The organism is Shimia sp. (genome assembly GCF_022448905.1).
GTDB lineage: Bacteria > Pseudomonadota > Alphaproteobacteria > Rhodobacterales > Rhodobacteraceae > Shimia.
In genome coordinates, this window is record NZ_JAKVCW010000002.1 from 1 (window position 1) to 111,808 (window position 111,808).

Annotated in this window: 119 protein-coding genes (1 of these 119 cut by a window edge); 58 read left to right on the plus strand and 61 right to left on the minus strand. The window is 58.7% G+C overall.

The window, feature by feature from the left end; translation table 11 throughout:
• Nucleotides 1–175 precede the first annotated feature (175 nt).
• Nucleotides 176–1,330 carry an MFS transporter gene (locus MK208_RS01685; protein WP_294113263.1) on the minus strand — a complete coding sequence of 385 codons (1,155 nt, stop codon included), beginning with the start codon at nt 1,328–1,330 and terminating at the stop codon, nt 176–178.
• 93 nt (nt 1,331–1,423) lie between these two features.
• On the opposite strand from MK208_RS01685, the gene MK208_RS01690 reads away from it, so the two are divergent.
• Nucleotides 1,424–1,900, plus strand: a complete 477-nt coding sequence (locus tag MK208_RS01690; RefSeq protein ID WP_294113265.1) for an Lrp/AsnC family transcriptional regulator — start codon at nt 1,424–1,426, stop codon at nt 1,898–1,900.
• 69 nt (nt 1,901–1,969) lie between these two features.
• Nucleotides 1,970–2,893, plus strand: a complete 924-nt coding sequence (locus MK208_RS01695) for a DMT family transporter (protein WP_294113267.1) — start codon at nt 1,970–1,972, stop codon at nt 2,891–2,893.
• On the opposite strand, the gene MK208_RS01700 is transcribed toward MK208_RS01695, so the two are convergent.
• A complete protein-coding gene (locus MK208_RS01700) occupies nt 2,850–3,530 on the minus strand; it encodes a thiamine diphosphokinase (protein WP_294113269.1) in 681 nt (226 codons plus the stop codon). The two genes, MK208_RS01695 and MK208_RS01700, sit on opposite strands and share 44 nt — an antisense overlap.
• Before the next feature lie 226 nt (nt 3,531–3,756).
• Between MK208_RS01700 and MK208_RS01705 the strand changes: the two genes are divergently transcribed.
• A complete protein-coding gene (locus tag MK208_RS01705) occupies nt 3,757–6,141 on the plus strand; it encodes a hypothetical protein (protein WP_294113270.1) in 2,385 nt (794 codons plus the stop codon).
• 48 nt (nt 6,142–6,189) lie between these two features.
• Here the strand turns inward: MK208_RS01705 and MK208_RS01710 are convergent, their stop codons facing one another.
• The 3 genes from MK208_RS01710 to MK208_RS01720 form a co-directional block, all read right to left on the minus strand.
• Nucleotides 6,190–6,657 (minus strand): DCC1-like thiol-disulfide oxidoreductase family protein, encoded by a 468-nt coding sequence (locus tag MK208_RS01710; RefSeq protein WP_294113271.1) that lies wholly within the window; start codon nt 6,655–6,657, stop codon nt 6,190–6,192.
• A 115-nt stretch (nt 6,658–6,772) separates the two neighbouring features.
• Nucleotides 6,773–7,015 (minus strand): DUF2842 domain-containing protein, encoded by a 243-nt coding sequence (locus MK208_RS01715; protein WP_294113273.1) that lies wholly within the window; start codon nt 7,013–7,015, stop codon nt 6,773–6,775.
• Nucleotides 7,016–7,043: 28 nt separating this feature from the next.
• Nucleotides 7,044–8,357 (minus strand): adenylosuccinate synthase, encoded by a 1,314-nt coding sequence (locus tag MK208_RS01720; RefSeq protein ID WP_294113274.1) that lies wholly within the window; start codon nt 8,355–8,357, stop codon nt 7,044–7,046.
• A gap of 151 nt (nt 8,358–8,508) precedes the next feature.
• Here MK208_RS01720 and MK208_RS01725 point away from each other — a divergent pair, with 151 nt between their 5' ends.
• On the plus strand, nt 8,509–8,904 hold the full coding sequence (locus MK208_RS01725) for a DUF6524 family protein (RefSeq protein ID WP_294113276.1): 396 nt from the start codon (nt 8,509–8,511) through the stop codon (nt 8,902–8,904).
• A gap of 140 nt (nt 8,905–9,044) precedes the next feature.
• Nucleotides 9,045–9,947: a transferrin-binding protein-like solute binding protein gene (locus tag MK208_RS01730; RefSeq protein WP_294113277.1), complete on the plus strand. Its 903-nt coding sequence runs from the start codon at nt 9,045–9,047 to the stop codon at nt 9,945–9,947.
• Here the strand turns inward: MK208_RS01730 and MK208_RS01735 are convergent.
• Genes MK208_RS01735 through MK208_RS01750 form a run of 4 tightly spaced genes read right to left on the minus strand, consistent with a single transcriptional unit; the run spans nt 9,944 to nt 12,788 of the window.
• Nucleotides 9,944–10,276 (minus strand): nitrile hydratase accessory protein, encoded by a 333-nt coding sequence (locus MK208_RS01735; RefSeq protein WP_294113279.1) that lies wholly within the window; start codon nt 10,274–10,276, stop codon nt 9,944–9,946. The genes MK208_RS01730 and MK208_RS01735 overlap by 4 nt on opposite strands.
• Entirely contained in the window at nt 10,273–10,950 is a 678-nt protein-coding gene (gene nthB, locus MK208_RS01740) for a nitrile hydratase subunit beta (RefSeq protein WP_294113281.1), read from the minus strand. The genes MK208_RS01735 and nthB overlap by 4 nt, the downstream gene beginning before the upstream one ends.
• Nucleotides 10,947–11,576: a nitrile hydratase subunit alpha gene (nthA, locus tag MK208_RS01745; RefSeq protein ID WP_294113283.1), complete on the minus strand. Its 630-nt coding sequence runs from the start codon at nt 11,574–11,576 to the stop codon at nt 10,947–10,949. The genes nthB and nthA overlap by 4 nt, the downstream gene beginning before the upstream one ends.
• A 51-nt stretch (nt 11,577–11,627) precedes the next feature.
• Nucleotides 11,628–12,788 carry a helix-turn-helix transcriptional regulator gene (locus MK208_RS01750; protein WP_294113285.1) on the minus strand — a complete coding sequence of 387 codons (1,161 nt, stop codon included), beginning with the start codon at nt 12,786–12,788 and terminating at the stop codon, nt 11,628–11,630.
• Between the two features lie 431 nt (nt 12,789–13,219).
• Between MK208_RS01750 and secG the strand changes: the two genes are divergently transcribed.
• From secG to MK208_RS01790, 8 genes are all read left to right on the plus strand, one after another.
• Complete coding sequence (secG, locus tag MK208_RS01755) at nt 13,220–13,582, plus strand: preprotein translocase subunit SecG (RefSeq protein WP_294113287.1); 363 nt, start codon at nt 13,220–13,222, stop codon at nt 13,580–13,582.
• 263 nt (nt 13,583–13,845) lie between these two features.
• Nucleotides 13,846–15,489 carry a CTP synthase gene (locus MK208_RS01760; RefSeq protein ID WP_294113289.1) on the plus strand — a complete coding sequence of 548 codons (1,644 nt, stop codon included), beginning with the start codon at nt 13,846–13,848 and terminating at the stop codon, nt 15,487–15,489.
• A 269-nt stretch (nt 15,490–15,758) separates the two neighbouring features.
• Nucleotides 15,759–16,031, plus strand: a complete 273-nt coding sequence (locus MK208_RS01765) for a hypothetical protein (protein WP_294113292.1) — start codon at nt 15,759–15,761, stop codon at nt 16,029–16,031.
• A 206-nt stretch (nt 16,032–16,237) separates the two neighbouring features.
• The gene (locus MK208_RS01770; protein ID WP_294113294.1) at nt 16,238–17,107 is read left to right on the plus strand and encodes an ATPase; all 870 of its coding nucleotides are present in this window, start codon (nt 16,238–16,240) and stop codon (nt 17,105–17,107) included.
• Nucleotides 17,108–17,155: 48 nt separating this feature from the next.
• Nucleotides 17,156–18,100: a homoserine O-succinyltransferase gene (gene metA / locus MK208_RS01775; protein WP_294113296.1), complete on the plus strand. Its 945-nt coding sequence runs from the start codon at nt 17,156–17,158 to the stop codon at nt 18,098–18,100.
• Nucleotides 18,101–18,171: 71 nt separating this feature from the next.
• Nucleotides 18,172–19,041, plus strand: a complete 870-nt coding sequence (gene ppk2 / locus MK208_RS01780) for a polyphosphate kinase 2 (protein ID WP_294113300.1) — start codon at nt 18,172–18,174, stop codon at nt 19,039–19,041.
• The gene (locus tag MK208_RS01785; protein WP_294113302.1) at nt 19,034–19,651 is read left to right on the plus strand and encodes a TetR/AcrR family transcriptional regulator; all 618 of its coding nucleotides are present in this window, start codon (nt 19,034–19,036) and stop codon (nt 19,649–19,651) included. Before ppk2 ends, MK208_RS01785 begins: the two co-directional genes overlap by 8 nt.
• A 12-nt stretch (nt 19,652–19,663) precedes the next feature.
• Complete coding sequence (locus tag MK208_RS01790; protein WP_294113303.1) at nt 19,664–20,068, plus strand: hypothetical protein; 405 nt, start codon at nt 19,664–19,666, stop codon at nt 20,066–20,068.
• Between the two features lie 5 nt (nt 20,069–20,073).
• Here the strand turns inward: MK208_RS01790 and MK208_RS01795 are convergent, their stop codons facing one another.
• From MK208_RS01795 to MK208_RS01825, 7 genes are all read right to left on the minus strand, one after another.
• Complete coding sequence (locus tag MK208_RS01795; RefSeq protein ID WP_294113305.1) at nt 20,074–20,565, minus strand: hypothetical protein; 492 nt, start codon at nt 20,563–20,565, stop codon at nt 20,074–20,076.
• Entirely contained in the window at nt 20,553–21,449 is an 897-nt protein-coding gene (locus MK208_RS01800) for a DUF3365 domain-containing protein (RefSeq protein WP_294113306.1), read from the minus strand. Before MK208_RS01800 ends, MK208_RS01795 begins: the two co-directional genes overlap by 13 nt.
• Nucleotides 21,446–22,120 carry a cytochrome c3 family protein gene (locus tag MK208_RS01805; protein WP_294113308.1) on the minus strand — a complete coding sequence of 225 codons (675 nt, stop codon included), beginning with the start codon at nt 22,118–22,120 and terminating at the stop codon, nt 21,446–21,448. The genes MK208_RS01800 and MK208_RS01805 overlap by 4 nt, the downstream gene beginning before the upstream one ends.
• A 148-nt stretch (nt 22,121–22,268) precedes the next feature.
• A complete protein-coding gene (locus MK208_RS01810; RefSeq protein ID WP_294113309.1) occupies nt 22,269–23,432 on the minus strand; it encodes a hypothetical protein in 1,164 nt (387 codons plus the stop codon).
• 165 nt (nt 23,433–23,597) lie between these two features.
• On the minus strand, nt 23,598–24,083 hold the full coding sequence (gene rpsI / locus MK208_RS01815; protein WP_294113310.1) for a 30S ribosomal protein S9: 486 nt from the start codon (nt 24,081–24,083) through the stop codon (nt 23,598–23,600).
• 3 nt (nt 24,084–24,086) lie between these two features.
• Nucleotides 24,087–24,548, minus strand: a complete 462-nt coding sequence (gene rplM, locus MK208_RS01820; protein ID WP_294113311.1) for a 50S ribosomal protein L13 — start codon at nt 24,546–24,548, stop codon at nt 24,087–24,089.
• A gap of 159 nt (nt 24,549–24,707) precedes the next feature.
• Nucleotides 24,708–26,102 carry a PLP-dependent aminotransferase family protein gene (locus tag MK208_RS01825; protein WP_294113314.1) on the minus strand — a complete coding sequence of 465 codons (1,395 nt, stop codon included), beginning with the start codon at nt 26,100–26,102 and terminating at the stop codon, nt 24,708–24,710.
• Nucleotides 26,103–26,191: 89 nt separating this feature from the next.
• On the opposite strand from MK208_RS01825, the gene MK208_RS01830 reads away from it, so the two are divergent.
• Nucleotides 26,192–26,422 (plus strand): DUF1127 domain-containing protein, encoded by a 231-nt coding sequence (locus tag MK208_RS01830; RefSeq protein WP_294113317.1) that lies wholly within the window; start codon nt 26,192–26,194, stop codon nt 26,420–26,422.
• Between the two features lie 71 nt (nt 26,423–26,493).
• Here the strand turns inward: MK208_RS01830 and MK208_RS01835 are convergent, their stop codons facing one another.
• Both MK208_RS01835 and MK208_RS01840 read right to left on the minus strand, forming a co-directional pair.
• Nucleotides 26,494–27,135 (minus strand): DUF2459 domain-containing protein, encoded by a 642-nt coding sequence (locus tag MK208_RS01835; protein ID WP_294113319.1) that lies wholly within the window; start codon nt 27,133–27,135, stop codon nt 26,494–26,496.
• The gene (locus tag MK208_RS01840) at nt 27,132–27,551 is read right to left on the minus strand and encodes a PaaI family thioesterase (protein ID WP_294113320.1); all 420 of its coding nucleotides are present in this window, start codon (nt 27,549–27,551) and stop codon (nt 27,132–27,134) included. Before MK208_RS01840 ends, MK208_RS01835 begins: the two co-directional genes overlap by 4 nt.
• 56 nt (nt 27,552–27,607) lie before the next feature.
• Between MK208_RS01840 and MK208_RS01845 the strand changes: the two genes are divergently transcribed.
• From MK208_RS01845 to gluQRS, 3 genes are all read left to right on the plus strand, one after another.
• Complete coding sequence (locus MK208_RS01845; RefSeq protein ID WP_294113321.1) at nt 27,608–28,393, plus strand: enoyl-CoA hydratase; 786 nt, start codon at nt 27,608–27,610, stop codon at nt 28,391–28,393.
• 255 nt (nt 28,394–28,648) lie between these two features.
• The gene (trmFO, locus tag MK208_RS01850) at nt 28,649–29,992 is read left to right on the plus strand and encodes a methylenetetrahydrofolate--tRNA-(uracil(54)-C(5))-methyltransferase (FADH(2)-oxidizing) TrmFO (RefSeq protein WP_294113324.1); all 1,344 of its coding nucleotides are present in this window, start codon (nt 28,649–28,651) and stop codon (nt 29,990–29,992) included.
• Between the two features lie 93 nt (nt 29,993–30,085).
• Nucleotides 30,086–30,928, plus strand: coding sequence for a tRNA glutamyl-Q(34) synthetase GluQRS (gluQRS, locus tag MK208_RS01855; protein WP_294113326.1), 843 nt, complete (start codon nt 30,086–30,088; stop codon nt 30,926–30,928).
• On the opposite strand, the gene hisI is transcribed toward gluQRS, so the two are convergent.
• Complete coding sequence (hisI, locus tag MK208_RS01860; protein WP_294113329.1) at nt 30,925–31,287, minus strand: phosphoribosyl-AMP cyclohydrolase; 363 nt, start codon at nt 31,285–31,287, stop codon at nt 30,925–30,927. The two genes, gluQRS and hisI, sit on opposite strands and share 4 nt — an antisense overlap.
• Before the next feature lie 68 nt (nt 31,288–31,355).
• Between hisI and MK208_RS01865 the strand changes: the two genes are divergently transcribed.
• Nucleotides 31,356–31,808, plus strand: a complete 453-nt coding sequence (locus MK208_RS01865; protein WP_294113331.1) for an iron-sulfur cluster assembly scaffold protein — start codon at nt 31,356–31,358, stop codon at nt 31,806–31,808.
• A gap of 316 nt (nt 31,809–32,124) precedes the next feature.
• Here MK208_RS01865 and MK208_RS01870 read toward each other — a convergent pair whose 3' ends face one another.
• The 5 genes from MK208_RS01870 to MK208_RS01890 form a co-directional block, all read right to left on the minus strand.
• Nucleotides 32,125–32,247, minus strand: coding sequence for a hypothetical protein (locus MK208_RS01870; protein WP_271308124.1), 123 nt, complete (start codon nt 32,245–32,247; stop codon nt 32,125–32,127).
• A 117-nt stretch (nt 32,248–32,364) separates the two neighbouring features.
• Entirely contained in the window at nt 32,365–34,455 is a 2,091-nt protein-coding gene (gene recG / locus MK208_RS01875; protein ID WP_294113339.1) for an ATP-dependent DNA helicase RecG, read from the minus strand.
• On the minus strand, nt 34,452–36,704 hold the full coding sequence (gene ligA / locus MK208_RS01880) for an NAD-dependent DNA ligase LigA (RefSeq protein ID WP_294114088.1): 2,253 nt from the start codon (nt 36,702–36,704) through the stop codon (nt 34,452–34,454). Before ligA ends, recG begins: the two co-directional genes overlap by 4 nt.
• A 97-nt stretch (nt 36,705–36,801) precedes the next feature.
• Nucleotides 36,802–37,518, minus strand: coding sequence for a response regulator transcription factor CtrA (ctrA, locus tag MK208_RS01885; protein ID WP_294113340.1), 717 nt, complete (start codon nt 37,516–37,518; stop codon nt 36,802–36,804).
• 102 nt (nt 37,519–37,620) lie between these two features.
• The gene (locus MK208_RS01890) at nt 37,621–37,893 is read right to left on the minus strand and encodes a DUF1153 domain-containing protein (RefSeq protein ID WP_294113342.1); all 273 of its coding nucleotides are present in this window, start codon (nt 37,891–37,893) and stop codon (nt 37,621–37,623) included.
• Nucleotides 37,894–38,016: 123 nt separating this feature from the next.
• Here MK208_RS01890 and mnmA point away from each other — a divergent pair, with 123 nt between their 5' ends.
• Nucleotides 38,017–39,162, plus strand: coding sequence for a tRNA 2-thiouridine(34) synthase MnmA (mnmA, locus tag MK208_RS01895; RefSeq protein WP_294113343.1), 1,146 nt, complete (start codon nt 38,017–38,019; stop codon nt 39,160–39,162).
• A 12-nt stretch (nt 39,163–39,174) separates the two neighbouring features.
• Here mnmA and MK208_RS01900 read toward each other — a convergent pair whose 3' ends face one another.
• The 12 genes from MK208_RS01900 to frr all read right to left on the minus strand — a co-directional run bounded on the left by MK208_RS01900 (nt 39,175) and on the right by frr (nt 50,034).
• Nucleotides 39,175–39,753, minus strand: a complete 579-nt coding sequence (locus tag MK208_RS01900) for a cadmium resistance transporter (RefSeq protein ID WP_294113344.1) — start codon at nt 39,751–39,753, stop codon at nt 39,175–39,177.
• On the minus strand, nt 39,750–40,907 hold the full coding sequence (gene lpxB, locus MK208_RS01905) for a lipid-A-disaccharide synthase (RefSeq protein WP_294113345.1): 1,158 nt from the start codon (nt 40,905–40,907) through the stop codon (nt 39,750–39,752). The genes MK208_RS01900 and lpxB overlap by 4 nt, the downstream gene beginning before the upstream one ends.
• A complete protein-coding gene (gene lpxI, locus MK208_RS01910) occupies nt 40,907–41,707 on the minus strand; it encodes a UDP-2,3-diacylglucosamine diphosphatase LpxI (RefSeq protein ID WP_294113346.1) in 801 nt (266 codons plus the stop codon). Before lpxI ends, lpxB begins: the two co-directional genes overlap by 1 nt.
• A gap of 4 nt (nt 41,708–41,711) precedes the next feature.
• Nucleotides 41,712–42,509 carry an acyl-ACP--UDP-N-acetylglucosamine O-acyltransferase gene (lpxA, locus tag MK208_RS01915; RefSeq protein WP_294113347.1) on the minus strand — a complete coding sequence of 266 codons (798 nt, stop codon included), beginning with the start codon at nt 42,507–42,509 and terminating at the stop codon, nt 41,712–41,714.
• Nucleotides 42,510–42,514: 5 nt separating this feature from the next.
• The gene (gene fabZ, locus MK208_RS01920; RefSeq protein ID WP_294113348.1) at nt 42,515–42,979 is read right to left on the minus strand and encodes a 3-hydroxyacyl-ACP dehydratase FabZ; all 465 of its coding nucleotides are present in this window, start codon (nt 42,977–42,979) and stop codon (nt 42,515–42,517) included.
• Between the two features lie 123 nt (nt 42,980–43,102).
• Nucleotides 43,103–43,669 (minus strand): OmpH family outer membrane protein, encoded by a 567-nt coding sequence (locus tag MK208_RS01925; protein WP_294113350.1) that lies wholly within the window; start codon nt 43,667–43,669, stop codon nt 43,103–43,105.
• A gap of 6 nt (nt 43,670–43,675) precedes the next feature.
• Nucleotides 43,676–46,042 carry an outer membrane protein assembly factor BamA gene (gene bamA, locus MK208_RS01930; protein ID WP_294113351.1) on the minus strand — a complete coding sequence of 789 codons (2,367 nt, stop codon included), beginning with the start codon at nt 46,040–46,042 and terminating at the stop codon, nt 43,676–43,678.
• A gap of 178 nt (nt 46,043–46,220) precedes the next feature.
• The gene (locus tag MK208_RS01935; protein WP_294113353.1) at nt 46,221–46,367 is read right to left on the minus strand and encodes a hypothetical protein; all 147 of its coding nucleotides are present in this window, start codon (nt 46,365–46,367) and stop codon (nt 46,221–46,223) included.
• A gap of 93 nt (nt 46,368–46,460) precedes the next feature.
• Nucleotides 46,461–47,807 (minus strand): RIP metalloprotease RseP, encoded by a 1,347-nt coding sequence (rseP, locus tag MK208_RS01940; RefSeq protein ID WP_294114090.1) that lies wholly within the window; start codon nt 47,805–47,807, stop codon nt 46,461–46,463.
• A gap of 165 nt (nt 47,808–47,972) precedes the next feature.
• Complete coding sequence (locus MK208_RS01945; RefSeq protein WP_294113357.1) at nt 47,973–48,746, minus strand: phosphatidate cytidylyltransferase; 774 nt, start codon at nt 48,744–48,746, stop codon at nt 47,973–47,975.
• Complete coding sequence (locus MK208_RS01950) at nt 48,743–49,465, minus strand: isoprenyl transferase (RefSeq protein ID WP_294113359.1); 723 nt, start codon at nt 49,463–49,465, stop codon at nt 48,743–48,745. The genes MK208_RS01945 and MK208_RS01950 overlap by 4 nt, the downstream gene beginning before the upstream one ends.
• Before the next feature lie 5 nt (nt 49,466–49,470).
• Complete coding sequence (gene frr, locus MK208_RS01955) at nt 49,471–50,034, minus strand: ribosome recycling factor (protein WP_294113360.1); 564 nt, start codon at nt 50,032–50,034, stop codon at nt 49,471–49,473.
• A gap of 227 nt (nt 50,035–50,261) precedes the next feature.
• Between frr and MK208_RS01960 the strand changes: the two genes are divergently transcribed.
• Nucleotides 50,262–51,071 carry a formate/nitrite transporter family protein gene (locus tag MK208_RS01960; protein ID WP_294113362.1) on the plus strand — a complete coding sequence of 270 codons (810 nt, stop codon included), beginning with the start codon at nt 50,262–50,264 and terminating at the stop codon, nt 51,069–51,071.
• Between the two features lie 59 nt (nt 51,072–51,130).
• Here the strand turns inward: MK208_RS01960 and pyrH are convergent, their stop codons facing one another.
• Nucleotides 51,131–51,865: a UMP kinase gene (gene pyrH / locus MK208_RS01965; protein ID WP_294113363.1), complete on the minus strand. Its 735-nt coding sequence runs from the start codon at nt 51,863–51,865 to the stop codon at nt 51,131–51,133.
• A gap of 119 nt (nt 51,866–51,984) precedes the next feature.
• Here pyrH and miaA point away from each other — a divergent pair, with 119 nt between their 5' ends.
• Together miaA and MK208_RS01975 are read left to right on the plus strand one after the other, a co-directional pair.
• A complete protein-coding gene (miaA, locus tag MK208_RS01970) occupies nt 51,985–52,866 on the plus strand; it encodes a tRNA (adenosine(37)-N6)-dimethylallyltransferase MiaA (RefSeq protein ID WP_294113365.1) in 882 nt (293 codons plus the stop codon).
• Between the two features lie 87 nt (nt 52,867–52,953).
• Nucleotides 52,954–53,871, plus strand: a complete 918-nt coding sequence (locus tag MK208_RS01975; RefSeq protein WP_294113366.1) for an AraC family transcriptional regulator — start codon at nt 52,954–52,956, stop codon at nt 53,869–53,871.
• A 21-nt stretch (nt 53,872–53,892) separates the two neighbouring features.
• Here the strand turns inward: MK208_RS01975 and MK208_RS01980 are convergent, their stop codons facing one another.
• On the minus strand, nt 53,893–54,477 hold the full coding sequence (locus MK208_RS01980; RefSeq protein ID WP_294113368.1) for a lytic transglycosylase domain-containing protein: 585 nt from the start codon (nt 54,475–54,477) through the stop codon (nt 53,893–53,895).
• A 206-nt stretch (nt 54,478–54,683) separates the two neighbouring features.
• On the opposite strand from MK208_RS01980, the gene ssb reads away from it, so the two are divergent.
• Complete coding sequence (gene ssb, locus MK208_RS01985; RefSeq protein ID WP_294113370.1) at nt 54,684–55,211, plus strand: single-stranded DNA-binding protein; 528 nt, start codon at nt 54,684–54,686, stop codon at nt 55,209–55,211.
• Between the two features lie 142 nt (nt 55,212–55,353).
• Entirely contained in the window at nt 55,354–56,598 is a 1,245-nt protein-coding gene (pepT, locus tag MK208_RS01990; RefSeq protein WP_294113371.1) for a peptidase T, read from the plus strand.
• A gap of 50 nt (nt 56,599–56,648) precedes the next feature.
• Here pepT and aroB read toward each other — a convergent pair whose 3' ends face one another.
• Together aroB and MK208_RS02000 are read right to left on the minus strand one after the other, a co-directional pair.
• Nucleotides 56,649–57,761: a 3-dehydroquinate synthase gene (gene aroB, locus MK208_RS01995; RefSeq protein ID WP_294113373.1), complete on the minus strand. Its 1,113-nt coding sequence runs from the start codon at nt 57,759–57,761 to the stop codon at nt 56,649–56,651.
• A gap of 3 nt (nt 57,762–57,764) precedes the next feature.
• Complete coding sequence (locus MK208_RS02000) at nt 57,765–58,313, minus strand: shikimate kinase (RefSeq protein ID WP_294113375.1); 549 nt, start codon at nt 58,311–58,313, stop codon at nt 57,765–57,767.
• Between the two features lie 120 nt (nt 58,314–58,433).
• Between MK208_RS02000 and MK208_RS02005 the strand changes: the two genes are divergently transcribed.
• From MK208_RS02005 to MK208_RS02015, 3 genes are read left to right on the plus strand one after another with little or no spacing between them, the layout of a single operon-like run.
• Nucleotides 58,434–58,583, plus strand: a complete 150-nt coding sequence (locus tag MK208_RS02005) for a hypothetical protein (RefSeq protein ID WP_283426350.1) — start codon at nt 58,434–58,436, stop codon at nt 58,581–58,583.
• Nucleotides 58,584–58,587: 4 nt separating this feature from the next.
• A complete protein-coding gene (locus MK208_RS02010) occupies nt 58,588–60,105 on the plus strand; it encodes a hypothetical protein (protein WP_294113383.1) in 1,518 nt (505 codons plus the stop codon).
• Nucleotides 60,106–60,108: 3 nt separating this feature from the next.
• Nucleotides 60,109–61,062: a site-specific tyrosine recombinase XerD gene (locus tag MK208_RS02015; RefSeq protein WP_294113387.1), complete on the plus strand. Its 954-nt coding sequence runs from the start codon at nt 60,109–60,111 to the stop codon at nt 61,060–61,062.
• Here the strand turns inward: MK208_RS02015 and MK208_RS02020 are convergent.
• The 3 genes from MK208_RS02020 to MK208_RS02030 form a co-directional block, all read right to left on the minus strand.
• Entirely contained in the window at nt 61,026–61,844 is an 819-nt protein-coding gene (locus MK208_RS02020; protein WP_294113390.1) for a metallophosphoesterase family protein, read from the minus strand. The two genes, MK208_RS02015 and MK208_RS02020, sit on opposite strands and share 37 nt — an antisense overlap.
• Before the next feature lie 127 nt (nt 61,845–61,971).
• Nucleotides 61,972–62,673: a transporter substrate-binding domain-containing protein gene (locus MK208_RS02025; protein WP_294113393.1), complete on the minus strand. Its 702-nt coding sequence runs from the start codon at nt 62,671–62,673 to the stop codon at nt 61,972–61,974.
• Between the two features lie 172 nt (nt 62,674–62,845).
• A complete protein-coding gene (locus tag MK208_RS02030) occupies nt 62,846–63,547 on the minus strand; it encodes a transporter substrate-binding domain-containing protein (RefSeq protein ID WP_294113396.1) in 702 nt (233 codons plus the stop codon).
• Nucleotides 63,548–63,687: 140 nt separating this feature from the next.
• Between MK208_RS02030 and MK208_RS02035 the strand changes: the two genes are divergently transcribed.
• From MK208_RS02035 to MK208_RS02075, 9 genes are all read left to right on the plus strand, one after another.
• Nucleotides 63,688–64,992: an HlyC/CorC family transporter gene (locus MK208_RS02035; RefSeq protein WP_294114093.1), complete on the plus strand. Its 1,305-nt coding sequence runs from the start codon at nt 63,688–63,690 to the stop codon at nt 64,990–64,992.
• 145 nt (nt 64,993–65,137) lie between these two features.
• Nucleotides 65,138–66,022 (plus strand): DMT family transporter, encoded by an 885-nt coding sequence (locus tag MK208_RS02040; protein WP_294113399.1) that lies wholly within the window; start codon nt 65,138–65,140, stop codon nt 66,020–66,022.
• 148 nt (nt 66,023–66,170) lie between these two features.
• Entirely contained in the window at nt 66,171–67,445 is a 1,275-nt protein-coding gene (eno, locus tag MK208_RS02045; RefSeq protein WP_294113401.1) for a phosphopyruvate hydratase, read from the plus strand.
• A 355-nt stretch (nt 67,446–67,800) separates the two neighbouring features.
• Nucleotides 67,801–70,266 (plus strand): response regulator, encoded by a 2,466-nt coding sequence (locus MK208_RS02050; RefSeq protein ID WP_294113403.1) that lies wholly within the window; start codon nt 67,801–67,803, stop codon nt 70,264–70,266.
• 206 nt (nt 70,267–70,472) lie between these two features.
• On the plus strand, nt 70,473–71,057 hold the full coding sequence (locus MK208_RS02055; RefSeq protein WP_294113404.1) for a L,D-transpeptidase: 585 nt from the start codon (nt 70,473–70,475) through the stop codon (nt 71,055–71,057).
• Between the two features lie 10 nt (nt 71,058–71,067).
• Nucleotides 71,068–71,508 (plus strand): c-type cytochrome, encoded by a 441-nt coding sequence (locus MK208_RS02060; RefSeq protein WP_294113405.1) that lies wholly within the window; start codon nt 71,068–71,070, stop codon nt 71,506–71,508.
• 56 nt (nt 71,509–71,564) lie between these two features.
• Nucleotides 71,565–72,938, plus strand: coding sequence for a multicopper oxidase family protein (locus tag MK208_RS02065; RefSeq protein ID WP_294113407.1), 1,374 nt, complete (start codon nt 71,565–71,567; stop codon nt 72,936–72,938).
• Nucleotides 72,939–73,104: 166 nt separating this feature from the next.
• Complete coding sequence (locus tag MK208_RS02070) at nt 73,105–74,376, plus strand: insulinase family protein (protein WP_294113410.1); 1,272 nt, start codon at nt 73,105–73,107, stop codon at nt 74,374–74,376.
• Between the two features lies 1 nt (nt 74,377).
• On the plus strand, nt 74,378–75,763 hold the full coding sequence (locus MK208_RS02075; RefSeq protein WP_294113413.1) for an insulinase family protein: 1,386 nt from the start codon (nt 74,378–74,380) through the stop codon (nt 75,761–75,763).
• Nucleotides 75,764–75,822: 59 nt separating this feature from the next.
• Here the strand turns inward: MK208_RS02075 and MK208_RS02080 are convergent, their stop codons facing one another.
• From MK208_RS02080 to MK208_RS02090, 3 genes are all read right to left on the minus strand, one after another.
• Nucleotides 75,823–76,203 carry an AprI/Inh family metalloprotease inhibitor gene (locus MK208_RS02080; RefSeq protein ID WP_294113416.1) on the minus strand — a complete coding sequence of 127 codons (381 nt, stop codon included), beginning with the start codon at nt 76,201–76,203 and terminating at the stop codon, nt 75,823–75,825.
• 72 nt (nt 76,204–76,275) lie between these two features.
• Nucleotides 76,276–77,160, minus strand: a complete 885-nt coding sequence (locus MK208_RS02085) for an NAD(P)-dependent oxidoreductase (RefSeq protein ID WP_294113418.1) — start codon at nt 77,158–77,160, stop codon at nt 76,276–76,278.
• Between the two features lie 140 nt (nt 77,161–77,300).
• The gene (locus MK208_RS02090; RefSeq protein ID WP_294113420.1) at nt 77,301–77,774 is read right to left on the minus strand and encodes a phosphoribosyl-AMP cyclohydrolase; all 474 of its coding nucleotides are present in this window, start codon (nt 77,772–77,774) and stop codon (nt 77,301–77,303) included.
• Between the two features lie 161 nt (nt 77,775–77,935).
• Here MK208_RS02090 and MK208_RS02095 point away from each other — a divergent pair, with 161 nt between their 5' ends.
• The gene (locus MK208_RS02095; protein ID WP_294113421.1) at nt 77,936–78,796 is read left to right on the plus strand and encodes an alpha/beta hydrolase; all 861 of its coding nucleotides are present in this window, start codon (nt 77,936–77,938) and stop codon (nt 78,794–78,796) included.
• A 70-nt stretch (nt 78,797–78,866) separates the two neighbouring features.
• On the plus strand, nt 78,867–79,292 hold the full coding sequence (locus MK208_RS02100) for a cupin domain-containing protein (protein WP_294113423.1): 426 nt from the start codon (nt 78,867–78,869) through the stop codon (nt 79,290–79,292).
• Between the two features lie 163 nt (nt 79,293–79,455).
• Here MK208_RS02100 and MK208_RS02105 read toward each other — a convergent pair whose 3' ends face one another.
• The 3 genes from MK208_RS02105 to MK208_RS02115 form a co-directional block, all read right to left on the minus strand.
• A complete protein-coding gene (locus MK208_RS02105) occupies nt 79,456–80,565 on the minus strand; it encodes an anhydro-N-acetylmuramic acid kinase (protein WP_294113425.1) in 1,110 nt (369 codons plus the stop codon).
• Nucleotides 80,566–80,725: 160 nt separating this feature from the next.
• Nucleotides 80,726–81,070, minus strand: a complete 345-nt coding sequence (locus tag MK208_RS02110) for a hypothetical protein (RefSeq protein ID WP_294113428.1) — start codon at nt 81,068–81,070, stop codon at nt 80,726–80,728.
• 123 nt (nt 81,071–81,193) lie between these two features.
• Complete coding sequence (locus tag MK208_RS02115; RefSeq protein ID WP_294113430.1) at nt 81,194–82,942, minus strand: alpha/beta fold hydrolase; 1,749 nt, start codon at nt 82,940–82,942, stop codon at nt 81,194–81,196.
• A gap of 173 nt (nt 82,943–83,115) precedes the next feature.
• Here MK208_RS02115 and tyrS point away from each other — a divergent pair, with 173 nt between their 5' ends.
• The gene (gene tyrS, locus MK208_RS02120) at nt 83,116–84,369 is read left to right on the plus strand and encodes a tyrosine--tRNA ligase (protein ID WP_294114095.1); all 1,254 of its coding nucleotides are present in this window, start codon (nt 83,116–83,118) and stop codon (nt 84,367–84,369) included.
• A 68-nt stretch (nt 84,370–84,437) separates the two neighbouring features.
• Here tyrS and MK208_RS02125 read toward each other — a convergent pair whose 3' ends face one another.
• Nucleotides 84,438–85,154: a hypothetical protein gene (locus MK208_RS02125; protein ID WP_294113432.1), complete on the minus strand. Its 717-nt coding sequence runs from the start codon at nt 85,152–85,154 to the stop codon at nt 84,438–84,440.
• Between the two features lie 290 nt (nt 85,155–85,444).
• On the opposite strand from MK208_RS02125, the gene MK208_RS02130 reads away from it, so the two are divergent.
• The 6 genes from MK208_RS02130 (at nt 85,445) to MK208_RS02155 (ending at nt 89,805) form a co-directional block, all read left to right on the plus strand.
• Nucleotides 85,445–86,200 (plus strand): SDR family NAD(P)-dependent oxidoreductase, encoded by a 756-nt coding sequence (locus tag MK208_RS02130; protein WP_294113434.1) that lies wholly within the window; start codon nt 85,445–85,447, stop codon nt 86,198–86,200.
• A 57-nt stretch (nt 86,201–86,257) separates the two neighbouring features.
• Nucleotides 86,258–86,767, plus strand: coding sequence for a hypothetical protein (locus tag MK208_RS02135; protein WP_294113436.1), 510 nt, complete (start codon nt 86,258–86,260; stop codon nt 86,765–86,767).
• 6 nt (nt 86,768–86,773) lie between these two features.
• A complete protein-coding gene (locus MK208_RS02140) occupies nt 86,774–87,394 on the plus strand; it encodes a hypothetical protein (RefSeq protein WP_294113437.1) in 621 nt (206 codons plus the stop codon).
• Nucleotides 87,395–87,478: 84 nt separating this feature from the next.
• Nucleotides 87,479–88,201 (plus strand): hypothetical protein, encoded by a 723-nt coding sequence (locus MK208_RS02145; RefSeq protein ID WP_294113439.1) that lies wholly within the window; start codon nt 87,479–87,481, stop codon nt 88,199–88,201.
• 177 nt (nt 88,202–88,378) lie between these two features.
• Nucleotides 88,379–89,254: a TIGR01459 family HAD-type hydrolase gene (locus MK208_RS02150; RefSeq protein WP_294113440.1), complete on the plus strand. Its 876-nt coding sequence runs from the start codon at nt 88,379–88,381 to the stop codon at nt 89,252–89,254.
• A gap of 107 nt (nt 89,255–89,361) precedes the next feature.
• The gene (locus tag MK208_RS02155) at nt 89,362–89,805 is read left to right on the plus strand and encodes a MaoC family dehydratase (protein ID WP_294113442.1); all 444 of its coding nucleotides are present in this window, start codon (nt 89,362–89,364) and stop codon (nt 89,803–89,805) included.
• Between the two features lie 64 nt (nt 89,806–89,869).
• Here MK208_RS02155 and MK208_RS02160 read toward each other — a convergent pair whose 3' ends face one another.
• Nucleotides 89,870–90,640, minus strand: coding sequence for a nuclear transport factor 2 family protein (locus tag MK208_RS02160; protein WP_294113443.1), 771 nt, complete (start codon nt 90,638–90,640; stop codon nt 89,870–89,872).
• A 94-nt stretch (nt 90,641–90,734) separates the two neighbouring features.
• Here MK208_RS02160 and MK208_RS02165 point away from each other — a divergent pair, with 94 nt between their 5' ends.
• The 6 genes from MK208_RS02165 to MK208_RS02190 all read left to right on the plus strand — a co-directional run bounded on the left by MK208_RS02165 (nt 90,735) and on the right by MK208_RS02190 (nt 94,631).
• Nucleotides 90,735–91,100, plus strand: coding sequence for a helix-turn-helix domain-containing protein (locus MK208_RS02165; protein WP_294113445.1), 366 nt, complete (start codon nt 90,735–90,737; stop codon nt 91,098–91,100).
• 52 nt (nt 91,101–91,152) lie between these two features.
• Nucleotides 91,153–92,085, plus strand: coding sequence for a bifunctional riboflavin kinase/FAD synthetase (locus MK208_RS02170; protein WP_294113447.1), 933 nt, complete (start codon nt 91,153–91,155; stop codon nt 92,083–92,085).
• On the plus strand, nt 92,082–92,558 hold the full coding sequence (locus MK208_RS02175; RefSeq protein ID WP_294113449.1) for a YcgN family cysteine cluster protein: 477 nt from the start codon (nt 92,082–92,084) through the stop codon (nt 92,556–92,558). Before MK208_RS02170 ends, MK208_RS02175 begins: the two co-directional genes overlap by 4 nt.
• The gene (locus MK208_RS02180; RefSeq protein WP_294113450.1) at nt 92,558–93,607 is read left to right on the plus strand and encodes a beta-eliminating lyase-related protein; all 1,050 of its coding nucleotides are present in this window, start codon (nt 92,558–92,560) and stop codon (nt 93,605–93,607) included. The genes MK208_RS02175 and MK208_RS02180 overlap by 1 nt, the downstream gene beginning before the upstream one ends.
• A gap of 4 nt (nt 93,608–93,611) precedes the next feature.
• Nucleotides 93,612–93,830, plus strand: coding sequence for a DUF6500 family protein (locus MK208_RS02185; RefSeq protein WP_294113451.1), 219 nt, complete (start codon nt 93,612–93,614; stop codon nt 93,828–93,830).
• A gap of 117 nt (nt 93,831–93,947) precedes the next feature.
• Entirely contained in the window at nt 93,948–94,631 is a 684-nt protein-coding gene (locus MK208_RS02190; protein WP_294113452.1) for a hypothetical protein, read from the plus strand.
• Nucleotides 94,632–94,797: 166 nt separating this feature from the next.
• Here MK208_RS02190 and MK208_RS02195 read toward each other — a convergent pair whose 3' ends face one another.
• From MK208_RS02195 to MK208_RS02205, 3 genes are read right to left on the minus strand one after another with little or no spacing between them, the layout of a single operon-like run.
• Entirely contained in the window at nt 94,798–95,430 is a 633-nt protein-coding gene (locus MK208_RS02195; RefSeq protein ID WP_294113454.1) for a hypothetical protein, read from the minus strand.
• A gap of 31 nt (nt 95,431–95,461) precedes the next feature.
• Nucleotides 95,462–96,265: an alpha/beta hydrolase gene (locus MK208_RS02200; protein WP_294113456.1), complete on the minus strand. Its 804-nt coding sequence runs from the start codon at nt 96,263–96,265 to the stop codon at nt 95,462–95,464.
• A 16-nt stretch (nt 96,266–96,281) separates the two neighbouring features.
• The gene (locus tag MK208_RS02205; protein ID WP_294113458.1) at nt 96,282–96,881 is read right to left on the minus strand and encodes a 2-hydroxychromene-2-carboxylate isomerase; all 600 of its coding nucleotides are present in this window, start codon (nt 96,879–96,881) and stop codon (nt 96,282–96,284) included.
• A gap of 107 nt (nt 96,882–96,988) precedes the next feature.
• Between MK208_RS02205 and MK208_RS02210 the strand changes: the two genes are divergently transcribed.
• On the plus strand, nt 96,989–98,005 hold the full coding sequence (locus MK208_RS02210) for a ribose-phosphate pyrophosphokinase (RefSeq protein ID WP_294113459.1): 1,017 nt from the start codon (nt 96,989–96,991) through the stop codon (nt 98,003–98,005).
• A gap of 162 nt (nt 98,006–98,167) precedes the next feature.
• Here MK208_RS02210 and MK208_RS02215 read toward each other — a convergent pair whose 3' ends face one another.
• Together MK208_RS02215 and MK208_RS02220 are read right to left on the minus strand one after the other, a co-directional pair.
• A complete protein-coding gene (locus MK208_RS02215) occupies nt 98,168–98,626 on the minus strand; it encodes a helix-turn-helix transcriptional regulator (RefSeq protein WP_294114097.1) in 459 nt (152 codons plus the stop codon).
• Between the two features lie 334 nt (nt 98,627–98,960).
• Nucleotides 98,961–99,770: a ferredoxin--NADP reductase gene (locus MK208_RS02220; protein WP_294113461.1), complete on the minus strand. Its 810-nt coding sequence runs from the start codon at nt 99,768–99,770 to the stop codon at nt 98,961–98,963.
• A gap of 128 nt (nt 99,771–99,898) precedes the next feature.
• On the opposite strand from MK208_RS02220, the gene MK208_RS02225 reads away from it, so the two are divergent.
• Together MK208_RS02225 and fdxA are read left to right on the plus strand one after the other, a co-directional pair.
• Complete coding sequence (locus tag MK208_RS02225) at nt 99,899–100,591, plus strand: nitroreductase family protein (protein WP_294113463.1); 693 nt, start codon at nt 99,899–99,901, stop codon at nt 100,589–100,591.
• 64 nt (nt 100,592–100,655) lie between these two features.
• The gene (gene fdxA, locus MK208_RS02230) at nt 100,656–101,036 is read left to right on the plus strand and encodes a ferredoxin FdxA (RefSeq protein WP_294113465.1); all 381 of its coding nucleotides are present in this window, start codon (nt 100,656–100,658) and stop codon (nt 101,034–101,036) included.
• A 303-nt stretch (nt 101,037–101,339) separates the two neighbouring features.
• On the opposite strand, the gene MK208_RS02235 is transcribed toward fdxA, so the two are convergent.
• Nucleotides 101,340–102,143 carry a hypothetical protein gene (locus MK208_RS02235; RefSeq protein WP_294113467.1) on the minus strand — a complete coding sequence of 268 codons (804 nt, stop codon included), beginning with the start codon at nt 102,141–102,143 and terminating at the stop codon, nt 101,340–101,342.
• 446 nt (nt 102,144–102,589) lie between these two features.
• Here MK208_RS02235 and MK208_RS02240 point away from each other — a divergent pair, with 446 nt between their 5' ends.
• Nucleotides 102,590–103,306 (plus strand): hypothetical protein, encoded by a 717-nt coding sequence (locus tag MK208_RS02240; protein WP_294113469.1) that lies wholly within the window; start codon nt 102,590–102,592, stop codon nt 103,304–103,306.
• Nucleotides 103,307–103,406: 100 nt separating this feature from the next.
• On the opposite strand, the gene MK208_RS02245 is transcribed toward MK208_RS02240, so the two are convergent.
• The gene (locus tag MK208_RS02245) at nt 103,407–104,621 is read right to left on the minus strand and encodes a GTP-binding protein (RefSeq protein WP_294113471.1); all 1,215 of its coding nucleotides are present in this window, start codon (nt 104,619–104,621) and stop codon (nt 103,407–103,409) included.
• Nucleotides 104,618–104,833: a hypothetical protein gene (locus MK208_RS02250; RefSeq protein ID WP_294113472.1), complete on the minus strand. Its 216-nt coding sequence runs from the start codon at nt 104,831–104,833 to the stop codon at nt 104,618–104,620. The genes MK208_RS02245 and MK208_RS02250 overlap by 4 nt, the downstream gene beginning before the upstream one ends.
• Nucleotides 104,834–105,074: 241 nt before the next feature.
• Between MK208_RS02250 and MK208_RS02255 the strand changes: the two genes are divergently transcribed.
• From MK208_RS02255 to MK208_RS02265, 3 genes are all read left to right on the plus strand, one after another.
• On the plus strand, nt 105,075–106,049 hold the full coding sequence (locus MK208_RS02255) for a hypothetical protein (RefSeq protein ID WP_294113474.1): 975 nt from the start codon (nt 105,075–105,077) through the stop codon (nt 106,047–106,049).
• Nucleotides 106,050–106,220: 171 nt separating this feature from the next.
• Nucleotides 106,221–107,399 carry an MFS transporter gene (locus MK208_RS02260; protein ID WP_294113476.1) on the plus strand — a complete coding sequence of 393 codons (1,179 nt, stop codon included), beginning with the start codon at nt 106,221–106,223 and terminating at the stop codon, nt 107,397–107,399.
• A 243-nt stretch (nt 107,400–107,642) separates the two neighbouring features.
• On the plus strand, nt 107,643–109,151 hold the full coding sequence (locus MK208_RS02265; protein WP_294113478.1) for a leucine-rich repeat domain-containing protein: 1,509 nt from the start codon (nt 107,643–107,645) through the stop codon (nt 109,149–109,151).
• A 101-nt stretch (nt 109,152–109,252) separates the two neighbouring features.
• Here the strand turns inward: MK208_RS02265 and MK208_RS02270 are convergent, their stop codons facing one another.
• A complete protein-coding gene (locus tag MK208_RS02270) occupies nt 109,253–111,067 on the minus strand; it encodes an ATP-binding cassette domain-containing protein (RefSeq protein WP_294113479.1) in 1,815 nt (604 codons plus the stop codon).
• A gap of 48 nt (nt 111,068–111,115) precedes the next feature.
• Nucleotides 111,116–111,808, minus strand: the 3' portion of a protein-coding gene (locus MK208_RS02275) for a GNAT family N-acyltransferase (RefSeq protein ID WP_294113480.1). 60 nt of this gene lie beyond the right edge of the window; the window shows 693 of its 753 coding nt (coding positions 61–753); its start codon lies beyond the right edge, outside the window; it ends in the stop codon at nt 111,116–111,118.

Here is a 111,808-nt window from a genome sequence, read left to right on the forward strand (position 1 = left end):
AAATCGCCGAAAACGACTACGGCAGCCTGGGGGATACCAGCACACTGGCAGATCCCGGCGTTGTGGACGATCTGATTGAGAACCGCATGAACCGCTAAGATTTTCCCCGATCGCGGGCGTCGATCCATCGCCCGCGCTCACTCCCTGTCGGGCCAGCCTTGTGCTGGCCCTTTTTTTACTCCGCCGCCGGGACCGCTACGCGCCCTGTCCGCCGCAGCGCCCAGATCGCACCGATCAACGCGGGCGCAACGCAGACCGCCGACACCAATGCCGTCATCGCAAACCCCTGCGCCTCAAACACCAGCCGAAAGACGGCGGTGCCGACAAACATCGCCACATAGGTGGTCGCGCTATAGAGCCCCAAAATCGCCCCGCGCTGGCTTGGCGACAGGGCGCTCAACTGTCCCACCAGGATATTGAGCCCCAGATGGTTCACCGCGCCCCACAGCAGGCACACCGCAAAGATCGCCACCCCCTGCCCCGCCAAAGCCGCCATCAGCAAATACACCAGCAACAAGGCGCCAAAGACCACCGGCGCGGCTTGTGTGGCGCCAAAGCGATCAATCAACCGGTCCAGCGGCGCCACCACACCAAAGCCCACGCCGTAGGTCAGCGCGCCAAGCCCGGCCATGCCGGTGGAAAACCCCAAAACTGTGGTCAAATGAGTCCCGAGGAAGGCGTAAAGCCCGTAAAACGCGCTCATAAACGCCACGACCGCCCCGAGGATCGGCAACAATCCTGGCACGCGAAACGCCTTGAACGGCGATACTGGCTGCACCGCAGGGCGGGATGGCACCTGCATGTGCCAAATCAACACAATCAGCCCCGCGCTCAGCGCAGTCATCAGGCCAAACACCGCCCGCCAATGCACCACATCCGCCAGCACCGCCGCAAAGGACACCCCTGCCACAAGGCTCAGGGTCCATCCAGTCAGAACTTTGCCAAGCGTCGCGCTTTCCTGCCCCTTGGGAGACACATCCGCAGCCAACCCGTAGGTGGCCGGCAAAGCAAGCCCCGCGCCAATCCCCGCCAGACCTTGCGCCAGTTTGAGAATAGCCAAGGATGGCGCCAGGGCGCTGGCCAGCAAAGCCACAACCAAAACAATCAGCGCCAGAACCAACGCGCGTTTTAATCCGATCTGATCGGCCCGCGGTGCCAAAAACAAGGCGCTCACCGCCGTGCTTCCGCCGTAGATCGCAGAGGCCAACATCACATCAGGCGCGCTTGCGCCTGCAAAATCCAGTGCCACATCCGCGGCAATCGGGCTCAACACCAAGGAATTGGACCCCACCACCGCAATGGCACACATCAACACCCAAACTGGCTTCATCACAGACTCCGTATTTTGGAGACTGGATAGCCAATCCGACACAAACTGTGTATGCCATAATGCAAATAGGTAAAAATTCCGAATGAGGTTCAGATGTCACTCAAAGACAAACAGGGTTTGGACGCCATTGACCGAAAACTATTAGGGCTTCTGAGCGCAGATGCCGAACAAAGCTACGCTACTTTGGGGGACAAAGTGGGACTGTCCCCGCCGGCCGTGCATGAACGGGTCAAACGCTACAAAGCGACGGGCCGCATTTCTGGCGTCTCTGCGCTGCTCAATCCGGAGATGACCGGCAAGCCGTTCCTGGCCTTTTTGCATGTGAACACTTCCGGCTGGGGCAAAACTGACGCCATCCTCGGCCTTGGCGACCTGCCCGAAGTTGAGGAAATCCACTCGGTGACCGGGAACACCTGCATGTTGTTGAAAGTGCGGATGCAGGATTCCAAAGCCATGGAGGACTTGCTCAAACGCATCTACGATATGCCCGAAGTGGTCAGCACCAAAACCTATGTCGCGCTCTCGACCTCACTGGAGCGCCCAGTTCAAGCCGGCATCACCGAATTCTGACACCCCAAGGCATTGTGTCGGCACAATCTTTCTGTTGCCTTGGTTAACACGCCCACCTAGCGTGCCCAAATGAACGAACATTCAGCGCACCAAGACCGTCCCCTGCTCGGCATTCTATTGATGCTTGGCTTTTGCGTGCTTGCCCCATTGGGCGATGCCGTGGCCAAACTTCTTTCTGGCGCGGTACCGCTGGGGCAGCTTGTCTTCATCCGCTTTGCCATTCAGGCGCTGATCCTCATTCCCATTGTGATCCTGACCCGCCGCCCATGGCGCATGACGCGCCGCGTGTTCAAACTGGTGGTCTGGCGCACCCTACTGCATGTCGCGGGCATTGCATTTATGTTCACCGCCCTACGCTACCTGCCGTTGGCGGATGCGGTTGCCATTGCCTTTGTCATGCCGTTCATCATGCTGGTGCTGGGGAAATATGTCCTCAACGAAGAGGTTGGCATGCGCCGCCTTTGGGCCTGCGTTGTGGGATTTGCCGGCACGCTTATGGTCATCCAGCCCAGTTTCGTTGAGGTGGGCGCCCCAGCGCTGTTGCCCTTGGGCGTTGCGGTAATCTTTGCGCTTTTCATGCTGGTCACCCGACAGATTGCCAAAGACACCGATCCCATTGGCGTTCAGGCAGTCAGCGGTGTGCTTGGGTCTGTCTTCATTGCCGTCGCGCTCTTCGTCGGCCAATCGCTGAACTGGCCCGCCCTGTCGCTGGCAAGTCCTGACAATAACTATTGGGGCCTACTGCTGGCAATTGGCGTCATCGGAACCGCCGCGCATCTCCTGATGACCTGGAGCCTGCGCTACGCCCCCTCGTCTACCCTCGCCTCGATGCAATATCTGGAGATCCCCATCGCTGCGCTGATCGGCTGGCTGATCTTTGGCGACTGGCCCAATGGCCTCGCCGCATTTGGCATATGCGTGACCATGGCCGCCGGTCTTTATGTGGTGTTCAGGGAGCGGGCCAGCCTTCAGGCGTCGCAAGCAGCGTCTTAACCAACAGCGGTAAAAACGTTTTGGGCAGGATCAGCAGCATCCCCGGCCCATCCATCTCCAAAGTCACAGGTCCGGTGGCGGCATTGGACGTGCCAATCAGGCCATCCGGCGCAAACGCGATGTCGTCAATCGGCCACTTCAACCCTTCTGAGCGCCCCGTCACGGCCCGCATCGGAAACAGCGACACCCGCGTCCCCACCGGCAGGTCCAGCTTTAGCCTCGGCGGCGCAACACAGAGCACATCTGTCTCCCCCACCAGCACACAGCGCCGGTCCGCCCGTCGCACCAACACGTTGTGGGCTGCCAACTCGTGATCCATCCGCGCGCCGGTGAAGCCCACGGCCACCACCAGCGGCGTTTCAATGTGGCGCAGCGCCTTGTCAAAATCGGTGCTGTCCTGCTCGGTGATCTCATGCAGCCGCTCCCAGGGAATGCCCGCCGCTTGCACCATGTCCAGGCTGTCCATGTCCCCAATCACCGCCTCCGGCATGTGCTCCGCGGCCAAACAATGCGCCGCGCCGCCATCCGCGGCCACCAATGTCGGGGCCAAAGCCAATGAGTCGTCTATATCGGAATCACTCAACGATCCCGCACCAACTAGCGTGATTGGTTCCAAACTGTGAACAATGGCCGTCATTTCTCCCCTCTCCGCCCCTCTCAAAAGCGTTTCGCCACAATTTGGCCTAGAAATGATACGCTGTCTTCCACAGAATCGGTCACGTTTCGACTTTCCTTTGGTGGTAGTTTGATCGGCGAGTAGTGCAAAGGACCCACAGAAGATGGTTACCAATAACAAAGTGCTCACGGTGTCTTACGGGACATTCTCCTGCACCCTAGAAGGGTTTGAGGAGTCGTTTGATACAATGAAGGCAATCGCTGAGTATTTCAGGGATCTGGCCGCGGACGACCGGTATTTCGGTGCCGAGCCCCCGACCCCGGATGCCGAGATGCTTGCCCGCATCGCAGAAAAAGAAATCGCCCGCCGCGTCAGCGCGCGTTTGGATCATGGCGCCATTGTCTTGAGCGCCGGTGAGCCCAAACCCGATGCCGAAGCACAGCCCGTTGCCGAGACCGCCCCAGCAGCGCAGCCGGAAGCCGTGGCCGAGCCCGCGCCGCAACCGGCTACAGTGGCAGCCGCGCCTGTTGCGGCACCTGTGGTCGAAGAGGCTGCGGAAGAGTCTGCCGCGCCGGTTGTGGAAGACACCCCGGTTGAAGCTGCTGTTGCGGACGTGGTTGAAACTGCCGAGGAAGACGTGATCGAAGAGGCGCCTGTTGTCGAGGAAACTGTAGAAGTCGCCGCCGAAGAGGTTGTGGCCGAAGAAACTCCAGCGGAAGACGCTTCTGTCGAAGTCGAAGCGGAACCAGTTGAGGTTGCCGAAGCAGAAGAAGCCGCTGCTGAACCGGTTGCTGAAACCGCCGAAGTTGAAGCCGCTGAAGAAGCTGCCTCCGAAGAGGACACCATCGCCGACAGCGTGATGGCCGCCATTGCCGAAGACAGCCTGCCTGAACCTGAAGCGGCACCTGTTGCCAAAGCAGTAGAGGACGTGGTCGAAGACGCCGTGGCTGAAGAAGCCCCTGTTGAAGCCGCAGAAGAGGTTGCCGAGGACGCGCCTGAAGTGGACCTGGCCGGCATCTCTGCCGCTGTGTCCGCTGTCGACGCCCTGTCTGACGATCAGCTGCAAACCGACGACGAGAATGACAACGCCGACCTGCTGGTGCTCGACGCACCGGTTGAGGACAGCACTGACCCGTTTGCCGAAGATGTGGTGGAAGAGGTTGCTGAGGACATCTCCGAAGCCGCCGACTGGGAAGACGCCGACGACGCACCGGAGTATGAAGAAAACTCCATCGCCGCCAAGCTGGAGCGCATCCGCGCCGTGGTGGCCCGCGTTGAAGCCGAGCCAGAGGCCGATGCGGTGGACGCCGAAGACGATCAGCCAGAGCTGACCACCGTCGCCGCCACCGATGAAGCCAACATCTTTGACGAAGACCTCGCGCCAATGGACCTCACCCCGGTGAACCTGGAAGACGATGCCGAGATCGAAGCCGCCGCTGAACTGGTGGAGGAGATCGTCGAAGCCCCTGCTGCCGTGGAAGACGCCGAAGTGGTCGAGGCCAAGGCCGAAGAGATCGAAGAGGTTGCCGCCGAGTCTGAACCAGAAGTGGTAAAGCCAAAAGTCCGCCCGCTGCGCGCCCGTGTGGTGCGTATGAAAAAGGCAGACTTTGAGGACGCCGTAGCCTCTGGCCGACTGGAAGCGGATCCGGAAAACGAAGACGCCGCCGAAGCAACCCCTGCGCCAGAAGCACCCAAGCCAACCAGCCTGACGCCGGAAGACGAGGCTGACTTGCTGGCCGAACTGGCCCAGGTGGAAGCGGAGCTGAAGCAATCTGATGTGGCCGAGGCCGAGGCAAAAGCAGAAGCACCCGCCCCCAAGGCCGAAGCGCCGGTTGTGCTCGACACGCCTACGGAGCCAGAAGCGCCCAAACCTGCAGAAGCCCGTCAACCTGCGCCGGAGCCGGATCTGTCGCGCCTGATGGCCAAGGCCAACAGCGAGATGGAAGAGCCACAGGGCAAAGGCCGCCGCAGCGCCATCGCGCATCTGCGCGCCGCCGTTGCCGCCACCCGTGCCGAAAAACGCGCTGGCACCGACGCCAAGAAGAAAGACGATACGGTGGCCTATCGTGGGGATCTTGCCTCTGTTGTGCGCTCTGTCCCTGGTGGCAAATCCCCTGAGGCCAAATCCACCAAAGCGGCCCCTGCGCCTCTGAAACTGGTTGCGGCACAGCGTGTAGACGCCACAGCCGAAGCCAACCCCGAACAACCCGCTCAGCCTGCGCCTGAAACCGCACAAAAAGCCCCCCGTCGCGTCCCTGTTCGTCCGCGTCGGGTGTCTTCTGACCAACTGGACCGCGACGAAGTTGCGAAGTCCGCTGCCCCGGTCAGCGCTAAAGGCACAACGTTGAGCGGGTTTGCTGACTACGCCGCCAGCATGGGGGCAACCCAGCTGCCGGAAAGCACCGAAGCGGCCGCCGCGTACCTGACCTTTGTTGAAGGTCTGGAGCGCTTCTCCCGTCCGATGCTGATGCGCATGTCGCGCGAAGTGAACGTTCCACAGTTCACCCGCGAAGAGGGCCTGCGCGCCTTTGGTCAGCTGCTGCGCGACAAGAAGATCGACAAGGTGGCCGGTGGGCGCTTTACCGCCAACGCCTCGATCAACTTCAAGCCGCGGGACAGCAAAGCCGGTTAAGCCCTGCCAAATACGCAAAACAAAAGCCCGATCATCCGATCGGGCTTTTCATTTTTGCAGCAACCGTTTGCGCAGCCGTTCGTCGGGCAAGGCGCACATATCCCCTTTGCCAAACATCGCATACCGATTGCGCGCAATCCGGCGGTAAATCCAATCCTGCACACTGCGTGGCAAAATCCGCAGCACCCGCAGCCCATGCCCAACGCCGCCAACCGTTTGTCCGACACGGATAATGGCATCAAGCGAGCTGTAGGCCTGCCCGTCGACAATCAGCAGCCAGCTTTCCGGATCATCAGGTTTCAGCCCGTAATGCCCCAACAAAGCCGTGCCCAACGCGGTCTGCCCCGGGCAAATCCGAAACACCTCATCCCGATCAAACCGCGCAATCATCCGCGCGCCAAAACTGCACAGCGCACAATCGCCATCCATCACCGTCACTGGTCCACTGTCGTCAAACGGCGGCACTGCGGGATCGTCCCGATAAGAATAAGGCGCACGTAAGGTCAACTCAGCCATGCCCAACCTTCTCGCGCGCGATGCACCGCCGCAAGTCTCCACATCCGCACACCCTCAAAAACGCAAAACGGCGACACCGAGGTGCCGCCGCCCACTATCTTTCTGCAAGGCCATCTTAGGGATCGTCATCAAACCGACGCGGCGTGGCGTCTGGATCTTCCTGACCAATGCCTTTGAACAGCGACTTAAACGGCAGGATCCACACAATCCCCAAACCGACATACAGCAACAACGTCACCAGCACCGAATCCGGCGCTATGGTGGTTGCCAGCACAGAGGCCACCAGAATGTAGATCGGCAGCCCCACAACCAGCACCAGAAGCGCCATGCGGCGACGGCCTTTGTAACTCAACGCCATGTCAGTCTCCTTTCAGAGGCTTACGCAATCAATCCGCAAATGGATCGGTGACCAGAATGGTGTCTTCCCGCTCCGGGCTGGTCGACAACAGCGCCACAGGGCACTCGATCAGCTCTTCTACGCGCTTCACGTATTTCACAGCATTGGCTGGCAGATCGTTCCAGCTGCGCGCGCCTTCGGTGGTCTCAGACCAGCCATCAATCTCTTCATAGATCGGCTTACACCGCGCCTGCTGATCCGCTGCGGTTGGCAGGTAATCCAGCGTTTCGCCGTCCAGCTCATAGCCCACGCAAATCTTCAGCGTCTCAAAACCGTCCAGTACGTCCAGCTTGGTCAGGCAGATGCCTTTGATGCCGGAGGTCGCGCAGGTCTGACGCACCAGCGCGGCATCAAACCAACCACAGCGACGCTGACGGCCAGTGGTGGTGCCAAACTCATGGCCACGGGTGCCAAGGCGTTCGCCATCCGCATCCGGGTTGCCCTCGGCATCCAGCAGTTCAGTTGGGAACGGCCCCTCACCCACGCGGGTGGTGTAGGCTTTCACAATGCCCAGCACATAATCGATGGAGCCCGGACCAATGCCCACGCCTGTGGCGGCTTGCCCGGCAATCACGTTGGAGGAGGTCACAAACGGATAGGTGCCAAAATCGATGTCCAGCAACGCGCCTTGCGCGCCTTCAAACAGAATCCGCTTGCCCGCTTTGCGCTTCTCGTTCAGCACTTTCCAAACCGGCGCCGCATAAGGCAGGATTTCTTTGGCAATCTCTTTCAGCTGCACAATCAACGCGTCGCGGTCAATTGGCTCCACGCCCAGACCTTTGCGCAGCGGATCGTGGTGCTGCAGTGCGCGGTCCACACGGGCTTCCAGAGTCGCCTCATCCGCCAGATCCGCCACGCGGATCGCGCGACGGCCCACTTTGTCCTCATAGGCCGGACCAATGCCGCGCCCAGTGGTGCCAATCTTGGTGCCTTTGGAGGCCGCTTCTTCCCGCGCCCGGTCCAGCTCACCGTGGAATGGCATGATCAGCGGCGTGTTTTCCGCAATCATCAGCGTCTCAGGCGAAATATCAACGCCCTGCTCCCGCACAGTCGCAATCTCTTTCACCAGATGCCACGGGTCCAGCACAACGCCGTTGCCGATCACGGACAATTTGCCGCCACGCACAACGCCGGACGGCAGCGCGTGCAGCTTGTATACCTTGCTGTCGATCACCAGCGTGTGGCCAGCGTTATGCCCACCTTGGAAACGCGCGATGACATCGGCACGTTCGCTGAGCCAGTCAACGATCTTGCCTTTACCTTCGTCGCCCCACTGAGCGCCTACAACAACAACATTGGCCATATCCGGTCCTTTGCAGAGAGTTCAAACCCGCGCCCTTGTAGCCATGTTGTTTGGCTTGGGAAACCACAAAAGCTGTCGCAGGCTGGACAGAACCCGCCTTTTTGCGCGAGGATTGCTGAAAAAGACAGGCAAGACATCTGAGGGGACAGAGATGGGGCTCTTGTTACGCTGGCTGATCGCCTTTCTGCTTTTGGCAGCAACCTACAACCCAACCGACTATAACTATGTCGTCTGGGCCCGCGCCAACTACGTCGAAGAACTGCCGCTCACCGTGCTTCTGGGCCTGCTTCTGCTCATCGGCTATGTGATCTACCTCCGCGCCACCCTGCGCTCCATCGGCGCCTTCGGCATGACTGTCGTACTCGCCGTGCTCGCCGCCATCGCCTGGGTTCTGCACGACTATGACATGCTCAGCTTGGACAACGGCGCCGTGAATATCTGGCTCGCCATCCTGGCGCTTTCTATTGTGCTGGGCATTGGCCTCGGCTGGTCCATCGTGCGCCGCATGCTGACCGGCCAAGTGGATGTGGACGACGTCGAGGCGTAGGCTCGCAAAAGAGCGCCAACAGGCCTCAATCACCGCAAAACCCTCCTTCCCAGCACTTGCAAAAACCACCATAAGGTGTGGAACTCCCCACCCATACACCCTATAAGCGCACATACATTTAGAAAATTTCCGGAACCACAATGTTTGCGCAGTTTCCAAAAGCAGCCCTTCTCCAAATCCTAGTAACGACTTTGTCCGCCTGCGGCGGTGGATCAACGTCTCCAGTCCCCTTCACCAGCACATCGGAGCTGCCCCCCGACGGCGCTGTTGAGCTGCAAGGACAGGCTCATACGGCTGCCTACACCACAAACTTGACTGATGGCACGACCACGTATGACACCCCTAGCGGCCCTCAGGACAGTTCACTTGCCATAACTTTCAGTAATGGCGAGCAAATCGCAATTTCAGGCTCAGCCGGAAACAGCAAGTTTGACATTGATACGCGGGATGGAGACGAAATCTATTACAGAGAAAATTCGACCTATTACTCCACTGATGCGGAAAATCGTGACGACGGTGATGCCGCTTACTTCTCAAAAACCGACTCAAGTGGCCTTGACCACTTAGTATACGGCGCATGGTATGATCTTGACCGTCAGAACCCAACAACTGGCGCAGGACATTACGGCGTGGCGACCCGAGCAACGGCTATGCCCCAAAGCAGCTCCGCGACCTATCGCGGCAAAGGGCTCGGAATCGCAAATCACGATGGTATTCACAGCGACACCAACTTTGACGTGACGGTGACAACATCGGATTTCAGTTCCATCTCGGTTCAAAGTTCAAATACGACCTGGACTGACGGAGCTCACAAAAGACTGAGTGATGGCACATACCAGTTCGTCGAAGACGCGAGCGCCCTAGATTTTTCCGGAACCGGACAAATTGATGACGCGGGCTTCAACGCGAACCTTACCTCCGCTGCAGGCTCCGGTACGGCAACCGGCAGCTTCTACGGCCCAAACGCTGAAGAAGTTGGGGCGAGCTTTGCGATCAGCGGTTCGGGCAGCACCCACATCGGCGCCTTCGGCGCCTCGCGTTAGACCGGCTTTGCCAAATTGACTGGCTGACCATGTGGCGTGGAAAGATAGGCCTCTGTCCACGCCGTTTTTAACTGCTGAAGCGCGCCCGTCGCGGCTATGCCGGTCTCCGCCAGAAACTCCTCAAGAGTTTCCAGCCACGCGTTGAAATAATCTGCGCCGCCATCCAATTCCTTAGCCAGCCCATTGGCTTTGAAGGTTGCCCCAAACCGCTCCGCCCAGGCCGACCACTCAAAATGCCCCGCTTCGTTAAGCGCCACCGTGATCGCAAAGACCTGCGCATGCCACGGCTCCGAAAACGCCGGTTCCGGTTTGTCGCCGCACCAGATCACGCCACCGGCTCCAGATAACTTTCCCACAAGTCCAGCACGACCTCATCGCGCGGATCGGCCTCTGCGCCCCACAACTCTTGCGCCGTGAACCGCACCGCATAGAGCGGCTCGGCGGCTTCCCCTATGAAATGCGCGTTGCTGTCGGGAAACACATGTGCACCATGCTGCAACACAACCTCGCCAACGGCGCCCGCCGCATAGGCTGGCAAACGCGTGTGCCCGCCCGGCACCGTCACATTGCGCGCGGGGCGACGGGTCTTCACCTTTGCCCCCACTGCAAACACTGGCGCCGCTGCCTCCCGCGTATAGGGACTGCCATTCATCAGCACCGCCTCAACCGTCTCCGGCTTGGCCGCCCGCTCAGAGACCGGCGCCCCCCCCGCCGCCTGTCCACTGGCCAGCTCTTCAACCGTCACCACCCCGCGATCCACCATCAGATCCGCGAGGCCGCCCATCCATTTTTCATAGTAACTGAACGCCGTGTAATCCTGCGGGTCCAGCAGCTCCCGCGCATGGCGGGAGGCATCAATGTTCCACTGTCCCAAAAAACCGCAAGCCACATTGAGCGCCAGCGCCCGCTTGTGCCAATCCTTGGCCTCCCCAAAGTCATAGCCATCCTGCGGGTCCACAGCGCCGGTGCCCAAACGGCCACCCATATCGTGAATGCGGCTCATGCGCCTGGCTCCTCCGTTAAAGGATCCTGTGCCAATGCGGTGCCAATCATGCTGTCGCGCGTGACCAAGGCCGCAAGTTCGTCTTCGCTGAGCCCCTCTGTGCCCGCTGGCCGCTGCGGCACCACCAGATAACGCACTTCGGCCGTGCTGTCCCAGACCCGTACCTTCTTGCCCTCCGGCAGACTCACACCAAACTCCGCCAAAACCGCCCTTGGTTCGCGCACCGCCCGCGCCCGATAGGCGTCCGATTTGTACCAGCCTGGCGGAATGCCCAACAAAGGCCACGGATAACAACTGCACAGCGTGCACACGACCATGTTGTGCACCGCATCGGTGTTCTCGACAAACACCATGTGCTCGCCCTGCCGCCCATAGAGCCCCATCTCCTGAAGCGTGGGCATCGGGTCTTCGATCATCTGACGGTGAAACGACGGATCGCGCCACATCTTCGCCACCACTTGCGCGCCGTTCTGCGGGCCAATCTTGTTTTGGTAGAGATCGATGATGGCGTCCAAGGCGGACGGATCGACCAAGCCTTTGTCCGTCAACAAAGTTTCCAACGCCTTGACCCGAAGCGCAGGGTCCGATGGCAGGTGTGAATGCGGGTGGTCGTGATCATGTGGCATGGCCGCACCCTGCCACCAGCCCCCAAATCTGTCCAGAGAGAGTGCGCGGCTCTAGACCTCCTCGTCCGGCAGATCAGGCACCGGCTCCACCGGCAGATCCACCTTCATCGCCGTCCGGATCAAATGCGTCTGCGACTTAGACGCCGTCTTCTCCAACACCGATGAAATCTGATTGCGCGTGCTGCCCACACTCACGTCGCGCTGCGCGGCAATCTCCTTCACCGACGCCCCATTGACCAACAATCGGCTCACCTCAGCCTCCGCCTCCGTCAGCGCAAAGATCGACGCCAACCCGTCCACCTCGATAGGGTCCCCAAGGCTCACATCCTTGATCACCAGAACCGCCATCTCCGCCGTGGACGGATCATCATCCATCAATTCTGCCAACGGACAGAGCGACGCCACATAAGCCATCCGCCCGCTGGGCCGTTCAAACACATAATGCGCCCGATCCGCGCCACGCCTGTCGTCCGCCGCAAAGGACTGCAACTGCGCCATCAGTCGACCGCCCTGCGGCCGCGCAGCACCAGAAAACCGCAACTGTCCCGACGCGTCCAGCGCAACCCCGTCCCGCTGATCTACCAGATCACCAAACCGCCGATTGTGATGCACCGCAGTGCCGTCGCGAGCCACCACCGCAACGCCCAAGGTCATCCGGTCCAGCGCCGCGCTCACCGCTCTAAAGCGCGCCTGCAACAGTCGAAACGGCCGCATCATGTCCAGGGCGGCCGCAAAATGCTGCATATACACCGGCGCATCGACTTTCGCCTTCTCGCTAATCCCCGGGTGATTCACCGCATAATTCAGCGTGATGGAATCAAACCACAGCGGTGTCACCGACAGCCGCGCCGCATAGCGTTTGTCCAACCCCATGTGCTCGCGCGACCAGGCTGTCCCCGCACTGATGTCATCGCCAAGATCATGGGCGTCGGCCTCCGACATAAACTGAAAGCGCTCGTTCATTGCGCCCACTTTGCGCACAACCTTCTGCTCGTCTTGCCCAAACAGCCGCATAAATTCCGCAACCTTTTCAGCGATCTCGATCGGGCTGAAATGGATCTGCGACACAACCGGCTCGACCACATCATTGATCAGAATAGAAGAGCCGGCCGCCTCATACCGGCGGGCAAACCGCGCCAGCGCCGGCACAAAAGCCGGCTCTAAAGAGGCCGAGCGATAGATCTCAGAAATCAAAGTATGATCGATGTCCATGGCGTAAGCCGTCTCTTGCTGATTGGAAACCCCGCTCCCTTGGCGGGCGGCGGTATTAACATCACCGCAGAAAAACACACGACACCGAAAAACCACTTAACAAATGAAGCGTGCTTTTCCGGTCTCATGTGCCAACTTGCACATGCTCCGACTCGTTTGCCGTGAAACTACTCGAACCGCCCCGTGAGTGGTGGCATTGAGCCAAAGCCCCTTTTTAGCACCAAACCGTTGTACATCCCTGCCCGGCGGTGTCTTGTGGACGCCGTCGGGCTTTTCACATCTTCCGCCCCCACCTGTCTGCACATCTCTCCCCTTCCGGCACGGCCAGAACCCGCTTGCGGACAAACTCCCGCAAATCCACCTTGCCCCTCGCGACAAACTTGCCTACATACGCCGCTAGAAAATCCGAACGCTCGCTTTTACAGGTCCCAATGGAAAACGTTGTCCTCATCATTCACCTTCTTCTGGCTCTGGCGCTGATTGGCGTCGTTTTGATGCAACGTTCCGAAGGCGGCGGCCTCGGCATGGGCGGCGGCGGCGGCGCCGTGTCCGGCCGCGCAGCAGCCACCGCGCTGACCCGCGTGACCTGGATTCTGGCTGGCGCGTTCATCTGCACCTCGATCGCCCTGACCGTGATCGCAGCCAACAACTCTTCCTCCAGCTCGGTGTTTGACCGTCTGGGCACCTCCGCGCCTGCCGCGGAAGAAACCGCACCAACCCTGCCCGGCGCAGGCGACTCGCTGTTGCCGCCATCTGAAGGCGACAACGCGCCATTGGTGCCACGCGCCGACTAAACGTCGCGCACTCTGAACAAGGTCTGGCGGTTCCTCGGAGCCGCCTGATTTTTTGCCCCCATCGGGCATCCACCACAGCTTGAGGCCTATCAGCCAACCGCAACAGCATCTTGCGGTCCGGTTGCCTTTTTGCTGCGAATCCTATATGACTTAAGTCCCGTGATGCTGGGTCAAATTTGCAGGCGAATCTGCACTGACTTGGGCGCTGCTACATCGACAATCGTCCGGCCTGAGGGTCGACAATCACGGGGGATGCCACGCACATGGCGCGCTACATTTTCATTACGGGTGGGGTTGTTTCTTCGCTGGGCAAAGGTCTGGCGTCTGCGGCGTTGGGGGCGCTGCTGCAAGCACGGGGCTACACCGTGCGCCTGCGCAAACTGGATCCCTACTTGAACGTGGACCCCGGCACCATGTCGCCGTTTGAACACGGTGAAGTGTTTGTCACCGACGATGGCGCAGAAACAGACCTCGACCTCGGCCACTACGAGCGCTTCACCGGCGTGCCAGCGCGCATGACCGATTCCGTCTCCTCCGGCCGCGTCTATTCCAACGTGCTGGAAAAAGAACGCCGCGGCGACTACCTCGGCAAAACCATTCAGGTGGTCCCCCACGTCACCAACGAGATCAAAGACTTCCTGCATGTGGGCGACGACGAAGTTGACTTCATGCTCTGTGAAATCGGCGGCACCGTCGGCGACATCGAAGGCCTGCCGTTCTTTGAAGCCATTCGTCAGTTCAGCCACGACAAACCGCGTGGCGAATGTATCTTCATGCACCTGACGCTGCTGCCCTATCTGGCCGCCTCCGGAGAGCTCAAGACCAAGCCAACCCAGCACTCCGTAAAAGAGCTGCAATCCATCGGTATTGCGCCGGACGTTCTGGTCTGCCGCTCCGAGCAGCCCATCCCGGAAAAAGAGCGCCAGAAGATCGCCCTGTTCTGTAACGTGCGCAAAGAGCACGTGGTTGCTGCTTACGATCTGAAATCGATCTACGAAGCCCCGCTGGCCTATCACCGCGAAGGTCTCGATCAGGCCGTACTGGATGCGTTCGGCATCGCCCCGGCCCCACGCCCTGACTTGACCGTTTGGGAAGACGTCAACGACCGCATCCACAACACAGACGGCAAGGTCAACGTCGCCATTGTGGGCAAATACACCCAACTGGAAGACGCCTATAAGTCCATCAAAGAGGCGCTGACCCACGGTGGCATGGCCAACCGGGTAAAAGTCAACGTCAGCTGGGTAGACGCTGAGGTCTTTGACAAGGGCGACGCCGCCCCACATCTGGAAGGCTACGACGCCATTCTGGTGCCCGGCGGCTTTGGCGAGCGCGGCACCGAAGGCAAGATCAAAGCGGCGCAGTTTGCCCGCGAGCACAAAGTGCCTTACCTCGGCATCTGCCTTGGCATGCAAATGGCCGTCATCGAAGCCGCCCGCAACAAAGCGGGCATCGCCGACGCGGGCTCTGAGGAGTTTGACCACGAAGCCGGCAAAACCCGCTTTGAACCAGTTGTCTATCACCTCAAGGAATGGGTGCAGGGCAACGCCAAGGTCACCCGCAAGGCCACCGACGCCAAAGGCGGCACCATGCGCCTGGGCGCCTATGATGCCGCGCTGACTGAAGGCTCAAAAGTGGCCGAAGTCTACGGCGCCGCGTCTATCGAAGAACGCCACCGCCACCGCTACGAGGTGGACATCAAATACCGCGAGCAACTCGAGGCCTGCGGTCTGCGTTTCTCCGGCATGAGCCCGGATGGCCGCCTGCCAGAGATCGTGGAATGGGAAGACCACCCTTGGTTCATCGGCGTGCAGTTCCACCCGGAACTCAAGTCCAAGCCGTTTGATCCACACCCGCTGTTCCGCGACTTCGTGCGCGCCGCCAAGGAAAACAGCCGCCTGGTCTGATCAAGACAATCGGCTTGAACCTCACACAAGAGGCGCGCGCTTCGGCCCGCGCCTTTTTTGTGTGCTGCACCAAGTGTCCCAGCTTCTTCTTACCCCAAATATCCTGGGGTGAAGGGAGGCGCCGACTCCCTGAGGGGCAAAGCCCCTAACCCCATCAGCCTCAGATATGACGCGCCCGGCATTTTTCTCCCCCTAAGCCGCGCTTGACCAAACGGTCAATTCGCACCGAAACTCCGCCTCAATTGTTCAACTTATTGAGGAAGCCACGGATGAACTTTCCTGCGCGTATTTTGGCCGCTGCCACCCTATCCCTGACCGCCCGGCCTGCAATTGCCGCCAATGACGCCTCCGACAAACTGCTGAAATTGATCCGCGACAACGGCTGTCAGATGACCGCCATTGAGGCTGGAGAAACCCTTCCCAGACATGGCTTCACGCCGGACCAAACCCGCGACATTATCCGCGACTGGGACAAAAAAGGCTGGCTTGACGGCCACGGCTTTGCCGGCATCAAGCTCTCCGCCACCGGCTGCAAGGGCTAAGTCTGCTCTGGCGGGTGGTGCTGTTGCACCGCCCGCCCCATTTACCATGACGTGCACGTCAATTTTTGCACCGTTGGAAAACTGTCGGGATACCGACGTATTACCGACACGAATTTTGCAGGTTAACACGCCCCTTCCCAATAGCATTTGACCCTCCTGCTGCGGCCCGCTACCAAACTGGCAACACCGGCAAAAGGGCATCGGCCATGATCTACACATCTGCGCAAGACTGGCGCGACGCGGCGCAGAAAAAAGTGCTGCTCTTTGGCATGTCTGGCTTGGGAAAAACCCATATTTCCAACACGTTGCGCGACAACGGTGATTGGTTCCACTACTCTATCGACTACCGCATCGGCACCCGCTACATGGGCGAACACATCGCGGACAACGCCAAACGCGAGGCGATGAAGGTCCCGTTCCTGCGCGAACTCCTGATGACCGACAGCATCTACATCGGCTCCAACATCACCTTCAACAACCTCGCCCCCCTTTCCACCTACCTCGGCAAGCCCGGCAACCCCGAAAAAGGCGGCTTGCTGTTTGCCGAGTATATGCTGCGCCAACGCCAGCACCGGACCGCCGAAATGGCCGCCCTAATGGACACAGAGCCCTTCATTTCCCGCGCCCATGATCTTTATGGCTATGACCATTTTGTCTGCGACACCGGCGGCTCGATTTGCGAGGTTGTTGACGCAGATGATCCCAAAGATCCGATCCTGACATCCCTGTCGCAAAACACATTGATGGTCTGGATCAAAGGCTCTGACGCCCACACCGAAGAGCTGGTGCGTCGTTTTGATAAGGCGCCTAAACCGATGTATTATCAGCCGGAATTCCTGCTGGAGTGCTGGCACGCCTATCTCGATGAAACAGGTCAGGACCAGAGTGCCGTGGACCCGGATGCCTTTGTACGCTGGACCTACGCCCGCGCTTTGGCCCACCGCCAGCCCCGCTATGAGGCCATGTCTCGTTGGGGCGTCACCGTGACCGCGGAAGCTGTTTCCCAAGTGGCAACAGCGGCTGATTTCGTCGACGTGATCGCCACAGCCCTTGAGCATCCGGCGATCCCCGCCTAACTATGGCCCTCACGCCTATTTACCCCACTGACAGACTAAGAGACTGACATGCCCATCAAGATCCCCGCCGACCTACCCGCCTTTGACGTGCTCAAGCACGAAGGCGTTATGGTCATGGCCGAGGATCAGGCCTCCCGTCAGGACATCCGTCCGATGCGTATCGGGCTTCTTAACCTGATGCCGAAGAAAATTCAGACGGAAAACCAGTTTGCCCGCCTGATCGGCGCGACCCCGTTGCAGCTGGAATTGTCGCTCATCCGTATGTCCGAGCACAAAACCCGCAATACGGCGGCGGAGCATATGGCCGAATTCTATCGGCCATTCCAAGAGGTTAAGGCATCAGGTGAAAAGTTCGACGGCCTCATCATCACCGGTGCGCCGATTGAGCATCTGCCGTTTGAGGAAGTCACTTATTGGGACGAACTCTGCGAGGTCTTTGACTGGACCCGCACCCATGTGCACTCCACTTTTGGTGTGTGCTGGGGCGGCATGGCGATGATCAACTACTTCCACGGCGTGCAAAAACACATCTTGGATCACAAGGCTTTTGGTTGCTTCCGGCACCAAAATCTGGCGCATTCCTCGCCGTTCCTACGCGGCTTCTCCGATGATTGTGTCATCCCGGTAAGCCGCTGGACCGAAATCCGCCAGGACGAGGTAGACGCCCGCCCGGAGTTGCGCACCTTGTTGCATTCGGAGGACGTTGGCCCCTGTCTGATCGAGGCCCCCAAAACCAGAGATCTGTTTATTTTCAACCACTTCGAATACGACAGTGACACGTTGAAACAGGAATACGATCGAGACGTGTCCGAAGGCACACCAATCAATGTGCCCTCCAACTACTACCCTGATGATGATCCCTCCAACCCGCCGCAGAACCGCTGGCGCAGCCATGCGCATTTGCTTTATGGCAACTGGATTTCCGAGATCTATCAAACCACACCGTTTGACATGTCCCGCATCGGCCATGAAATCACCGACCTGCGCGCCTGACCCCGGCGCGCGGCCATCGCGATTGCACTGCGGTGCAGGACGCCCCATATTGGGGAAAACGGAGAGCTTTCATGGACTTGCCCTTTGACGGCGCGATCAGCGCCTACTTTGAAAACGACGCCCCCGCCAAAGTGCGCGTGGCCATTCAAAACGCGGGCAAGAACGACATACTCTCTGATAGCTACCCACACAAAGACCGTTTGGGACGCAAAACTTACGAGGCCGACCTCGAAGCGTTGCAAATCGAACTGGTGAAAATGCAGCATTGGGCGAAAGAAAGCGGCGCCCGCATTGCCTGTGTCTTTGAAGGCCGTGATGCCGCAGGCAAAGGCGGCACCATCAAGCGTTTCCGCGAGAACCTGAACCCGCGTGGCGCCCGCATTGTCGCCCTATCGAAACCCACCGATGCTGAGCGCAGCCAATGGTACTTCCAGCGCTACTTTGACCACCTGCCGTCTGGGGGTGAGTTGGTGCTCTATGACCGCAGCTGGTACAATCGCGGTGTGGTCGAAAAGGTCTTTGACTTCTGCGAACAGGCCGAGCGGGAGCGCTTCTTCCACCAAGCGCCCAATCTCGAAGAAACCCTCGTAAACGACGGAATTTACTTGTTTAAATTCTGGCTCAACGTCGGCCGCGCCGAACAGCTGCGCCGCTTTCTGAGCCGCGAAACCGATCCGCTGAAACAATGGAAGCTAAGCTGGATCGACGTCGAAGGTCTCAAGCGTTGGGATGCCTACACCGCCGCGATCAGCGAGACGTTGCAGCGGACCCATTCTGAGGCCGCGCCCTGGACCATCATCCGCTCTGACGACAAACGCCGCGCGCGCTTAAACGCCATCCGCACCGTGCTGCACGCCCTGCCCTATGACCGCAAAGACGTGGACGCCATTGGTGACATCGACAGCAAAATCTGCGGCGGACCGGACATCTGGAATGCCTAAACGCGGCTACCATCACGGCAATCTGCGCCAGGCCTTGGTTGAGGCCGCCTTGAGCCTGATAGAGGCCAAGGGCCCCACCGGCTTTACCTTGTCGGAAGCTGCCAAAACCGCTGGCGTGACCCCGGCTGCGGTCTATCGCCACTTTGAAGGACGCGAAGACCTCATCGCCGAAGCCGCCCGCCAAGGCTACGAAATCTTTGCCGATTTGATGCAGTTTGCCTTTGACAAAGGCCAACCCTCCGCGCTCGCCTCCTTTGAGGCCACCGGTCGCGCCTACCTAGCCTTTGCCCGCAAATACCCCGGCCACTACATCGCGATGTTTGAAAGCGGCATTTCCGTGAACCGCACGCCCGAGCTTGCTGCCGTCGCCACCCGCGCACGCGGCGTTATGGAACACGCCGCCGCTGAGCTTTCCAAGCACATACCGCCGGAAAAACGCCCTCCCGCCAGCATGTTCTCCGCCCATATCTGGGCCATGAGCCACGGCGTGGTCGAGCTTTATGCCCGGAACTCCCCGGGCACCCAAAGCCCCTTTGCCCCGGAAGATTTGCTCGAAAGCGGCATTGGCGTTTACTTACGAGGTCTGGGCTTGATTGAGGGCGATCGTTAAGTGCCCAGGCAAATGCCTAAATTTCTTTTCGATCTATTAAAGCCTTGGCTGGGTGAACACAGAGCCGAACAGTGGTTTCTGCTTTGGTACAGATTTGGTGTGCTAGCGGCTTGTGCAGTGGTTTTTGCAATCGCAAGTATTGCACTCGTCGCTTTTTTCAAACCAGAAAAGCGGAACGTCACTGGCCACCATTGGAGCCCGGTTCTCTTCCTCTATTCTCACAGCACCGAGAGTTCTGCCCTCCGTATCTATGCGACGGTGCGCCTTCCAAATGGCGAGGTGACAACGGTTAAGACTAGTCGGATGTCAAAGGCTGCTGGAACACTGGATCAAATATGCCTAAGAAAATTGGAAACCAAATCCGGAAAAACGAGATACCGCTGGGTAGGTGAGCAGCATTGTGACGGCAATATCTGAGAGCCTCACTGGTAGGCCAGCGCCACCCAGATATGCACGGCCACCAAAGGCACCAATGCGGCGGACAAGCCAATGTGCGTGATCAACCAGATCAGATAAATCGCATTGCTGCGATACCGCAGCACCTCGCGATTGAGCACGCCTGTGAGAGCGATTAAGAACACCACCACGCTTAACGTGCTCATCCACACATGGCCAAAGCGCACCGCGTGCAAGGCGAACAACAAAGTCGCCGCCGCCCCCACCCAGCGATGACGCCCCAGCACCTTACGCGCATCCCGATTGTCCTTTGTGACCCGTTTGAAAAACAACACCCATTGATAGCCAAACAATGCCAGCAGCAGCGTACCGGTGATCACCTGCTGAGCAAACCCAGTCAGAGGGTGCGCCAAAACAGACTTCGCCTCGGACGACAACAAAACCCCGGCAAACACGACCGCAAACAGGATCAGCGGCACGTAAGGCGTACGCTGCCAAGTGGCCCTTAGAAACCGCATGGCACATGTCCTCCCTCAATCGCTTGCAGCGCTTGCACGGCCAGCGCATCCTGCGCGTCGCTATCGGGATGCCGCCGCTCCTGCATCATGGCCTGCAGAACAGCGGGCGACGCCTGCGTCTTCACCTCCGCCAGAAACACCTCTGCTTCGGGCAAAATCCGCGCACCTTCGCTGGGCCAGTCCGCGCCAATCTCAACCGGCACCTCAAAGACAGCCGCCTTACCCAAATAACTCTCGTAGGTGTGGCTCACCGACAAATACATCGCATCCAGCACGCCCAGATACTGATCCGCCGTCACCTCCGCATTGGGATAGGTCCAGGTGGTCGCCCCCATCACATCATTGAGTTTCCAATCCTTTTTCGGACTGTCGGGATGTTCGTTATGACAGGTCACACAAGGCGCCACACCGGCCACGTCCGGATACATCGCCACAAACCCGCTTTGCGCATCCTGCGAATAGATCGGCGCGCGCGTGGCTTTTACCGCCTCAAACGCAGCGGCTTGTGCCTCGCCAAACAGGTTGGATTTGTTGATCGGTGCATCAGACCCCAGATACAGTCCCATCTGCGGCGGCAGGGTCTCCATATGCGCCGCTGTGGCCCGCAGGAACAGCGCTGGTAACGGCCCTTGCTCCACGCCCGGCTCTTGCCACTCTTCCCCAAATTTCAGGCCCGCTGCAATGCCGCCGCCCACAATGCGTTTGGTATAGATCGTGCGCGCCGCTTCATTGATCGCATTCACCCCGTCAAACAACGCGGTCACCGGATGACGACAGCCCGCGACCTCGGCCTCGCCATCCGGCAAAGGCGCGGGCGCGGTGGCAAACAGATAGATGCCGAGACAGGCAAACACACCGACAAAAAAGATACGCGGCAAGGTCATGGCGCTTTCCCCTCAAAAAGTTTTGGACTGCCAAAGGGATCTGCGCCGCCCTCAAAGTAGGCCCAAATCGCCTGTGCTGGCAGTGCCTCAGCAAGCTTGCTTGGCGCTTTAAAGGCGTGGTTGCCGTGAAAATCATGACACCCCAGACAGCTGTCCCAGTTGTCTTGGGCCACAAGCGTGACATGCGGCGTGTCCACAGGATCGTTTTTGACCTCCAGATCGCCGTGACAGGCCTGACACAGCGTGGGCTGGGCCGTCACAATCTCCGGCCTGTGCTCCGTGTGGCACCCAAGACAACTGCGCGCCGCCACCTGTTGAACAGCCTCGGCAAAACGGGGCTCGCGGAACCGATAGATCGGATGGCGCTCATTGGGCCGCGCATGACAGTCCAGACATTGATCCGATTGCACGGCGGCATAGCCAAAATCCACCGGCGTTTCCCGCAATCCCAACACATAGCGCACCTGCGCCTGGACCTGCTGGCGCACAGTTCCGGGCGTTTTGCTGTGACAGGCCACACAAGCAACACCATCGTGCGCTGCGATAAGCGGCCCGTGAGCCAAAGCTGTTTGAGTCTTGGACTGTGTCAGGGCCAATCCCGCCCAGAGTGCTGTCGGCAAAATCGCCAAAACAGCCCATAATCGCACCGTCCGGGCAGATGGCAGCGCCATGCGACCCTCCGAAACCAAAAACAAATTACCAACACGCGAAAGTGTCGCGAAACAAAGTTAATCAATCGTTAATTGTAAAAAATTCGTTAAAGATGAAAGGCACGCCGGCTTGTACGCCTTTGATCTAACGTCGCGGACTTTGAGACCGTCACAAAAGCCCCCGCACCCAATCCAACCGCGCCTTGGGCACCAAACCGTAGTTGTAAAGATTCACGCCGGTCGCGCCGCCCCTACGCAACAATTCAATCCGCTGCGCAAAGTCCTCCCGCCCAGAGAATTCCGGATAGCCCAACCGCAACCCAACCTGCCCGCCAGCGCCGTTCGGCAAGCGGGAGGCATAAGACATCAGCCCCTCCGCTGCTTCCGGCCCCATATCGTAAGCGCAGAGCATCACTTTTAGCCCAAGATCAGCCGCCGCGTCATGATCACTACCGCCAAGCCATCCGGCTTGCCCGTCGATCAACATCAACTCGGACGTCGCCGCACAGGCGTCTTTGGCCTGTTCCAAAACCGCATTCACATGATCAAAGCGCAAATCCAGATAGGCCCGCAATTCCGCATCAAAATCAAAGGCATCCAGCCCACGTTCTGGGAAATCAGGGCATACTCGCTGGGGTGTATCCCCTGTACACATCTGATCGATTAGCCCCCGCACACGCGCTTGCAACGCTGGCATATCCAGACCGGTAGCCTGCCCTGCCGCCTGACAGTGCTCACAGAAGCACAGCGCCATCAAGAAATCCCCTTCGGGCGGCAACCCAACCATGTCTTTCTCATGATGATAATCATGGGCAAACCCAAGGAAAAAGGGACTCTCCAACTCGATCCGGTTGGGCTGATAGTTCTGGGAAATGTCACGCACCAGATTGCTCACATAGGCCTGAGCCTTCGGGTTGGCCGGACAGAGGTTATAGGAATTTACATCCCCAAACGCATTGCGCGTCACCAGATCGGGATTGGCAAAACCCAGCGCGGAGTTATGCAGACACACTGTCCAGCACGACACATCCAATCCACCCGCATCCCGCGCCTCAATCATCTCGCGCAGCACGTCCTGCTCCTGTGCCAAGGACGACACCAAAGGCTGCACCGCCTGCCCTTGCCAAATGCTGGCATCAGGACGGAAATACAATGTGCCGTCCTCAGGGAAATACGCCCGCCGCTTGGGGCTGCGCACCTGCAAAAACCGCCCTGCGTGATACACAGTGGCCAAGCTGATCATATCAAAGCCCAGTTCACGCAACTCAGACGACACCACCTCCTGTCCAATATCAGCGACATCCCAGGGGTAAGTCCAAAGTGCGTTGCTCACAGTCTTTCCCTTCAGATCAGCGGTTTGGCTGCCGCTGTTGTATCGGAAAGCCGCCGCACTGCGCAGTCTGAAAAATCGTCAAAATCGGAAATTCGCCTGCAACGCACACAAACAAAAAGGCCGCTCCAAAAGAGCGGCCTTTCCGAAAATTCTGGTATCCAGCGATTAACGCTTGGAGAACTGGAACGAACGACGCGCTTTGCGCTTACCGTATTTCTTACGTTCCACAACGCGGCTGTCGCGGGTCAGGAAGCCAGCAGCTTTCAGGGCGCCACGCAGGGAGGGTTCGTAAAGCTGCAGAGCTTTAGAAATACCGTGCTTCACCGCACCGGCCTGACCGGTCAGACCACCACCTTTAACGGTGGCGTATACGTCGAATTCACCTTCAACGCCGGCAACCTGGAAAGGCTGGCGCAGGATCAGCTGCAGAACTGGACGTGCAAAGTACTTGTCCTGGTCCTTACCGTTCACGATGACCTTGCCGGAACCCGGCTTGATCCATACGCGAGCAACAGCGTCTTTACGTTTACCGGTCGCATAGGCGCGGCCCAGTTCGTCGCGTACTGGCTCACGAGGAGCCGCTTCGACTACAACAGCTTCTTCACCGGCAACGGCGTTCAGCTCTTCAAGCGAGTTGATTTGATCAGCCATGGATTAGCTCCGGGTGTTCTTGCTGTTCATGGACTTCACGTCCAGCACTTCTGGGGCCTGTGCTTCATGCGGGTGCTCTGCACCGGCGTAAACGCGCAGGTTGGTCATCTGCTTGCGGGACAGGCGGTTGCCTGGCAGCATGCGCTGAACGGCTTTGGTCACCACGCGCTCTGGGTGCTCACCTTCCAGGATCTGCTCCGCAGTGCGGGACTTGATACCGCCTGGGTGGCCAGTGTGCCAGTAGTAGGTTTTGTCAGCGCGCTTCTTACCAGTCAGCTGGATTTTGTCCGCGTTGATCACGATGACGTTGTCACCCATGTCCATGTGCGGGGTGAAGGACGCCTTGTGCTTGCCGCGCAGGCGCATGGCGACGATCGATGCCAAACGGCCCAGCACCACGCCTTCGGCGTCGATGATGATCCATTTCTTCTCGATGTCTGCCGGAGTAGCAGAGAAGGTTTTCATGTTAGGTCTTCCATGATTGGTTGACAGATGCGACAGGAGTCTGACGCATCAAAATGCGATGGGCGGGTTATAAAGCACCCTTTTGTCACGTCAAGCGCACAAAGCCCAAATTAAACAAGCAAAAACAATGGCTTGAAATTTAGGTATTATTTTACCCCACTAAACAGGCGCATGTTGCAGCGGTTTTGACAGCATTTCCGACATGGTTTCCAACGCCGCTTGCAAATCCGCCTCGGACACCTCCGGCGCCAGGGCAATTCGCACCGCATTTGGCGCACGCCCATCTGCCAGCACATACTCATCCGCCGACTTGATCCGAATACCCTCCGCGTCACACGCCCGCACAAAGGTCGACCCGCGCCACCCGTGTGGCAGCTTGAGCCAGATGAACGGAACAAACGGCCGCCAGCGAATGTCCCAACTGCCGAGCACATTGACTGCCAACTGCACCCGCTTGTTGATGAACTTTTCCACCCGCTGCCGGATTTCATCCGCCTGCCCGCTCTGGATCAGGTCGGCACAGATATCGAGCATCGGCTGCGGCAAGCCGTAAAACATAGACTGCGCCACATGCCGCGCGGTTTGCGCGCTGCCCTCTGGTGCGACCAGATAGCCAAACCGCAAAGATGCCGAGACCGATTTGGTCAGCGAGCTGATGTACCAGGCCCGATCCGGACAGAGCGCCCGATAGGACGGCGTGTCCGCCGGTCCCAAGGCGTGGCAATCATCCTCGATGATCTGCAAATTGTAGCGCCGCGCAATTGCAGCGATCTCCTGCCGCCGCTCAAGAGGCACGTTGATTGCTGTCGGACTATGCGCCTGCACTGAGGTCACCAGAACTTGCCCACCGTGGCGCCGCAACGCCTCTTCCAGCTTTTCCGGCCGCATCCCGTGCGCGTCCATCTCCACGCCAATCACCTCCGCTCGCAGCAAACGCCCGGCATGACGCACGCCAGGAAAGGTCACCGCTTCGGTCAAAATCACCGGATGCGCCCCATGTAAACAACACTGCAATGCTGTCACCGACGCATTCTGCGCCCCCATCGTCAGCACAACATCATCCGCCGCGATCCTCCCTGCCACATCTGGCCCAATCCAGTTCACCACGGCCTGCCGCGCATGCAAATCCGTTGCGGATGTGGGACAGGACAAGTAAGACATGTCGCCCTGCGCCGCGACGCGCGCCATCGCTTCCCGGATGACACGATCCTGCCCCACATCTGGCACCCGCACCGCCCGCATATCGAGGTCTTCCGTTTGCGACAGAGAGATCAACGGCTCCGGCGGCAACACGGTTTCCGGCCGCCCGTCGGCCACAAACGTGCCGCGCCCAACTGTGGTCTCCAGCAAGCCTTCTTCCACCGCCAATTTATACGCCCGCGCCACCGTGCCCGGCGTGATGCCCAACTGCCATGCCAACTCACGCACAGGTGGAAGCCTCTCTCCAACAGGCAGATGCCCACTGCGCACCGCACCGCGAAGAGATTGTATCAATACAATGTATTTCGGATCGGTACAGCCATCGAAGGCTGGGGGCCATATTGTATCAATCACAATGTTTTCCTCGCAATTGTGTCACAGCAGGGGTACATCACCCTTGTAACAAACTTGAGGATTGTATCAATACAATATTGGAGACGACCATGACAATGACCACAACAAACCTGCAAATCCTGACAAACCACAATGCAAATGCACAACTTCCAGTTATTGCACGTGCGGCGCTGTCGTTTGCGGCAGTGGTCACGGAATGGGACAAGCGCACCCGCACCCGCCGTGCGCTCGCCCGGCTGAGCAAGGCGCAGCTGGAAGATGTTGGATTGACTTTGCACGACGCCCGCATCGAGGCGCGCAAAAAGATGTGGCAGATCTGATCCCCGTCAGACGCCTCTTCCACTGGGTCGGGCTTGTCCCGACCCTTTTTTGTTTGCCGCCCGGTCTCGCTTTAGTAGCGGCGCTTCAAATCCCACAGCAGACCAGAACTCAACACCGAGGGCGCTGGTGCAGACTTCACCCCGGCCGCGCGCAAGGCCTGTGACACCCAACTGTTACAGGTCTGAAAGAGATGATATGCGCCGTGCGCCTTGTAAAAGGCGCTCTTGCCATAAAGACCGTCGCCGAGCTGCTCCGTTGACGACACACCTGCCTCCACAAACACCAACAGCTCTCGCAGCGCCTCGTCTGTCACCGGAATCTCGATACCTTCAGAATGGACAAACCGACTCCAAGGTGACCCACGGCCGACAGCCACATGCATCACACTGTCTGTCGGCCACAAAAGCGCCTTTGCGCCAATGGCAAAAGTCACATCCGCCAGCGTGGGCACCTCAAAGTAGAATCCTTGGTCGCCCCATCCAAACTCGAACCAATCCGCCTCAGGAAATTGCGCCAACCATGCGTGAGCGTGATCGCCGCCAAACTCCTCCAAGGTACTCCGCACCAGGACCAAACCGGCATGATACCCGTGATCAAAGATCCAAATCGGTTTTCCGCTGTCTCGGTCATAGCCATCCGAAGCCCCAAGCGGGAAAAACCGAGTCAAAAATCCCAAGACGAGCACCAGAACAAGCCAGCGCTTCCAGCTCATTTAGGAGGGATCGCGTAGGTCATATTGGCTCGCGCAACAGGCATCTCTGAGCCTTCCGAGTATATCAGCACGTTTGACACAGACAGCGTCCGCCCCAACTTCAGCAACTGCGTTTTGGCAATCAGGTCCTTGCCCGCTTCCGGTTTGCGCATGAAATCCAGCGAGCAGTTTGTGGTCACGGTCAACGCCTCTTTGCCAATGATGGCCATGGTCGCCACATAAGCCGACACATCTGCCAAGGCAAACATTGACGGACCCGATACGGTGCCACCAGGGCGCAGATGCCGGTCCTGCACCATCATCCGCATCACAGTGTTCACCCCGTCGATGTGTTCGACCACAAAGTCATCTTTGACCTGCGGGAACACCTGCTCGAGCCACGCGCCCATTTCTTCAGCTGTCATCACCGCTTGCATGCTTTTCCTCCGTCTCTCCCCGCGCTACCCTCGCGCCAACTTGGGAGGAGAGCAAGATGACACTTTTGGAACGTCGCGACACAAATGCGGTGGCACATCTCACCATGAACGCGCCGGAGCGGCTCAACGCACTTTCCGACGAGATGCTGGCGGCCCTACAAACAGAATTTGATGCCCTCAAGGACGACACGTCCATCCGCGCCATCACGCTGTCTGGCAGCGGCAAAGCCTTCTGCGCAGGACATGATCTCAAACAAATGACCGCCGGACGGCAATCGCAGGATGGCGGGCGCGCCTATTTTGCCGACTTGTTTAACCGCTGCGCCGCCATGATGCAGACTATTCAGCAACTGCCGCAACCGGTCATCGCCCAAGTGCATGGCATTGCCACCGCGGCTGGCTGCCAGCTAGTCGCCACCTGCGACCTGGCCGTGGCTGCCGAAGGCACCCGTTTTGGCGTGAATGGCGTGAACATCGGCCTGTTTTGCTCCACCCCCATGGTGGCTCTGACCCGCAACATCCCGCGCAAACAAGCGTTTGAGATGCTCACCACTGGAGATTTCATCGACGCCACACGCGCAGAAAACCTTGGCCTCATCAATCGCGTGGTCCCACATGAAGACCTGCAAACTGAGACCACACAACTCGCGGAAACCATCGCGCAAAAACTCTCCGCCGCCGTGAAAATTGGCAAACAGACCTTCTATGAACAGCTACAGATGCCAACCGATCAAGCCTACGCCCACGCAGGCAATGTCATGGTCGAGAACATGCTCTATGCCCAAACCGAAGCCGGCATCGAGGCCTTTCTGAACAAACAAACACCCAAGTGGGACCAGTAGCGGGTTTCCAATCCCCAAACGGTGTTTTTCCAACAAGGCTGTGTCGAATCCCAATCATCTTCGCCACAACACACCCAACTGAACCCCACATTTCTGTGGCTCAAGTTCGCTAAGCGGTCCCGCCATTTGCAGGACCGCGGGTTGCGTGTCGCCTCTTAGGTCACTTTGTACTGCTTACCTCTGACCTGAGAGGCGCACGCCACTTTTTTGGCTTCCCCCTTCCCAAATGGCGATCCCTGCCCTATGTCCGCCCCCATGACAGAGACATTGCATATCGTGGGCGGCGGCATGGCCGGCTCTGAGGCCGCATGGCAGGCCGCAAACATGGGCGTGAACGTGGTGATCCACGAGATGCGGCCCAAGGTCGAAACCTTTGCACACCGCACCGAACATCTGGCGGAAATGGTCTGCTCCAACAGCTTCCGTTCTGATGATGACGAGCAAAACGCCGTTGGCCTGCTGCATTGGGAAATGCGCGCCGCCAACGGGCTGATCATGGCCATGGCCGACAAACACCGCCTGCCCGCTGGCGGTGCCCTTGCGGTCGACCGCGATCCTTTTGCGGAATCCGTGACCGCTGCCCTGATGGACCACCCCAATGTCTCCGTGGAATACGGCGAGATTTCAGAGCTGCCCAGCGATGGCCACTGGATCATCGCGACCGGTCCGCTGACCTCCACCGCCCTTGGCGCGGCCATCCAGGAGGAAACCGGCGCTGACCGTCTGGCCTTCTTTGATGCCATCGCGCCAATTGTCTATGCCGAGAGCATCGACATGGACGTGGCCTGGTTGCAATCGCGCTATGACAAAGGCGACACAGAGGAAGAGCGCAAAGCTTACCTCAACTGCCCGATGGCCAAAGACCAATATGAGGCCTTCATCGACGCGCTATTGGCGGCAGACAAGACCGAATTCCACGAAGGCGAAACCGCTGGCTACTTCGACGGCTGTTTGCCAATCGAAGTGATGGCTGATCGTGGTCGCGAAACCCTGCGCTTTGGCCCTATGAAGCCTGTTGGGCTCACAAACGAGCACAAGCCGGATGACAAACCCTACGCCGTGGTGCAGCTGCGCCGCGACAACGCATTGGGCACGTTATACAACATCGTCGGCTTTCAGACCAAAATGAAATACGGCGCGCAGACCGAGGTCTTCAAAATGATCCCGGGTCTGGAGAACGCCAGTTTTGCGCGCCTTGGCGGCATCCATCGCAACACCTTCATCAATTCGCCAACGCTGCTGGACGACCAAATGCGCCTGAAGTCCCGCCCAAACATCCGTTTTGCGGGTCAGGTCACCGGCGTCGAAGGCTATGTCGAAAGCGCCGCCATGGGGCTTTTGGCAGGTCGCTTAGCCGCAGCTGAAATCCTCGGCAAAGCACAAGAGACCGCGCCGCTCAACACCGCCATGGGCGCCTTGGTACACCACATCACCGGCGGTGCGGAGGCCAAAACCTTCCAGCCAATGAACGTGAACTTTGGTCTATTCCAGCCGGTTGAAGGCCTCAAAGGCGGGCGTCGCGGCCGCAAAGACCGCTACAAAGCCTACACCGACCGTGCCAAAGCGGATTGGCAGGCCTGGGTTGACGCGCAAGCGTAACTGGACGGCGCAAGCTTCTTCCAATAACCTCGAGAGAGCGGGCCAATCGGACCCGCTCTTTTTGTGAAGACCTCTCGATAAGCGACTGAAACTGTGACCTTTATCACCCGCTTCGCCCCTTCCCCAACCGGCCCCTTGCACTTGGGACACGCCTACTCGGCAATGCTGGCGCACGACAGGGCTCAGGCAGAGGGTGGCACGTTTCTTTTGCGCATCGACGACCTCGATCAGTCCCGCGCACGCGATCATTGGGAGGCTCAAATCTATGATGACCTCGCCTGGCTAGGCCTCACGTGGGAGACGCCCGTCCGCCGCCAGTCTGACCATTTCGCAGACTACGACGCAACATTGCGCAAGCTTTCGGAAATGGGCCTCACCTACGCCTGCACCTGCACCCGCCGCGACATCGAAGCCGCCGCCAACGCTCCGCAAGAAGGCGTCCCGCAATTTGGCCCCGACGGGCGCATCTACCCCGGCACGTGCAGAGACGCTGGGCATCCATACTCAGACGCCAAATGCATCCGCCTCAACATGCGCGCCGCCTGCGAGCCGGCCCTGCCCGCACATTTTGAGGAAAGCGGCCCAGACCACTCCGGCACGCATGCCTTAGATCTCGACGCAATGGTCTCAACTGTGGGCGACGTCGTCCTGGCCCGCCCCAACATGGCGGCATCTTACCACTTATCGGTGGTGCTGGATGACGCCGCCACCGGCGTGACGGACATCATCCGGGGGGCCGACCTGTTTGAGGCCACAGCCGTCCACGTGGTGCTGCAAAATCTGCTTGGCCTACCCACGCCGAGCTATCATCACCACAAGTTGATCCGCGACGAAAAGGGCAAGCGCCTTGCCAAACGCGACGACGCCCGTGCCATTGCCAAATACCGCGAAGAAGGCGCAACCCCTGCCGACATCCGCGCCATGGTGGGCCTCTAGTCGTCCATCGGCTTCATCAATTCCACGGTCTCACCATCCCGCACCGCCGTGTAAAAGCACGTGCGCCGGTTGGTGTGACAGGCCGCGCCAGTCTGCTCCACCAGCACCAAAATGCAGTCCTGATCGCAGTCATAGCGGAAATCGACCAGCTTCTGCACATGGCCAGAGGTTTCGCCTTTGATCCAAAACGACTGCCGCGAGCGGCTCCAATAGGTAACCTTTTGCGTCTCCAAAGTCTTTGCCACGGCTTCGGCGTTCATCCACGCCATCATCAGCACTTCGCCGCTCTCGCTGTCCTGCGCAATCGCAGGGATCAGACCAGCTTCGTTGTACTTCAGCGCCATAGGATCAAATCCCATACCATCGTCCCTCTTTGCATCTGCGGTTTTCCTCTCTATCTAGGAAAGGCGCAAAAAAGGAAACCGCGATGTCCGGCGAAACCGACCTGATCAAGCTCTACTCTGGCCAGATCCTGCAACTCGCAGCGGCCATCCCGCACACCGACCGGTTGGAGGCGCCCGACGCCACCGTGAAAAAGCGCTCGCCGCTCTGTGGCAGCACCGTGACTGTGGACCTGCAACTCGAAGACGGCCGCATCGCCCGCTTTGGCCAGGACGTAAAAGCCTGCGCTTTGGGTCAGGCCGCCGCCTCTGTTGTCGGTGCCAACGTCTTGGGGCAAAACCGGGAAGGCATCGAAGCGGCCCGTGATGCGCTCAAAGCCATGCTGAAAGAAGATGGCCCCACCCCATCAGCGCCATTTGACGGGCTTGAAGTTCTGCGCCCCGCCCGAGACTACAAAAATCGCCACGCCTCGATCATGCTGGCCTTGGATGCCACCGCCGAGGCCTTTGACGCGGCTGAACAAGCCAACTGCGCCTAAATTTCTCCCGCCTCTCCCCCTAAAACGCCAGCTAGCCGCGCCATTTCAGCGCGGCTTTTCGTTTGCGCCTGCTCACAACAAAAAAACCGCCGCACTTCCATCGGAAGGCGGCGGCAAGCGCAAGCGGTTTTCGCGTGGGACCCAGTCCATCCGACTTAGGGGGAGGCAGACCCCCAAGAGGACTTAGAACAGGCAGTATCAGTCAGGACGCATCAAATGGGGACAGATGCGCGGACAGACCGGCACGAACTCGCAGGCAGAATTAGATCAGACTCACCTCGTCACACTGGTACAAACACAAAAGTCACATCAAAGTTCACACAAAACCGGGGACATGCAGCGCAAGCACCAGCATGATAACCAGAGCCACCCCGCCCACAGCATCCTGCAAAAGCGTGTCGCCAGAGTTGCGCACAACGGATTTGATTTGCTGCATCATGGTGGTTCTCCTTCCCATCAGTCTTGTTGCTACTTTGTTCTCATATCCCGCGAGTCGAGTAAAGAACTTTTTGAGAACATTTGAGAACATTAAGAGAATTTCAGGCTTTGACGTAGCCTAACCCACTGAAATCAAACGGATCGCCTGATCCTGTTCCATCAGCCACAAAAGAACACGCGCCGCCTGCCCGCGGTCGCTTTCTAATGTCGGATCATCATGCAAAAGCTTGCGGGCGTCTGTCTGTGCCACGGCCATCAGGCTCGCCTGTGTCTCCACATCCGCAATCCGGAACCGCGGCAGACCAGACTGGGCCGTGCCAATCAAATCGCCCGCCCCACGCATCTCCAAGTCGGTCTCCGCAATCACAAAACCGTCTTCACTCTCGCGCAGGGTTTTGAGCCGCTTTTCCCCACCTTCTGACAACGGCGCCTGATACATCAGCAAACAGGTCGACGCCTGCGAGCCGCGCCCCACCCGCCCCCGCAACTGGTGCAACTGCGCCAAGCCAAACGCCTCGGCCCGCTCAATCACCATGATGGTGGCATTGGGCACATCCACGCCAACTTCGATTACTGTTGTGGACACCAGAACCTGCGTGTCTCCGGCCTGAAACGCCGCCATCGCTGCGTCTTTTTCTTCCGGTGGCATCTGCCCATGAACAAGCCCGCACACGCCCTCACCAAGCGCGCTGCGCAAGGCTTTGAACCGCGCATCCGCCGCCGTGTAATCCACCCGCTCGCTTTCCTCGACCAACGGACAGACCCAATAGGCCTGTTTGCCCTCGGCCACCGCCTTGCGCAGCTTCTCAACCACCTCGTCCAGCCGATCCGTGGGAACCAACGCCGTGGTGATCGGTTGCCGTCCCGGTGGCTTTTCATCCAGAACCGACACATCCATGTCGCCATATTGCGCCAAAGCCAGCGAGCGTGGGATTGGCGTGGCTGTCATCACGAGCACATCCGCGCCCTCGCCTTTCTTGCCTAGCTCCAGCCGCTGGCGCACACCAAAGCGATGTTGCTCGTCAATAATGGCCAGCCGCAGATCGGCAAAATGCACATCCTCCTGGAAGACCGCATGTGTCCCAACCAGAATGTGAATGTCGCCCCGCGCCAGCGCGTCTAGCTTCGCGCGACGTTCCTTGCCTTTGTCGCGCCCAGTGAGCACCTCGACCACAACCCCGGCGCTTTCTGCCAGAGGCTTCAATCCTGCCATATGTTGCCGCGCCAAAATCTCGGTTGGGGCCATCATCACGCCCTGCCCGCCAGCCTCTACAGCCACCAATAGCGCCATAAACGCCACCAGGGTTTTGCCCGCGCCCACATCACCTTGTAGCAGCCGGTTCATCCGCTGATCTTTTGCCATGTCCCGCGCAATCGCCTCGATTGCCCGTTCCTGTGCGCCGGTAGGGCGATAAGGCAACGCGGCCCGCACCTTGGCCTGCAACACACCGGTCTGCTCGGAAATCACACCTTTGGCGCGCTGCAACTGACTGCGCGCCAACGCTAACGTCAGTTGATGCGCCAGAAACTCATCATAGGCCAACCGCTCCCGTGCCGGATGGTTGGGCGACACCTGCTCCAATGCTTCGGGTCGATGCACCAGCTCCATCGCCTCGCGCCAATTCGGCCACTTCGCCTTGTCCTTTTGCGACGGATCGATCCACTCCGCCATCTCTGGCGCCCGGTCGAGCGCCGACCGCACAGCCTTCACCATGGTCTTCTGCGTCACGCCATGGGTCAGCGGATACACCGGTTCAAACGCAGGTATCTCCTCGGTTTCGTCCGGCGCCACCACATATTCCGGGTGCACCATCTGCGCAACTCCGTCAAACAGCTCGACTTTGCCGGACACCACCCGCCGCGCCCCTTCCGGCAGGATTTTCTTCAAGTAGTCGCCACGCGCGTGAAAGAACACAATCTGAAAGGAGGTCAGCGCATCCTGCACTGTGATCCGATACGCCCCGCCCCGGTTGCGCGGTGCACGGTGCGCCCCAACCAGCACCTGCGTGGTCACCACGCCAGGCAGCTCCGCCTCATTGACCGAAATCTTCAAGCCTCGATCAATTCCCGAATAAGGCAGCAAAAACAAAAGGTCGCGCGGCTTACTTACATCAATCTGTTCGAGGTGCTGCGCCGTTTTTGGCCCAACACCGTCCAGTTTTGTCACATCCGCAAACAGCGGGAACAGAAGCTCGGGACGTCCGCTCATAGCCCCTCGATCAGTGCCAGCCAGCCATCTTCATCGATGGTCTCAATGCCCAAATCCGCCGCCTTCTTGGCCTTGCTACCCGCACCGGGACCAGCCACCAACAGGTCAGTCTTTTTGCTCACGGAGCCAGACACTTTGGCCCCCAAACTTTCCGCCCGTGCCTTGGCCTCCGCCCGCGTCATTTTCTCCAAAGAACCGGTGAAGACGACGGTTTTGCCAGCCACAGGACTGTCTTGCGTTGGCGCATCCGGCGACACAACACGCAACATGCCCACCAAACGGTCAATCTCGCCGCGCTCTCGCTCATTGGCAAATGCATCAGTAAGCGAAAGCCCAACCGCCGCGCCAATGCCGTCGATCCCGGTCAGATCATCCCAGGCCGCCTGCGCCTCAGCAGACACATCATGCGCTGCCATAGCTGCGTCCCGGCTTTCTTTGACCTTCGCACGACGCCCTTCAGCTTGCGCCGCTGCCCGCTCCTGATCTTCCGCCCGATCTGCCGCGCGCCACGCCATTGCCGCTGGCCGCGCTTTTTCTGCCGCTGCGCTCATGTCGTCCCACGTCAGATAGTGCAGCGCCAAGTCCTTGGCAGCCGTTTCCCCAACATGCCGAATACCTAAGCCAAACAGCAACCGCGCAAAGGCAATCTCGCGCTTGTCCTCAATCGCGGCAAAGAGGTTGGCCACGCTCTTGTCTTTCCACCCTTTGCGGTTCGCAAGCTTGGTCAGGTTCGCGCCATCCCGTTCTGCGAGCGTGAAAATATCCGCGGGCGTTTTGATCGGCAGATCGGGATCTTCGTAAAACATCTCGATCTGTTTTGTGCCCAGACCTTCAATATCCAACGCCTTGCGCGCCACAAAATGCTTCAATTTTTCAACCGCTTGCGCCGCACAAATCAAGCCGCCGGTACAGTAGCGTACCGCGTCGCCCTCTTCACGCACAGCTGGTGAGCCGCACACCGGACACTGCTCCGGAAAGGCGTAGGGCTCTGCCCCATCAGGGCGTTTCGTGAGATCCACATCCGCTACCTTCGGGATCACATCCCCAGCGCGATAGACCTGCACCCAATCCCCTTCGCGAATGTCTTTGCCATCACGAATAGTCGCGCCTTTGCTATCCCGCCCGGCGATGTAGTCCTCGTTGTGCAGCGTCGCATTGCTGACCACCACGCCACCAACAGTCACCGGCGCCAAACGCGCCACCGGGCTCAACGCGCCTGTGCGCCCCACCTGAATGTCAATCGCTTCCAACCGCGTCCACGCCAGTTCCGCGGGGAACTTATGCGCAATCGCCCAACGCGGTGTGGTGGAACGAAACCCAAGCCGCTCCTGCAACGCCAGATCGTTGACCTTATAAACCACACCGTCGATGTCATATCCAAGCGTCGCACGGCGCTCTACGATCATCTTGTAGTGGGTAATCAACGCTTCGGGACTGTCACAGACTTTAGTCAAATCATTGATTACAAAACCAAAATCGTGAAGCCGAGAAATCGCAGCTATCTGCGTGTCCGCCAGAGGCTCTGACAGCTCCCCCCAAGCATAGGCAAAAAACTTCAACGGCCGCTCACGGGTGATCTGTGCATCCAACTGCCGCAAGCTTCCAGCCGCCGCATTGCGCGGGTTGGCAAACACCGTCTTTGGTTTTTTGCCAGCTGCCTCAAGCCGTTCATTTTCTTCCGCAATCCGAGCGTTCAACGCCTCAAAGTCGGCGTGACTCATGTAGACCTCGCCGCGCACCTCCAGCACCGCGGGCGCGTTCTCTATACTCTGGGGAATATCGGCAATCGTGCGCGCATTGGCAGTCACATCTTCACCCGTACTGCCGTCCCCGCGTGTCGCGGCATAGACCATCTCGCCGTTTTCATAACGAATGGAGAGACTTAGCCCATCAATCTTCGGCTCTGCGGTAAAGGCAAGCGGCTCGCTGCCCATGCCGAGATACTTGCGGATACGTTCGTCAAAATCGGCCACATCCTGATCTTCAAAGGCGTTGCCAAGACTCAGCATGGCAACCTTATGCGCAATCTTGCCAAAACCCTCAGACGGCGGTGCCCCGACCTGCTCGCTTGGGCTGTCTTCGCGTTTCAGCTCTGGAAACCGGGCCTCAATCTCGGCGTTTCGCCGTTTGAGCCGGTCGTATTCCGCATCCGAAATCGTCGGTGCGTCCGCTCCATGGTAATCGCGATTCGCCTGGCCCAGCAACGCAGACAGGCGCGCGAGGGCCTCGCGCGCCTGATCTACAGTCATATCTGTGACAGCAATCTCTTCGGCCACGATCGCCTCCCTATTCTACCCTCCCAAGCAATAGGGGTGACAACCGTCAACGTCCAGAGGTCGCCGCGCCTTAGGCGCGCATCGCCACCTGATCGTCCGAACCAGCAACCGGTTCCGGATCGCGCAGCACGTAGCCACGGCCCCAGACGGTCTCGATGTAGTTCTCACCACCGGTCGCCTCAGAAAGCTTCTTGCGCAGCTTACAAATAAAGACGTCGATGATTTTCAGCTCCGGCTCATCCATGCCGCCATACAGGTGGTTCAGGAACATCTCTTTGGTCAGCGTGGTGCCCTTGCGCAGGGACAGCAGCTCGAGCATCTGGTACTCTTTGCCGGTCAAGTGCACAGGCTTGCCTTCAACCTCAACAGTCTTCGCGTCCAGGTTCACGTTAATCTGGCCGGTCTTAATAACCGACTGAGAGTGACCTTTGGAACGGCGGATAATGGCGTGAATCCGCGCCACCAGCTCTTCGCGGTGGAACGGTTTGGTCAGGTAATCGTCGGCACCGTAGCCAAAGCCTTTCAGCTTGCTTTCGGTGTCATCGGCGCCCGACAGGATCAGGATTGGGGTGTCGATACGCGAGGTACGCAGCTGACGCAGAACCTCGTGACCGGTCATATCCGGCAAGCCAAGGTCCAGCAAAATAAGGTCGTAGTCGTAAAGCTTCGCCAGATCGATGCCCTCTTCACCCAGATCGGTGGCATAGACATTCAGGTTGGCATGGGTCAGCATCATTTCGATGCTTTTGGATGTTGTAGGATCGTCTTCGACCAGCAGCACTCTCATTGGTTCGGCTTCCTTACATTGGAGGGTTACTGTCGTTAACCTTAACGATTAAAGGTTAACGACTGGTTACCGATTTAGGAAGGTTAACAGAGATTGCTAGATTTAGCGATATTTTTGAACGGCTGTCGCTTTTAACGCCTCGGTTCCATGGGTCGACACGGCAGTCACCCACTCATTAAATTCATCTTCACTTAAACTATACATTTCAAGGGCTTCCCGCTTGGTAATTAGGCCATAGGCCACGCCGCGCACCACGGCTGCTTTGCGGGATGCCACCCATCGCTTGGTCTTGGCTGGGGGCAAGTCGGCACGCGTCATCACCTGTCCATCAGACAGAGTCACGCATCTTGGGCCTTCCACTTTTTTCAGAAACATCTCGCTCATCCTCTTGGTGAGGAAATATTCGCCTAAGGGACTTAACGAGGCCCTAAAGCGCCTCTTGAGAGTATCTAAGATTTTCCTATATTCTCGTGGACTTCTGACCCGGAGAGACTCAACATGCCGCTTGATGGCGACACGCCCCTTAATTCGCTCGGTTTTGCCAAGCCACCGTCTGAGACCCGTGTGGTCGTCGCCATGTCCGGCGGCGTCGACAGTTCCGTGGTCGCCGCCCAACTGGCGGACGAAGGCTACGATGTGGTTGGCGTAACCCTGCAACTCTACGACCACGGTGCGGCCTTGGCCAAAAAAGGCGCCTGCTGTGCGGGCATCGACATCCATGACGCCCGCCGCGTGGCCGAGGAAAAAGGCTTCCCGCATTACGTTCTGGATTACGAAAATATCTTCCAGGATGCCGTGATCGATGAATTTGCCGACAGCTATCTTGGCGGGGCGACACCCGTACCTTGCATCCGCTGCAACGAACGGGTGAAATTCAAGGATCTCCTGGAAACCGCCAAAGACCTGGATGCGGACTGTATGGCCACCGGCCATTACATTCAGCGCAAAGTAGGCGACAACGGCGCGGAGTTGCACTCGGCTGCTGATGCCCGTCGTGATCAAAGCTATTTCCTGTTCTCCACCACCCCCGAGCAGCTTGACTATCTGCGCTTCCCGCTGGGCCACCTGCCAAACAAAGACGCTACCCGCGCTTTGGCGGCGGAGTACGGCCTTGCCGTGGCGGACAAGCCGGACAGTCAGGACATCTGCTTTGTGCCCAATGGGGATTACGCCAGCGTGATTGAAAAACTGCGCCCAGGTGCGGCGGAACCCGGCGACATTGTCGATCCGGACGGCAAAGTACTTGGCCAACATAATGGCGTGATCCACTACACCATCGGCCAACGCCGTGGCCTCGGTATCGGTGGGCTCAGCACGCCGCTTTATGTGGTGAAGCTCGATGTGGACAAAAAGCAGGTCATCGTTGGCCCCAAAGAAATGTTGTCGACCCGCATTGTGCCGGTGCGCGAAATCAATTGGCTCGGGGATGAGCCTTTCGAAACCCGGAAAGAATGGCACATGGCTGTGAAAGTGCGCTCTACACGTCCGCCACGCGAAGCCATTATCCGTCCCACCGGGCCTGATACAGCTGAGGTGGAACTGCTCACCCCTGAAGAAGGTGTGTCCCCGGGACAAGCCTGCGTGTTTTATGACAACGAAAGCTCCCGCATTTACGGCGGCGGCTGGATCTGGCGCGGCTACTAACCCGCGCCGCCTTCACGTGATGTCCGTGCCGGTGTTGATCACCACATAAAGCCCAATCGCAATCATCACATAAGGCGCCAGCCACTCCAGCCGCTCAATGCGGGACACTTTGGCTGGTGCCATCGCAGCCAAGGCCGCGCCCCCAAAGGCCAACCCAACCGCAGAAGTCCCTGCCCCAAGCAGGATCGGCAGCGTGTAACTTGGCCCGGAGTCTGCCAGCAACGGCGTAAACACCGCAAAGCTGTCAAAAGACACGCTCAAAAACAGCGCGACAATCGCGAGTACGTGCGACTTAGACACCTGCTCTGCAGCCGAACTCTCTTTGCCCAAGAACCGCGCGACCAACGCATAGACGCCCAACCCAATGGGAATAAATCCAAGGTAGCCCACCTGATGCGGCAAACCGGTTTCGAGCCCGGCAGATACAAACACAGCCGCCGCCAGCATGATACCCTGCGCGATCAGATAGCCACTGACCGTGCGCAGTTGTCCCACGGTCAGGATCAAGCCAACCATGATCGCCAGGTTGTCCAGATTGGTGGCCAAATGCGCCGTCACTGCTGACAGCGCAATGCCAAACTCATCTATCATTTTTTTAGCCCGTCCAGCACAGCCCGCGCCGCACGCACACCAGGGAACTCCTGCCCCCGCCCCAGTCGCTCCATGGTCAGTGACATTGCCTCACGCTGCTCCGTCGCATCTTCCAAAACCCGCAGAAGGGCTGGCGCAATCTCTTCAGCTTGAAACGCGGGGCCCAAGAACTCCGGAACGGTCCGGCTTTCCGCCACCAGATTGGCCAACGTCACCGTATCAATCAGCGCCATGCGGCTCATGATCTGCCAACTGATCCAGTTCATGTCATAGCCAATGACCATGGGCGTGTCGCTGGCCGCCAACTCTAGCGACACCGTGCCAGAGGCGGCCAAAGCCACATCCGCCGCCTTAAACGCCGCGCGTTTTTCCGCCTGCGCTGTGTCAGCATCCATCTCATTGGGGTCCAGCACAATGGGCGCGACTTTCCAGTCCGCCACCAGCTCTTTCACAAGATCCGCCACAGGCGCAGCCGCCGGGACGACCACCTTCAGGTCCGGCTTCTGGCGCAGCAACCGCGCAACCACCTCGCCAAACGTCGGCGTCAGCCGACCAACTTCGCCCCGCCGCGAACCCGGCAAAGCCAACAACAAAGGCGCATCACCTATGCCATGTCTCTGGCGGAAATCCGCAACCTCGGCCTCACTTGCCACAGGTTCCGTCACCACCGGGTGCCCAACAAAATCACACCGCAGGCCAACGGCCTCCATGTAAGGCGGCTCAAACGGCAACAGCGCCAGAACATGATCCACATGCTTGGCCATTTTCTCAGCCCGCTTGGGCCGCCACGCCCAAACCGACGGGGCCACATAATGCACACAGCGAAGGTCACTCTTGGCCTTCACTTCCCGCGCCACGCGCAGGCAAAAATCCGGGCTGTCAATGGTGACCATCACATCCGGCTGCCAGTCCAACGCCGCCTCCGCCGTCTGATGCATGCGTTTCACCAAATGACGATATTTGGGCAGCACCTCGGCAATGCCCATCACGCTCAACTCATCCATCGGAAACAGGCTCTCAAGCCCCTGCGCAGCCATCAGCGGCCCGCCTACTCCGGCGAACTCTACGTCCGGCACCAATTGGCGCAGCCCTTGCATAAGCGCCCCGCCAAGTCGGTCGCCCGACAACTCGCCTGCGACCAGAAACACCTTCATCAGATCACCCGTGATAGTAGGAACAGCCCAGTCTCTTCCAGCGCAGCCAAGGTCTTGGGCCGATCGAGCACAACCACACGTGCAGCAGAGACCACAATGCCTTCTAAGCCGGCTTTGGCCGCGGCCCGCACGGTGCCTGGCCCAATCGCCGGCATATCAACCCGCAGGTCCTGACCCCGCTTTGGCGCCTTCAAAAACACACCTTTGCCGCGTCGCAAATGGTCTGGCGTCTCCGCCACAAACCGCAACATAGCGTCCGTGCCTTGCAAAGTCTCAATACCCAACGCGAGCCCTGCCGCCACAACAGCACCCTGCCCCACGTCCAGCGGCGACAGCGCCAACAGAATATCGGCGGCGCGACTGGCATCCTGCAAAGCTTGCTCGGACGGCTCCGGGCCAGCCAGCAGACCTTCCTCCGCCGTTAGCCCCTCGAGCAGCTCATGCGCGCCCACAACTTCAAAGCCCTGTTCCTCGAACACCGCAATGATCAACCGCAAGATCGCATCATCCCCGCCTTGCAACGCAGGCAACAAGCGTGGCGCAATCGCCATCATCCCGGCGTCAAACTCCGCGGGGTTCAGCGCCGGGCGGCCCAAACCGCCCGCCATCACCAGGCGCGTCACGCCACCGGATTTCAAAGCCTCAAACAGCCCACCCATCTTCTCAAACCGATGGGTGTGGACCTCGCCGGACATGTCATGCGCCACGCCTTCAAACACCACGCACATCGCATCCGCGTGCGCCGCAGCCAACGCCACTGGCAAGCTGCCGCCGCCACAGAGAATAGCCAGTCGGCTCATGGAATTACCTCGGTGTCAGGAAGGAACGGTCCGTGTCGCCCATGATAAAGGCCACAATCTCTTGCACATAGTCACTGTCAGTTTCTTCGCCCAAACGCTTGGCCCGCGCCTGAAACGCGCCTTCGCCCTGCGCCAGCATCTGAAACGCGGCCCGCAAAGCCGTGATGTCAGAACGAGCCACACCACGACGCTTGAGTCCAACCAGGTTCAACCCGTCCAACTCGCCGCGCGGCCCTTGCACCAACCCATAGGGGATCACGTCATTTGTCACCATGCTGACCGCGCCAATGATGGCGCCACGGCCAATACGCACCCATTGGTGAATGCCACACAGCCCGCCGATGATCACATCATCTTCAATGACACAGTGTCCGGCCACAGCAGCCGAGTTTACCACAATCACGTTATTGCCGATCTGCGCATCATGGGCGATGTGACACCCCGCCATGAACAAACCGTCGTCCCCCACGCGTGTGATGCCGCCACCGCCTTCGGTGCCGCTGTTCATCGTGACATGCTCACGAATTCGGTTGCGCGCGCCGATGATAAGCTTGGTCTTCTCACCGCCAAATTTCAGGTCCTGTGGCACCTCGCCGATCACGGCAAAGCTGAACACCACTGTGTCCGCGCCGATTTCCGTATCGCCAGTCACCACCACGTGAGATTTCAGCTCAACGCCTTTGTGCAGCACCACCTGCGGCCCCACCACGCAAAACGGGCCAACAACACAGCCGTCAGAAACAACCGCGCCGTCTTCAATCACCGCGGAGGCATGCACCTCTGCCTGTGCAGAAACTGCCATCAGCCTTACTCCTTAGGCAGGTCCATCATTGCGGTGAATTCAACTTCACAAGCCACCTCACCGTCAACCGTCGCAGTGCCTGCAAATTTCCAGACCTTACCACCCGGCTTCCCGCGGGTGGTCTCTACTTTCATCTCAAGCACATCGCCGGGGACAACCATGCGGCGGAACTTACATTTGTCGATGCCCATGAAGTAGACCAGCAGGTCTTTGTCCGCCAAATCCAGCGCCACGCCCACCATGATGGCAGAAGTCTGCGCCATGGCTTCAACAATGGTCACGCCCGGCATGATCGGCTTTTTCGGGAAGTGGCCCTGAAAATGCGGCTCGTTCATGGTGACCATCTTAATGCCTTTGGCCGATTGATATCCGTCGATATCGACGACCTTGTCGACCAGCAGGAAAGGATAGCGATGTGGAATGAGCCGCTGGATCAATTCGATATCGGCGCTTTTGAGATCTTCAGACATTTTTTGCTCCTCATGCGGCCTAAGACTTTGATCCTAGCCCTAACAACCTGTGCTCCGAGGAGCAAGCACTCGACTGCCCCCAATGGCTTAGGATTTCAGGCAAAAGCCCGCCTTCGATCGAGGTTACTCGTCTTCCGGCACCACATCTTTTGGGCGCCCCGCACCCAAGGTCTCGTTCAGTCTTTCAATAGCAAAAGACGTGATATCCACCGCCGGATCGCCTAGCAGAACGTCGCGTCGCTCCAGGATCACACTGGCGCCAGCATCACGCATAAGAGTTGTCAAAATCGGGCTGGCAACACGGATAAACGCTTCCTGCTCGCGCTGCCTGCGCTGCTCGATGTTGGCCGCCTTGGCATCCTGCTCCTTACGGATTTGAACGACCCGCGCATCAAACGCCTCGGCCACCGCACGAAATGCATCCGCATCCATTTCGCCACGCTTCTCAGTAAGCGCTTTCTCTTCCGCTGTTAGTTCCGCCTGAATGCGCCTGTTTTCAGCCAAAAGGACAGATTCCTCCGCTGCCAATTCCTGCGCCACGCGCACACCAAACTGCGACTGACTGAACATCATGTCGCTGTCCACAGTCAGAACGGGTGACTGCGGCAATACCCGCTCTTGGGCAAAGGCAAACGGGGCGCTCATAAGCGCCCCGGCCAAAACTGTTATGCGAAGTGTGGTCCGCAGCATGACAGATCAGAACTGCGCACTGATAGTGAAGTCAAAGCTCTGATCGACATCGAACTCTTCTTTCTGCAACGCTTTGGTGAAGTTAAAGCGCAGAGGCCCGATTGGCGTGGTCCAGAAAATCGACGCCCCAATCACATGACGCAGGGAGAAGTCTTCGTAAAAGATTTGGCCACGGCCGCTGGTATTGTCCAATCCCCAAAGCGAGCCCACGTCGTAGAACAGACCGCCGGTGATACCGAGTTCTTCCGGCAAGCCCAGCGGGAACTCCGCTTCAAACCGCGCAGAAGCATAATATTTACCGCCAAGCGCATCATCAAACTCGTTGCCACTGGCATCAATGCCACGCTCCCGCGGCCCGATACCATAGGGCTCAAACCCCCGAATGTTGCGGTTGGTCACAATATAGCGGTCATCAATGCGGCTGTCGCCATCCGGCGAATACAGAGCACCACCTTGCAACGTCGCCCGCAGTGTCACTTCCTCACTCCAGACTTTCGCCTCTGCCACCGCCCGTGCCGTGGTAGACACAAAGGTATAGTCCCCGCCCAGACCACCAAAGTCCTGGCCAAATTCTACGAGATACCCGCGTGTGGGATCAAGCCCGCCGCGGCGAGTATCAAAGCGATAAGTGTAGCCTACAGAGCTTTTCCAGATTTCGCCACGCGCCGCTTCGTTGTCGATGATAGAACCCGGGATCGCGTTGCCCGACGGCACTTCCATACCGGAACGCTCCAGCTTGTAACGGAGCTGCATGTTGGAATACTCGCCCAGCTCAAAACCAAGGTAAGGAGACAATTCACCAACAGTGTTGGTAAAACGCGCCTCGCTGGGCTCAAACTCTTTGTAAAAGAATCCAAACCCTGCTGTCAGGTTACGGCCCAAGAAGGCCGGCTCCGCAAAGGACAGGCTGTAGTCCTTAATATCCGAGGACGTCGAGAACGACAGGCCAAAGCTCTGTCCACGGCCAAGGAAGTTGGCTTCATTGAACCGTACGACAAGTCCAATCCCGTCGTTGGTCGAATACGTACCACCAAGAGCAAGCGACCCCGTAGGTTGTTCCTCAACATCCACATCCACAATCACCTGGCTTGGGGTGCTGCCCTCGCGCGCATTCACATCCGCCACAGTAAAGAAACCAAGCGCACGGATGCGCTCTGCACTTTCGCGGATTTCACGCGGATTGAACGGGTCCCCTTCCGCAATGCGGAACTGGTTCCGGATCACCTTGTCCAGGGTGGTTGTGTTGCCTTCAATATCAATACGCTCAACAAAAATCTTCGGACCTTTGCTGATGGCAAATTCCACATCCAAGGTCAGATCACGATCATTGCGCGAAATGCGTGGATCAACCCGCAGGAAGTCCTGCCCTTGCTTCAGGCCATAGCGCTCCATACGGGAAATCGAGTTCTCAACCAAGGTGGGCGAGTACACCACACCCGGCTTCAAACGCAGCGTCTCCAAATACTCTTGCGCATCCACGCCATCAATTTCACTGGTCGCAGTGATATTGCCAAATCTGAACTGCTGGCCCTCTTCAATGTTGAAGGTCAGGAAATACCCATCGCGCTCTCGCGAAAGCTCAGCGTTCACGCCCAGTGTCCGGAAATCGACGTAGCCTCGCGACAGGTAGAAATCGCGCAACACCTGTTTGTCGAATTCGATCCGGTCGTTCACAAATGTGTCTTGCTTGAAGAACGCCCGCAGGATACCGGCCTGTTTGGTGGCCAAGACCCGGCGCAGACGGTTGTCGCTGAAGTTGCGGTTGCCCACAAAGCCAATCCGCTCAATTTCTACAGTGCCGCCTTCAAACACTTCAAAAATCAGATCCGCACGGTTGTCGCTTCGGCGGATGATACGGGTGTTCACACGCGCAGCCAGTCGGCCTTGCTCGGAATAGGCCTGCGTGATCCGCGCCGCATCGCGCTCGGCTACGGTTGGGTTCAGAACGCGACGGGATTGCGATTCAACCAGTTGCTGCAGCGCTTCGTCTTTCAAGCGCTTGTTGCCCTCAAAGCTGATGCGGTTGATGGTTGGATATTCTTTGACCTTGATCACCAGCGTGCTACCGCTTGGCACAAGTTCAACTTCCTCAAACACACCACTGCCCAGCACACGCTGATATGCGGCGTTTACCTGTCCCGCCGTCACCACCGTGCCCCGCGGAATCGCCGCATAGTTGGCCACGGCAGCAGATTCGATCCGTTGGTTTCCTTCAACCCGAATGGAGCTGAAGTTATACGTCTGTGCGAGACCAAAGGTAGGCAACGCCACCAAGACCGCAAATATTGTGAAGAAAAACGCCGTTAAGAGGCGCCGCTTCTGCACCTCTCCCCCGTCTTTGGCGATCGCCAAAGCCCTCGATTGTTTGGTCATTCCCAAACTCCGCAGTACATCCCAGTTGGATTGTGACTATCGGGTCTGAGGGCTGATGTCAAAACAGCATTGGCCTTAAAACACAGAGAATCGGACTGCGTTGCATCAGCATCCCTAGCGGCTTGGCCTGTCAACACCACACAATGTAGTGCGCAGACCTCCGCCAGTCAGATTGGCCTTACTGCAGACCACCGTTCAACATCATCGTGCCGATATAGGCGCCAAGTGACAACCCGGCGATGATTGCTGTCGGAAACAACAAACGCTCCCAGTTGATGTCAATCAACAGGCCAAGCGCGCGGTATCCATCTTCGATTGTATGCATAGTTCCAAACCCAATTCCTACCTACCTGCTAACCATAGCCGGAGAATTGGGCGAAAATTGGGCGCGGAGCGAACCCCACGCCCATTTTGCAGTTTACGGACAGAACAAGTCGTTGGTCAGACCAAACACCATCATGCTCAGCACCAGCACCAAACCCGCCGTCATCAGGATACGTAGCACACCGTCCGCCGGAGGCTTCCCGGTCACCGCCTCATAAGCGTAGAACACAAGGTGTCCGCCATCCAGCATCGGGATCGGGAACAGGTTCAACAATCCGATCGCGGTAGAGAGTACAGCAATAAACCAAATGAAACTCTGCGCGCCTTGACTTGCCATCGCACTGGACGTTTGCGCAATACCGACTGGACCAGACAGGTTACAGCTGCTGATCGCACCTGTGATCATGTGGTACAACCCACTCACAGAGCCTTCCATGATGCGACCAGTCTGGCGCACACCAGCCAAAAACGCTTCACCAACAGGCAATGTCTCAGTCGCGGGTTCAAAGGCCAGACCACCACCAATCCCAATACGCCAATGGGTCACAAAGCCGCCATCTGCCTGCGGCTCGTCCACGCGGCGCGGCGTCAGGTCAAACTGATCCACCGTGCCCGCGCGATCCACTGTCAGCGCCATCGTGCGCCCTTCCCCGCCTTCCACAGCTTCTTTGAGCTGGGAGAACGCCACAATCGGTGTGCCATCAATCGCGGTGAACACATCACCAACTTCAAGACCCGCATTGTAAGCGGCGGACCGTGGCGCCAAAGACTGAACCATCGGTGGGTACAAGAACGGCCCGGACACGTCCAGTGTTTCGCCGCCGCGCTCAACGGTATAGGTCAATACCGCCTCCTTTGGCATTGCCTTGGCAAAGGCATCAAAGGCTTCCGGATCATCAAACGATGGAATGGCTGTTCCTGCTATCGCAGTGACTACATCGCCCTGCTGCAGCTCATAAGGTGCATCCGGCAGATCCCAGATCTCACCCACAATCAGCTTGCTGCCAATCTGGCCGTTGAACATCATCACGCCGGTGAAAATGATGATCGACAGGATGAAGTTGAACACCGGCCCCGCCAGCACCGTCGCCGCCCGCGCCCACAAGGGCGCGCCGTGCATGGTATGACGACGTTCTTCGTCGGTCATCCCTTCCATGGCTTCGCCGTCTTTGCCGCTCGCGGCATTGGCGTCGCCCTTGAACTTCACATATCCGCCCAGCGGAATCGCTGCGATCTGCCATTTGGTGCCGCGTTTGTCATAGCGCGAATAGATCACCGGCCCAAAGCCTAGGCTGAACACATCCGCACCAATCCCGCTCCAGCGGCCGACGATGTAGTGCCCATATTCATGGATCGCGACAATGATCGACAGCGCAACAACAAACCACAGCACGGTCAACCCGCCGCCGCCAATTCCCGAAATCAGCGATGAAATATCCAAATGCACGTCCTCTTTTTGGGGCGTTATGCCAAGTTTTGCATGACCAGTCCGGCCGCCTTTCGGGCCAGATGGTCGGTTTCTCGTACCGTATCAAGGGTCATTTCGGCATTCTTGCGGCAATGTGATGGTGAAAGCCGCAAAACCGGCCTCCCCACAAGACATCCGTTATGTCGCTGGCAGCCCCAGTACCGCGCCCAGCACCAACACCAGAAGTGCCGCGCCCAACATCGCATCAAACCGATCAAGCAAGCCGCCATGGCCGGGGATCAGATTGGAACTGTCTTTGATGCCGGTGTGGCGCTTGATCGCGCTTTCCGCCGCATCGCCCATCTGCGAAGCAAACGCCGTCAGGACCGACAGAATGATCAGCGGTGTCCCACCAAATGCCATGCCGACACAACCTGCAGCCACCCAGCCCGCCATGGTGCCAGACCACGTCTTCTTGGGGCTGACCTTAGGCCAAAATTTCGGGCCGCCAATCAGGCGACCAGCAAAGTAGCCAGCCACATCGGTCGCCACCACAACGGCCACCAGCCACAGCACCCAATAGGCGCCACGCACATCGCGCAAAACAATCAAGCCATAGCAGGCCAACATCAACCCCGCCGCGTAAGCGACATAAATCGCACGATCTTTCTTAAGTTGCCCCGCACCCGCCAGCGGCACCGCCAGTAGCATTGGCAGGATCGCTTGCCCCGGCACAAAGTCGGTCAATGCCAACACCACAGCCGCCAAAGCGCCCATGCAGAGTGACACTTTTTGATCACCACCGGACAGCATCCGGGTCAACTCCCAGACCATGCCGCCACAAATAATCACAACAAATTCGTGAAACAGGAAACCACCCTGCCAGATCGCCAATCCGCCCACGCCAAGCAGCACCACTGCTGACAGGGTTCGGGGCAGCAAATCGCCCCACTTGCTAGCCGTACCGCTCATACTGTCACCGCGCCAAACCGACGGTCGCGTTTGGCATAGGCGTCCACCAGCTTACGGAACTCTTCTTTGGAGAAGTCCGGCCACAGGGTGTCGATAAACTCATATTCAGCATAAGCTGACTGCCATAGAAGGAAGTTGGAAATCCGCGCTTCCCCGCTGGTCCGGATGACCAAGTCCGGATCCGGCAACACATGGGTGTCCAAATACTTGGGCAGTGTCTCCTCACCCACATCTTCGGGCTTGAGCGTGCCATCCGCCACATCCTGCGCCAACCGCTGGGTCGCTCGCGCCACCTCATCACGCCCACCGTAGTTCAACGCAATGGTCAGGTTCACGCCATCGTTGTCGGCGGTAAGCTCTTCCAGCTCATCCATCAAGGCGCGCAGCTTTTCGTCCAAACGCGGACGATCGCCGATGAACCGCACCCGCACCCCTTCCGCTTTCAGCCCACGGGCCTCTTTGCGAATGTACTGGCGGAACAGGCTCATCAAACCCGCAACTTCCGCCTGGGTACGCTTCCAGTTCTCGGTCGAGAACCCAAAAATCGTCAGATATTCCACGCCCAAAGGCTTGCAAGCGCGCACAATCTCCTTGACGCGCTTGGCTCCGGCGTGGTGCCCAAATAACCGCGGGCGACCGCGCGCCTGCGCCCAGCGGCCATTGCCATCCATAATAATGGCCACATGCCGAGGGCCGGTCGCGGGAATTTCTTCACCCATTTTGATCAGACCTGCATGATCTCGGATTGCTTGTTCTCAAGCGCGCCATCGATCTGCTTGATATAGCTGTCGGTCATTTCCTGAACTTCAGCTTCCCAAAGCTTCTGGTCGTCCTCAGACATACCATCGCCTTTGGCTTTCTTGATGCTGTCCATACCATCACGACGCACGTTGCGCACGGCCACACGGGCGTGCTCGGCATATTGAGCCGCCACCCGCGCCAACTCGGTCCGGCGCTCTTCGTTCAACTCAGGAATCGGCAGCATCACAATGGTGCCGTTGGTCTGTGGGTTGATGCCAAGACCGGAATTCATGATCGCTTTCTCAACCGCGCTCACCAGCGTTTTGTCCCACACATTGATGGTCACCATACGTGGTTCTGGCACGTTCACTGTCCCAACCTGGTTGATTGGTGTCTTGGAGCCATAAGCATCCACCATCACCGGCTCCAGCATGTTGGCTGAGGCACGGCCTGTGCGCAGCGAGGCAAATTCTGTTTTCAACGCGCCCATAGCGCCATCCATGCGGCGGGTCAGATCGTCGGTATCGAGTTCAAAATCTTCAGACATTGCTGCTCTTTCAGTCTCTCATGTTCTGCTGACAAAGCTCTTAGGCTATTGTGTTCAACTTGTATAGCACAGGCAGGCTTCGGTGAAGCCCTGATCCCTTTGGTTTTGCCGCACAACCAATCCTCAATCGCGCACCGGGAAAAGCTTTTGAGACGTCGCTTTCGGAATTTTCATTACCAGAGTGTTTTAGTAAGAATTCTGCAACGCGCGACACGACAGGACCGAACATGACGCAAGTGACCCCCACTGGACTAGACGCCCACAAGCCCGCAGAGATCACCCGACTGATCAGACTTTCCGGCATTGCCAAAGCAGAAATGCCACTGGCACCACTGATCACGCTTTCGGTTCTTGGCGGCGTTTTTATCTCATTGGGGGCCTTGTTTTATACGCAAACCACATCCGGATTCGCGGATTTAAATGGTGGCATTACGCTCATGGGCGGCGTGGCGTTTTCGCTCGGGCTTATCTTGGTCGTGGTCGGCGGCGCAGAGCTCTTTACCGGCAACACCATGATTGTCATGGCCTACGTCGACAAACGCATTACCTCCCAGGCGTTGCTGCGCAACTGGGCAATTGTCTTGCTTGGCAACGCCATTGGATGTGCCGCGATCGTTTCACTTGTTTATGGTGCCGGGCTTTTGGACGGCGCCCTTGGACAGCGCGCCGCAGCCATCTCCAATGCAAAAATTGCATTGTCTCCTTTTGAAGCGTTTTGCCGAGGCATCCTGTGCAACGCTTTGGTATGCTTAGCCGTCTGGCTGGCTGTGTCTGCCCGAACTGCCATGGGCATGATCTTGTCTATTGTTTGGCCCGTGGCCGCATTTGTGGCAATCGGCCTGGAACACTCCATTGCCAATCTTTACCTGATTCCGGCTGGCGCGCTTGCCGGAGCACCTGTGTCTTCTGGCGCGTTTGTTGCAAACCTCTTGCCTGTGCTCGCAGGCAACGTCATCGGCGGCGCTGGAGGCGTGGCCTTGGCCTATCGTCTGGCCTACGGACGGAGCTTGCGGGACGAGCCAGCAACCAGCCTTTAGCCCAACAAAAAAACGGAGGCCCCAAAGGACCTCCGCTGCAAATCTCTTCGCTGTGCGTCTTAGACAACCTTTGTATAGGTGCCCTTGCCGGCGAGAATGCCTTTGAACCCACCCGGCTCATCCAATGGGAACACAATCAGCGGCAGGTTGTTGTCCCGTGCCAGCGCAATCGCGCTCGCATCCATCACCCGCAGACGCTTGGCCAGCACCTCATCATAGGTGATCTCGTCATAGCGCACCGCGTCGTCACGCTCGGCCGGGTCTTTGTCGTAGATGCCATCCACACCGTTTTTGCCCATAAAGATCGCCTCACAGGCCATCTCATTGGCGCGCAAGGTCGCGGCAGTATCGGTGGTGAAATACGGGTTGCCAGTCCCTGCTGCAAAGATACACACACGCTTTTTCTCAAGGTGACGCACCGCGCGGCGGCGAATATACGGCTCGGCCACCTCATCCATGCGGATCGCGCTGATCACACGGGTGAACACGCCCAGCCCCTCCAACGCGCTCTGCATCGCCAGCGCGTTCATCACGGTCGCCAACATGCCCATGTAGTCGGCCGTGGTGCGTTCCATCCCTTGAGCTGCCCCGGACAAGCCGCGGAACACATTGCCGCCGCCGATCACCATGCAGATCTCGACGCCCATGTCGTGTACAGATTTCACTTCCTTGGCGATACGCTCAATTGTGGGCGGATGCAGGCCATAGCCCTGATCTCCCATCAACGCCTCCCCCGAAATCTTCAACATCACACGGTTAAAGGTTGCGTCGGCGGGGACGGTGTCGTCGCTCATGTTGCACTCCATCTGCGCATCGTTTTAGGATTGGCCGCAAAATGTCGGAAAACGCGCGCAGGTTCAATGCGAGAGTTGGGGATAACCGACAAAAGTAAGCGCAAAGTCAGGTCTCTCTCATGTCACAGCTGCCGCCCATCGCCCCGGACCAACCGGTTCTGATCGCAGGCCCCACCGCCAGCGGCAAAAGTGCCCTCGCTTTGCAGATTGCACAGGCGCAAGGCGGCGTCATCATCAACGCCGATGCGATTCAGGTGTTTGACAACTGGCGCGTGCTCACGGCCCGACCGCCGGAAGAAGACGAAGCCGCCGCGCCGCACCTGCTTTACGGCCATGTTCCCTATGACGCAGATTATTCCGTGGGTCATTGGCTGCGCGAGGTTGCGCCGCTTTTGAAAGGTGGCCCCCGCCCGATCATTGTTGGCGGCACAGGGCTGTATTTCACTGCGCTGACGCAAGGTTTGGCCGAAATTCCCGCCACGCCCCCGGCGCTGCGCGAAGAGGCAAACGCCCGCGTTGCCAAAGAAGGTTTTGAAACCCTGCTGGCGGAACTCGACGCCAAAACAGCTGCCCGTATTGATTGCCAGAACCCGATGCGCGTGCAACGCGCTTGGGAAGTGCTCACCGCAACCGGTAAACCCTTGGCGGACTGGCAAGACAACACGCCCCCCCCGCTCCTGCCGCAGTCTGATACATTGCCAATTGTGTTTGATGTGCCCAAGGACTGGATCAACAACCGCATTGCCCGCCGCTTTGACCTGATGCTGGAACAAGGCGCGCTGGAGGAAGCCGAAGCCAATCTCGCCACCTACGATCCAACCCATCTCTCCGCCAAAGCCATCGGCGCGCCGGAACTCATCGCCCATCTGCGTGGCGAAATTGATCTGGAAACCGCTCGAGAACAGGCCACAATCGCGACACGCCAGTTTGCCAAGCGCCAACGCACCTGGTTCCGCTCCAAAATGAAAACCTGGCATCACTACACGCCAGAAAGTCTCTAACCCGCGCGGGTTTTTGTCAGTTTGTGACAAAAGGCGCAGAGACCCCACTTGCTCGAATCGCACATCCTGCGCTTAATCAGCTGCAAGATGGCTGATAAAAATTTACATATCCCGTCATTTATGACCAAACCGGGCATGGGAGGCATGGCCGCACCTGCGCGCAAGCCAACCGCGCCTGTTGAGCCGAAACCTGCGCTGCGGCCCATCGTGCCCGATCAGCCTTTACCGCAAATTCGTGTAGAAACCCTTGCCGGTCTGACCAAAGGCGCGCCTTGGTTGTTGGAACAATTGCACGTGCGCACGCACCACATCCTGCTCTGGACCACACGGGGCCAGGGTCGGGTTCTGCTGCATGGCCTGCGGCGCGGCTTTGGCGCCCACAACGCGATCTTTGTCCCTGCGGGCAAACTGCTCGCTTTTGAACTTGGCCTTCAGGTGCAGGGCCTCGCCATGCTGATCCCGGACGACGGCCGTGTCACCCTGCCAGATCGTGCACAACATCTGCGCTTGCAAGACGGCACCGAACAAGCGGAGTTCACCGCCATCCTAGACGCGTTGCGCCGCGAGCTGCATGACCAACGCCCGTTCATGGCCGAAGCCTTGAACGCCCACGCCCGCCTGCTCTCCGTCGCCCTACGCCGCGACCTTCAGGAAGCTGGCCCGCCCCCGCCAACCCGTGCGTCTGAGCGGATTGTGCGCCGCTTCTGTGACATACTTGCTGCCGAATACACCCATGGCCACCCCATGGCCTGGTATGCGGACCAACTCGACATCACACCGACGCACCTAACCCGCGTCTGCCGCCAAGCGGCCGGGCTTACTGCTGCAGAAATGCTCTCACAAATGACCCAGCACCGCGCCCGCAGCCTGCTTTTGGACAGCGACCTGCCGATCAATCGTGTGGCTGATTCTCTAGGGTTTGGCAGCGCCGCCTATTTCACGCGCTTCTGCCAGCAACACTTTGGCGCCGCGCCTAGCCAGGTCCGCAAACAGGCCCGCGCCTAAGGTCCTCATGAACGTGAGAGGTTATCCGCCCCAGATCACCCGCACATAATTGCGAGTCTCGGCATAGGGCGGCACGCCACCATATTTCTCCACCGCGCCCGGCCCAGCGTTATAGGCCGCCAAGGCCAACCGCCAGCTGCCAAACTTCTGGTACTGCTGCTTCAAATACCGCGCCCCACCTTCCAGGTTCTGCTGCGGATCCATCGGATCCACCCGCAACAACCGCGCGGTCTGCGGCATCAACTGCGCCAGACCCAAGGCCCCTTTGTGGGACTTGGCCGTCGCATTCCAATTGCTTTCCTGCTGCACCAGCTTCAGGAACAGATCCACCGGCACGCCATGGAGCAACGCCGCCTCCTGCGCCATCGCCAGATACGGCCCTCGGTATTTGCCCTGATAGCTGCCGTTGCCCCATTTGGACGGCGTGTAAATCGGCTTGGGTTTCAACCGCACGGAATTGCGATACTGCTCTGACGCACGTCCATCGAGCACTTTTGTCTGGTTCTTAAACAACCGCGCATTGGATTTGGTCGACAGGCTCTGCGCCGCCACTGGCCCAGCAACCAAGGCCAATCCAATCACCAGTCCCAAAATCCTGCGCGCCATCTGCGCCTGCTCCACCCTGCTTTTGCGGCTTTCTTAACCAAATTGTAGGCAATTTTCCAGACCACAGAACCGTGCTTGGCAAATTCCCGCGCGCCCTGCGGGATTTTCACCGCAGGTTATCCACAAGAAACCGCTTCCCATTCAGCCCCCGCAGTGGTGTATGGTGCCCCAAATCGAGAGAAAGAATCCGTGGGAGACATAGGCGCATGGCCGGATCGGTGAACAAAGTAATCCTTATTGGCAACCTGGGCCGCGACCCCGAGGTGCGCTCCTTCCAGAATGGCGGCAAGGTCTGCAACCTGCGCATCGCCACCTCTGAAACCTGGAAAGACCGCAACACCGGCGAGCGTCGCGAGAAAACCGAATGGCACTCCGTGGCCATCTTCCAGGAAGGCCTCGTACGCATCGCCGAGCAATACCTGCGCAAAGGCTCCAAAGTCTACGTCGAAGGCAAGCTGCAAACCCGCAAATGGCAGGACCAGTCCGGCCAGGACCGCTACTCCACCGAAGTGGTGTTGCAGGGCTTTGACGGCGTACTGACAATGCTCGACGGCCGCTCCGGCGGTGGTGACGGCGGCGGCTTTGGTGGCGGTGGCGGCGGCTTCGACCAAGGCGGTGGCGGCTACGGCGGCGGTTATGACCAAGGCGGCGGCGGCAACTTCGGTGGCGGCGGTGGCGGCAACCAGGGCGGCCCAGCCCCAAGCCGAGACATGGACGACGAAATCCCGTTCTAAGTCACAGACACCCGATAGATCACAGAGGTCGCCCTTTCGGCGGCCTCTTTTTATGCGCTCCCTCCCGCCACCTGCGCTTTACACCGCCGCAAACTTCTCCCAATGTCATGCACAAGTGAACGATCATTCAGCGAGACCCGACATGACCGACTCAAATCAGTTCAACCAGAAACTCACGGACCGCCTGGTCACCTATTGCGCCATCGACAGCCAGTCTGATGAGCATTCCACCAGCATCCCATCCACAGACATCCAGCTCGACGTCTCCCGCCATCTGGTTGCGGAACTCGAACGCATTGGTGCGTCAGATGTGGAGCTGACCTCCTACGGCGTGGTCCTCGCCACGGTGCCTGCCACCGTGGAAGATGCCCCCACCATTGGCTTCTGCGCCCATGTCGACACCGCACCACAGTTCAACGCCACCGGCGTGAAACCCCGCGTTATTGCCAATTGGGACGGCAGCGACATCACCTACCCCGACAACCCGGATCTGGTCCTGAACCCGTCAACGTCTGCCTACCTCGAAGGCAAAGTAGGCGAAGACATCATCACCGCCTCTGGCCTAACGCTCCTGGGCGCCGATGACAAAGCCGGGGTGGCGATCATCATGACCATGGCCGAGCATCTGCTCACGACGCCGGACCTGAAACACGGCAAAGTGCGCCTCACTTTCACCCCAGATGAGGAAATAGGCAAAGGCGTGCACGCGGACCTTCCTGCCGACTTTGGCGTCGATTTCGCCTACACGCTGGATGGCGCCAAACGCGGCACCATGGAGTATGAAACCTTCTCTGCCGACGGCGCAGTCATCACCATCACCGGTACCTCCGCCCATCCCGGCTATGCCAAAAACAAAATGACCAACGCGCTGCATGTGGCAGCACAGATTGTCTCCGACCTAAACGAGCCCGGCACCACCCCGGAAACCACCTCCGGCCGCGAAAGCTTCACCCACATCTACGCCCAGGAAGGCGGCAGCAGCGAAGTCACCCTGCGCTTCATTTTACGCGCCTTCGAAATGGACGACCTCGAGGCACAAGCCGCCCGCCTGCAAGCCGCCTGCGCCAAGGCCGAAGCGGATTTCCCTGGCTCCAAAGTGACCGGCGAGATCAGCAAGCAATACCGCAACATGCGCTACTGGCTCGAAAACGACATGACGCCGGTGGACCTTGCGCGTGAGGCCATCCGCACCGAAGGCTTTGATCCCGAGTCCGTGCCCATTCGTGGCGGCACCGACGGCTCCCGCCTCACGGAATTGGGCGTGCCTTGCCCGAACCTCTACACCGGCATGATGGAAATCCACGGCCCACTGGAGTGGATCTCGGTGCAAGACATGGCCAGCGCCACACGCATGATCTCCAATCTCGTGCAAATCGCTGCCAAATAACAAAAAAGCCGACCCACTGGGTCGGCTTTCGATTTCAACTGTCGACAGTCTTACCGCCGCGCCAGCTCTTCTTGCAGCAGCTGGCGCACCACATCACGCGGCACATCTGCGGTCACAAAGGCCTCGCCGATCCCGCGCGCCAAAATGAAGCGCAGTTGACCATCCACAACTTTCTTGTCCTGCCCCATCAGATCCAGCAGCCCATCGGCATCAGGAAGCTCGCCCTCAATGTCCTTGAGGTCCACCTTCATGCCCATAGCCCGCAGATGCTCCCGCACCCGGCTTGGCGCCTCTTGCGAGCAGAGCCCCAAACGCATCGACAACTCAAACGCCAAAGCACACCCCACGGCCACGCCTTCGCCATGCAGCAAGCGGTCGCCATATCCCGTGGCCGCTTCCAGCGCGTGACAGAACGTATGCCCCAGATTGAGCAAAGCGCGATCCCCCTGCTCGGTCTCATCGCGCATCACAATCTCAGCCTTCATCTCACAAGACCGCTTCACCGCCGCAATCCGCGCTGCCTCATCCCCTGCCGCCAGTGCAGGCCCCTGTGCTTCGAGCCACTCAAAGAAGTTCGCATCGCCGAGCATGCCGTATTTCACCACTTCGCCGTAACCGGCGAGGAAATCGCGCGGCGTCAGCGTGCCCAGCACATCAATATCCGCCAGCACCAAACGCGGCTGATGAAACGCGCCAACAAGGTTCTTGCCCAGCGGACTGTTGATGCCGGTCTTGCCGCCCACAGAACTGTCCACCTGCGCCAAAAGACTGGTTGGGATTTGCACAAAGCCAACGCCACGGCGCAGAATCGCTGCCGCAAACCCGGTCAGATCCCCAATCACACCGCCACCAAGCGCCACCACAAGGTCCTTGCGCTCCACACGTTGCGACAACAACCACTCAACGGTTTGCTCCAGATAAGCCCAGCTCTTGGTGCTCTCGCCCGCAGGCAGCACCAGCGCTTCCATGGCAATGCCATCCGCCGCCAGCCCATCGCGCAACGTCTCCAGATGCAGCGCCGCGACGTTTTCATCCGTGACCACACAGACCTGCTTGCGCGCCAGCATTGGCCCAATCAATGCTCCGGCTTGTGTCAGCAACCCCGGCCCGATGTGAATGTCATATTCCCGGCCCTCAAGACCGACGTGTACGGTTTCCATCACGGCTTATGTCTCCGCCAAAACATCGGGGCGCGCGTCCAACAACGCCTGAGCCACCCGATCTGCCATTTCCTCAATGCTCAAGCCGGCCTCCGCTTTCACTGGCAAATCCGCCAGGCTGTAGAGCGGCACCCGCGCATCAAAAATCTCTTCCAGCGTTCTGCGCGGGTTGTCCGTGCGCAACAGCGGCCGCGTGTCTTTGTGTTTCACACGGTTCCACAGCAGCTCCACATCCGCATCCAGCCAGACAGCAACACCACGTTTGGAGATTTCTGCCCGATTGCCCTCTGCGAGGTATGCGCCACCACCGGTAGACAGGATGCAGCGCTCCTCTTCCAGCAGCCGGGCAATCACTTGACTCTCTTTTAGGCGGAAAAACGCTTCCCCATCTCGCTCGAAAATCTCGGCAATGCTCATATTGGCCGCCTTCACGATCTCCGCGTCGGTATCGATAAAAGACACATTAAGTTTGGCCGCTAAAGCCTTACCAACAGCGGTTTTTCCCGCCCCCATCATGCCAACAAACACAACGGTTTTTTTCAAATCATAGCTCATCAAACGCCCGCTATCGGCTAAGCCTTGCCCAAAAGTGTGGTTTGCGCATTGAATGACGTGATCTTGCCCAAAAGGCCAGTTATAAGTTGAAAAAAAACAGGCAGGATAATCGAGGATATTATGGGCAGACTCTTTCGAGCCTTGTTGTTTCTAGTGGTTTTGGCAGCAGTTGCGCTGGTAGCTTACGCCTATCTCGGGCCGATCTTTGGCGCGGATTTCTCCGCGCCACAGGCCGAGGTGCGCATTCCTCTGGAACTGACGGGGCAATAATCAGGTGATCCGCCCGCTTCGCAGCCCAGTCGCCGCTCTCTTGCTCGGCACCGCGCCGCTCCATGCACAGGACGCACCGCTCTCCGCCATCGACTGGCTCGACAACACGCCCACGGTGACCCTCGACATGGGACTGCCACTCACCGAAGATCCGGTGAGCAAAGGCGTCTCCACGCCCACCATCAATGTCAGCCCGCTGTCGGAAACCTCACAGGACGCCGTGGGCCTGTTGCCTTCCAACGTGACCGGCCTGCCCGCCTCGCTTTGGTCCGCCTCTGACGCGGACACGCTGGCCGAACTGGTGGATGCGCAGCGCCCCGAGGTGCTACCCGCCATGCAGGCGCTTCTCTATACATTGCTGCTGGCCGAGGCCGACGCCCCGCGCGAGACCGGCGTCACCAACGAACTCCTGCTGGCCCGTGTCGACAAACTGGTCGAGATGGGCGCATTGGAACAGGCCGAAGCCCTGCTGGAACGCGCAGGTCCCACAACACCGTCGCTGTTCAAACGCTGGTTTGATGTCACCCTCCTGATGGGCCAGGAGACCCGCGCCTGCGAGGCCCTTATGGCCGCGCCGCATCTTGCCACTGACTACGCCTCCCGTATCTTCTGCACCGCTCGCGCCGGCGATTGGCGTGCTGCGGCGCTGACGTTGGACACCGCCAAAGCCCTCGGTCTGATTTCTGAGGAAATGGACGCGCTGCTTCTGCGCTTCCTTGATCCCGAATTGTTTGAAGGCGAGCCGCTTCTGGTGGCCGCCAACGGCCCCGACCCGCTCAAGTTCCGCTTATATGAAGCCATCGGCGAAGGCCAAACCGCCGCCCGCCTGCCGCGCCCCTACGCCCATGCCGATCTGCGCGACACCGCCGGCTGGAAAGCGCAGCTTGAGGCCGCCGAACGCCTCGCCCGCACCTCCGCGCTGCACGAAAACGCCCTGCTTGGCATCTACACCGAAGGCTCCCCCTCCGCATCTGGCATGATCTGGGACCGTGTCGCCGCACTGCAAGCCTTTGACCGCGCTATGACCGCACAAGACATCCGCGACGTTTCTGACACGCTGCCTCAAGCCTGGGCCGCCATGCAGCAGGTCCACCTCGAAGTGCCCTTTGCCCGCCTTTACGGCCCGCAACTTCTACAATTACCCCTGCAAGGCGTCACCGCCCGCTTAGCTCGCGACATTGCGCTACTGTCTTCCGACTACGAACGCGCCGCCCGCTCCGGCCCACGCGACTTCCTTGCTGGACTGGCCCTTGGTGCCCCACCGCGCACGCCCACCGATCCGGTGCACCGCGCCATCGCCGACGCCTTCCACGACGCCGGTGTGCCACAAGAAATCTCCACCATGCTGGCCCGTGGCCAACTGGGCGAAAGCCTGTTGACGGCGATGGACCTGATGGATGACGGTGCCGCCGGCAACCTCGGTGCCTTGACCGAAGCCCTCGCCACCTTCCGCGCAGTGGGTCTGGAAGACACCGCCCGCCGCGCCGCGCTACAAGTGGCGCTTTTGGACACCCGAGGCTGATCTATGACGGCGCCCGCTGACAGGCTGCAATGGATTGCCACCTTCCTTGAAGCGCAGGCCGCTGAACTTGGCGCGTCGCCCAATACCCAAGCCGCCTACGCCCGCGATCTGCGCGACTTCGCCACCTGGGCCCATGGCAAATCCCACAGCTTTGACGCGCTCTCCCAATCCGACATCGAAGACTACCTGCTCTTCTGTGACGCTCAGGGCCTCGCCCAATCCACCCGCGCCCGCCGCCTTTCCGCCATCAAGCAACTGTTCCGTTTTGCCTTTGAACAAGGCTGGCGAACTGACAACCCTGCGATCCAGATCAAAGGCCCCGGCCGCGCCAAGCGTCTGCCCAAAACACTGGAAGTCACCGAGGTCGACGGTCTGCTCGCCGCAGCCCGCACCCACGGGCGCAGCACAGATGACCGGCTGCGCAATACATGTTTGATGGAACTGCTCTACGCCACCGGCATGCGCGTGACCGAGTTGGTCAGCCTACCGGTTTCCGCCGCCCGCGGCGATCCGCAAATGCTCCTGGTGATGGGCAAAGGCGGCAAAGAACGCATGGTGCCGCTCTCTCCGCCCGCGCGGGACGCACTTGCCGCCTGGCTCACCTGCCGCGACGCCGCCGAGGACATCGCCCGCTCCAAAGGCAAGCCTACCTCGCGCTTCCTCTTTCCGTCTCGCGGCGCTTCTGGCCATCTCACCCGGCACCGTTTCTACATGCTGATCAAAGACCTGGCCGTCGCCGCCGGTGTCTCCCCGGCCAAAGTCACACCGCACACACTGCGCCACGCGTTTGCGACCCACCTCTTGGCCAACGGCGCCGACCTACGGGTGATCCAGACGCTTTTGGGGCACGCCGATGTTGCCACCACCGAAATCTATACCCATGTGTTGGATGAACGCCTGCGCGAGCTGGTCACCACCCATCACCCTTTGGCCAAAGATGGCAAGCGCAACGCCTGAGGCAACACATCCTCAGATGGCCAATAGCCGCTGAGCAACGCGCGATCATAGCCCTGCGTCAACCCAGCTGCCTGCATCGCAACCTGCGCGGCCGCCGCATTATAGGTCAACTCTTTGATCTTCGCCGCGCCATCCTGAAGAACCACAAACCGTGTCTCCGGCCGCCCATCATGCTCCGGCATGCCAACAGCCCCGGCATTCACCCAGGTCACGCCGCCAACCTGCCGCTGAAACGCGATACCGGAATGCCCCGCGATCACCACATCCACCGGTCCAACCAACGCCTCAAGCGACGCAAGTTCCTCTACAAACACAGCCTCCGGCGACACCGAAAACACAAACCGCGCCACATCGGTCACCCCGCCATGGATCACGGCAACACGCGCGCCACCCTGCTGAAAGGTCACAACATCCGGCAATCCTGCCATCCACCGCCGCGCCTCTGCGTCCACCTCTGCGTTCGCATGCGCATACCACCCTGCTGACAAAAGATCACAAGTCGTACCCGCTTCAAAACCGCAACCACAATCCAGCGCATTGGCCGCCAGCTGCTTTTCACAGTTGCCTGCCACCACAACAGATTGCGCCGCGCGCACCGCCGCCACAGTCTCCGCTGGTTGCGCGCAATAAGCCACCACATCACCGGTGCAAATCACGTTGCCAGTGGGCACCCCAAGCACCGCCGCCTGCGCCAGAATCGCCTCCGTGGCCTGCAAATTGGAATACGGCCCGCCAAACAACAGCACCGGCCCTGCCAATTCACCCAAATCCTGATGTCGCACAGCCCACCTCCGCCAAGTCGTTGCCGCAGGTGTACGACGTCCAGCCCAAAGCGCCAATCACATGACCGTCAGACAACAAAAGGCCGGGCACATAGCCCGGCCTTCCCGACGTCACCTCAAAAGAGATTTAGTCGTACTTCGCTACGAAGGCTTCTTGGGTACCGTCAGCGAGGATCGAGTCAATCGCTTCGTCCATGCGGGCAATCACGGACTCATCTGTGGTCTTGGAGCACGCCAGGAAGAATTCGTTCCGGGAAATCTCCATGGCGATTTCAAAACCGCCCTCTTCAATCGCCACAGCTGCTGCAGATTCCAGCGCCACCATGTAGTCCACACGGCCCGCGCCCAGCTTCTTCAAGGTCATCTCTGCATCTGGTGCCAGATCGATATCGCTTGCGCCCAGACGGTCGAGCAGCGCCACAGCAAAATCGCCGGTCTGCGTGCCAACCTTCTTGGTCAGTGCCTGCTCAACAGAAGTCACGTCGCCGTTCGCGCCTGGCTTCTGGATCAGATAAATCGCCTCAGAGTACATTGGGCCAGCCCAGTTGAAGCGGTCTTCCCGCTCTGGCGTACGTGCAGTCGTGAACACGCAAGTGTTGGCGTCCTGCTCAGCCAAAGTGATGGCACGCGACCACTTGGTCACTTCCATCTCGGCGGACACACCAGAGCGCGACAACGCTTCGTTGATGATGTCCACACCGTGGCCGGTCAGCTCACCGTTTTCGACGTAGTTGTAAGGGGCATAGTCTTCCGTAAAAAACTTCACGTCCGCGGCCTGTGCTACGGTTGCAGTGGACAGGGCCAGTGCGCAGAGTGCCAGAGTTTTCATTGGTGGATTTCCTCGCTTTAAATCTCTGCCCCCGGTTCTGCGCGCCATGTCTGAAGGCAAAGTAAACATGCGACTTAGCCGCACAGACAAAATCACAAGCCGCTGAAACCCAATAAAAAAAGCCGGGGCGCCTGCCCCGACTTTGCCACAATCTTCTCGTGGTGGGTTTGCATCAATAGCGCGATACAGTCTCTGCCTGTGTGCCGTCTGCCATGAGAGAATCCATTGCGGAATCAATCTCAGCCACTACGGCCGCTGGCGTGTCGTGAGAGCAGGCGATGTAGTACTCATCGCGCGACACTTCCATGGCAATTTCCAGCCCCGCATCCTCGGCGGTCAGCGCATTGGCACTCTCCTGCCCAAGGATCACGTAGTCCAACCGGCCTGCCGCGAGCTTCTTCATGGTCTTCTCCAGATCCGGTGCCGCATCCACTTTTGCCGCGCCCAGTTCTTCCAGCAGATCAACGGTGAAATCACCCACCTGCGTGCCAATCGACTTGGTCAACGCCTGCTCCAGCGAGGACACATCCGCATTTGTACCCGACTTCTGGATCAGATAGGTGCCTTCGACATACATCGGCCCGGCCCACTGAAATTTGGCTTCCCGCTCCGCGGTGCGGGCAGTGGAGAACACGCATGTGCTCGCGTCTTTCTCGGCCAGCGCAATCGCTCGGGTCCATTTTGTGATCTCCACCGAATGCGACAGCGCCGCGCGCTCCGCCACCTCATTGATCAGATCAATCCCGTGCCCCTTGGCCTGGCCATCTTCCATCCAGGAATAAGGCGCATAGTCTTCGGTCAGGAAGGACACGCTGGCCCCATCGGCCATGGCAACGGTTGGCAGCGCGAGGGCGGCAAATACAAAAGCTTTCATTGGATCCCACTCCATATGTGTTTGAACTGGGCGCCCCCTTAGTTCAAACCGCCTAAAGAAGGTTTAAGGGCTTCACGCCCTCTTGATCCGGCCTCTTTGCGCCCCCATAAACCTAAGTGATTGAGATTTCAGAGGACCCCATGGAGCCCACCACCACTTTTGACACCGCATTCTGGATCACCGCAGGCGTGATTTTCTTTTTGCTGATGATGTCTGCCTTCTTCTCCGGCTCCGAAACCGCGCTGACAGCGGCCTCTCGTGGCAAATTGCGCGCGCAGGCCGACAAAGGCAGCCGCGGTGCGCAACGGGCCCTCAACATTACAGAGGACAACGAACGGCTGATCGGCTCCGTGCTGCTGGGCAACAACCTCGTGAACATCCTCGCGACTTCTCTGGCCACCGCCCTCTTCACCCGCGCCTTTGGCGAGGGCGGCGTGGCTCTGGCGACTCTGGTTATGACACTTCTCGTGCTGATCTTTGCCGAGGTACTTCCCAAGACTTACGCCATCACCCGCCCCGAAGACGCCGCCTCTACCGTGGCCAGCCCGATCAGCCTGATCGTGACGCTGTTCTCCCCCATCGTTTCCGCCGTGCGCGTGCTGGTGCGCGGCGTGCTGCGCCTGTTTGGTGTGGAAACCGACCCGGACAGCCAGGTGCTCGCCGTGCGCGAAGAGATCGCTGGAGCCATTCAGCTTGGCCACTCCGAAGGCATTGTGGAAAAAGAAGACCGCGACCGTATTCTCGGCGCGCTGGACCTGTCTGACCGCGTTGTTGAAGAGATCATGCTGCACCGCTCCGGCATCGAGATGATCAACGCCGACGACGCGCCTGCCGACATTCTCAAACAATGTCTGGAAAGCAATCACACCCGCCTGCCGGTCTACAAAGACGATCAGGAAAACATCATCGGCGTTGTCCACGCCAAAGACCTGTTCCGCAGCATGTACACCCGCGCCGTGCAGGAAGAGACCAACGCCCGTGACCTGCTGGCCTTCGACCTGACCGAAGTTGCCAAAGAGCCTTACTTCGTGCCGGAGACCACCTCTCTGGACGACCAGATGCGCGAATTCCTGCGCCGCCACGCTCACTTTGCACTGGTGGTGGATGAATACGGCTCCCTGCAAGGCCTGATCACCCTCGAAGACATTCTCGAAGAGATCGTGGGCGAAATCACCGACGAGTTTGACGAGGACACCGATCACCCGATCCGTAAATCCGAGGACGGCCAGTTCCTGATCGAAGGCGCCATGACCATCCGCGACCTCAACCGCGCCACCGACTGGTCCCTGCCCGATGACGAGGCCAACACCATCGCCGGGCTGGTTATCCATGAGGCGCAGATGATCCCCACCGTGGGACAGGTCTTCTCCTTTCACGGGTTCCGTTTTGAGGTCACCGGACGCGAGGCCAACCGGATCACCGACCTGAAGATCCGCCCCCTCTAAACTAAAAAACTGGCCCATTTCTGCACAGCGCGTGATGGGCCACATCACCAAAATGAATGCGGCTTTGGTCGCGTTTGTCGGAAACAGGCTTGCCATGTCGCCCGTTGCTGTTCACCTGTGAACCATCTGACGCGCAGGTAACAATATGCAGAACGTACACGGTATTCTGATCCTTGTGGCAGCCATGCTTGGCTTCACGCTTGAGGACATGTTCATCAAATCCCTCTCTGTGACCCTCCCTGTCGGCCAGATCCTCATGGCCTTGGGGTTGGGCTCCGGAGCGGTCTTTGCTGTGCTGGCCATCCTACGGGGCGACAACCTCTTGGCCCCCGCCGCCTGGTCGCCACGCATGTTGCTGCGCACCGCTTGTGAAGCGGGCGGCGCCGTGCTTTTTGCCACCGCCCTCTCCCGCGTGGACCTTTCCACGGTCGCGGCCGTGTTCCAGACCCTGCCGCTGGTCATCACCCTCGGCGCAGCGCTCTTTTTGGGCGAGCAAGTCGGCTGGCGCCGCCTCACTGCCATTCTGGTCGGTTTCAGTGGCGTCCTACTGATCATCCGCCCCGGCACCGACGCCTTCGACCCCAACGCCCTGTTGGTTCTCGGCGCCGTCATCGTGGTTGCCCTGCGCGACCTGATCACCCGCACTATCGACGCCTCCGTGTCCTTCTTTGTGGTCTCCTTCCAGAGCTTCGCCTCGCTGGTCCTCGCGGGCCCGCTGCTGATACTCTTCAACGCCGTCGACTACGCCACGGTTACCACCTCGCACCTGACCATGATGGCAGGCGCCGTGGCCTTTGGCGCCGCAGGCTACTGGGGTGTCGTCACCGCACTGCGCCTTGGCGAAGCCTCCGTTGTGGCACCGTTCCGTTACTCCCGCCTGCTGTTCTCGATCCTGGTTGGCATGATCGCGTTTGGCGAACGCCCCGACCTGCCCACCATGCTCGGTGCCACGCTGATCATCGGCTCCGGCCTCTTCACCTTTATGCGTGAACACCGCCTCGCCAAAGCCGCCGCCCCGGCCCAAGCCTAGGGAAATCCAGCAAAACAGCGTCCTCCTGTCACTGTTAGCCCTAACCTGTGGAAAAACCGCCGTTAGCGCTATCAAAATGCGTTTACTTTTGCCCCGGCCCTGCTATAGCTGCGCCCGACATTTGTAGCCATCCGAGGGATCCTCCGACATGAGCACCATCATTGATATCTTTGCCCGCGAAATTCTCGACAGCCGCGGCAACCCAACCGTCGAAGTCGACGTGATCCTCGAAGACGGCACCATGGGCCGCGCAGCTGTGCCTTCTGGCGCCTCCACCGGTGCCCACGAAGCGGTTGAAAAGCGCGACGGCGACAAAGACCGCTACATGGGCAAAGGTGTTCTGGAAGCGGTGAACGCCGTGAACGGCGAGATCGCGGAATGCCTCGTCGGCATGGATGTGACCGAGCAGGTTGCCATCGACCAGGCGATGATCGAACTGGACGGCACCCCAAACAAAGGCCGCCTCGGCGCCAACGCCATCCTCGGCGTGTCCCTCGCCGCTGCGAAAGCCGCTGCCGACTACACCGCACAGCCGCTGTTCCGCTACGTGGGCGGCACCTCCGCACGCGTTCTGCCCGTGCCAATGATGAACATCATCAACGGCGGCGAGCACGCCGACAACCCGATCGACATCCAGGAATTCATGATCATGCCTGTCTCCGCGGCCAACATCCGCGAAGCCATCCGCATGGGCGCCGAAGTCTTCCACACCCTGAAAAAAGAGCTGACCGCCGCTGGCTACAACACCGGCATCGGTGACGAAGGCGGCTTCGCTCCAGCTCTGGAAAGCACCCGCAAGGCGCTGGACTTCGTGATGACCTCCATCGAAAAAGCTGGCTACAAGCCAGGCGACGACATCTACCTTGCCCTCGATTGTGCCTCCTCCGAGTATTACAAAGACGGCAAATACGAGATGGTGGGCGAAGGCAAATCCCTGACTTCCGCTGAGAACGCGCAATACCTCGCCGACCTCTGCAACGACTACCCGATCATCTCCATCGAAGACGGCATGGACGAAGACGACTGGGACGGCTGGAAAGCCCTGACCGACCTGATCGGCGACAAAGTCCAACTGGTGGGTGACGACCTGTTTGTGACCAACCCAACCCGTCTGGCAGACGGCATCGCGCAAGGCGTGGCCAACTCCATGCTGGTGAAAGTGAACCAGATCGGCTCCCTGACCGAGACGCTGAAAGCCGTCGATATGGCCCACCGCGCGCGCTACACCAACGTGATGTCCCACCGCTCCGGCGAAACCGAAGACGCCACCATCGCCGACCTCGCCGTGGCCACCAACTGCGGCCAGATCAAAACCGGCTCCCTGTCACGCTCTGACCGTCTGGCCAAATACAACCAGCTGATCCGCATCGAGGAAGCGCTGGGTGAAACCGCCGAATACGCAGGCCGCTCCGTGCTGAAGTAAGCCTCGGTGCTAGGTTGAAAAACAAAAAGCCCCCGAACGTCGGTTCGGGGGCTTTTTTGTGAAGCCTCCCAATCCGCAAATGCTGCCGCATACCACCGCATGTCACACCGGATACCCCGTGCCTCAGCGGCATATGGTTGATAGGAGCATTCCCCTGCCGCCGTTTGTACGGGCTCTGGCAAACCCAGCACTTTGGCGCGCTCACCAACAAATACTTCCAATGATGCCGTTGCACAGCAATATCGCGCCAATGAAACTCGTGACATGCCCCCAAAAGCTCTGTCAAGCAAAGCACTTAACAGTTCCTTAAGGTAATCCACCGAAAATCAAAGGGCTTGTTCGAAAGGACGCACTGGTGTCATTGAATGCTCTTCTCTTCTCGGTTTTGAAGGACCAGCAGGATCCCTCGTTTGTCCTGTCGGCAAACGAAGGCGTGCCCATCTCTGATGCCAAAATCACTTGGCACAACCCCGCTTTTTCCAAATTATTTCCGCAAACTCAGGGCCCCCGGCAACATCCATTGCCCCCGCCTTTCCTCGACAAAACCGTAGCCGGTTTCCTTCAAAACGGCCTGTCAGAAAAAGTCACAGGGCCAACCCGGCTCAAGAACGCCTTTTCAGCACAGACCCCTAAGCAAAAACCTCTGTGGTTCGACCTCGAAGTCACCACCTTAGATGAGAATAGCGGCTCAGACACGCATATCTATGGCCGATTTTTGGATGTCACCGAACGCGAAGATCTCCAGGCCCAATTAACAGCCACACAGGCTGAGATGGAAACCGTGACCTCTCGATTTGAACACGCGGTCAACTCCATTCCCGAAGGGTTCGCGATGTTTGATCGCGACGACGTTTTGGTCGCGTTTAACGCAAAATACGCGGAACTCTATAAGCACTCCGCGCCCGCCATCAAAGTGGGCGCGAAATTCGAAACGATCATGCGATATGGGCTTGAGCACGGCCAATACCCCGAAGCCGAAGGTCAAGAAGAGGCTTGGCTCGCGGAACGGCTGGACCGCGAAAATAGGAAGCGCGCGCCGGTCGAACGTGAACTGCCCAGCGGGAAACACCTCCGCATTCAAGAAGTCGAAAGTGAAAACGGCGATCTTGTTGGGCTGCGCTCGGATGTAACGCAGTATTACGAATATCAAAGAGAGTTAGAGCAAAAAGCCGAGGATTTGGCCAAAGCCAACGAGGAGGCAAAAGCAGCAAGCCTGTCCAAAGACAGGTTTTTCGCCCGCATGAGCCACGAACTCCGCACCCCCATGAATGGCATTCTTGGTCTGACAGAGGTGTTGCAACACACCGCTTTAAACCCGCAACAACGTTCCTATCTCAAAACCATTTCCGGGTCTGCGACCAGCCTGCTCAGCATCATCAACGACATTTTGGATTATTCCAAAGCCACAGAAGGGAAATTTACTTTTGCACATGAGCGGTTCTCGCTGAAAGATACCATCTATGAGACCGCAGGACTGATACAGCCCCTTGCGCATGATAAAAACTTGGACTTCTGGATTGAGTACCCACAGTCCGTGCCGAGCCACTTCTTTGGAGACAGCGCACGCGTCCGCCAAGTTCTACTCAATCACCTTGGGAACGCGTTAAAATTCACCGAAACAGGGCATTTCGGCCTGCGGGAGGCATATCAATCTGACGACGACGGGTCCCAGCTGTCTCTGGCAATCGTGGATACAGGGCGCGGCATTCCGCAAGATCAGATGAACACGTTGTTTTCTGCCTATGAACAAGTCCATCAAGACACCGAAAATGCCGTTGAAGGAACCGGGCTGGGTCTCGCGATTTCCAAGGCCCTTGTAGAACAGATGGGAGGCGCAATCGAGGTTGCCTCCTCTGTGGGTGAAGGAACAAAATTCACCGTAACCCTCGCTTTGCCCGCATGTCCGGGCTCAGAGCAAAAAACGCGCCAGCGACCTATGCCGTCTCCGAAACTGCACGTCGCCCTTGTGGGTCCTGAAACAGAGTCAAATGGAACTCTCAAGAGGATGCTAAAGGCGTTGAACTGTCGGGTTGTAACGTTCGATAATCCAAACCGGATTCTGACGCACCAGGAACAATTCAACGCGATACTCTGGGATGGAGATCATGTCGACTGTTTCGGGCAATCTGTAAAGAAGGTGCTCGAACAGCAAACCGGTGAGTGTGCTCATGCTCTGATGGTCTCGACCCCGCTGCGCTATTCTTCAAAGGGGTCTGATAAGGCAAGCTTTTCGGCAACCTGGCTCAAACCGGTAAGAAGCGAAGAAGTTGAACAAATCCTGTTTTCCGCAATGCCTCAAAGTTTTGATCCACGCACCGAGAGTGACGGCACGCAGAGGTCGCTGCCGTGCGAAACCAAAACCAACACCGGGCGGGTGCTTGTCGTCGATGACAATAAGACGAACCGGCTCGTCGCCGGAAAACTGTTAGAGACCGCTGGGGTTATGGTGGATTTTGCAAGCAATGGCCTAGAGGCACTTGATGTTTACAAAGCCCTCCGGCCCACAACGGTTTTTATGGACGTCTCTATGCCGGTGATGGATGGGATCGATGCAACCACGCACATAAGAAAGCTGGAAAGCGACCTGGAGTTGGCGCCTTGCAAAATCTTTGCGTTGACGGCCAACACATTTAAAGAACAGGTCGAAAAATGCCTAAACGCGGGCGTTGATGGCGTGATTGGAAAGCCCGTAAAACGGAACGACTTGATCGAAGCCATCAGCCATCCAATTGCCCCAAACAGGCCAATTACGCTCCGGGAATCCCCTCCTAAAACACCGTCGAAAAACCATCGAAGCCCATGCGATACGCCTTATCATTAGTGCTTTTGGCTCCAAAAATATAACCCCAACTGTTGTGTCCGCCACGCCTCCTTCGTGTAAATATGCGCGTCGCGCAAAAATATCGACCGGTGTCTGGATGCCGGCCGCTTCCCACCCTAAGCTCACGCCTTCGTGACCCCATTGTGTGTTGACCTCCCCCCACTGGAAGCTGTCACACCATGCGCAAACAAAATCACGAGGCACGCATGGCACACACAAAAAAATCTCCCCGGTTCACCCGCCGCTCTTTCCTGATCAGCACGCTGAGCCCTTTTGTAGCCGCCGCCCCCGCGCTAGCCCTTACAGAGGACACGCCAGAGCCCGGCGTACAGCGCAATGTCTCCTCCTTCCGCACCCATGACTGGCAGGACCATTTTGACACACTCGGCGCGGGTCTGATCATCTCCGACACCACCACCCGCGTGTTGCAGCATTGGACGGCGGATGGCGAAATGCGCATCTACCCAACCTCTGTGCCGCTCACCGACGAACTCACCAAACGCGGCTACACCGAAGTCACTGAAAAACGCGCCAATCCAAGCTGGGCACCCACCCCTTCGATGCGAGAGCGTAATCCGGAGTGGCCCGCCCTTATCAAGGGTGGCGATCCATCCAACCCGCTGGGCACCCGCGCGCTATACCTGTCTTGGCAGTACTACCGCATCCACGGCACCCACGACACGCGCAAGATCGGCCGCCGCTCCTCCAACGGCTGCATCGGCCTTTACAACGAGCACATCGAAGAGGTGTTTGACCGCACCAAAGTCGGCACCAAAGTCAAACTGATCTGATCCCAACACCATGACCAAACCCCTCGTCCTCGCAGGCATCGTGCTGGCTCTGGCCTCGGCCACCTTCGCCGTGCGCCAGTTTCAGCCCACCCCAGCCAAGCCAGTCGCCAGCCCAGAAACCACAGTCAACGCTGCCATGGTCGCCGTGAAACAACCCGCTGCGCACAGCGAACTTGCGCAATTGGGCAAACGCGCCTTTGAGGCCACCTGCGCCGCCTGCCACGGAGACAACGCGGCAGGCCAGGACGGCGTTGCGCCACCTCTGGTGCACAAGATCTACGAGCCCGGCCACCATTCCGACATGGCCTTCTTCATGGCCGTCGACAACGGCGTGCGTGCCCACCACTGGGCCTTTGGCAACATGCCTCCGGTGGCAGGCTTGACCAAAGGCGATGTCAAAGCCATCGTGGCCTATGTCCGCGAGCTGCAACGCGAAAACGGCATTTTTTAAGCCCCTGACACTGCCGCCCCGTATCCGCTCCCATACCGACAAGTAAGAGTGCCTCCATGCCCCTCACCCGCCGCCAATTCCTCGCCAGCACCGCCGCCCTGGCCCTGACGCCCAAAACCAGCCTTGCGGCCACCACTCCGGTGATCGAGGCCACCACAGGCCGCGTGCAGCTGATTGATGCGGAGTTTGGCGACTATCCGGAAACCGAGATCTGGGGCTACAACGGGTCTGTTCCGGGCCCGCTCCTACGCTTCAAACAGGGCGACACACTCAAACAAGAGCTGCTCAACAGCCTGCCAAGCCCGACCGCAATCCACTGGCACGGCATCCGCGTGCCCAACGCCATGGACGGCGTGCCCGGTATGACCCAGGACGCGGTGCCCACTGGTGACCGCTTCCACTACGAATTCCCGCTCAAAGACGCCGGCACCTACTGGTACCACTCCCACAACCAATCCACCGAACAGGTCGCCCGTGGCCTCTATGGCGTGGTTGTGGTGGAGGAAACCAACGCGCCGGACGTGGACCACGACATTGTGGTGGTACTGGACGATTGGCGGCTCAGCGACGAGGCCCAGATCACTGATGATTTTGGCGCCATGCACGACTGGACCCACGCCGGACGGCTTGGCAACTACATTCACGCACAGCTGTCTGAGCAGCCGGACTCTGTGCCGGAAAACGCCCGCCTGCGCCTGCGCTTTGTCAACGTTGCCACCGACCGCGTCATCACCGTCTCCGTACAAGGCGGCGACGGCAAACTGGTCGCCCGCGACGGCATGCCGTTAGATACACCCGAACCGCTCGACGCCATGCCCTTTGGCCCGGCCGAGCGCGCCGATGTGATCATCGACGCCCAAGTCAATGAGGCCAACGCACTACAAATTGTCCTGCATGAAGGCGACACCGGCTACCTGCTGAAGGAGATCCCCATCTCCGGCACCCAACCCGCCCGCGCCGCGATCCAGCCCCTGCCTGCCAACCCCATGCCACGCCTCGCCGACCTCAGCGATGCCATAACCGTGCCCCTACATATGGAAGGCGGTGCCATGGGCGGCCTACGCGAAGCCACCTACCAGGGTGAAACACTCGACGTGCGCAGCCTGGTCGACAAAGGCCAGGTCTGGGCCTTCAATGCCCAGGCCGGTCTCAGCGACACCCCACTGGTGGAAGTCTCCCAAGGCCAGATCGTGCGCATCCCGATGCAAAACGACACGTCCTTTGCCCACGCCATGCACCTGCACGGCACCCATTTTCAGGAGGTCCTGCCCGACGGCAGCTTTGGCCCCCTCAAAGACACCGTTCTGATGCAGCCCCGCGAATCCCGCGAAATCGCCTTCATCGCCGGCGCACCGGGCAAGTGGCTGATGCACTGTCACATGCTGTCTCACGCCGCCGCAGGCATGCGCACCTGGATCAGGGTGGTGTAAAAAATCTCGCGCACCCTGCGGTGTCTCAGCCACATTGCGCATAAAACCCCACACGATCCCTTGAGAAAGCGACACAACCACCACAAGTATCAGACAGAGTTTCTACCCCACTTACCATTTGGACTTTATGCGTTTTACCTCTTTTCCTTTTAGGCCCGCCTACCTTGTGCTCGCAGGTCTTCTCTCTATCTCCTCCGCGCCCACTTCCGCACAAGACATATTCTCAGTCGAAGACAAGGGCGGCCTGCACGGCGCATACATTGTTCCCATCGAAGACTTTAACCGTGTCGATGTGCAGTTGATTGTCCTGTCCGGCGCCTATGATGATCCGGACCCGTCCGGCACAGCGCATTTAACAGAACACCTTGCCGCTTTCTCTGCGGACGCCGCCGTCCTAGATCGGGCACGCGAACGCGATCTGAACGCCGCCACCTACGATGCAGCCACAATCTACACCAACTCAGGCGCTCCTGAAGATTTGGAAACAGTTCTCCGCCTGTCCAGAGCAGTATTGGATACCCCTGTTCTTCCAGAGGGGTTTGCCGAAAGTGAAATTGGCATTGTCGAGCGGGAAACCTTCCTGAGAGAGCGGCAATACCCAGCTAGATGGCTCAAACGCTTGGCTTTACAGGACCTCTACGGCACCCCACGGGGCCGCGCCAGCAGCACTGTGGCAGACTTGCCAAACTTGAACCTTGACGCCGCCTATCGCTTCCATGCGAAGCACTATGTGCCCTCCAATGTCACGGTCATTGTCTCCGGCAAAATTGACCAAATGCAAGCGGCAAACCTTGTCAGCCAGATCTTCGGCGACACACAGGCGACGCCACCACCCGCCAAACCCTGGCTGGACCAGAAACCAGATCCAAACCTCAATTCCGTGAAGTACATTGAAACCAACCGATTGCCTCGGGACACTTTGCAGTTTGCCAAGTTTATCGACTTTAAAGACCACGACAGCAGTTTTGACCTCCAAGGCGCCTTCTTTCTCAGCGCGGAAATCCTGAACACACGTATTCAAAACGCCTTACATTTTGATGATGTGCGGTTCTTGGACGTCGAGGTTGACTGGTACTTTGCCAAAAACGCTGATCTGGAAATGTCCCTACGTGTTGAATTGATGCCTGGCTTCGAACTTGGTGAGGCCCGCCGTCGCCTGCGCAGCACCCTCTTGCTATTGCTTAGAGACCCAATCAGCGCCGAAGAAATCAAACGCGCCCGCCAGAAGGATGTGGTGAGTGCTCAAAATGCCTCCCGCGACCCGGCGGACATACGGTGGTTCCTGAAAAACTTGGCCGCTGATGGTTTTCCCCCGTTCAGCCCAACGCTCTACATCGACATGATCAACGCCACCACCGATCAGGAGGTGCTGGATTTTGCCATCAAAGCCATGAGGCCCTCGGCCACCGCCACCATTTTGGCCAAGAAGGTAGACTGACATGCACGCCCTCCTCCGAGCTCTGACCGCCGTCCTGCTGCTCTCACTTGGCACCTTCTCCGCTCCGCAGGCCCGTGCTGAGCTCATCGCAGCCAACCACAAAACCGACACCGTCTACCTGCACCCTCTGCGCAATGGCCTCTCCGCGCTAACCCTTGTTTGGCCGCTCGGACAAGTCACAGAAGACCGTGCGCTGGCGTTGCAAGCTGGTTTGCGCAGTGTTCTTTTTGGTGGCACGGCCTCACGCTCCCCTCAGGACGTCGTCGAATACATCAGAGTGAAGGGCATCCGCCAAAGCGTCTCCACAACACGCCGCCACTTGCTGCTCACGATCACCGCGCCAAAGGAGGTCTTTCCCGAAACACTTGTGCATCTGGAAAACCTCCTGATGGAGCCAACCTACACCTCAGGCTGGTATCAACGGGAGCGCGAAACAGTCCGCTATGCGCACGCCACGCTTTCCCGAAACCCAGATGATGTGCGCGCCGAACTACAAGGCTACCTCTCCCATCAAGCTGGTGAAGCAGACCCGGCGGAACTGGGACCCACCTTTCGCTTCGGCCGTCCAAGTCAGGCCATTCTGCGTTCCGGTGACCCGGTGGTGGAGCAACGCCTTGCCAAGCTGCTGAGCAAACTCTCACAACCCGCCATAGGTGTCAGGATCACCCTGCCCAAATGGCTTGAGTCCAGACTGGACCGCAAACGGTTTCCTTTTGAACTGCCCACCGGCACCATTCATTTTCAGGACCCCACATCCAGCGAAATGCTAATCATCCTGGCGCGGGCGGAAGTCTTTGAGGACGAGCCACAGATGGTTGGGGCAAACCTGCTTATGAATCATATCGGCGCAAGCGCGAACTCCGACATGTTCCGGATTTTACGCCAGGAGATGCGCGCCTCTTATGACCCGCGCAGCTACTTTGATATCGTTGACAAAAACCGGGCGGTGCTGCTGCTCAGTGCGACGGTTAAGGCAGACAATTGGCCGCGAATTTATGACGAGATCGGCGAGATCTACCAATCTACGCACAGCGGGAATGTGCCAACATCAATCCTGACGTTGCTGCACCAAGATGCGCAAAAGCTCTTCATTGAACGTTTCTTCCACAATCCGATCTGGAGCGTCAATCAACTCCTGCGCGAATTCCCCAATGGGGTCAAAGGTAACGTAGTCCTGCCTATCATCGACGCAATTGATGATGCCTCCCCAAGAGACATCATCGCCAACGCGGACAGCCATCTACCGCCGCTGGACGACTACCTTCTGATCCTGATCGGTGGCGGTCCCGCCCCTACGGCGGAGCTGAGGGCCAACGGCTACTGCACCCTGCCGCCCAACACGCCCCTCAAGCATTGCCTGACGCAGCTCGCCACAGTCGCCAACTAGCGCTCACAAAATCCACCCCCTGCGGGCCGGCCATAACCGCGGGCCCGCAACAACATGGATCACCGGAACAGGATCATCCCCGCGCCTTCCAGTTTGTTCGGCTCCGTCACCTTAAACGGCCCGATCTCGCCACCGTCAGTTGCAAAAAACACAAGATCACGGTTGCGCATTTCCCATTGTTTGGCGCTGGTGATTGCCTGATCGGTGCAAGCCCGCAGCCCCAGATCATGCGGGCTGGCGTCCGTGACCTTAAGCTCCACCAGACAAATCTCCCCATCACTCTGCCGCAGCTTCCAGCGGCCGGAGAAGTTCTTGGGCGAATAGGTGGTGTTATTGGCGCCAATCACCGGGGTTTGATCGGCAACGGCAACTAAGACCTGCCCGGTAATTCCGCCAACAAAAGCGGCCGCAATAACAATAGGCTTCAGAACAAAAGTCATCAAAACGTCCTTGGTCAAAAAATCAATGACGCCATATTGCCGGAAAAATTGTTCACGCCAAGACACTTCTCCCTAAAGGAGACCCTCCCGCCAACCATGTTTCGGCGCAAAGCCAACCATCTCTTTGGCCTTTTTGTTGGCATAAAACGTCTCGTGTTCGCCCATCTCGCCGCGCACTTCAACGCCTTTATAAAACTGCGCGATCACCTGATCCGAGAGGATGCCAACCGAGCTGTCATCATTGGCCACGTTGAACACCTCATAGCCCAGCCCATCGGTCTTTAGACAACAGTCCACCATATGCCCCAGATCCCGTGCATCGATATAGGCAAAGATATTGCGCCGCCGCCGGGCGGGATCTTTGACAAAGGCCGGGAACATATCGGCGTACTCATGCGGCTCGATCACATTGTTGATGCGCAACCCATAGATGTCGCTGCCGGTGCGCGCTTGAAAACTGCGCGCGGTGGCCTCGTTACAGACTTTGGACATGGCGTAGCTGTCATGCGGCACGGTGGGGTGGGTCTCATCCACTGGCACGAAGTCGGGCTTCACTTCCCCATCAGCAAAACACACGCCATAAGTTGTTTCTGAACTGGCAAAGATCACTTTGGGAATGCCAAGCTTCACCGCCGCCTCGATCACATTGTACGTACTTAAGGTGTTCTGCCGAAAACACTCGCCATCCGTGCCGATCATCACCCGCGGCACCGCCGCAAAATGCACCACCGCATCATAAGTCGGCACACCCGTGCCCGCGTCCAACTCGTGAAAGTCGGTAAACTGCGACATCGCGCCAATCACTTGCCCCGCATCACAGAGATCAATCAGCAGTTCAGAACAGTCCAACCCAGAAGGCACGCGATCCGCATTGACCACATGATGCCCCTGCGCCTGCAAATGCCGAATGGCCCATTTGCCCGCTTTGCCACTGCCCCCTGTAAAGAAAACCCGCATCGCATTCCCCGCCTGTCATCCTAGAAAGCCAACCGCACGATGCGCCACATGCCGAGGTGAGGCAAGTCTGGCACCGGCACTCGTCACAAACAAAAAAGCCCCGCACATCGGCGGGGCTTTCCCATAAACTCTCTCAACCCTTAAGGCTGATACGGCAACGAGCTGTGGTGCTGCACAATCCGCAACGTGCCGTCGGCGTCTTTCTTGTAGCCAAAGCTCTTGTCGACCTTGGTCACGTTGCCGTCCTTGTCGGTCAGGATCACCCAGCCCATCCACATAGCCACATCGCCTTCGATGAAGCTTGCGGAGGTCACGCTTTCCATCTCACGCCAGCCCTTGATGCCAAAGCCACCGTCCAGTGGGTACTCTTCGTCATGGCCTACAAAATACGACAGCGCGCCCTTTTTGGTTGGGCGGAAGGTTTGATCACCGCTGGCCAAAGTTGGCTTGAACAACACAGGGCCCAGATTGTAGCCATAAGCCGCGTCCAGAACCCCTTCGGCCACAGGTCGCGCTTCCTCAATTCCGCCCGCCTCATAGGCTTTGGAAATCGCCACAAGGCCCGCGCCCCAGGCTTCACGTGCTGCGCTCAGTTCGGATTCAGTGATGGCCACGATAGAGTCCCTCTCTCTAACTAGAAGCAAATTTGAGCCTATGTGGATGACCGCACTTATCGTTTCAAGACATTGCGTGTCGGTTTTTTGCAAAAATCAGCGCCGCCGCCGTCCCCAACGTCACCCTTGCGCACAGCTTGGGCACAACTAGCCTGCGCCGTATGCAGATGACATGGCACCACAGCAAGCTCTCCGGCGGCACCGCTGCCGCTTGGCAGAACACCGGCACCGGCCCAACCGTGGTCTTTCACCACGCCACGGCGCTTGGCCCGCGCTGCTACGCGCCGTTTCTCTCCGAACTTGGCGACAGCTATCACCTCAAAGCGCTCGCCATGCGCCCCTTGTGGCAAGACGCCCCTCCGCCCAATCCTCGGCGCGAGTGGGATCTCTTTGCCGACGATATGATCGAATGGATCGAGGCCACGCAAAAGGCACCGGTTCTGGCCATGGGCCACTCCATCGGCGCGGCCACCACCGCCATGGCCGCCGTGAAACGCCCTGACCTGTTCAAAGGCCTTGTGCTGATTGAGCCCTCCGGAGTCACCCGCCGCATCCGCCTGCTGCTCAAGCTGCTGCCCTACCGCCTGCGCCAAACCAAAGGCCCCGCCGCCGAAGTGCTCAGCGGCCCCACCCAGTGGCCAGACCTCGCGTCTACCTTTGCTTTTTACCGCGCCTCCAAAGCCTACCGCCGCTTTGACGACGCCACCCTGCACGGCCTGATCGAGGCGCTCACCGTACCCGACAGTGCCGGTATCAAACTGGAATACCCGCGCAACTGGGAGGCACACCTCTACGCAACCCCGCCGCTGATCCTGCCAACCCTCAAACGCCTCACCGTGCCGACCGAGGTCATCATCGGCAAACCCTCGCTATTCATGGACCCGTCCATCGCCCGCAGCCTGCGCAACAGCCGCCCGGACATGACCTTCCAGTCTCTACCCGACTATGGCCACCTGCTGCCACTGGAAGCCCCCGCCAAGGTCGCCGCTGCCGCCCGCACCGCCCTGGACCGTCTCAGCTAACGCCTTTCCGCTTGCCTCCGCTACGCCAAGCTGCCCCTATGTCGCCAACCATAGACACCGGACACAGCCCATGACCGCAGACCAAATCATCGCCCACCTCAACCTCGCCCCGCATCCAGAGGGCGGCCACTACCGCCAGACCTGGATTGCAGAAAGCGAAGACGACACCCGCCCCGCAGGCACATCAATTTACTTTCTGTTGAAAGCAGGCGAAACCTCGCACTGGCACCGCGTCGATGCCGCCGAAATCTGGCACCACTACGCCGGCGCGCCGCTGATCCTGTCGCTTGCAGAAACCGACAAAGGCCCCGCCGCCGATCACGTGCTGGGCCCCGACCTCGCCGCCGGCCAATTTCCGCAACTGATCGCGCCCAAGGACCACTGGCAAGCCGCCCGCAGCACCGGCGACTGGACCCTAGTGGGCTGCACCGTCTCCCCGGCGTTTCAATTTGAGGGCTTTGAATTGGCCGCCCCGGGTTTCGACATCCCGCGCTAAGCCCACGACATTGCCCTGCCGCAAGGGCGGGCTGCGCCTGCCTGCCCCCCGGCAGGCGCATTGAAACCCTGTAAAATCTCTGCACGGCGACACTTTATTGAAGCGTCTTCAAAGCAACTGTTGCTGCGAAAGCGCCTACCCAGGCAGGCGCAGCCCTTATCCCCTAGCCCTCCGGCTCACTCACCGTGCCACCGCCGACCAGCGCCATCACCCCCGTGGTGCTCGGACAGCTTGTCGGCAAACCCCGCGCCACCCGCACGGCCAAATAGGCAAAGGCCTGCGCCTCCAGCATATCGCCATCCAGCCCAACCTCCTCCACCGGCACCACCGGACAGTCCAGTGACACCCGCAGCATCTCCATCAGCACCGGATTGTGCCGCCCCCCACCAGTGACCAACACGCGGCCCGGCGCTTCGGGACAATGCCCCATGCCCTGCGCCACCGCCGCAGCACACATCGCGGTCATCGTCGCAGCCGCATCCTCGTCCGACAGCTCGCGCACCAGATCCATCATCTCTGGAAAATCGTTTCGATCCAGTGACTTCGGCGGCATTCTTGAGAAATACGCCTCCTGCAAAAACAGCTCCAGCGCCCCTGTAGCAACCGTGCCCTGCGCAGCGACTTTGCCGCCTTCATCAAAAGCCAAATCCCGCCGCGCGCGCAGCATATCGTTCAGCGGCGCATTGGCGGGGCCGGTGTCAAACGCCAACAACGCCCCTTCGTCTTCCGGCGCCGCCTTACGCGGATCCACCCAGGTGATGTTGCCCACGCCCCCAAGGTTCAAAAACACCACAGGCTCCGTTGCGCCAAACCACTTGGCACAGGCAAAATGGAAAAACGGCGCCAGCGGCGCCCCTTCACCGCCCAGCTCCACATCGGCTGAACGGAAGTCCCAAACAACCGGCACGCCCAGCGCCTCGGCCAAGGCTTGCCCATCGCCCACCTGACAGGTCCCACGCCCACGCGGCTCATGCGCCAGCGTCTGCCCGTGAAAGCCAACCAGATCGACGTTTTCAAACCCGCTCAACACCTCGGCATGGGCCGCCTCAATCACCGCCGCAGCCGCCTCTGCCTCCGCCCCGGACCACTGGCCCAGCGCCTGCGTTAGAACCGCCTGCTCGTCTTCGGAATAGCCCCGATAGGCCGTTGCCCCAAACCCATGGATCACCTGCCCATCGGTCTGAACCACAGCCGCATCCACACCGTCCAGTGACGTGCCTGACATCGCGCCCAGCGCGGTCACAACCGCCGCCTCACCCTGGCCCTTCAACATGGCCTTATCCTTTTGGTTTGCCCACCTATGCCGCGCCTGGGCACGGTGGCAAAACCTTAAAGGATCAGCCCCCCAAATCGCCAGCCCAAAACGGAATCGCCCCACGCTCTGTGTGTAATTTCCAGAACGTGGGGCGGCCTTTAAACGGCACGCACCGGCTTTAGCGAGATTGGGGAGCCCCCAAAGCCGGTGATAGAGGCGCACTGTGTACCTCCCGTCGCCAGGCTGCGCGTGACTTCACCCGAACCACAATTGCAATCATGCCCAGACAGATCCAAAATACCTGGATCATAAACGACCCAAGATTGAAGTCCTGCACCAGGCTCACCAAAACAAGCCCTGCCCCAAAAATATTGATGACAAAGAAGACGATGTCCTGACTGCTGAGAATGCGAAAAGTGATGAGGGTATAGTTGGTCAGGTAAAGGCAAAACCCCAACACGCCACACGCCGTTGACACAGGTTTGGGGAGCGTCTGGAGAGACTCAAAAACATAGGCAAACAATAACCGCGCCCCCCGATAAATAAATTCCTGTTCAATGATTTAAGAATTACCGGATCAGACAGCGGTCTCCCTATCTCCATTTGGGGACATTCAACGGCAACTCAGGAAAACCGTACCAACTGATCAAAACGCCGGGATATCATAGCCCAGCGCGCCCGGCGCCATGTCTTTGCCCGCCGCGCGCGCCGCCAGCCAGGGCCAGTTCTCGATGTGATGGTAGTGCCCCTTGCCCTGCAACACATGTAGCTCCGCATTCCCCAGATGCCGCACCAACAGCTCCGCGCCTTGAACCGGCGCCACATTGTCGTCCGGCCCCTGAAACACCTCCACCGGCGTGTGAATATCGGACGGGTCAAAGTCCCACCCCTGCGCGTTGAGCAGGTTCTCCTCGACAATACCGTCAGTGCCAGAGGCCGTGCGCAGTGCCAGCATCTCCGCGGTGCGCCGCCGGATCACCGGATGGGACAGAATGCGAATGTCATCTTCGCTGCGCGAGCGTTTGCAATAGCGGTCAAAATACCGATCCCGGTTCTGCAGGATCGAGCGCACCAGAAATGGAATGACCTGTCGCAACATACTTGGCCAGTGCCGTCCCTGAATACAGGACATGTGATAAAACTGATCCAGTTCCCGCCAGTTCTCATGCCGATAAAACGGATAGGCCGCCGAGGACAACACCGCCTTGCTGATCCGGTCCTGCAACGCATGGGTCACCGCCAAGGCCGATCCGCTGCCAAAAGACACCGACAAGACCCCTGCCTGAGCAATCTGCAGATGGTTCAACAGCTCCCGCACATCGCTGGCAAAGTCCCGCAAGCTCTGCATCACCACAAAGTCCGAGCGGAAACTGCCCGGCCGACAGGGACAGATCAACCGCACCCCCGCCTCTGTCATCAGGTCATGACACCGCTCAGGATAGCCAATCATGTCAATTGTCACCCCTGAGAGCGCATCAAAGGCCAGCACCGGAGAGCCATCTTCCGGGCCAATGGCGAAATACTCATGTTGCCGCCCATCGCGCAGGGTGATCCGATTGCGCACCTGAAACGCCGCCCCTGCGCTGTCTCCATGCGCCCGCACCGCCGTCAGGGGCGAGCGCGCCAATACCGCCGCCAATTCACTGCGGCTCTTGGTCTGGGTCTTCTCATACACCCGCTTCAGGTAGGTGCGCACACTCTCGTAAGAAATCCCCATGCGCCTGGCGACTTCGCGTAGGTCATAGGCCTGCCCCATATGGCTGAGCACCTCTGCTTCTCTCCGGGTCAACCCGTGCACCTTGGCAATATGCGCCACCCCCATATGGCTCTGCTGTCCAGACGAAATCACCACATTGGCCGCAATCGCCGGAAAGCCAATCCGCGCCGCCTCCTCCCTTGGCAGCACCATCAGATCCGCCGCCCCGTCCTCCCGGCTTTTGAACTCCAACGCACGCCCCGTGCGATTGGCCTCCTGCGCACACTGCGACAACAGCCGGTCTTCCCCGCTCTTGGGCAAATACACCTGCATGTCCTGCCCCTGCAGAGCGGGCATCGGCATCACGTCATAAAGCGCGCGGTTGGCCATCACCACCTGACCGTCCTCATTCAGCAAGGCCCCCCCAAAGGCAAAGCTGTTGAGCACCGAGGACAAATAGGCCTCCCGCTCCTGCAACACCACCATGCGCTCCGAGATGCTAAACGCCCGCCGGACATGCCGCGACAGGTTCTCCAACCCCCGCGTTTCCGCCTCCACGGCCTCCGGGCTTTCCAGATAGCGGCTGTCCCGCGCGCGGTGCACTTCCTCTGCCAGTTCCGAGATCAACTCAGGCCACAGGGAATTGTCCAAAGACGCCTCATAGACGAGGTGCGTCAAATCCTCAAAACGATCACTCATTAAAACAACTTCACAAGCCTGAATATACCAGCTTGAAGCCGCAACACAAAGTGCGGAAACCCTGCCCGCCGTCCCCACAACATTCCCCGCTTACAACTTGCCCCCCAAGGTGCTAACAGGACGGGACGCCCATAGCGGCAAGCGACAACCAACAACGGAAAATGAGTGGCACCATGACCTACACGCCCAAATCGGATTTCCTCACCGTGATGCTAGAGCGCGGCTTTGTGGCCGATTGCACAGACTATGAAGGCTTTGACAAAGCTCTCTGTGACGGCGTGGTCCCCGGCTATATCGGCTTTGATGCCACCGCCAAATCCCTGCACGTCGGCTCGCTCATTCAAATCATGATGCTGCGCTGGCTGCAAAAAACCGGCCACAAGCCAATCACCCTGATGGGCGGCGGCACCACCAAAGTGGGCGACCCCTCCTTCCGGGCGGATGAGCGCCCGCTGCTGACCAACGATCAGATCGACGACAACATCGCCGGCATCAAAAAGGTCTTTGCCAAATACCTCGACTATGGCGACGGCGACACTGACGCGCTGATGCTCAACAACGCGGAATGGCTCGACGACCTGAACTACCTCACCTTCTTGCGCGACATCGGCCGCCACTTCTCGGTGAACCGGATGTTGTCCTTTGAAAGCGTGAAGTCCCGTCTGGACCGCGAGCAATCCCTGTCGTTCCTCGAGTTCAACTACATGATCCTGCAGGCCTACGACTTCCTTGAACTGAACCGCCGCTACGGCTGTCTGGTGCAGTTCGGCGGCTCCGACCAATGGGGCAACATCGTCAACGGCATCGACCTGACCCGCCGCGTAGACGACGGCGGCTTGTTTGGTCTGACCTCCCCACTGCTGACCACCTCAGACGGCAAGAAAATGGGCAAATCCGCAGACGGCGCGGTCTGGCTCAACGCGGACATGCGCAGCCCGTATGAGTTCTGGCAGTTCTGGCGCAACACCACCGACGCCGACGTGGGCCGCTTCCTCAAACTCTACACAGAAATGCCGGTAGACGAGTGCGAGCGCCTCGGCGCGCTGGCGGGCTCTGAGATCAACGAAGCCAAGATCATCCTCGCCAACGCCGTGACCACGCTCTGCCACGGTGCTGACGCCGCGGCCACCGCCGAAGCCACCGCCCGCGAAGTGTTTGAAAAAGGCGGCGTGGGCGACGACCTGCCCACCGTGACGCTCTCTGCCGAAGACCTCGGCGATGGCATCTCCATTGTGCAGCTGATCGTGAAATCCGGTCTGGCAAAGTCGGGCAAAGACGCCAAACGCCTGATCAAGGAAAACGGCGCCAAGCTGGACGACGCCCCGCTGACCAACGCGGGTCTGATGATTGACGCAGCGGCGCTCAGCTCGCCAATCAAGCTCAGCGCTGGCAAAAAGCGCCACGCGCTGGTGCAACTGGACGGCTAAGACCGCCGCAACTCAACACACACAAAGGCCCGCCCCAACCGGCGGGCCTTTTGCTTTCCAGAGGCACCTCAGGACGCACATCGGGGTGGTTCATATCCCGCAAGCATGGTCTGCAAATACGCCACGCGGCTTGGAATTGTCACACTCACCTGCTGCTCAACGCGCTTGGGCAACCGCCCCGGGTGATACATCATCGTCCACACAAACAGCGCGCTCTCTGCAATGTCTTCCTTATGGGCATGTCGCGCGGCATAGCGCGTCACAAAATCCCCGTCCGCCTTTTGTGCCGCCTTCCACTTTCGCTTCTTTGCATGCCTCAAGTCAAAAGCGACATGCGCTGTCTCATGAAACACGGTCTCGTCCAGATCATGTTCCGCCAAACGCCGCGCCATCAGCCCGTCATACAGCGTAAAGAACCGCCCCCGATCTTCCGCCCAAGCGGCCCCGTCTCCGTCTAGGATATTCACATAGCTCAGGGTTTTCCGCATTTGCTCCGGAAGCCGGGACACAGACGCCGCCGCCTGTTGCGCCCGCTTTGTCGGGTTTGACACCCCAGGATGCACGTTGATGCGCAGGGCTTGTCCCGGATACCGCACCTCAAAATGCAGCGCCCCGTCGACAAACAACCTATCGCTGCGGGGATCATACATTTCCGTCCGACCGCCGTTCCCGCCCTTGATGGACCAGCAAGCGCCAGGGTCATTCGCCCGAATAAAATCCAGGTTGTTGGAGGCCACCGAGTTTTCATACAGCGGCTTGGCCCACACACCCGACGGCAAACACATCAAAACCAACACGGATAAAATAGCTTTCAAAACACCGCCTCACTTCGCAGACACACGTACACTTCCGGCTTTAAACTAACCACTTTGCATTGACGCAAGTCCGCAAAACCCGAAGCGCACAACCCAGCGGGCCATTTACTTTCTCATTCCTCCAATATCCCGGGGTGAATGCGCCAAAGGCGCAGAGGGGCTGGCCCCGCCCTTCTCCCTCTAGACAGGCCCACCCGCTTCGGGTTATTTGAACACACGTTCATTTATCGACCTAGACGTCTCACTGGGAGGAGCCGCCAATGAAACTTGATCAAACCTGCGCCGTGATCACCGGGGGCGCGTCCGGTCTGGGCGAAGCCACCGCCCGCCACTTTGCCGCCAACGGCGCCAAGGTGGCCCTGTTTGACCTCAATGAAGAGCGCGGCACAGAGATCGCAGCGGAACTCGGCGGCACCTTCCACAAGGTAGACGTGACCGATGAGGACAGCGCCGCCGCAGGCATCCAGGCCGCCAAAGCGGCCATGGGCAAAATCACCGCCGCGGTGAACTGCGCCGGCATCGCCCCTGCCGCCACCACCATTGGCAAAAACGGTCCGCACCCGCTGCACACCTTCCAGAAAACCATCGACATCAACCTCGTGGGCTCCTTCAACGTCGCCCGCCTCGCAGCCGAGGTGATTGCGGAAAACGAAGCCGAAGCAGACGGCGCGCGCGGCGTGATCATCAACACCGCCTCTATTGCGGCCATGGACGGCCAACGCGGTCAGGCGGCCTATGCCGCCTCCAAAGGCGGCATCGTTGGCCTCTCTCTGCCCATGGCGCGCGATCTGGCCCGCTCTGGCATCCGTGTCATGGCCATCGCACCGGGCATCTTCCTGACACCAATGCTGCAAGGCCTGCCACAAGAGGTGCAGGACCAACTCGCCGCCGACGTGACCTGCCCCAAACGTCTGGGCGATCCATCCGAGTACGCCCGCCTCGCAGGCTTTATCGTGGAAAACGGCTACCTCAACGGCGAAGTCATCCGCATCGACGGCGCCCTGCGCATGCAATAACAAGCCCCTATCGCTGACTGTCCCCCGTTGCTAGGCTGTCTGGAAACGGGGGACATCATGCTCAAATCCGTCACTTTCAGCCTCGCGCTGTTTTGCGCCTCTGCCCAAGTAAGCTCCGCTCAAGACTGGGCCTTCTACTATGGGCCGGATTTTGAAGCCTCCGCCAAAGAGAGCTACGCGCACCTCAACGCGGGGCCGAACTACCTGCAAGTACACGCCTATGGGGAGCGGGGCACCATCGCCCTAAGCACCACGATTGACGCGTTTGAGACCGGCAACAAGGTTCCTGAGCGGCTTCAGACAAACCCAACGATCACCTTCAATGTCATCGGACCCGTCCCGCGCTACAGCCGCGATATCCGCCCGGATCAATATGTCTGGGAACACCGTGACGACCAAAACAACACGCTGATCGTTTTCCTCCTCACCAGAGACGACATGGCGGCTTTGATCGACAGCGATGCGGTGTTTGTGAACTTTGACGGGCTACAGTTCCGCTTCGGCTCAAACGGTGCGGACACGGCTCTGCGTCAGTTGGTCAACACGCTGATCGAAGCCTACAACTAACACGCCATGCCCCGCCAAAACCGTGTCCAACCTAACGGCCAAATCCTCGCCCACCCCACGCGCGGGGCCTTCCTGGGCAACCGGGGCATTCTGCACGACGACAAGGCACACCAGCACGGCCAACTGCCTCACCGCCGATGGCGCCACAAGGCTTGGGTCTGCTGCGTGTTGTCTTTCAAAAACCGCCAGCGCCACCTCATGGCGCCCAACCGCTACACCGAACTGTTTTTCTATGATGAAGCCGTCGCGCTTGCCGCCGGTCATCGTCCCTGCGCCGAATGCCGCCGCGCCGATCACAAGGCCTTCTTTGCCGCCGCCGACCACTCTGGCAGCGCCCCGGCTTTCGACGACAAGCTTCACGCCGCCCGCGCCATCCCGCGCATCTACGGCCAAAACCGGCCCCTCGAAGACATAGCCGACCTGCCAGACGCCACCTTTATCCTGACAGACACCGGTCGCCCCGCTTTGCTACTCGAGGACATGGCGCTGCCCTTCACGCCAAACGGCTACACCGCCCCCCTCAAACGACCACAAGGCAGGTATCCAGTGCTCACTCCGGCGCCCACGCGCATCGCCCTACGCAACGGTTTCCACCCCACGCTCCGCCTGCCCACCCCGCTGGCCTAAGCGCAAAACCACCGCGCTGTTGACAAACTTCCGCCGCCAAGTGCCTTTAGGTGCAGGCAAAACACCTCCAACGCGGACACCCAAATGAGCTTTCCCGATCTGTTTGACCACTTTGACCACGTCTACATCGTGAACCTGCCTTATCGGGACGACCGCCGCCGCGAGACCATTGCCGACTTTGCCCGCGTCGGTATGACTATCCCTAATGAGCACATCACCTTCTTTGAGGCCTCCCGCCCGACGGAGAAAGGCGAATTCCCGTCCATTGGCTCTCTCGGCAACTTCCTCTCGCAAACCCGCGTGCTGGCGGATGCCTTGGAGAAAGGCTATGAGCGCATCCTAATCTGCGAGGACGACCTAGAGCTCAACGAGCTGCCAGACACCACCGTCGCCAAAGTGCTCTCAGATTTGAAAACCACCCACTGGTCCGTCGCCGCCCTTGGCTATCTGGAACCCGAAACCCCGCCAACCGACACCGTTGGCCTCAGCGAATGGACCGGCGGCACCCGTGGCACGCAATTCTGGGCCATCCAGGGCGACAGCATCCGGGCCTTCCATGACTACCTCGAACTGGTGCGCTCCCGCCCTTCCGGCCATCCCGAAGGCGGCTCGATGTTCTTTGACGGCGCTTTCAACATGGTCCGCACCATTGTGCCCGGCACCACCTTCCGCCTCGCCACGCCCTGCCTTGCCGGCCAACGCAGCTCGCGCACCGACATTCACGACCTGAGATTCTACGACCGCGTCGAACCCTTCCGCAGCATCGTGGGCGCCCTACGCAAAGTGATGAACCGCGCCAAAGGTTAATTTCTGCATCGCAGCAATGGTCCCCACCTCCGCAAAACAGTCGCGATACCGACAAGATACCGACGTGGGTTTTGGCCGTTAACTGCTGCACCGCAGCACATCGCCCACCGGAATCGCTGGCACTCTGGAAATGCCCCTGCCATACCTTGCGCAACACTTCACGCGCAGGACTGACACATGACCCAGATCGTTTCCTCACTCGCCGAGATTTCCGACAATTACAAAGCGCTGTTTGTCGACCTCTGGGGCTGCGTACACAACGGCGTCACCGCCTATCCAGAGGCCGTCGCTGCCCTGCAAGCCTACCGCGCCAAAGGCGGTATTGTGGTGCTGGTCACCAACTCTCCCAAACCCCGTGCTGGCGTGGCAGAACAGCTTGGCTCCTTTGGCGTGCCCGATGATGCCTATGACACCATCGCCACCTCTGGGGACAGCGCCCGCTCGGCCATGTTCAACGGCGCCGTGGGCGAAAAAGTCTACTTCATGGGTGAATGGGAACGCGATACGGGCTTCTTCCAACCCCTTGAAATCCTTGACAACCCTGTCGACATTCAACGGGTACCGCTGTCTGAGGCCGAAGGCATTGTCTGCTGCGGCCCCTTTGACACCATGGCGGACCCGGACGTGAACCGTGCCGACTTCCTCTATGCCAAGACCAAAGGCATGAAGCTCTTATGCGCCAACCCAGACATCGTGGTGGATCGCGGAGAGGTGCGCGAATGGTGCGCCGGGGCGCTGGCCAAACTCTACACCGAGATGGGCGGCGAAAGCCTGTACTTCGGCAAACCCCACCCCCCCATCTACGACCTCGCCCGCCGCCGGCTGTCAGCCCTGGGTGTGACCATCGCAGACGAAGACATCCTCGCCATCGGCGACGGCCCCCACACCGACATCTCCGGCGCCATGGGGGAAAACATCGATTCGCTCTTCATCACCGGCGGCCTCGCTGCAGCAGAGACAAAAACCGCCCACCAACCAGATGAAGCCGCATTAACGAATTACCTCGCAGAACAGCAGGTCACCCCACAATTTGCGATTGGCAAACTGCGTTAACACAAAAGCGCTTGATTTTTTCTGCAACTGCAAAGTAACAATATTGCCAATCAAGCGCATTGAGCGTTATTTAGTTGCACAGCCAGTCCAGAAAATCGGAGGACCAAATGTTGGACAACCTGCCCCGCGGCACAATTTTTATCGAAGACCTCGAAATCGGCATGACCCGCTATGTGCGCAAAACCGTGACCGATCAGGACATCGAGATGTTTGCCGCCGTGTCCACCGACCACAATCCGGTGCACCTGGACGAAGAGTATGCCCGGGACACGATGTTTGGCGGCCGCATTGCCCACGGCATGCTGACCGCGGGTCTGATCTCTGCAGTCATCGGCGAGCAACTGCCCGGCCACGGCACCATCTACATGGGCCAGTCGTTGAAGTTCCTCGCCCCTGTGCGCCCCGATGACACCGTGGTGGCCTCCGTGACCGTGACCGACATCGACATGGGCAAACGCCGCGTGAAACTCGATTGCGCCTGCATGGTCGAAGGCAAGAAAGTCCTCGCCGGCGAAGCCACCGTGCTCGCGCCGTCACGCAAGCTGGACTGATCCCCCCAACCGAAAAACTCCTCCAAACTCAAAGGGCGGTGCCAAATGCACCGCCCTTTTTGCTTTAGAACTTGCCGTTCTCATGCGCCATTTCCGCCGGGATTTCGCTCACCGTGTCCCAGTGCTCCACGATCTTGCCATCCTCAACACGGAACAGATCGAAAAACGCGGTGTGCGCCTCGCCCAGCACGCCCTCTGACGCAGCAAAGACAAAATTGCCTTCTGCCACAAGCATATGCGTCGTGTCATAGCGCATCTCGATGCCAGCCTCCGCCATCATCTGCAGCGCGCCACCAAGGCCTTCCAAGCCATCTGCAATCTGCGGATTGTGCTGCAAATACGTCTCCGTGGAAATGTAGTTGGCGATGTTCTCAGGGGCCTTCCCGTGCAAAACATCACTCACAAACGCACTCACCAGCGCCTTGTTCTCCGCCGTCTTGTCCCGGTCCACAATCTCCGTCGCCCCATCGGTCATGGTCCGGCCCGACGGGTTCGGCCCCGCCAGGGGCTGCAGGTTGTCCCAATGTTCCACCACTTTGCCATCCGCCACCCGGAACACATCAAACGCCACCAGCGTCTCCGCCCCAAAGGCCTGCGCATTGTCAAAAGTGTTGTGCATCACCACCAGATCGCCCTCGGTGATCACCCGATGCGTGGTCGCGGTCATGCCGCTCTGCTGGATCACCGGCACAAAGCCCACAATCGCCGCCGCCCCGGTGGGCACAGCCGGATTGTGCTGAATGTAGTCTGGCGCCAACAGCACGCTGGCCGCCTCAGGATCAAACTGGATGAAAAGCGCGGAGAACGCGTTCAGCACGGTTTCAGTGATGGTCATTTTGGTCAGCCTCTCGAATCAGCTTGTTGCATGTATGGCTGTACGGTATGAATTTTGCACCAAGTATCAATTACGCACCTCAAAGGAACCAGGTATGGTCAAAGTAACCGCCCACACCAAAGAAGAGGCCGAAAACTGCCCGGTCCGCTCTGTCCTGACCAAAGTCACGGCGAAGTGGAACCTGTTGATTTTGCTCACTTTAGAGGACGGGGAACTGCGCTTTGGCGAACTCAAACGCGCCATTGGCGACGTCACTCAGCGCGTGCTCACCGAGAACCTACGCCTTTTGGAACGCGACGGCCACCTGACCCGCACCGTGCACCCCGGCCCGCCCTTGGCGGTCTCCTACGCCTTAACCGAGCAGGGCTTTGACCTTTTGCGTGTGCTCAAACCGCTGGTTGGCTGGGCGGCGCAGAACTTTGGCGACATCTCCGAAGCCCGCGCCCGCGCCGCCGAGTAACGCCGCGCCGTCCTCTCTTGCGCCTGACCATTCAAGGGGCTAACCCTGCCACATGCAGATCATTCGCGACTATCAGTTTGTAACCCCTAAAGATCGCGGCGCCAGCGTCGCGATTGGCAATTTTGACGGCGTGCATGTGGGCCACCAATCGGTGATCGACTTGGCGCTCAAAGCCGCACCGGATGCGCCTTTGGGCATCATGACGTTTGAGCCGCACCCGCGCGAGTATTTCGCGCCGGATGCCCCGCCCTTCCGCCTCGCCAGCGCCGAGACCCGCGCGCACCGCTTGGAAAAACTCGGCGTGGAAAAACTCTATGAGCTGCCGTTCAACACCGCACTGTCCAGCCTCACGCCAGAAGAATTTGCCCGCGACGTGATCGCCGAAGGCCTCGGCCTCGCCCATGTGGTGGTTGGCGCCGATTTCTGCTTTGGCAAAGGCCGCAAAGGCACCGCTGACGACCTCGTTGCTTATGGCGAAACCTACGGCTTTGGCGTCACCATCGCGCCGCTGGTGCAAGGCGGCGACGGTCAAGTCTCATCCACCTCCATCCGCCAGGCACTCTCCGACGGCCGCCCGCGCGATGCGGCCAACATGCTGGGCCACTGGCACCGAATTGACGGCCCGGTGATTGGCGGCGAACAACGTGGCCGCGAGCTTGGTTTCCCAACTGCCAATATGTCTATCGTCGGCCTGCACCAACCCAAATACGGCGTTTATGCCGTGTTGGTCGACGTGCTCGATGGCCCACATCAAGGCAGCTATCACGGCGCCGCCTCCATCGGCACCCGCCCAATGTTTGGCGAAAACAAAGCCAACATCGAGACCTACCTCTTTGATTTCTCAGGCGATCTCTACGGCCACACGTTGTCCGTTGGCCTCGTCGACTACCTGCGCCCGGAACTCAAATTCGACAGCCTCGACGCCCTCATAACCCAAATGGGCGCAGACTGCGACCAAGCCAGAGCGCTGTTAAACGCCTTATGAGCAGCCAGGACGTCATAGCCCGCCACGGCCTCGCCAAACGTTTCTGGGAAAAAAAGCCGCTCGCCAAACTCACCAAGGTTGAATGGGAAGCCCTCTGTGACGGCTGCGGCAAATGCTGCCTCAACAAGCTCGAAGACGAAGACACCGGCGAGGTCGCGCTGACCTGCGTCGCCTGTCGCCTTCTAGATGACGAAACAGGCCTGTGCAGCCAATACGAAATCCGCCATCAGTTTGTGCCCGAATGCATTGTCATGACCCCGGACAACATCGACGATCACGCCTATTGGCTGCCGCAAACCTGCGCCTATCGCCTGCTTTGGGAAGGCAAACCGCTGTATGACTGGCACCCGCTGATCTCTGGCCGCCAAAACAGCGTTTTTGAGGCAGGCGTCTCCATGCGCCACCGCACCGTATCCGAATTCGACACCCCGCTGGAGCAGTGGGAAGACTTTATCATCGAGGAGCCCTCCTAATGCACTTTGCCTCTGACAACTCCGGCGCCGCACTGCCCGAGGTCCTCGCCGCCATCACCAAAGCCAACGAAGGCTACGCCATGGGCTATGGCGACGACGTGGAAATGGCGCAGGTCACCGCCAAAATCCGCGAGATTTTTGAGGCCCCAGAGGCCGCCGTCTATCTGGTCTCCACCGGCACCACGGCAAATTCACTGGCGCTCGCAACCCTTTGTGATCCTTGGCAAACCATCTTCTGCTCGGAAGTGGCCCACATCCACAAAGACGAGTGCAACGCGCCCGAGTTTTACACCGGCGGGGCCAAGCTCACATTGGCGGCAGACAAAGACGTCGACAAAATGACGCCCGCCTCCCTGCGCGCCGCCATCGAAGGCGAAGAGACCCGCGGTGTGCACGGCCCGCAACGCGGCCCTGTGTCGATCACGCAGGTCACCGAATATGGCACCGTCTACACGCTGGCCGAACTCACGGCCCTTTGTGATGTCGCCAAATCCTATGACCTGCCCGTGCATCTGGACGGCGCGCGCTTCACCAACGCCATGGTTGCGCTAGGCTGCACGCCTGCAGAAATGACCTGGAAAGCCGGTGTCGACGCGGTCAGCTTCGGCGGCACCAAAAACGGCTGCATGGGTGTCGAAGCGGTTATCTTCTTTGATCCCAAACATGCCTGGGAATTTGAACTGCGTCGTAAACGCGGCGGCCACCTGTTCTCCAAACACCGCTACCTCTCCGCGCAAATGCTCGGTTACTTGCAAGACGACGTTTGGATCGAAGCCGCCACCAAAGCCAACGCCAACGCCGCCCATCTCGCGGGCGGATTGCGCGCAATTGGGGCCACCTTCAAATACCCGCCACAGGCCAACATGATGTTTGTCGCCCTGCCCCGCGCCACTCACAAACGCCTGCTGGACGCCGGCGCGGTCTACCACCTCTGGGACGGCACGCTAGAAGGTGACGACGCCGAGATGGTCACCGCGCGTTTGGTTTGCGACTGGTCTCTCAGCAAAGAGTTGATCGACCAATTCCTCGATCTGGCAGCGGGCAAGTAATCCGGTGAGAGACACCCTACGCGCCAAAGCGGTTCAGATCTGCAACGACAAAATCGCCAAGAAAGGCGAGACCGTCGGCCTGTCCTTCTACGCCTTCTTTGCCAACCAGAACAACAACCCGGACCTGCTGATGGAAGCTGCCACATGGTGGATCCAAACCCATGAGCTCGATCACTTTGAGAAAGCCGTGAAGGTCCGGGAAATGATTTTGGCGGGCAAATAGCTCTAAAATGCCAATGCTATGCCTTGGCAGCGCCCCACTGACCGAAAGACCTTGCACGCGTGCATTGCGCCAACCCGAAGAATGATACATTCTCGGTCCGTCTTAGATGCGGGTACCATGAAAAAAGTCCATTCAATGTTCGCGGCTTTGGTTGCAGGCCTATTTTTACTTCCGAGTGCACTTTTTGCGGGGTTCGAAAATTGTGGAATACAATATCAAAAATTGAACTGGGCTGGGCGGCAAGTCGACAAGTTCACGACAGTTATTGCTCCTGTGAAATCAGGCGAAGTGGCCGTATTTGATCGTGCGCAGTTACGCTGCAACGGCAACAACGTTTCAGACGAACTAAGCATCCACATTTCGCGGTCGGGAAGCACTGAGATTGAGCGGCTGGACGCATCTCTCAAGCGACATGGGTTTAAATTTGAGTCTGAATACTCCGGCTCACGAATTGCTTTTCCACCCAACTGGAACTCCGATGGTCAGGGGCGCCACGATGCAATTGCGTGCCTATCCATGAAAAATGAGTTCTTCTTGGACCAACTTGGGCATCAAACCTTTTGTGGCGCATCTGATGTGGTGATTGCTTTCGAGCTTTTATCCTCCCGAAGAAACGAAAGCGACGCATGCTCCATAGTTGCGAAGTTTCACTCACAAAACGCCTACGTCTGGATCTTGGCTTCACAAGTGGAGCAAGCAGCATGCAAAAAAATGACGAAGCATGCGTTTTTCTTACACGTTACAGATACCCTCCGGCTATTTCGCTTTTTAGACGCGCGCTACGGAGCAGAAACGCTGTAGCCTAACGAATGAATAGGCAGAAGTTGCTCGCTTCCCAAAAGCTAGACAGCTACGTCAGAAACCATCCGCCGCACCCTAGCCCCGGCCCCACAGGGCGGGTGCTTCGCCTCCTGCCCCGCAGTTCATGCGCGGTCATCGTTCGCGCAGAACCGCCGATTTCAAATTTTCAGTGCAACATGGCTTTTTCGCACTTTTTGAAATCAAACAGCTTCGCATAGCCGCCCTCGCATAACGCTTGCTTCAGTGAGTCAGAAAAGAATAGTGATCTGTCGAGCCACTTGTCCGACCAAAAATCCAACCCTTCTGTCTTTGAAGGCAATACAGCAATGTCGCCATCCTGAAGCGTGTACGGCATTTTCCATTTGGCTTCCGGCGAAGGCTCGGACTGACTGCGGTGTTTGTAGCGTTCCCTTACGTTTTGACACTGTTCCGGTACAAATGCTTCAACATCTTCTCTGACGCCAAGAATATAGAGGTTTGGAACGACCAAAGTTATTCGATCATGCAGGTACAGATTTGCGGGATACATCTTCGCAATCCCTAAGTTGTACGAGGCAAAAACACTGTGGAGATTTTCCGAGATTTTGATGCCACCTGGCCCGAAGAATATATCAGGAACACCCTTCTCAAAAAATGCATCGCGATACTTCCCATACAAACGAAAAGGCAAGTCCTCAGAGCGAACCGCACGCCCTTTCGCTTTGGCTCGCCAGCCCGGCTCTTCTCGGTCGATTTCGATCCCCACGAGCAAGTCAGAGTTGTTCGCTATCGCCGAAATCCAAATATCACCTTCTGCCACTACTCTTTACTCCAATACCCCTGCGAAAAACTTAGCCAAGACTTTCAACCATCCGCCGCACCTCAGCCGCCACCACATCCGCATGCGTGATCGCGCCCATATGCCCGGCACCCGCCACGGTCACCCGCCGCCCATTCTGCACCGCACTGGCAACGCCATCACAGACCGGCTTCATGATCGCAGGGCTCTCCGCCCCGTCCATCACCACCACCGGCACCGCAATCTCGCCAAGGCGCGGCATGATGTTGCCAACGTCGTCCAGCACATCCTGCTGGCTGGCCACAACAAACGGCACCTGCCGCGTGAAGGTCGCGCGGGTCTCTTCCGGCAGCGCCTCCCACGGCGTGCCATCGCCCCATTCCTCCACAAACATGCGCACCGCCGCCTCGGCGTCACCGGCGTCGTTTAAGGCAAACACCTGCCCCATATGCGCATCGTTCTTGGCCACTTCCTCCGGTGCAGACTCTTTGGCCGCCAACATCGTCACCGGCTCAAACAACGACAGGGATCGCACCAGATCCGGCCGCTCAATCGCCAGCCGCAGCCCCAACAGACCGCCATAAGAATGCCCAATCACATCCACCGGTCCGTCCAGCCGCGCCAGAATGGCCTCCAGCATGGTCTGCCCGGTCAGCGTGCCCGGCACATAGTCCGCACTGCGCCCATGGCCCGGCATGTCCGGCGCCTGAAGGGTCAACAGATCGCCCAGCGCCGCGCCAATACCACGAAAGGCGCCTGAGTGCCCCAGATTGCAATGCAGCGCCAACGCCGCACGCGGCCCCTGCCCCAACACGCGCCAATGCATGTCAGGCGTCTTTCTGCTGTCCAATGCCATGGTCCTTAAAGTGTCCTTACAACTCACCCGCCAAATGCGCGTCCAAATCGTCCAACCGGTCCTGCCCCCAGAACCGCGCCCCATCATCGGTTACGTAGAACGGCGCGCCAAAGGCCCCCGCTTCCACCGCCTCATCCAGGTTGCGGGCATAGGTCTCCGCCCCCACCAGCAAACCGCTGTCCGCCAGCGCCGGATCAAACCCGGCCTCAACCAGACAGGCGCGGATCACATCATCCTGCGCAATGTCCTTCTCCTCAGCCCAGCACGCCCGCGTGAACCCATGCGCCAAAGCGCCCAGGTCGCCACCGCCGGCATTGGCCGCCGCGATAAAGGCATAAGAGGATGGCGCCATATTGGTCGGCCAATGCGCCGGATGCAGATTGAACTCCATGCCCAACTTCTTAGCCTGCCGCACCAATTCCTGCGCCCGGTATTCCTGACGGCTGACGTGACGTTCTTTGGGCGGCGTGCCGCCTGTGCGGCCAAACAGCGCAATGATGTCCAGCGGTTTGTAGACAATCTCAGCCCCGTGTTTGGCCGCAATCGCCTCCAACCGGGTGCCCGCAAGATAGGTATACGGAGAAATTGTCGAGAAATAATAGGTGATCGTGGCCATTTCTGCCTCCCTGATGGCGCGCTTTGCTTTGCGAGACGTTAGGGCCATGTTAAGGCAAGCGCAACGTCACGAATCTGTCACCAAAGCCACCTGGGGATTACCGCGCTATGGCCACCATTCTTGAACCCAAACTGATCACTGGCAACGCCAACAAACCGCTTGCCAGCGCCATCGCGCGGCGAATGTCGATGCACCGGGGCAGCAACGTCAATCTGATCGACGCCCGTGTAGAGCGCTTCAACGACGCTGAAATCTTTGTCGAAGTCTACGACAACGTGCGCGGCGAAGACATGTTCATCATCCAGTCGACCTCCAACCCGGCGAACGACAACCTGATGGAATTGTTGATCATGTCCGACGCCCTGCGCCGCTCCTCGGCCAGCCGCATCACCGCTGTGATCCCCTACTTCGGCTACGCCCGTCAGGACCGCCGCACCAAGGCCCGCACCCCGATCACTGCCAAGCTGGTCGCCAACATGATGGTCGAAGCCGGCATCGAGCGCATCCTGACCATGGATCTGCACGCCGCACAAATCCAAGGCTTCTTCGACATTCCGGTCGACAACCTCTACGCCTCGCCTGTGTTTGCGCTCGACATCAAAGCGCAGTTCAAAGAGAACCTGTCTGACGTGATGATCATCTCTCCGGACGTGGGCGGCGTGGCCCGCGCGCGCGAGCTGGCAAAACGCATCAACGCGCCGCTGGCCATCGTGGACAAACGCCGCGAGAAGCCGGGCGAGATTGCTGAGATGACCGTGATCGGCGACGTCAAAGGCAAAAAATGTATCATCGTGGACGACATCTGCGACACCGCCGGCACGCTTTGTAAAGCCGCCGAAGTTCTGATCGAGCACGGCGCCACCGAGGTGCACAGCTACATCTCCCACGGCGTTCTGTCCGGCCCGGCGATTGAGCGCATCACCAACTCAGTGATGAAATCGCTGGTCATCACCGACAGCATCGAGCCCACTGAGGCCGTCAAAGGCGCCGCCAACATCCGCATCGTGCCCACCGCCCCGATGTTTGCCCAGGCAATCCTCAACACCGCTAACGGCACGTCCGTGAGCTCCTTGTTTGAAACCGAGACGCTGGAACCTGCCTACGAAGGCCTGTTCAAAGCCTGATCTGAGCGGATCAATTGAGAGATTTGGAAAGCCCCGACGGTTGCGTCGGGGCTTTTTTGTGGCGTGTACCTGCCAGTGTACGCTCCAAGGTCACCTCGCGTGACGCACTCAGACCTGCCCGCCAGGTCACCTCGCCCACAACATTGCCCCGCGCTGCACCTATCAATAACTTGCCATTAGCTGACGCAGCGAGGTGACGTTCATACGTTTGTAGGCTTTTTTGCGGTGGGTGATAATGGTCGTTTCCGCCACGCCAAGCAGCTCCGCGGACTCTTTTGCCGTCCGGCCTTTGATCGCCATCGCAGCAACCTCGCGCTCACGCGGGGTGAGATCTGGATAGGTGAGCGCCAGCCGGGCCTGAATATCATTCTCCATCCAAACACCATCTCTCAAAGAAAAGGCGACATGCCGTTCCGTCAAAGCCAACAACAGCCGCAGCAGCGCCTGAATTTTTCCGCTGTCCGGATTGTCGAATGGGCCGCTTTCTTCACTTGAATACATGCTGACAGAGAGCCCATAGTCCGCTGTACGCCGGACAATGGACACGCGCTCTGAAATTCCCGGCAGATCATAACAATCCCGCCGGTAAGTGAACGAGAAGATATCTTTGGCGGTTTGCACCGTCAAAAAGTCGCCGTGTCCGTGAGAACCGCAAAGGAGTTGCGTATTTCCGTCTTCTTGGACGTGGCGCCGATACCCTTTTGCGGCTTGGGTTGCGCGCCGCTGCCCCAAACGACAAGCTGTGCCAATCAGAAGCGGCGCATCCCGGTCTCCTTGACAAAACAGCGACACAAAATCCGCGCCACAAACCTCGCTCGCAACCCCCATGACCGCCTGAGTGAAGCTCTCAGACCCAACGGCCTGAGACAGCGGAATGACCTGATCGACACCCAAACTCAGTTCGGCAAAGGGTGGCTGCAGCTTTTGCTGTTTCAATCGAATTCCATCCCTTGTTTTACCCGGCGAATGCCTTTTCGATCACAAACTGTCCCGGCTTGGAGTTTGATCCTTCAAGAAACCCATGCTCTTCGCAAAGGCCTTTGAGAGTGTCCAGCATCGCCATCGACCCACAGATCATCACCCGATCGGTTTCCGGCGTCAAATCCCCGCCGCTCATCTGTGCAAGCCGACCGTCTTTGATCCAGTCATCGATACGGCCCGTATTTTTGTAGATCTCCCGGGTTGCCGACGGGTGATGATACAGCATCCCATCGGCCAGATCGCCCAGATAGTCATGGCTGTGAACCGACTGCACCAAGTCAATGCCGTATTGCAACTCTGCCACGTTTCGGCAGCTATGCAGCAGGTGGACCTGGTCAAATTTTTCATACACCTCGGGATCTCGAATGACGCTCGCAAACGGCGCGATTCCCGTCCCGGTGGACAGCAAAAACAGTCGCTTTCCCGGCAGCAACCCATCAAACACAAGCGTGCCAACTGGTTTGGGACGGATCAAAATTTGATCGCCAATTTGAATGTTCTGCAGCTTAGACGTCAGAGGGCCATCAGGCACTTTGATTGAATAGAATTCCAGATGCTCCTCCCAGTTGGCTGAGGCAATGGAATAGGCGCGCACCAGTGGTTTGCCATCAATCATCAAACCAATCATGGCAAATTCACCGGAGCGAAACCGAAACCCCGCCGGGCGCTGTGTTGTGAAGGAAAATAGGCGATCCGTGTAATGTTGCACCGACAGGACATCCAATGTGACAAAGCCCTTTGGCACCTCCGTTGCTAACCTTGCTCCTCCAACGATCTGATCCATTTTGCGCTCCGTTACTATTGAGTTTGGTGGAACGAACACTTTTTGGATCAGAGTCAGCAATCCTCATCAATGAGGAATGAAGTGACCGAAGTACCGGCGGTATTCTATCCCCAGCAAAGGAGACGCCAATGTTCGCACGCGATCACATAGAATACCAACCTGCCGACCTGCCAGACCGGATGGATTACTCAGCCGAGAAAAGCCTCAAAGAGGCAAAGGCCTTTTATGACAGAATGAAACGACGTCACACGGTGCGTGATTACTCCGACACCCCGGTATCCCGAGAAGTGATCGAGGAATGCATCCGTACCGCAGGCACGGCGCCATCGGGGGCGAACCACCAGCCGTGGCATTTTGTGGCGATTTCCGATCCTGCGTTTAAGAAACGTGTCCGCGAAGCCGCCGAGGAAGAAGAGCGCCGGTTTTATGAGGGGGGCGCCGGCGACGAATGGCTCAAAGCGCTCGAACCGATTGGCACCAATGATCACAAACCCCATCTGGAGGAGGCGCCGTGGCTCATCGTGGTGTTTGCGCAGCGCTGGGGCCATTTTGACGATGGCACCCGTTTCAAGAACTACTATGTCCCTGAAAGCACCGGAATTTCCTGTGGATTCTTGCTGGCGGCGTTGCACCATGCAGGCTTGGTCACCCTGACTCACACCCCAAACCCCATGCGGTTTTTAAACAAGATGTTGGGGCGGCCAGAGAGCGAAAAACCGATTATGATTGTGGCTGTGGGACATGCGGCAAAGGACGCAAAGGTGCCCGCCGTCGCCAAGATGAAAAAGCCGCTCGACGAAATCCTGACCGTCGCGGACTAACCCACCCCACTTTAAAAACCACAAAACGGCGAGCCATTGGGCTCGCCGAATGGAGAAATGTGTCTTGGCCTATGTTGTCACCGAAAACTGTATCGCATGTAAGTACACGGACTGCGTGGACGTCTGCCCGGTAGACTGTTTTCACGAGGGTGACACCATGCTGGTCATCCACCCCGACCACTGCATTGACTGCGGTGTGTGCGAACCTGAATGCCCGGCAGGCGCAATCCAACCCGACACCGAACCTGACAGTCAAAAATGGGTTGATTTCAACCGAGGCCTGGCCAACCAATGGCCGGTCATTACGGACCGCAAAGATCCCTTGCCCCATGCAGAGGAGATGGATGGCTTGCCAGGAAAACTCACACATCTTAAGTCCTCCGAGCCTCTAAGGGCCTGGGTAAAAACCAACGCGCCAACCCTTTGGCTTGAGGCTGCGGAGTAAACCCGTTGTGGGTATTTGGGGCACGGCACCACTTGCGCCAACGGCAGCTCTGTGAGCGCGCTGTTTGAAACAGAGACGCTGAAACCTGCCTACGAAGGCCTGTTCAAAGCCTGATCTGAGCGGATTAGTTGAGAGATTTAGAAAGCCCCGGCGGAGACGTCGGGGCTTTTTCAGTTAACGGATGGACGGAGTCACGAAAACCTCGGCTCCAGTCTTATTTTCAAAGCCGCTATGACACAAAATCAAAATCGGACCTGTCCAGGATGCCTCCTGGCGTAGGAACCCAGCACCCTGTGCCCTGGCCTAAGGCCTCAGCGGCATAACCGTTTCAAAGTCATAGTACTCCATTGGGCGCTCATACGGTTCCTCTCGAAGGAAATCCGTTATCTCTAGAAGTCCTGTGATGCCTTGACTTTTCATCTCATGGAAAAGTTCTCGCCCTATTATTGGGAGGTCTTGTTTTTTATTGATCACGAAAATCGAGTACTGCTTGGCGCAGTCAACTATGGATGGAGAGTTTTTAAAAGCAGTCCAGAGTTTTGTACTTAGGATGCCATATCTATCTTGAGGTATTCTTTCTAATTTTTCTGGCAAAGGCCCCTCATAGCTAAATGTATTGCGCACATAGGCCATAAAGTACTTCTTTCCAAGGGGCTTTTGACTTTCCGCAGATACGAAGCTCACTGGAGCAAAATCGCACACACTAGGCGCAAACTTGCAAATTAAATCGCGTACCTTCTCGGAGACGGTCAAGTACTTGAAAACCATAACATCTGGAAGTAATTCAGCCTCTTTTTCGAGTATCGAATAATCCGGATAAAACTCACTCATGAACATTGGATTCATTGTGACCTCGCCTCGAATCCAATTCCCGGACTTGTCTTCAGTTGGGAGTGGCCGCCAATGAACGCCTGCACGTTCGTCTATCACACGCGCCTCTTTTGTGGGCGCAAATCGTAGACTGCGAAAATCCCCGACGACGGAGCGCTCAAAGCGACGAACTAACCCGCTGGAAAGAAAGAGTGCATAAAACGGCGCCTCTGTCCGGATCTCCGGCTCCACCAAATCTGCTGCGGATTTGATCAGAGTGTTTGTGTTTTCTGCCATGTCTCTTGCTCGTTCGATGAAGGTCTTATGCACCGCACTCATTATCCCTTTAGGAGATAGCTTGGAAGGTCACGATGCGCCCATTGATTGAATTCCTGCGCTGCAAGTCGGATTGGTCATTGCAAGGGTCAGGCCGCGCGGCCAATCAATGACAAACGGAGCGCGCGCGACAACAGGTTGGTAGACCTTATGGTACCCGCATTATCAGGTAGTCACGCGCCGCCGCCCCTCCCTCCTATTGAACATGCTCCTGTAGCAATGCCCTTCTAGGCACCGTTTGACCATGTCGACAGAGCACAACTCTTGGAACGCCTGCCTCCCTCCCCCAGTAAACCCTTTATCAAGCCTCTTTCTGCATAGTCCGCGTGAAACACCTCGCCAGCAGAAAGCCGGTTCCTATGTCGATTGCCTCCTCTTTGCGTCTAACGCTTCTCTCTGTCAGCCTCATGGCGACCCAAGCGCAGGCCAATAGCGTCTCCCTAATTCAGAACGGTTTCTTCGCACAGCGCGCCTCTTTCAACGACACGCCCGCCCGCACCCCACAACAGCCTGCCCTCGCGCAACCAACGGACGCCGATACCAGCCGCGGCGCATTGGCCTTGCGCCCTGGCGCCGCCAGTCTGTTCCGCGGCCGTGCCACCGGCGGTCTCTTTGCGCCGGTGTTGAGGCAGGTCCTCCCATCCGCTGCCAAGCAACTGATGACCCTGATTGCCGGCGCGGAAGCGGGCAAGGCTGGCTATGACGCGGTGCAATATGGCGCCCGCATCAAGCCCGCCGCGCCGCCCACCAAAATGACCATCGCCGAGATCTATCAGTGGATCGACAACACCCCGGGCCAGCCCCATGCGATTGGCCGCTATCAGTTCATCCCCGCCACCTTGCGCCGCCTTGTGCGTCATCAGGAGGTGCCGCACGACAAGCTGTTCAGCCCTGAGATCCAGGACCAGCTGGCCCACCAGTTGCTGGAAGAGGCCGGGCTCAGCGATTTCCAAGCGGCCGAGATGTCGCGCGCGACTTTTATGCTAAACTTGGCCAAAATCTGGGCTGGGCTGCCCACAGCGACCGGCAAATCCTACTACGAAGGCTATGCCGGCAACAAAGCGGTCTACACCTGGGACTATTTCGACAGTCACTTCAAAAAGATTTTTCCGACCAGCGGCTAAATCGGTTCCGCAGATAGTGGTGTGAATTGTCCGTGGCCGTCTCGCAACACACACCTCAGAGGAGGAGTACCACCTTCACAGAGCGGCACCTCATTTGCCCTTACTCCAACCCCACCAGCGCCTTTGGCCACGGGTCTTCAAACACCGCCCCGGCTTTCCATGCCTGCACTTCCTCCGGCGTGCAGAAACATTCCCGAACCGCCTCAGCAAACGCGTCCAATCCGTCCCGATCCCCAATCACGGTCAGGCGGCAATGGCGGTCGCCAAACTCTGGAGATTGTCCTTCCAACCGCCGCCGCATCTCCGCGCGTTCTTCTGGCAGCAAATTCAGGCTGTCATCCTCCAGCGTTGCGATCTTCCAATAGTTGACCACTTCCAACCCCACGCTGCCCGCCGTTTGGTTCCACAACAGTTGCAACTTGTCCCGAGACGGCAACCAAAAGAACCCTTTGCTGCGGTAAATCCCGGTGCCAAGGTAGTGGTTATACACCTGCCACAGCCGCTGCGGATGAAACGGGCGCGGATCAGAAATCACCACGCTGTCGATATGATAATCAGACGCCTCCGCCATCGAGCTGGTGTCGTGTTCTTTGCCCCAGTCCCTTAGCTCCGCGCCCAGCTGTGCCACTCGGTCATGATCATAGGGCGGCATCGCCAGCACATCTTGCAGCCGGATATTGCCCCACTGCATGCCCATGACGTCTGCGCCCCGATTGATGGGATGGATCGCCTCGGCAATCGTGCGCAGCACCGTGCTGTCCACCCGATCCATCTTGCTCAGCAGAATGCGGTTGGAAAACATGATCTGCTCGGCCAGCAAGTTCTCAATCCCCCGACGACCCGCCGCCAGGTTCTGTGAGGCTTGTGGCACAATTGCCCGACCAAAATCATGATCCTGCGCCAGAGTCAGGCTGTCCACCACGGACAGAAACCCGTGCAACCTCAGCCCCTTATGCGCACGAATGGCCTCCAGAAGCGGCCAAGGATGGGTGCTGCCAGAGGTCTCAATCAACACATGGCTGACCCCGGCCTCTGTGACCTGCGCCACAGCTTGGGCAAATTTCTCAAGCCCCTGTGCCCCGCTGATGCTGCCTGCGGGAATGGACACGAACCGCGCGTCCTGACGCGACAGCACCTCGCTCGTGTCCAAAATGGAGCCATCCACATCCAGCTGGCTCATCTCATTGACAATCACCCCCAGCCGCACATCCGGCAGCGACCGAGCTTGCACCAAAAGGCTTTGCAATAACGTGGTCTTCCCTGCCCCCAGAAACCCGTTGAGCACCGTAACTTGCAAAGGTTGCGCCTGTGTCATGTGGTCAATCGGTCCTGTGCTTGTTTGAACCACGCCAGCGTCCGCGCGTGGTGCATCTTGCCCCACCGATCGATGAACTTCTGGGTGTGGAAATCGTTGGCATCGCCACGCGCTTTGATGCGCTCAGCCACATATTCTGGGGTCAGTGGAATGCCACATTTGACAGTGATGCAATGTTCCCACTCTTCATAAGTCTGCGGTATCAATGACATAAGCTCTCGTTTGGTTGCGGGACGCAGTGCCCTGTGAAACAGGACTGGCTGGGCGCCACATGGCAAATGATCCGCAAGCCCGCGCGAAACATCTGTCAGGGTTTTCCGGGCTGGTGAGCGCTAGATATGTGATACTATAACACATCACGCAAGAGGGAACTGTGCCATCACCACCACCCGAGCCGCGCATTTTTTCTCCCCCCCCTTTACCGACGTCCACCCCCCCGCCACAAAAGACGCAATGCAGCATCTATCTAAACCCACGGAGCCCTCAGCTCTCCCCCAATCTCCCAGCGTGATCTTCCACGCCAAGGACTCCTGGCTGAGCTCCATTCGTGACGAAAAATTCGACTTCACCCGCAAGATCGCCAACCACGCACAATCTCAAGGTGTCCTCACTTACACGGTCGAAGCGGCCACCGCGCTCTCAACCACCCTTCTCGATCAGAACCACGCGCATATCTTCATCGGCCACCGTCCGGAAACATCGCGCCCGATTCTACATGCCATGCCAAGTTACATCTGGGGGTTCTGGTACCTCGACCCGATGGGGGTCAACTGGCACGCCTCTCTTGCAACCAAATCATTCTCCCCCGAGGACATCGACGCCACCACCGCCACTTACTTCTTCAACGGCGTCAGCGGCCACATGCTGCGCCACAACGTTTCCAAATTTGCGCAACCCACCTCCAAAACCGAACTCCCCTCCGCCCATGCCGTGCTCTTCCTACAAGAGATCGACAGCTACGCCACGCCGGTGCACCACATCGACACGCAAAAGATGATCGCCACCGTGGCAAAAAGCACCGAACGCAGGGTCTACGTCAAACTGCATCCAGCGCAGTCCGAGGTCTTCTGCAACCGCTACACCTCCATCTGCAAACGGTTCCCGAACGTGCACATCAGCGACCAGAGCATCCATGCCCTCACAAAGGCGTCTGACATCGTGGTCACCCAAAACTCCGCCGCCGGATTTGAGGCCCTCCTGCAAAAGAAACCTGTGATCACCTGCGCCCGAACGGACTACCACCACGCCACACTGGTGGCGCACACGCCGCAAGAGCTGCGCAAGGCACTCCGAACTGCACAAGCCACATTGGCAGGCTTTGACTATGCCAAATACCTCTACTGGTTCCTGTCAGAGCACATGCTGGAGCCGCAACAAGACACGTTCGAAGCCCGTACTTGGCAGCGAATCTCCCCGCTCCTTGGTTGACAGAGCAAAAATTGCCCTCAAAAAACCCAACCAATTTTCTGACAGGGTAGAGCAAAAGTCGCCCAAAAACCTCTTTGGGTTGTTTTTCGCAGAAAAATACACGCATATGACTTGTTCCCTGCGCAACTTTGGGTCTAGCTGGCGCCATATCCGCCAACAGGACCTACTCTCATGACACCCACACTGTCCCCAGGGACCGTGCGCCTCATTATGGCGCTGTTTTTCCTGCATCCTTTCGCGCTCGGAAGCTGGCTGCCACAGATCCCGTTTGTGCAAACCAAACTGGATCTCACCAATGCCCAGCTCGCCCTGTCGCTGCTTGGCCTGCCGATGGCCTTTGTGTTCTTCTCCAAGTTCGCTGCCAAGATCGTCGCGCAACATGGCGCGCCAAGAGTTCTCTTCGCGGTCTTCCCAATTCAGGCCGTCACTGTGGTCCTTCCACTGTTTGCCGTAGATCACATCACGCTGTTTCTGGCGCTGCTGGTCTTTGGCGCCACCGTCACCTTCCTGAACGTGGCGCTCAATGTTTATGCAGGCCAGTTTGAGAAAGTTGCCAAGAAATCCGTGATGAATCGCTGCCACAGCTTCTGGGCTCTTGGCATGACCGCAGCCTCTTTCCTGGCCTCCATGCCCACCGAGCTTTTGTCTCCGGCGCTCACCATGTTTGTCCTCGCGGGCTCGACAACGCTCATCGCGCTGTGGCTGGCACGGCCGCTGCCCAACCTGCGACCGCAATCCGCAGACGCCCCGGCCAAAACCAAACGCCGCAAACTGCGGGATTACCCAACCACCCTGTTCCTGATTGTGCTCTTTGTGGTCTCCGTCACCATGTCCGAAGGCGCCATGGCCAACTGGGGTGCGGTCTATATGGCCGAACGCCTGCCCGAAGGCAGCAGCACCGCAGGCCTCGCCGTCACCGTGTTCTCCGCCTTTGTCGCCTTAGGTCGCTTTATCGGCGACTTCCTGAAGGTCCGCATGGGCAGCACCAATCTCGCCCGCATGAACGTCGGCCTCGCCATTGTCGGCCTGCTCATCCTGGTCGCGCCCTTCCCGCCACTGATCGCCTTTGTCGGATTTGCCTGCATTGGCCTGGGCCTGTCGGTGGGCTTCCCACTGGCGGTGTCGGCCGCGGCCGCACTGGAAGACGAGCATGATGCGGACAACATCGCCTTCCTATCAATCATGGCGGTGGGCACCAATGTGGTGGCCCCGCCCGTCATTGGTCTGCTCGCCGACCACTTTGGCATCGCCATGGCTTTGGCCGCGCTCTTGCCTGGTCTGTGCCTCAGCTTTGTGATGGCGCGTCATTTGACGCCAAGCACTGACCTCCCCAAGCCCGCGCCTGCCTAAAACTTGCGCAGCCAAAAACCGCAAAAATTCACAACGCCCGCCTGTCTCCCCAATGGCGGGCGCCTTTGCTTTATACGAAGGTGCAGCGCGCTACGTCTTTGGGACAGAACACCTGCCTCAAAAAACCACCCAAATTTACCAAAAAGTGAGTTGTCCGAAAGCCGTTCCGCAGTAAACTGAACCTCCACTAACGCTCCTGACTTCTTTTTTCCCCCGCGCCGTCCCTCTCTACAGGCGCCGTTGATGAGTTTTCACGTGCTGACCAGTTTAAAAATCCAATCTTTCCTCACCGTGGCCAAACAGAGCCTCAAACAACGGATGCGCCCGCAAGTGCGGGCCCGTCGCAAAGCCGGCCTTGCCCCAACGGGCACCCCAGCCGATCCTGCCGCCTTCTTCTTCTGGAGCCTAGAGCGCCACAAGGAGGCCCGAGCCCGCCAGATGGTTATCTCCGGCGATAACGGCCGCTTGCTGCCAGAAATTTCCGAGCTTGCGCCTCATCTGCGCACACTCAGCATCCGCCACACTCCGATCACCAGCATCGCCGCCTTACGCGGCCTGCCCAATTTGGAAGCGCTGGAAATCACGGCCTCTCCGGTTACGGATTTATCGCCGCTGGCGGACTTACCGGCCCTGACAGAACTCAAACTCTCTCTGCCCTCTGACATCGATGTGACCCTGCCTGACCTGCCAAACCTGCAGCGGCTCAAAATTTCCCATCCCGGCAAGCCGGTCCACCTCGGTTCCCTGCCCAGCCTGGAGCAGGCCGACCTGCTGGCCCTATGTGACACGCTCCCTGCGCTCACCCAAAGCCCAAAACTGACAGACCTCAAGACCCGCATCGCCAAAGGCCAATCGCTGACACCTCTCGCGCAAGCCACCGCCCTCACCACGCTGTCTCTGCGTTGTGACGGCAAAGTCAACATCGCGCCACTCGCCAACTTGCAACACTTGGAAACGCTGGACCTCTTTGGTGCGGACACCACCGACCTCACTGCTCTGGGCGCCCTGCCCGCACTCGCAACCCTGTCGCTGTGGAACACCCCGGCCACTCGGTTTGATGCGCTGTCTCAGGCCTCCAAGCTGGAATACTTGACCATCCAATCCCTTGGCCAAATCACAGACCTCGGCTTTGTCACCCCGCTGACCGAACTCAACCATCTGTCGCTTGGCTCGGTGTCCCATTGCAACCTCGCGCCGGTCGCTTCTTTGACCAAGCTCGACTATCTCCTGTTGCAGGCCGCGGATCCCGATCTGGATCTTGGCCCACTGGAATACAGCGACACACTGCGCACCCTGCATCTCCGCCTGGACGACTCGGCGGATCACCCAATGCGTGCGCCGTGGCCCGAGCTACCCAACTTGCAAACCCTCAGCCTCACCGGTACAGGCCTGGCCTCCCTCAATGGCCTGCAACGCTGCCGAGCGCTAAAGAGCCTGAGTTGTACCGGCACTGCGGTTAACGACCTCTATCCCCTGCGCTCGTTGCCTTATCTGGAGCAGCTCGACATCTCCGGCAGCCAGGTTGCCGACCTCTCGGTTCTGCTCACTTTGCCGAAGTTCACCAAGCCCAGCCCCTCTTGCACGCTCGCGCTCAATGACACGCCTGCGCTGCACAAAATGCACGGGCTGGAGGCCTTGGCCGCCTGCGCCAACGGACGGGACTACGATCACAACCGGCACCTGATGGCGAACCGCGTGGTGGTGCTTTTGAAAGATCAGGCCGCCGCGCCAACCGCGCACACCGACGCCTGATTGGTAAACCAACTGTTGCGGCGCCGTGACGCCGCAACATATTCAAAAACCGTGGACAGTCGCGAAACAGTCGCAATACTGACAGAATACCGACGTCGAATTCAGCCGTTGCTTTCGGCCTTTTCTTCCAGCGTCAACCACTCTTCCTCCGCGTCCTGCAACGCCGTCTGACGCTCCACCAACGCCTCCGTCGCTTTCTGGAATTTCACCGGTTCTTTGGTGAACAACTCCGGGTCCGCCATAAATTCTTCCAGCTTGGCAATCTCCGCCTCAAGCCGTTCCATGATCCCCGGCAAAGCCTCCAGGCGGTGCTTCTCGGTGAAGCTCAAACCGGCGGCAGACGCAGATTTCTCTGCTTTCACTTTCTCGGCTTTGGGCTTTGATTTCTCGGCCTTTTTCGGCGCATCTTCCTGCCGCTGCGCCCGGTAATCAGACCAGCCCCCGGCATAGGTCACCGCCTGCCCATTGCCTTCCATGGCAATGGTTGTGGTGGCCACCCGATCGAGAAAGTCCCGGTCGTGGCTCACCAACAGTACGGTGCCGTCATAGTCATCTAACAGTTCTTGCAGAAGATCGAGGGTCTCCACATCCAAATCGTTGGTTGGTTCGTCCATGACCAGAAGATTGCTCTCTTTGGCCATCAATTTCGCCAACAGCAACCGTGCCTTCTCACCACCGGACAAAGACCGCACCGGCGCTCGTGCCTGACGATCATCAAACAGGAATTCTTTAAGGTATCCAACCACATGCTTGGGGTTGCCCCGCACCATCACCTGATCGGCCTTACCCGACACCCGCATCTCCGGATCGCCTGTGAGGCTATCCCAAAGCGTCATATCCGGATCCAACTTCGCCCGCGCCTGATCAAACACCGCAGACAGCAAATTGGTGCCCAAAGTGACCGTACCCGTGTCCGGCTTCACATCGCCCATCAACATCTTGATCAAGGTGGTTTTACCCACGCCATTGGGCCCAACAAAAGCAACACGGTCGCCACGTTGCACCGTCAACGAGAAATCACGGACAATGCTCTTGCCGTCATAGGATTTGGACAAACCTTTGGCTTCAATCACCTTTTTACCGGATTTCGGCCCCGCCGAAAGCTCCATTGCCGCCGAACCCTGCCGCTTGATCATCGCCGCCCGCTCAGCCCGCAGGTCTTTCAACGCCCGCACACGGCCCTGGTTGCGCTTGCGCCGCGCACTAATGCCTTCCACAGCCCACCGCGCCTCAGCCTTGATCTTGCGATCCATCTTGTGGCGCTGCAGGTCTTCTTCGTCCCAAACCTTGTCCCGCCAGGCTTCAAAATCCTCAAAGCCTTTTTCCTGACGACGCACCATTCCCCTGTCAATCCAAAGGGTTGCACGTGTCAGCGCCCTCAGAAACGCCCGGTCGTGGCTGATCAAAACAAAGCCTGCCCGCGTCGCTTTCAGCTCTTCCTCAAGCCAGGCAATCGCCTCAATATCCAGGTGGTTGGTCGGCTCATCCAGAAGCATCAACTCCGGCGCTTCGGCCATCAGCCGCGCCAAAGCCGCCCGCCGGCGTTCACCGCCAGAGGCCGTTTCAACAGCCCGCGCCGGATCAAATTTCAGCCCCTCACCCGCGCGCTCAACTTTATACATCTCTCCCGGCTCCAAAGCTGCAGAAGCAAAGTCACCAAGCGTGGCAAACCCAGTCATATCAGGGTCTTGCTCCATATAGCCCACGCTCACCCCTGGCGGCACAACGATGTCGCCACGATCCGGTTCCACCAGCCCGGCCATCACTTTCATCAAGGTCGACTTGCCCGATCCGTTGCGCCCCACAAGCGCCACCCGATCACCGGGCTGCACCACAAGGCTCAATTGATCAAACACAGGATCCCCGCCAAAGGTCAGGGAAATATCGCTCATCTGCAAAAGGGGTATACGTGCCATGAGATGCGCCTAGCCCGCAGACGCCGCCCCGTCAACCAGCCTGTGGCCTTAGCAAGCCAAAGCCCGCAGAAGCCGCTTGCGCGCCGCAGGAATGCTCTTCACCTCAACACCGGTAAACACATGCAACGTGTTCATCTTTTGGTCGACCACCGCATGATCGCTGACCCAACCGCCCATCAACAAATAGCTGCGCAACATCGGAGGCATGTTCACCTGTGCCGCCTTGAGATTGGGCTTACACCGCAACCGAGCGGCAAAGCGAAACACATTTGGCGCCTTCACCCGCGGCAACCAACGTTTGGGCGCCAGATGCCGGTCACGCAACATGGCAAAGCTGTCAAGGTAGGAACTGGTATCGGTGCCTGCAAAAGACGCACAACCGAACAGCAATTCGACTTTGTTTTCATCCACATAGGAGGTCATCGCTCCCCAAGCCACGCGCAGCACATCGGCATCATGCACATCCGGATGCATGCAAAACCGCCCCATCTCAACCATGCGTCCGGGATATGCGCGCAGGGCCTCCAACTCATAAAACTGAGCCGAATAACTGCGGTCAATGTCGCCCCCACTAATCAAAGGTAACATCCTGAAAACACACACTAACTTTCCAGATACACTGTCCTCGATCAGAAAGTGGCGACAGATCGGATCAAAGGCATCCACATCCAACGACGCCTCATCTCCATGAAACGCCAAATGCCGTAACCGCTGCGCAGCCCGCAGATCAGCCACGCCTTC

What these genes read in the sequence shown, in the direction of transcription:
- MK208_RS01685 (WP_294113263.1), bottom strand. Translation starts at nt 1,330, where the DNA reads ATGAAGCCAGTTTGGGTGTTGATGTGTGCCATTGCGGTGGTGGGGTCC.
- MK208_RS01690 (WP_294113265.1), top strand. Translation starts at nt 1,424, where the DNA reads ATGTCACTCAAAGACAAACAGGGTTTGGACGCCATTGACCGAAAACTA.
- MK208_RS01695 (WP_294113267.1), top strand. Translation starts at nt 1,970, where the DNA reads ATGAACGAACATTCAGCGCACCAAGACCGTCCCCTGCTCGGCATTCTA.
- MK208_RS01700 (WP_294113269.1), bottom strand. Translation starts at nt 3,530, where the DNA reads ATGACGGCCATTGTTCACAGTTTGGAACCAATCACGCTAGTTGGTGCG.
- MK208_RS01705 (WP_294113270.1), top strand. Translation starts at nt 3,757, where the DNA reads ATGAAGGCAATCGCTGAGTATTTCAGGGATCTGGCCGCGGACGACCGG.
- MK208_RS01710 (WP_294113271.1), bottom strand. Translation starts at nt 6,657, where the DNA reads ATGGCTGAGTTGACCTTACGTGCGCCTTATTCTTATCGGGACGATCCC.
- MK208_RS01715 (WP_294113273.1), bottom strand. Translation starts at nt 7,015, where the DNA reads ATGGCGTTGAGTTACAAAGGCCGTCGCCGCATGGCGCTTCTGGTGCTG.
- MK208_RS01720 (WP_294113274.1), bottom strand. Translation starts at nt 8,357, where the DNA reads ATGGCCAATGTTGTTGTTGTAGGCGCTCAGTGGGGCGACGAAGGTAAA.
- MK208_RS01725 (WP_294113276.1), top strand. Translation starts at nt 8,509, where the DNA reads ATGGGGCTCTTGTTACGCTGGCTGATCGCCTTTCTGCTTTTGGCAGCA.
- MK208_RS01730 (WP_294113277.1), top strand. Translation starts at nt 9,045, where the DNA reads ATGTTTGCGCAGTTTCCAAAAGCAGCCCTTCTCCAAATCCTAGTAACG.
- nthB (WP_294113281.1), bottom strand. Translation starts at nt 10,950, where the DNA reads ATGAGCCGCATTCACGATATGGGTGGCCGTTTGGGCACCGGCGCTGTG.
- nthA (WP_294113283.1), bottom strand. Translation starts at nt 11,576, where the DNA reads ATGCCACATGATCACGACCACCCGCATTCACACCTGCCATCGGACCCT.
- MK208_RS01750 (WP_294113285.1), bottom strand. Translation starts at nt 12,788, where the DNA reads ATGGACATCGATCATACTTTGATTTCTGAGATCTATCGCTCGGCCTCT.
- secG (WP_294113287.1), top strand. Translation starts at nt 13,220, where the DNA reads ATGGAAAACGTTGTCCTCATCATTCACCTTCTTCTGGCTCTGGCGCTG.
- MK208_RS01760 (WP_294113289.1), top strand. Translation starts at nt 13,846, where the DNA reads ATGGCGCGCTACATTTTCATTACGGGTGGGGTTGTTTCTTCGCTGGGC.
- MK208_RS01765 (WP_294113292.1), top strand. Translation starts at nt 15,759, where the DNA reads ATGAACTTTCCTGCGCGTATTTTGGCCGCTGCCACCCTATCCCTGACC.
- MK208_RS01770 (WP_294113294.1), top strand. Translation starts at nt 16,238, where the DNA reads ATGATCTACACATCTGCGCAAGACTGGCGCGACGCGGCGCAGAAAAAA.
- metA (WP_294113296.1), top strand. Translation starts at nt 17,156, where the DNA reads ATGCCCATCAAGATCCCCGCCGACCTACCCGCCTTTGACGTGCTCAAG.
- ppk2 (WP_294113300.1), top strand. Translation starts at nt 18,172, where the DNA reads ATGGACTTGCCCTTTGACGGCGCGATCAGCGCCTACTTTGAAAACGAC.
- MK208_RS01785 (WP_294113302.1), top strand. Translation starts at nt 19,034, where the DNA reads ATGCCTAAACGCGGCTACCATCACGGCAATCTGCGCCAGGCCTTGGTT.
- MK208_RS01790 (WP_294113303.1), top strand. Translation starts at nt 19,664, where the DNA reads ATGCCTAAATTTCTTTTCGATCTATTAAAGCCTTGGCTGGGTGAACAC.
- MK208_RS01795 (WP_294113305.1), bottom strand. Translation starts at nt 20,565, where the DNA reads ATGCGGTTTCTAAGGGCCACTTGGCAGCGTACGCCTTACGTGCCGCTG.
- MK208_RS01800 (WP_294113306.1), bottom strand. Translation starts at nt 21,449, where the DNA reads ATGACCTTGCCGCGTATCTTTTTTGTCGGTGTGTTTGCCTGTCTCGGC.
- MK208_RS01805 (WP_294113308.1), bottom strand. Translation starts at nt 22,120, where the DNA reads ATGGCGCTGCCATCTGCCCGGACGGTGCGATTATGGGCTGTTTTGGCG.
- rpsI (WP_294113310.1), bottom strand. Translation starts at nt 24,083, where the DNA reads ATGGCTGATCAAATCAACTCGCTTGAAGAGCTGAACGCCGTTGCCGGT.
- rplM (WP_294113311.1), bottom strand. Translation starts at nt 24,548, where the DNA reads ATGAAAACCTTCTCTGCTACTCCGGCAGACATCGAGAAGAAATGGATC.
- MK208_RS01830 (WP_294113317.1), top strand. Translation starts at nt 26,192, where the DNA reads ATGACAATGACCACAACAAACCTGCAAATCCTGACAAACCACAATGCA.
- MK208_RS01835 (WP_294113319.1), bottom strand. Translation starts at nt 27,135, where the DNA reads ATGAGCTGGAAGCGCTGGCTTGTTCTGGTGCTCGTCTTGGGATTTTTG.
- MK208_RS01840 (WP_294113320.1), bottom strand. Translation starts at nt 27,551, where the DNA reads ATGCAAGCGGTGATGACAGCTGAAGAAATGGGCGCGTGGCTCGAGCAG.
- MK208_RS01845 (WP_294113321.1), top strand. Translation starts at nt 27,608, where the DNA reads ATGACACTTTTGGAACGTCGCGACACAAATGCGGTGGCACATCTCACC.
- trmFO (WP_294113324.1), top strand. Translation starts at nt 28,649, where the DNA reads ATGACAGAGACATTGCATATCGTGGGCGGCGGCATGGCCGGCTCTGAG.
- hisI (WP_294113329.1), bottom strand. Translation starts at nt 31,287, where the DNA reads ATGGGATTTGATCCTATGGCGCTGAAGTACAACGAAGCTGGTCTGATC.
- MK208_RS01865 (WP_294113331.1), top strand. Translation starts at nt 31,356, where the DNA reads ATGTCCGGCGAAACCGACCTGATCAAGCTCTACTCTGGCCAGATCCTG.
- MK208_RS01870 (WP_271308124.1), bottom strand. Translation starts at nt 32,247, where the DNA reads ATGATGCAGCAAATCAAATCCGTTGTGCGCAACTCTGGCGACACGCTT.
- recG (WP_294113339.1), bottom strand. Translation starts at nt 34,455, where the DNA reads ATGAGCGGACGTCCCGAGCTTCTGTTCCCGCTGTTTGCGGATGTGACA.
- ligA (WP_294114088.1), bottom strand. Translation starts at nt 36,704, where the DNA reads ATGACTGTAGATCAGGCGCGCGAGGCCCTCGCGCGCCTGTCTGCGTTG.
- ctrA (WP_294113340.1), bottom strand. Translation starts at nt 37,518, where the DNA reads ATGAGAGTGCTGCTGGTCGAAGACGATCCTACAACATCCAAAAGCATC.
- MK208_RS01890 (WP_294113342.1), bottom strand. Translation starts at nt 37,893, where the DNA reads ATGTTTCTGAAAAAAGTGGAAGGCCCAAGATGCGTGACTCTGTCTGAT.
- mnmA (WP_294113343.1), top strand. Translation starts at nt 38,017, where the DNA reads ATGCCGCTTGATGGCGACACGCCCCTTAATTCGCTCGGTTTTGCCAAG.
- MK208_RS01900 (WP_294113344.1), bottom strand. Translation starts at nt 39,753, where the DNA reads ATGATAGATGAGTTTGGCATTGCGCTGTCAGCAGTGACGGCGCATTTG.
- lpxB (WP_294113345.1), bottom strand. Translation starts at nt 40,907, where the DNA reads ATGAAGGTGTTTCTGGTCGCAGGCGAGTTGTCGGGCGACCGACTTGGC.
- lpxI (WP_294113346.1), bottom strand. Translation starts at nt 41,707, where the DNA reads ATGAGCCGACTGGCTATTCTCTGTGGCGGCGGCAGCTTGCCAGTGGCG.
- lpxA (WP_294113347.1), bottom strand. Translation starts at nt 42,509, where the DNA reads ATGGCAGTTTCTGCACAGGCAGAGGTGCATGCCTCCGCGGTGATTGAA.
- fabZ (WP_294113348.1), bottom strand. Translation starts at nt 42,979, where the DNA reads ATGTCTGAAGATCTCAAAAGCGCCGATATCGAATTGATCCAGCGGCTC.
- MK208_RS01925 (WP_294113350.1), bottom strand. Translation starts at nt 43,669, where the DNA reads ATGCTGCGGACCACACTTCGCATAACAGTTTTGGCCGGGGCGCTTATG.
- bamA (WP_294113351.1), bottom strand. Translation starts at nt 46,042, where the DNA reads ATGACCAAACAATCGAGGGCTTTGGCGATCGCCAAAGACGGGGGAGAG.
- MK208_RS01935 (WP_294113353.1), bottom strand. Translation starts at nt 46,367, where the DNA reads ATGCATACAATCGAAGATGGATACCGCGCGCTTGGCCTGTTGATTGAC.
- MK208_RS01945 (WP_294113357.1), bottom strand. Translation starts at nt 48,746, where the DNA reads ATGAGCGGTACGGCTAGCAAGTGGGGCGATTTGCTGCCCCGAACCCTG.
- MK208_RS01950 (WP_294113359.1), bottom strand. Translation starts at nt 49,465, where the DNA reads ATGGGTGAAGAAATTCCCGCGACCGGCCCTCGGCATGTGGCCATTATT.
- frr (WP_294113360.1), bottom strand. Translation starts at nt 50,034, where the DNA reads ATGTCTGAAGATTTTGAACTCGATACCGACGATCTGACCCGCCGCATG.
- MK208_RS01960 (WP_294113362.1), top strand. Translation starts at nt 50,262, where the DNA reads ATGACGCAAGTGACCCCCACTGGACTAGACGCCCACAAGCCCGCAGAG.
- pyrH (WP_294113363.1), bottom strand. Translation starts at nt 51,865, where the DNA reads ATGAGCGACGACACCGTCCCCGCCGACGCAACCTTTAACCGTGTGATG.
- miaA (WP_294113365.1), top strand. Translation starts at nt 51,985, where the DNA reads ATGTCACAGCTGCCGCCCATCGCCCCGGACCAACCGGTTCTGATCGCA.
- MK208_RS01975 (WP_294113366.1), top strand. Translation starts at nt 52,954, where the DNA reads ATGGCTGATAAAAATTTACATATCCCGTCATTTATGACCAAACCGGGC.
- MK208_RS01980 (WP_294113368.1), bottom strand. Translation starts at nt 54,477, where the DNA reads ATGGCGCGCAGGATTTTGGGACTGGTGATTGGATTGGCCTTGGTTGCT.
- ssb (WP_294113370.1), top strand. Translation starts at nt 54,684, where the DNA reads ATGGCCGGATCGGTGAACAAAGTAATCCTTATTGGCAACCTGGGCCGC.
- pepT (WP_294113371.1), top strand. Translation starts at nt 55,354, where the DNA reads ATGACCGACTCAAATCAGTTCAACCAGAAACTCACGGACCGCCTGGTC.
- MK208_RS02000 (WP_294113375.1), bottom strand. Translation starts at nt 58,313, where the DNA reads ATGAGCTATGATTTGAAAAAAACCGTTGTGTTTGTTGGCATGATGGGG.
- MK208_RS02005 (WP_283426350.1), top strand. Translation starts at nt 58,434, where the DNA reads ATGGGCAGACTCTTTCGAGCCTTGTTGTTTCTAGTGGTTTTGGCAGCA.
- MK208_RS02015 (WP_294113387.1), top strand. Translation starts at nt 60,109, where the DNA reads ATGACGGCGCCCGCTGACAGGCTGCAATGGATTGCCACCTTCCTTGAA.
- MK208_RS02025 (WP_294113393.1), bottom strand. Translation starts at nt 62,673, where the DNA reads ATGAAAACTCTGGCACTCTGCGCACTGGCCCTGTCCACTGCAACCGTA.
- MK208_RS02030 (WP_294113396.1), bottom strand. Translation starts at nt 63,547, where the DNA reads ATGAAAGCTTTTGTATTTGCCGCCCTCGCGCTGCCAACCGTTGCCATG.
- MK208_RS02035 (WP_294114093.1), top strand. Translation starts at nt 63,688, where the DNA reads ATGGAGCCCACCACCACTTTTGACACCGCATTCTGGATCACCGCAGGC.
- MK208_RS02040 (WP_294113399.1), top strand. Translation starts at nt 65,138, where the DNA reads ATGCAGAACGTACACGGTATTCTGATCCTTGTGGCAGCCATGCTTGGC.
- eno (WP_294113401.1), top strand. Translation starts at nt 66,171, where the DNA reads ATGAGCACCATCATTGATATCTTTGCCCGCGAAATTCTCGACAGCCGC.
- MK208_RS02055 (WP_294113404.1), top strand. Translation starts at nt 70,473, where the DNA reads ATGGCACACACAAAAAAATCTCCCCGGTTCACCCGCCGCTCTTTCCTG.
- MK208_RS02060 (WP_294113405.1), top strand. Translation starts at nt 71,068, where the DNA reads ATGACCAAACCCCTCGTCCTCGCAGGCATCGTGCTGGCTCTGGCCTCG.
- MK208_RS02065 (WP_294113407.1), top strand. Translation starts at nt 71,565, where the DNA reads ATGCCCCTCACCCGCCGCCAATTCCTCGCCAGCACCGCCGCCCTGGCC.
- MK208_RS02075 (WP_294113413.1), top strand. Translation starts at nt 74,378, where the DNA reads ATGCACGCCCTCCTCCGAGCTCTGACCGCCGTCCTGCTGCTCTCACTT.
- MK208_RS02080 (WP_294113416.1), bottom strand. Translation starts at nt 76,203, where the DNA reads ATGACTTTTGTTCTGAAGCCTATTGTTATTGCGGCCGCTTTTGTTGGC.
- MK208_RS02085 (WP_294113418.1), bottom strand. Translation starts at nt 77,160, where the DNA reads ATGCGGGTTTTCTTTACAGGGGGCAGTGGCAAAGCGGGCAAATGGGCC.
- MK208_RS02095 (WP_294113421.1), top strand. Translation starts at nt 77,936, where the DNA reads ATGCAGATGACATGGCACCACAGCAAGCTCTCCGGCGGCACCGCTGCC.
- MK208_RS02100 (WP_294113423.1), top strand. Translation starts at nt 78,867, where the DNA reads ATGACCGCAGACCAAATCATCGCCCACCTCAACCTCGCCCCGCATCCA.
- MK208_RS02105 (WP_294113425.1), bottom strand. Translation starts at nt 80,565, where the DNA reads ATGTTGAAGGGCCAGGGTGAGGCGGCGGTTGTGACCGCGCTGGGCGCG.
- MK208_RS02115 (WP_294113430.1), bottom strand. Translation starts at nt 82,942, where the DNA reads ATGAGTGATCGTTTTGAGGATTTGACGCACCTCGTCTATGAGGCGTCT.
- tyrS (WP_294114095.1), top strand. Translation starts at nt 83,116, where the DNA reads ATGACCTACACGCCCAAATCGGATTTCCTCACCGTGATGCTAGAGCGC.
- MK208_RS02125 (WP_294113432.1), bottom strand. Translation starts at nt 85,154, where the DNA reads ATGTGTTTGCCGTCGGGTGTGTGGGCCAAGCCGCTGTATGAAAACTCG.
- MK208_RS02130 (WP_294113434.1), top strand. Translation starts at nt 85,445, where the DNA reads ATGAAACTTGATCAAACCTGCGCCGTGATCACCGGGGGCGCGTCCGGT.
- MK208_RS02135 (WP_294113436.1), top strand. Translation starts at nt 86,258, where the DNA reads ATGCTCAAATCCGTCACTTTCAGCCTCGCGCTGTTTTGCGCCTCTGCC.
- MK208_RS02140 (WP_294113437.1), top strand. Translation starts at nt 86,774, where the DNA reads ATGCCCCGCCAAAACCGTGTCCAACCTAACGGCCAAATCCTCGCCCAC.
- MK208_RS02145 (WP_294113439.1), top strand. Translation starts at nt 87,479, where the DNA reads ATGAGCTTTCCCGATCTGTTTGACCACTTTGACCACGTCTACATCGTG.
- MK208_RS02150 (WP_294113440.1), top strand. Translation starts at nt 88,379, where the DNA reads ATGACCCAGATCGTTTCCTCACTCGCCGAGATTTCCGACAATTACAAA.
- MK208_RS02155 (WP_294113442.1), top strand. Translation starts at nt 89,362, where the DNA reads ATGTTGGACAACCTGCCCCGCGGCACAATTTTTATCGAAGACCTCGAA.
- MK208_RS02160 (WP_294113443.1), bottom strand. Translation starts at nt 90,640, where the DNA reads ATGACCATCACTGAAACCGTGCTGAACGCGTTCTCCGCGCTTTTCATC.
- MK208_RS02165 (WP_294113445.1), top strand. Translation starts at nt 90,735, where the DNA reads ATGGTCAAAGTAACCGCCCACACCAAAGAAGAGGCCGAAAACTGCCCG.
- MK208_RS02170 (WP_294113447.1), top strand. Translation starts at nt 91,153, where the DNA reads ATGCAGATCATTCGCGACTATCAGTTTGTAACCCCTAAAGATCGCGGC.
- MK208_RS02175 (WP_294113449.1), top strand. Translation starts at nt 92,082, where the DNA reads ATGAGCAGCCAGGACGTCATAGCCCGCCACGGCCTCGCCAAACGTTTC.
- MK208_RS02180 (WP_294113450.1), top strand. Translation starts at nt 92,558, where the DNA reads ATGCACTTTGCCTCTGACAACTCCGGCGCCGCACTGCCCGAGGTCCTC.
- MK208_RS02190 (WP_294113452.1), top strand. Translation starts at nt 93,948, where the DNA reads ATGAAAAAAGTCCATTCAATGTTCGCGGCTTTGGTTGCAGGCCTATTT.
- MK208_RS02200 (WP_294113456.1), bottom strand. Translation starts at nt 96,265, where the DNA reads ATGGCATTGGACAGCAGAAAGACGCCTGACATGCATTGGCGCGTGTTG.
- MK208_RS02205 (WP_294113458.1), bottom strand. Translation starts at nt 96,881, where the DNA reads ATGGCCACGATCACCTATTATTTCTCGACAATTTCTCCGTATACCTAT.
- MK208_RS02210 (WP_294113459.1), top strand. Translation starts at nt 96,989, where the DNA reads ATGGCCACCATTCTTGAACCCAAACTGATCACTGGCAACGCCAACAAA.
- MK208_RS02220 (WP_294113461.1), bottom strand. Translation starts at nt 99,770, where the DNA reads ATGGATCAGATCGTTGGAGGAGCAAGGTTAGCAACGGAGGTGCCAAAG.
- MK208_RS02225 (WP_294113463.1), top strand. Translation starts at nt 99,899, where the DNA reads ATGTTCGCACGCGATCACATAGAATACCAACCTGCCGACCTGCCAGAC.
- MK208_RS02235 (WP_294113467.1), bottom strand. Translation starts at nt 102,143, where the DNA reads ATGGCAGAAAACACAAACACTCTGATCAAATCCGCAGCAGATTTGGTG.
- MK208_RS02240 (WP_294113469.1), top strand. Translation starts at nt 102,590, where the DNA reads ATGGCGACCCAAGCGCAGGCCAATAGCGTCTCCCTAATTCAGAACGGT.
- MK208_RS02245 (WP_294113471.1), bottom strand. Translation starts at nt 104,621, where the DNA reads ATGACACAGGCGCAACCTTTGCAAGTTACGGTGCTCAACGGGTTTCTG.
- MK208_RS02250 (WP_294113472.1), bottom strand. Translation starts at nt 104,833, where the DNA reads ATGTCATTGATACCGCAGACTTATGAAGAGTGGGAACATTGCATCACT.
- MK208_RS02255 (WP_294113474.1), top strand. Translation starts at nt 105,075, where the DNA reads ATGCAGCATCTATCTAAACCCACGGAGCCCTCAGCTCTCCCCCAATCT.
- MK208_RS02260 (WP_294113476.1), top strand. Translation starts at nt 106,221, where the DNA reads ATGACACCCACACTGTCCCCAGGGACCGTGCGCCTCATTATGGCGCTG.
- MK208_RS02265 (WP_294113478.1), top strand. Translation starts at nt 107,643, where the DNA reads ATGAGTTTTCACGTGCTGACCAGTTTAAAAATCCAATCTTTCCTCACC.
- MK208_RS02270 (WP_294113479.1), bottom strand. Translation starts at nt 111,067, where the DNA reads ATGGCACGTATACCCCTTTTGCAGATGAGCGATATTTCCCTGACCTTT.